General features: G+C 62.4%; 101 protein-coding genes and 2 pseudogenes (2 of these 103 cut by a window edge). 43 read left to right on the plus strand and 60 right to left on the minus strand.

Annotated features, from left to right (window positions below):
- On the plus strand, positions 1-505 hold the 3' portion of the coding sequence (locus tag BHMPCIPO_RS19715; RefSeq protein WP_173518530.1) for a methyl-accepting chemotaxis protein. Its footprint begins 1766 nt before the window's first position; the window shows 505 of its 2271 coding nt (coding positions 1767-2271); its start codon lies beyond the left edge, outside the window; its stop codon occupies positions 503-505.
- A gap of 47 nt (positions 506-552) precedes the next feature.
- Here the strand turns inward: BHMPCIPO_RS19715 and BHMPCIPO_RS19720 are convergent, their stop codons facing one another.
- Positions 553-1296, minus strand: a complete 744-nt coding sequence (locus BHMPCIPO_RS19720) for an SDR family oxidoreductase (RefSeq protein ID WP_173518531.1) — start codon at positions 1294-1296, stop codon at positions 553-555.
- A 97-nt stretch (positions 1297-1393) separates the two neighbouring features.
- Between BHMPCIPO_RS19720 and BHMPCIPO_RS19725 the strand changes: the two genes are divergently transcribed.
- Both BHMPCIPO_RS19725 and BHMPCIPO_RS19730 read left to right on the plus strand, forming a co-directional pair.
- Positions 1394-2296, plus strand: coding sequence for an AraC family transcriptional regulator (locus BHMPCIPO_RS19725; RefSeq protein ID WP_173518532.1), 903 nt, complete (start codon positions 1394-1396; stop codon positions 2294-2296).
- Between the two features lie 54 nt (positions 2297-2350).
- Positions 2351-2674 (plus strand): annotated as a pseudogene (locus BHMPCIPO_RS19730) (YqaA family protein); the annotation flags it as partial.
- A gap of 47 nt (positions 2675-2721) precedes the next feature.
- On the opposite strand, the gene BHMPCIPO_RS19735 reads toward BHMPCIPO_RS19730, so the two are convergent.
- The 4 genes from BHMPCIPO_RS19735 to BHMPCIPO_RS19750 all read right to left on the minus strand — a co-directional run bounded on the left by BHMPCIPO_RS19735 (position 2722) and on the right by BHMPCIPO_RS19750 (position 7625).
- Complete coding sequence (locus BHMPCIPO_RS19735) at positions 2722-4176, minus strand: amidohydrolase family protein (protein WP_173518534.1); 1455 nt, start codon at positions 4174-4176, stop codon at positions 2722-2724.
- Positions 4169-5275: an amino acid ABC transporter permease gene (locus tag BHMPCIPO_RS19740; protein WP_173518535.1), complete on the minus strand. Its 1107-nt coding sequence runs from the start codon at positions 5273-5275 to the stop codon at positions 4169-4171. The genes BHMPCIPO_RS19735 and BHMPCIPO_RS19740 overlap by 8 nt, the downstream gene beginning before the upstream one ends.
- 3 nt (positions 5276-5278) lie before the next feature.
- Complete coding sequence (locus BHMPCIPO_RS19745) at positions 5279-6427, minus strand: amino acid ABC transporter permease (protein ID WP_173518536.1); 1149 nt, start codon at positions 6425-6427, stop codon at positions 5279-5281.
- A gap of 166 nt (positions 6428-6593) precedes the next feature.
- Complete coding sequence (locus tag BHMPCIPO_RS19750; RefSeq protein ID WP_173518537.1) at positions 6594-7625, minus strand: amino acid ABC transporter substrate-binding protein; 1032 nt, start codon at positions 7623-7625, stop codon at positions 6594-6596.
- A gap of 190 nt (positions 7626-7815) precedes the next feature.
- On the opposite strand from BHMPCIPO_RS19750, the pseudogene BHMPCIPO_RS19755 reads away from it, so the two are divergent.
- Positions 7816-8121, plus strand: a pseudogene (locus BHMPCIPO_RS19755) (ABC transporter substrate-binding protein); the annotation flags it as partial.
- Between the two features lie 166 nt (positions 8122-8287).
- Here the strand turns inward: BHMPCIPO_RS19755 and BHMPCIPO_RS19760 are convergent.
- From BHMPCIPO_RS19760 to BHMPCIPO_RS19775, 4 genes are all read right to left on the minus strand, one after another.
- Positions 8288-9001, minus strand: a complete 714-nt coding sequence (locus tag BHMPCIPO_RS19760; protein WP_376741672.1) for an HAD family hydrolase — start codon at positions 8999-9001, stop codon at positions 8288-8290.
- 80 nt (positions 9002-9081) lie between these two features.
- On the minus strand, positions 9082-9750 hold the full coding sequence (locus tag BHMPCIPO_RS19765; RefSeq protein ID WP_173518539.1) for a metallophosphoesterase family protein: 669 nt from the start codon (positions 9748-9750) through the stop codon (positions 9082-9084).
- Between the two features lie 265 nt (positions 9751-10015).
- Positions 10016-10387: a hypothetical protein gene (locus BHMPCIPO_RS19770; RefSeq protein ID WP_173518540.1), complete on the minus strand. Its 372-nt coding sequence runs from the start codon at positions 10385-10387 to the stop codon at positions 10016-10018.
- A gap of 168 nt (positions 10388-10555) precedes the next feature.
- Complete coding sequence (locus BHMPCIPO_RS19775) at positions 10556-12271, minus strand: phosphoethanolamine transferase (protein ID WP_173518541.1); 1716 nt, start codon at positions 12269-12271, stop codon at positions 10556-10558.
- 271 nt (positions 12272-12542) lie between these two features.
- On the opposite strand from BHMPCIPO_RS19775, the gene BHMPCIPO_RS19780 reads away from it, so the two are divergent.
- The 7 genes from BHMPCIPO_RS19780 (at position 12543) to BHMPCIPO_RS19810 (ending at position 20498) form a co-directional block, all read left to right on the plus strand.
- On the plus strand, positions 12543-13217 hold the full coding sequence (locus BHMPCIPO_RS19780; protein ID WP_173518542.1) for a response regulator transcription factor: 675 nt from the start codon (positions 12543-12545) through the stop codon (positions 13215-13217).
- Positions 13214-14566, plus strand: coding sequence for a sensor histidine kinase (locus BHMPCIPO_RS19785; protein ID WP_173518543.1), 1353 nt, complete (start codon positions 13214-13216; stop codon positions 14564-14566). The genes BHMPCIPO_RS19780 and BHMPCIPO_RS19785 overlap by 4 nt, the downstream gene beginning before the upstream one ends.
- A gap of 237 nt (positions 14567-14803) precedes the next feature.
- Entirely contained in the window at positions 14804-15508 is a 705-nt protein-coding gene (locus BHMPCIPO_RS19790; RefSeq protein WP_173518544.1) for a CerR family C-terminal domain-containing protein, read from the plus strand.
- On the plus strand, positions 15505-16512 hold the full coding sequence (hlyD, locus tag BHMPCIPO_RS19795; protein WP_173518545.1) for a secretion protein HlyD: 1008 nt from the start codon (positions 15505-15507) through the stop codon (positions 16510-16512). The genes BHMPCIPO_RS19790 and hlyD overlap by 4 nt, the downstream gene beginning before the upstream one ends.
- Positions 16509-18239: an ATP-binding cassette domain-containing protein gene (locus tag BHMPCIPO_RS19800; RefSeq protein WP_173518546.1), complete on the plus strand. Its 1731-nt coding sequence runs from the start codon at positions 16509-16511 to the stop codon at positions 18237-18239. The genes hlyD and BHMPCIPO_RS19800 overlap by 4 nt, the downstream gene beginning before the upstream one ends.
- A complete protein-coding gene (locus BHMPCIPO_RS19805; protein ID WP_173518547.1) occupies positions 18236-19384 on the plus strand; it encodes an ABC transporter permease in 1149 nt (382 codons plus the stop codon). Before BHMPCIPO_RS19800 ends, BHMPCIPO_RS19805 begins: the two co-directional genes overlap by 4 nt.
- A gap of 1 nt (position 19385) precedes the next feature.
- On the plus strand, positions 19386-20498 hold the full coding sequence (locus BHMPCIPO_RS19810; RefSeq protein ID WP_173518548.1) for an ABC transporter permease: 1113 nt from the start codon (positions 19386-19388) through the stop codon (positions 20496-20498).
- Between the two features lie 67 nt (positions 20499-20565).
- On the opposite strand, the gene BHMPCIPO_RS19815 is transcribed toward BHMPCIPO_RS19810, so the two are convergent.
- Positions 20566-21168, minus strand: a complete 603-nt coding sequence (locus BHMPCIPO_RS19815; RefSeq protein WP_173518549.1) for an alpha/beta hydrolase — start codon at positions 21166-21168, stop codon at positions 20566-20568.
- Positions 21169-21335: 167 nt separating this feature from the next.
- On the minus strand, positions 21336-22268 hold the full coding sequence (locus BHMPCIPO_RS19820) for a VOC family protein (protein ID WP_173518550.1): 933 nt from the start codon (positions 22266-22268) through the stop codon (positions 21336-21338).
- A gap of 240 nt (positions 22269-22508) precedes the next feature.
- Between BHMPCIPO_RS19820 and BHMPCIPO_RS19825 the strand changes: the two genes are divergently transcribed.
- Positions 22509-24335 (plus strand): sensor histidine kinase, encoded by a 1827-nt coding sequence (locus BHMPCIPO_RS19825; protein WP_173518551.1) that lies wholly within the window; start codon positions 22509-22511, stop codon positions 24333-24335.
- Positions 24335-25693, plus strand: a complete 1359-nt coding sequence (locus BHMPCIPO_RS19830; RefSeq protein WP_173518552.1) for a sigma-54-dependent transcriptional regulator — start codon at positions 24335-24337, stop codon at positions 25691-25693. Before BHMPCIPO_RS19825 ends, BHMPCIPO_RS19830 begins: the two co-directional genes overlap by 1 nt.
- A gap of 77 nt (positions 25694-25770) precedes the next feature.
- Here BHMPCIPO_RS19830 and BHMPCIPO_RS19835 read toward each other — a convergent pair whose 3' ends face one another.
- From BHMPCIPO_RS19835 to BHMPCIPO_RS19850, 4 genes are read right to left on the minus strand one after another with little or no spacing between them, the layout of a single operon-like run.
- Positions 25771-27372 carry an ABC transporter ATP-binding protein gene (locus BHMPCIPO_RS19835; protein WP_173518553.1) on the minus strand — a complete coding sequence of 534 codons (1602 nt, stop codon included), beginning with the start codon at positions 27370-27372 and terminating at the stop codon, positions 25771-25773.
- 1 nt (position 27373) lies between these two features.
- Positions 27374-28504: an ABC transporter permease gene (locus BHMPCIPO_RS19840; RefSeq protein ID WP_173518554.1), complete on the minus strand. Its 1131-nt coding sequence runs from the start codon at positions 28502-28504 to the stop codon at positions 27374-27376.
- On the minus strand, positions 28497-29420 hold the full coding sequence (gene oppB, locus BHMPCIPO_RS19845; RefSeq protein ID WP_173518555.1) for an oligopeptide ABC transporter permease OppB: 924 nt from the start codon (positions 29418-29420) through the stop codon (positions 28497-28499). The genes BHMPCIPO_RS19840 and oppB overlap by 8 nt, the downstream gene beginning before the upstream one ends.
- A 53-nt stretch (positions 29421-29473) precedes the next feature.
- Complete coding sequence (locus tag BHMPCIPO_RS19850) at positions 29474-31072, minus strand: peptide ABC transporter substrate-binding protein (protein WP_173518556.1); 1599 nt, start codon at positions 31070-31072, stop codon at positions 29474-29476.
- Between the two features lie 768 nt (positions 31073-31840).
- Between BHMPCIPO_RS19850 and fba the strand changes: the two genes are divergently transcribed.
- Entirely contained in the window at positions 31841-32884 is a 1044-nt protein-coding gene (gene fba, locus BHMPCIPO_RS19855; protein WP_173518557.1) for a class II fructose-bisphosphate aldolase, read from the plus strand.
- 169 nt (positions 32885-33053) lie between these two features.
- On the opposite strand, the gene BHMPCIPO_RS19860 is transcribed toward fba, so the two are convergent.
- The 5 genes from BHMPCIPO_RS19860 to BHMPCIPO_RS19880 form a co-directional block, all read right to left on the minus strand.
- Positions 33054-34850 (minus strand): ABC transporter ATP-binding protein, encoded by a 1797-nt coding sequence (locus BHMPCIPO_RS19860; RefSeq protein ID WP_173518558.1) that lies wholly within the window; start codon positions 34848-34850, stop codon positions 33054-33056.
- 12 nt (positions 34851-34862) lie between these two features.
- Entirely contained in the window at positions 34863-35861 is a 999-nt protein-coding gene (locus BHMPCIPO_RS19865; protein WP_173520108.1) for a glycosyltransferase family 2 protein, read from the minus strand.
- 31 nt (positions 35862-35892) lie between these two features.
- Positions 35893-36996 (minus strand): glycosyltransferase family 2 protein, encoded by a 1104-nt coding sequence (locus BHMPCIPO_RS19870; protein WP_173518559.1) that lies wholly within the window; start codon positions 36994-36996, stop codon positions 35893-35895.
- Between the two features lie 15 nt (positions 36997-37011).
- Positions 37012-38211, minus strand: coding sequence for an acyltransferase family protein (locus BHMPCIPO_RS19875; protein WP_173518560.1), 1200 nt, complete (start codon positions 38209-38211; stop codon positions 37012-37014).
- A 304-nt stretch (positions 38212-38515) separates the two neighbouring features.
- On the minus strand, positions 38516-39328 hold the full coding sequence (locus BHMPCIPO_RS19880; protein WP_173518561.1) for a MerR family transcriptional regulator: 813 nt from the start codon (positions 39326-39328) through the stop codon (positions 38516-38518).
- Between the two features lie 228 nt (positions 39329-39556).
- Between BHMPCIPO_RS19880 and BHMPCIPO_RS19885 the strand changes: the two genes are divergently transcribed.
- Together BHMPCIPO_RS19885 and BHMPCIPO_RS19890 are read left to right on the plus strand one after the other, a co-directional pair.
- Positions 39557-40825 (plus strand): 4-aminobutyrate--2-oxoglutarate transaminase, encoded by a 1269-nt coding sequence (locus BHMPCIPO_RS19885; protein ID WP_173518562.1) that lies wholly within the window; start codon positions 39557-39559, stop codon positions 40823-40825.
- Between the two features lie 260 nt (positions 40826-41085).
- Positions 41086-42561, plus strand: coding sequence for an NAD-dependent succinate-semialdehyde dehydrogenase (locus tag BHMPCIPO_RS19890; RefSeq protein ID WP_173518563.1), 1476 nt, complete (start codon positions 41086-41088; stop codon positions 42559-42561).
- Between the two features lie 321 nt (positions 42562-42882).
- Here the strand turns inward: BHMPCIPO_RS19890 and kduD are convergent, their stop codons facing one another.
- From kduD to bglB, 8 genes are all read right to left on the minus strand, one after another.
- Positions 42883-43641 carry a 2-dehydro-3-deoxy-D-gluconate 5-dehydrogenase KduD gene (kduD, locus tag BHMPCIPO_RS19895; protein WP_173518564.1) on the minus strand — a complete coding sequence of 253 codons (759 nt, stop codon included), beginning with the start codon at positions 43639-43641 and terminating at the stop codon, positions 42883-42885.
- On the minus strand, positions 43625-44710 hold the full coding sequence (locus BHMPCIPO_RS19900) for an ABC transporter ATP-binding protein (RefSeq protein ID WP_173518565.1): 1086 nt from the start codon (positions 44708-44710) through the stop codon (positions 43625-43627). The genes kduD and BHMPCIPO_RS19900 overlap by 17 nt, the downstream gene beginning before the upstream one ends.
- A 10-nt stretch (positions 44711-44720) precedes the next feature.
- The gene (locus tag BHMPCIPO_RS19905; RefSeq protein ID WP_173518566.1) at positions 44721-45773 is read right to left on the minus strand and encodes a carbohydrate ABC transporter permease; all 1053 of its coding nucleotides are present in this window, start codon (positions 45771-45773) and stop codon (positions 44721-44723) included.
- Positions 45770-46798, minus strand: coding sequence for a carbohydrate ABC transporter permease (locus BHMPCIPO_RS19910; RefSeq protein ID WP_173518567.1), 1029 nt, complete (start codon positions 46796-46798; stop codon positions 45770-45772). The genes BHMPCIPO_RS19905 and BHMPCIPO_RS19910 overlap by 4 nt, the downstream gene beginning before the upstream one ends.
- 207 nt (positions 46799-47005) lie before the next feature.
- Positions 47006-48274, minus strand: a complete 1269-nt coding sequence (locus BHMPCIPO_RS19915) for an ABC transporter substrate-binding protein (protein WP_173518568.1) — start codon at positions 48272-48274, stop codon at positions 47006-47008.
- 91 nt (positions 48275-48365) lie between these two features.
- On the minus strand, positions 48366-50852 hold the full coding sequence (locus BHMPCIPO_RS19920) for a hypothetical protein (protein WP_173518569.1): 2487 nt from the start codon (positions 50850-50852) through the stop codon (positions 48366-48368).
- Positions 50849-51685, minus strand: a complete 837-nt coding sequence (gene kduI, locus BHMPCIPO_RS19925) for a 5-dehydro-4-deoxy-D-glucuronate isomerase (RefSeq protein ID WP_173518570.1) — start codon at positions 51683-51685, stop codon at positions 50849-50851. The genes BHMPCIPO_RS19920 and kduI overlap by 4 nt, the downstream gene beginning before the upstream one ends.
- Positions 51682-52782: a beta-galactosidase BglB gene (bglB, locus tag BHMPCIPO_RS19930; RefSeq protein ID WP_173518571.1), complete on the minus strand. Its 1101-nt coding sequence runs from the start codon at positions 52780-52782 to the stop codon at positions 51682-51684. Before bglB ends, kduI begins: the two co-directional genes overlap by 4 nt.
- A 115-nt stretch (positions 52783-52897) precedes the next feature.
- Between bglB and BHMPCIPO_RS19935 the strand changes: the two genes are divergently transcribed.
- On the plus strand, positions 52898-53980 hold the full coding sequence (locus BHMPCIPO_RS19935; RefSeq protein WP_173518572.1) for a LacI family DNA-binding transcriptional regulator: 1083 nt from the start codon (positions 52898-52900) through the stop codon (positions 53978-53980).
- A gap of 297 nt (positions 53981-54277) precedes the next feature.
- Here the strand turns inward: BHMPCIPO_RS19935 and BHMPCIPO_RS19940 are convergent, their stop codons facing one another.
- From BHMPCIPO_RS19940 to BHMPCIPO_RS19955, 4 genes are all read right to left on the minus strand, one after another.
- On the minus strand, positions 54278-54607 hold the full coding sequence (locus tag BHMPCIPO_RS19940; RefSeq protein ID WP_173518573.1) for a DUF982 domain-containing protein: 330 nt from the start codon (positions 54605-54607) through the stop codon (positions 54278-54280).
- Positions 54608-54627: 20 nt separating this feature from the next.
- A complete protein-coding gene (locus tag BHMPCIPO_RS19945) occupies positions 54628-54939 on the minus strand; it encodes a DUF982 domain-containing protein (RefSeq protein WP_173520109.1) in 312 nt (103 codons plus the stop codon).
- 220 nt (positions 54940-55159) lie between these two features.
- Positions 55160-56788, minus strand: coding sequence for a chaperonin GroEL (groL, locus tag BHMPCIPO_RS19950; protein WP_173518574.1), 1629 nt, complete (start codon positions 56786-56788; stop codon positions 55160-55162).
- Between the two features lie 55 nt (positions 56789-56843).
- Entirely contained in the window at positions 56844-57158 is a 315-nt protein-coding gene (locus tag BHMPCIPO_RS19955) for a co-chaperone GroES (protein WP_173518575.1), read from the minus strand.
- 363 nt (positions 57159-57521) lie between these two features.
- On the opposite strand from BHMPCIPO_RS19955, the gene BHMPCIPO_RS19960 reads away from it, so the two are divergent.
- Together BHMPCIPO_RS19960 and BHMPCIPO_RS19965 are read left to right on the plus strand one after the other, a co-directional pair.
- Complete coding sequence (locus BHMPCIPO_RS19960) at positions 57522-57983, plus strand: Hsp20 family protein (protein ID WP_173518576.1); 462 nt, start codon at positions 57522-57524, stop codon at positions 57981-57983.
- A 93-nt stretch (positions 57984-58076) separates the two neighbouring features.
- Positions 58077-58583 (plus strand): Hsp20/alpha crystallin family protein, encoded by a 507-nt coding sequence (locus BHMPCIPO_RS19965; RefSeq protein ID WP_173518577.1) that lies wholly within the window; start codon positions 58077-58079, stop codon positions 58581-58583.
- Positions 58584-58996: 413 nt separating this feature from the next.
- On the opposite strand, the gene BHMPCIPO_RS19970 is transcribed toward BHMPCIPO_RS19965, so the two are convergent.
- The 5 genes from BHMPCIPO_RS19970 to BHMPCIPO_RS19990 all read right to left on the minus strand — a co-directional run bounded on the left by BHMPCIPO_RS19970 (position 58997) and on the right by BHMPCIPO_RS19990 (position 64641).
- Complete coding sequence (locus tag BHMPCIPO_RS19970; protein ID WP_246304488.1) at positions 58997-59299, minus strand: DUF982 domain-containing protein; 303 nt, start codon at positions 59297-59299, stop codon at positions 58997-58999.
- 159 nt (positions 59300-59458) lie between these two features.
- Complete coding sequence (fabI, locus tag BHMPCIPO_RS19975; RefSeq protein ID WP_173518579.1) at positions 59459-60244, minus strand: enoyl-ACP reductase FabI; 786 nt, start codon at positions 60242-60244, stop codon at positions 59459-59461.
- Between the two features lie 17 nt (positions 60245-60261).
- Complete coding sequence (locus BHMPCIPO_RS19980) at positions 60262-61446, minus strand: acetate/propionate family kinase (protein WP_173518580.1); 1185 nt, start codon at positions 61444-61446, stop codon at positions 60262-60264.
- Between the two features lie 2 nt (positions 61447-61448).
- Positions 61449-62405 (minus strand): phosphate acetyltransferase, encoded by a 957-nt coding sequence (locus BHMPCIPO_RS19985; protein ID WP_173518581.1) that lies wholly within the window; start codon positions 62403-62405, stop codon positions 61449-61451.
- Positions 62406-62424: 19 nt separating this feature from the next.
- The gene (locus BHMPCIPO_RS19990; RefSeq protein WP_173518582.1) at positions 62425-64641 is read right to left on the minus strand and encodes a DUF3141 domain-containing protein; all 2217 of its coding nucleotides are present in this window, start codon (positions 64639-64641) and stop codon (positions 62425-62427) included.
- A gap of 363 nt (positions 64642-65004) precedes the next feature.
- Between BHMPCIPO_RS19990 and htpG the strand changes: the two genes are divergently transcribed.
- Positions 65005-66894: a molecular chaperone HtpG gene (gene htpG, locus BHMPCIPO_RS19995; RefSeq protein ID WP_173518583.1), complete on the plus strand. Its 1890-nt coding sequence runs from the start codon at positions 65005-65007 to the stop codon at positions 66892-66894.
- A 94-nt stretch (positions 66895-66988) separates the two neighbouring features.
- Here htpG and BHMPCIPO_RS20000 read toward each other — a convergent pair whose 3' ends face one another.
- A complete protein-coding gene (locus BHMPCIPO_RS20000; RefSeq protein ID WP_173518584.1) occupies positions 66989-68173 on the minus strand; it encodes a CaiB/BaiF CoA transferase family protein in 1185 nt (394 codons plus the stop codon).
- A gap of 11 nt (positions 68174-68184) precedes the next feature.
- Positions 68185-69372, minus strand: coding sequence for an acyl-CoA dehydrogenase (locus BHMPCIPO_RS20005; protein ID WP_173518585.1), 1188 nt, complete (start codon positions 69370-69372; stop codon positions 68185-68187).
- A gap of 233 nt (positions 69373-69605) precedes the next feature.
- Between BHMPCIPO_RS20005 and BHMPCIPO_RS20010 the strand changes: the two genes are divergently transcribed.
- Both BHMPCIPO_RS20010 and BHMPCIPO_RS20015 read left to right on the plus strand, forming a co-directional pair.
- On the plus strand, positions 69606-70559 hold the full coding sequence (locus BHMPCIPO_RS20010) for a LysR family transcriptional regulator (protein WP_173518586.1): 954 nt from the start codon (positions 69606-69608) through the stop codon (positions 70557-70559).
- A gap of 95 nt (positions 70560-70654) precedes the next feature.
- Positions 70655-71782: an NAD(P)/FAD-dependent oxidoreductase gene (locus tag BHMPCIPO_RS20015; protein WP_173518587.1), complete on the plus strand. Its 1128-nt coding sequence runs from the start codon at positions 70655-70657 to the stop codon at positions 71780-71782.
- Between the two features lie 60 nt (positions 71783-71842).
- Here the strand turns inward: BHMPCIPO_RS20015 and BHMPCIPO_RS20020 are convergent, their stop codons facing one another.
- The gene (locus BHMPCIPO_RS20020; protein WP_173518588.1) at positions 71843-72574 is read right to left on the minus strand and encodes a GntR family transcriptional regulator; all 732 of its coding nucleotides are present in this window, start codon (positions 72572-72574) and stop codon (positions 71843-71845) included.
- A 251-nt stretch (positions 72575-72825) separates the two neighbouring features.
- Here BHMPCIPO_RS20020 and BHMPCIPO_RS20025 point away from each other — a divergent pair, with 251 nt between their 5' ends.
- On the plus strand, positions 72826-73839 hold the full coding sequence (locus BHMPCIPO_RS20025) for an SIS domain-containing protein (protein WP_173518589.1): 1014 nt from the start codon (positions 72826-72828) through the stop codon (positions 73837-73839).
- Positions 73840-74025: 186 nt separating this feature from the next.
- Positions 74026-74838 carry a PfkB family carbohydrate kinase gene (locus tag BHMPCIPO_RS20030; RefSeq protein WP_173518590.1) on the plus strand — a complete coding sequence of 271 codons (813 nt, stop codon included), beginning with the start codon at positions 74026-74028 and terminating at the stop codon, positions 74836-74838.
- Positions 74839-74932: 94 nt separating this feature from the next.
- On the opposite strand, the gene BHMPCIPO_RS20035 is transcribed toward BHMPCIPO_RS20030, so the two are convergent.
- The 3 genes from BHMPCIPO_RS20035 to BHMPCIPO_RS20045 all read right to left on the minus strand — a co-directional run bounded on the left by BHMPCIPO_RS20035 (position 74933) and on the right by BHMPCIPO_RS20045 (position 78101).
- Positions 74933-75904, minus strand: coding sequence for an amino acid ABC transporter permease (locus tag BHMPCIPO_RS20035; RefSeq protein ID WP_173518591.1), 972 nt, complete (start codon positions 75902-75904; stop codon positions 74933-74935).
- A 17-nt stretch (positions 75905-75921) separates the two neighbouring features.
- Entirely contained in the window at positions 75922-77202 is a 1281-nt protein-coding gene (locus BHMPCIPO_RS20040; RefSeq protein ID WP_173518592.1) for an NAD(P)/FAD-dependent oxidoreductase, read from the minus strand.
- A 71-nt stretch (positions 77203-77273) separates the two neighbouring features.
- Positions 77274-78101 carry a transporter substrate-binding domain-containing protein gene (locus tag BHMPCIPO_RS20045; protein ID WP_173518593.1) on the minus strand — a complete coding sequence of 276 codons (828 nt, stop codon included), beginning with the start codon at positions 78099-78101 and terminating at the stop codon, positions 77274-77276.
- Between the two features lie 317 nt (positions 78102-78418).
- On the opposite strand from BHMPCIPO_RS20045, the gene BHMPCIPO_RS20050 reads away from it, so the two are divergent.
- The 15 genes from BHMPCIPO_RS20050 to hutU all read left to right on the plus strand — a co-directional run bounded on the left by BHMPCIPO_RS20050 (position 78419) and on the right by hutU (position 93196).
- Entirely contained in the window at positions 78419-78796 is a 378-nt protein-coding gene (locus BHMPCIPO_RS20050; protein ID WP_173518594.1) for a YciI family protein, read from the plus strand.
- A 359-nt stretch (positions 78797-79155) separates the two neighbouring features.
- Positions 79156-79515: a hypothetical protein gene (locus tag BHMPCIPO_RS20055; protein WP_173518595.1), complete on the plus strand. Its 360-nt coding sequence runs from the start codon at positions 79156-79158 to the stop codon at positions 79513-79515.
- A 144-nt stretch (positions 79516-79659) separates the two neighbouring features.
- Complete coding sequence (locus BHMPCIPO_RS20060; protein WP_173518596.1) at positions 79660-79854, plus strand: hypothetical protein; 195 nt, start codon at positions 79660-79662, stop codon at positions 79852-79854.
- A 126-nt stretch (positions 79855-79980) separates the two neighbouring features.
- Positions 79981-80337 (plus strand): low affinity iron permease family protein, encoded by a 357-nt coding sequence (locus tag BHMPCIPO_RS20065; RefSeq protein ID WP_173518597.1) that lies wholly within the window; start codon positions 79981-79983, stop codon positions 80335-80337.
- A gap of 210 nt (positions 80338-80547) precedes the next feature.
- A complete protein-coding gene (phnC, locus tag BHMPCIPO_RS20070) occupies positions 80548-81390 on the plus strand; it encodes a phosphonate ABC transporter ATP-binding protein (protein ID WP_173518598.1) in 843 nt (280 codons plus the stop codon).
- A gap of 85 nt (positions 81391-81475) precedes the next feature.
- Positions 81476-82381 (plus strand): phosphonate ABC transporter substrate-binding protein, encoded by a 906-nt coding sequence (phnD, locus tag BHMPCIPO_RS20075; protein WP_173518599.1) that lies wholly within the window; start codon positions 81476-81478, stop codon positions 82379-82381.
- Between the two features lie 200 nt (positions 82382-82581).
- On the plus strand, positions 82582-83544 hold the full coding sequence (phnE, locus tag BHMPCIPO_RS20080) for a phosphonate ABC transporter, permease protein PhnE (protein ID WP_173518600.1): 963 nt from the start codon (positions 82582-82584) through the stop codon (positions 83542-83544).
- Between the two features lie 9 nt (positions 83545-83553).
- Entirely contained in the window at positions 83554-85071 is a 1518-nt protein-coding gene (gene phnE, locus BHMPCIPO_RS20085; RefSeq protein ID WP_173518601.1) for a phosphonate ABC transporter, permease protein PhnE, read from the plus strand.
- Positions 85072-85197: 126 nt separating this feature from the next.
- Positions 85198-85905, plus strand: a complete 708-nt coding sequence (locus BHMPCIPO_RS20090) for a DUF1045 domain-containing protein (RefSeq protein WP_173518602.1) — start codon at positions 85198-85200, stop codon at positions 85903-85905.
- A gap of 1 nt (position 85906) precedes the next feature.
- Positions 85907-87046: an alpha-D-ribose 1-methylphosphonate 5-triphosphate diphosphatase gene (locus BHMPCIPO_RS20095; RefSeq protein WP_173518603.1), complete on the plus strand. Its 1140-nt coding sequence runs from the start codon at positions 85907-85909 to the stop codon at positions 87044-87046.
- Positions 87043-87627, plus strand: coding sequence for a phosphonate metabolism protein/1,5-bisphosphokinase (PRPP-forming) PhnN (gene phnN / locus BHMPCIPO_RS20100; RefSeq protein WP_173518604.1), 585 nt, complete (start codon positions 87043-87045; stop codon positions 87625-87627). The genes BHMPCIPO_RS20095 and phnN overlap by 4 nt, the downstream gene beginning before the upstream one ends.
- A 296-nt stretch (positions 87628-87923) precedes the next feature.
- Complete coding sequence (hutI, locus tag BHMPCIPO_RS20105) at positions 87924-89168, plus strand: imidazolonepropionase (protein ID WP_173518605.1); 1245 nt, start codon at positions 87924-87926, stop codon at positions 89166-89168.
- Positions 89165-90700 carry a histidine ammonia-lyase gene (hutH, locus tag BHMPCIPO_RS20110; RefSeq protein ID WP_173518606.1) on the plus strand — a complete coding sequence of 512 codons (1536 nt, stop codon included), beginning with the start codon at positions 89165-89167 and terminating at the stop codon, positions 90698-90700. Before hutI ends, hutH begins: the two co-directional genes overlap by 4 nt.
- A gap of 1 nt (position 90701) precedes the next feature.
- On the plus strand, positions 90702-91520 hold the full coding sequence (gene hutG / locus BHMPCIPO_RS20115) for an N-formylglutamate deformylase (RefSeq protein WP_173518607.1): 819 nt from the start codon (positions 90702-90704) through the stop codon (positions 91518-91520).
- A gap of 2 nt (positions 91521-91522) precedes the next feature.
- Positions 91523-93196: a urocanate hydratase gene (gene hutU, locus BHMPCIPO_RS20120; protein ID WP_173520110.1), complete on the plus strand. Its 1674-nt coding sequence runs from the start codon at positions 91523-91525 to the stop codon at positions 93194-93196.
- An 18-nt stretch (positions 93197-93214) separates the two neighbouring features.
- Here hutU and BHMPCIPO_RS20125 read toward each other — a convergent pair whose 3' ends face one another.
- The 6 genes from BHMPCIPO_RS20125 to BHMPCIPO_RS20150 all read right to left on the minus strand — a co-directional run bounded on the left by BHMPCIPO_RS20125 (position 93215) and on the right by BHMPCIPO_RS20150 (position 100158).
- Entirely contained in the window at positions 93215-94438 is a 1224-nt protein-coding gene (locus BHMPCIPO_RS20125; protein WP_173518608.1) for an MFS transporter, read from the minus strand.
- Between the two features lie 185 nt (positions 94439-94623).
- Positions 94624-96066: a M81 family metallopeptidase gene (locus tag BHMPCIPO_RS20130; RefSeq protein ID WP_173518609.1), complete on the minus strand. Its 1443-nt coding sequence runs from the start codon at positions 96064-96066 to the stop codon at positions 94624-94626.
- 11 nt (positions 96067-96077) lie between these two features.
- On the minus strand, positions 96078-97997 hold the full coding sequence (locus BHMPCIPO_RS20135) for a beta-N-acetylhexosaminidase (protein ID WP_173518610.1): 1920 nt from the start codon (positions 97995-97997) through the stop codon (positions 96078-96080).
- Positions 97998-98019: 22 nt separating this feature from the next.
- Positions 98020-98796 (minus strand): SDR family oxidoreductase, encoded by a 777-nt coding sequence (locus BHMPCIPO_RS20140; RefSeq protein WP_173518611.1) that lies wholly within the window; start codon positions 98794-98796, stop codon positions 98020-98022.
- Positions 98797-98817: 21 nt separating this feature from the next.
- The gene (locus BHMPCIPO_RS20145; protein ID WP_173518612.1) at positions 98818-99681 is read right to left on the minus strand and encodes a MurR/RpiR family transcriptional regulator; all 864 of its coding nucleotides are present in this window, start codon (positions 99679-99681) and stop codon (positions 98818-98820) included.
- An 87-nt stretch (positions 99682-99768) separates the two neighbouring features.
- A complete protein-coding gene (locus BHMPCIPO_RS20150; RefSeq protein ID WP_173518613.1) occupies positions 99769-100158 on the minus strand; it encodes a RidA family protein in 390 nt (129 codons plus the stop codon).
- A 114-nt stretch (positions 100159-100272) separates the two neighbouring features.
- On the opposite strand from BHMPCIPO_RS20150, the gene BHMPCIPO_RS20155 reads away from it, so the two are divergent.
- Together BHMPCIPO_RS20155 and BHMPCIPO_RS20160 are read left to right on the plus strand one after the other, a co-directional pair.
- Positions 100273-100764, plus strand: coding sequence for a hypothetical protein (locus tag BHMPCIPO_RS20155; protein ID WP_173518614.1), 492 nt, complete (start codon positions 100273-100275; stop codon positions 100762-100764).
- 29 nt (positions 100765-100793) lie between these two features.
- Entirely contained in the window at positions 100794-102269 is a 1476-nt protein-coding gene (locus BHMPCIPO_RS20160) for a M81 family metallopeptidase (RefSeq protein ID WP_246304489.1), read from the plus strand.
- Between the two features lie 125 nt (positions 102270-102394).
- Here BHMPCIPO_RS20160 and BHMPCIPO_RS20165 read toward each other — a convergent pair whose 3' ends face one another.
- From BHMPCIPO_RS20165 to osmF, 10 genes are all read right to left on the minus strand, one after another.
- Positions 102395-103528, minus strand: coding sequence for an ABC transporter ATP-binding protein (locus BHMPCIPO_RS20165; protein WP_173518616.1), 1134 nt, complete (start codon positions 103526-103528; stop codon positions 102395-102397).
- A gap of 86 nt (positions 103529-103614) precedes the next feature.
- Complete coding sequence (locus BHMPCIPO_RS20170) at positions 103615-104832, minus strand: ABC transporter substrate-binding protein (protein WP_173518617.1); 1218 nt, start codon at positions 104830-104832, stop codon at positions 103615-103617.
- Between the two features lie 36 nt (positions 104833-104868).
- A complete protein-coding gene (locus BHMPCIPO_RS20175; protein WP_173518618.1) occupies positions 104869-105726 on the minus strand; it encodes a carbohydrate ABC transporter permease in 858 nt (285 codons plus the stop codon).
- Complete coding sequence (locus BHMPCIPO_RS20180) at positions 105723-106607, minus strand: carbohydrate ABC transporter permease (RefSeq protein ID WP_173518619.1); 885 nt, start codon at positions 106605-106607, stop codon at positions 105723-105725. The genes BHMPCIPO_RS20175 and BHMPCIPO_RS20180 overlap by 4 nt, the downstream gene beginning before the upstream one ends.
- Before the next feature lie 13 nt (positions 106608-106620).
- Positions 106621-107778, minus strand: coding sequence for a Gfo/Idh/MocA family protein (locus BHMPCIPO_RS20185; RefSeq protein ID WP_173518620.1), 1158 nt, complete (start codon positions 107776-107778; stop codon positions 106621-106623).
- Between the two features lie 240 nt (positions 107779-108018).
- Complete coding sequence (locus tag BHMPCIPO_RS20190; RefSeq protein ID WP_173518621.1) at positions 108019-108831, minus strand: pirin family protein; 813 nt, start codon at positions 108829-108831, stop codon at positions 108019-108021.
- 84 nt (positions 108832-108915) lie between these two features.
- The gene (locus BHMPCIPO_RS20195) at positions 108916-109653 is read right to left on the minus strand and encodes an ABC transporter permease (RefSeq protein ID WP_173518622.1); all 738 of its coding nucleotides are present in this window, start codon (positions 109651-109653) and stop codon (positions 108916-108918) included.
- On the minus strand, positions 109653-110591 hold the full coding sequence (locus tag BHMPCIPO_RS20200; RefSeq protein WP_173518623.1) for an ABC transporter ATP-binding protein: 939 nt from the start codon (positions 110589-110591) through the stop codon (positions 109653-109655). The genes BHMPCIPO_RS20195 and BHMPCIPO_RS20200 overlap by 1 nt, the downstream gene beginning before the upstream one ends.
- Complete coding sequence (locus BHMPCIPO_RS20205; protein ID WP_173518624.1) at positions 110588-111757, minus strand: ABC transporter permease; 1170 nt, start codon at positions 111755-111757, stop codon at positions 110588-110590. The genes BHMPCIPO_RS20200 and BHMPCIPO_RS20205 overlap by 4 nt, the downstream gene beginning before the upstream one ends.
- A 97-nt stretch (positions 111758-111854) precedes the next feature.
- On the minus strand, positions 111855-112766 hold the full coding sequence (osmF, locus tag BHMPCIPO_RS20210; protein ID WP_173518625.1) for a glycine betaine ABC transporter substrate-binding protein OsmF: 912 nt from the start codon (positions 112764-112766) through the stop codon (positions 111855-111857).
- 329 nt (positions 112767-113095) lie between these two features.
- Here osmF and BHMPCIPO_RS20215 point away from each other — a divergent pair, with 329 nt between their 5' ends.
- A complete protein-coding gene (locus BHMPCIPO_RS20215) occupies positions 113096-113563 on the plus strand; it encodes a DUF4126 domain-containing protein (protein WP_173518626.1) in 468 nt (155 codons plus the stop codon).
- Positions 113560-114936, plus strand: a complete 1377-nt coding sequence (locus BHMPCIPO_RS20220; protein ID WP_173518627.1) for an FAD-containing oxidoreductase — start codon at positions 113560-113562, stop codon at positions 114934-114936. The genes BHMPCIPO_RS20215 and BHMPCIPO_RS20220 overlap by 4 nt, the downstream gene beginning before the upstream one ends.
- A gap of 20 nt (positions 114937-114956) precedes the next feature.
- Here the strand turns inward: BHMPCIPO_RS20220 and BHMPCIPO_RS20225 are convergent, their stop codons facing one another.
- A protein-coding gene (locus tag BHMPCIPO_RS20225; RefSeq protein ID WP_173518628.1) for a M20 aminoacylase family protein crosses the window boundary here: on the minus strand, positions 114957-115343 show its final stretch. It continues 765 nt past the right edge of the window; 387 of the gene's 1152 nt are visible here — the last part of the coding sequence; its start codon lies beyond the right edge, outside the window; its stop codon occupies positions 114957-114959.

Here is a 115343-nt window from a genome sequence, read left to right on the forward strand (position 1 = left end):
CAACGACATCGCGTTCCAGACCAACCTCTTGGCGTTGAATGCGGGCGTCGAAGCGGCCCGGGCCGGCGAAGCGGGCAAGGGCTTTGCGGTCGTTGCGCATGAAGTGCGGGAGCTGGCACAGAAATCCGCTCTTGCTGCCCGGGAAATCAAGGCGATCATCACCACCTCGGCCGAGGAAGTGACGAAGGGCGTCTCGTTGGTCCGGGCGGCAGGCGATGCGCTCGACGAAATCTCCGGCCGGATCCATGCGATCAACGAGCAGACGCAGCAGATTGCCGGCGACGCGCGCGACCAGGCGAACGATCTGCAGCACATCAACCAGACCATGCTGTCGCTCGACGCCGTGACGCAGCAAAACAATGCGATGGTCGAAGACAGCACCGCCATGACCCTTCGGCTCTCAAGCCAGGCATCCGGCCTCTTCGACCTCGTCGAGCGCTTCCGCACGACATCCAGCCTACGCGACCAGACGGAGACGGATGCGCGCATCCGGCTGATCGCCTAGGACCTTTACGGGCCACGTGCTGTCGCGGCCCGCATCAGAAGGCGCGATCAGCTCGCCTTGGCGAGCGCCACGGCGTCGGCGCCGGCCGGAAAGTGGAGCTGGCCGGACAGGTCGTTCGCCGCCTGCCAGACAGCCTCCGCCACATCGGCCTCAGTCGTGACCAAGGGCGCGGCCGCGAACTGCGCGAAGATGGGTGCGGCAAAATCGGCGTAGGCCGCCGGGATCAGATCCTCAACGCGCATCGTGGTGTTATGGGCGAAGCGCGTGGTCGGCGCGTAGCCGGGCTCGACCAGTTTGACTCTTACGTTGAAGGCTTCCAATTCGTGGGCCAGCGAGCCGGTGAAGCCGGTGATCGCCGTCTTGCTGGCGGTATAGGCTGCGGCAAGCGGCATGGCAGCAAGCGTCACCGTGGACGTAACGTTGACGATCACACCCGTCCTGCGGGTACGAAACTGCGGTATCACCGCCTGCGCCATGGCCATCACCCCGAAGGTGTTGGTGTCGAAAACCTTGCGGATATGGGACATCGGCGTCGCTTCGAAGGCACCCACCACACCGATACCGGCGTTGCTGACGAGCGCGTCAATCGGGCCGCTGTCCTCGATCGCGGCTGAGATGCTTTCGGGATCGGTGACATCGAGAGACAAGACCCGGAGCCGCTCGGATTTCGGCAGAATGTCTCGGCGCGGCGTACGCATCGTGGCGATGACGTTCCAGCCCTCGGCATGGAAGCGCCGCGCCGTCTCCAGCCCGTAGCCGGAGGAGCAGCCGGTAATCAATACGGTCTTCATCGCAATAGCCTCAGTTGTTTCGATGGAGAACGGATAGCGTTCACGACCAGGACGATCTACGGCTTGAAGTCCTGATTTCGTTTGCTATCATCCTGAGATGATCGATCCGCTCTCACAGCTCATCCAGCTTCTTCGCCCACGCACGGTGTTCACCAAGGGCATCAGCGGCGCTGGCCGCTGGGCGGTGCGCTATGCCGAATTCGGAGAGCCGAGCTTCTGCACCGTCGTCGAGGGGGCCTGCCGGCTGGCCGTCGATGGCGAGACACCCATCACGCTGGAGGCCGGCGACTTCGTGCTGTTGCCGACGACCCCGGGCTTCACCCTTTCGGGGTTCGACCCGGTACAACCGACCTTCATCGATCCCAAGGCAGCGCCGGCGCCGGCAGACGAAGTTCGCCACGGCAGGCAACATGGCGAAGCGGACGTGCGCCTGCTCGGTGGCTATTTCGTCCTCGACTCGCCCGATGCCGGACTGCTTGTTTCACTGTTGCCGGCATTGATGCATCTGCGCGGGATCGATCGGCTTTCGACCCTTGTACGCCTGGTTGGCGAAGAGGCGCGTGACGAACGGCCAGGACGAGACCTGGTTCTGGCGCGGCTCGTGGAAGTGTTGCTCGTCGAGGCCCTTCGGTCCATTCAGGGCGAAAGAGCAACACCCGGCCTGTTGCGTGGCCTCGCAGACGCGCGGCTGGCGGTCGCCATTCGCAAGATCCACGCCGATCCGGCGCATGCATGGACCGTAGCGGAACTCGCAAACGAGGCGGCGCTTTCTCGCTCGGTGTTCTTCGAGCGATTCACCCGTGCCGTCGGCGTACCGCCAATGGAGTACCTGCTCGTGTGGCGCATGGCGATCGCCAAGGACCTGTTGCGGCAACGCGACCTTGATCTCGCCTCGGTCGCCGAACGCGTCGGCTACGGTTCGGCCAGTACCTTCAGCACCGCCTTCAGCCGCCATGTCGGCCAGCCACCCGGCCGCTATGCGCGCATGGCAAGAGCCTGAGCGCTTTGGGGTTCAGATGAACACAAAGATGCTCTGGCACCTCCGTTCCGGAGCTGCGGCAAGCTCGAAACGTTCGAGCATCTGAAGGCGTCGGTCGACTCCGAAATGCTGGCCTTGCTGCTCGTCACATCAGGCTTGGCACATCTGCCGCCGATCAAGGTCGCGACCATCCTGTCGGGCGCTGCCAACATCAATCTCGGCTTTTTCATCGTGTCAGCGATCATTGCACGCGGCGCGCGCTTCTTCGTGCTTGCCTGGCTGCTGCGCCGCTTTGGCGAAGAGATCCGTGATTTTCTCGAGAGGCGGCTTGGCGCGCTTGCCGGTGGCGCGGCAGCGGTCCTGATCTGCCTCTTCGCCGCCCACCGCCTTTTCTACTGATCCTTCCCTGCCCGGACTTCAGGGGCCAACCCATGTTCCGTTTCGCCCTACGCCTTTGCGGAAACGGCAGTGGGCAAGGACAACGGCGCGAGCGTCCGCATCCCGCGGCCCCTCGGGTCGTTCTCGGGCGCCTTGCGGCACGCATAGTCCTGCGCCTCCTGAAGCTTCGCGAGCGCGCCGTCATAATCGACCAGGGTCGGCCGCCCGCCGCTGACGACGCAGGTGCCGTCGACATAGACCCGTTCGATCGCCCGCTCAGCCGCGCAATGCAGAAGGTTGCGCAGTGGATCGTAGATCGGCTGCATCGCGTGATGGCGAAGATCGACCACGAGGAAATCCGCCTTTGAGCCGACGGCGATCCGCCCGATATCATCACGGCCGAGCGCTCTGGCGCCTGCGATGGTCGCGGCTTCCAGGATGTCACCGGTCGCGACGTCGAAGACGGACTTGCCGGCGAGCCGTGCGCAGATCATCGCCTGGCGCATTTCTTCGAGCATGTTGAAGGGATAGCTGTCCGTTCCGAGCGCGACATTGACGCCGGCGCGACGGTAGCGGCCGACCGATTCCAGCGCCATGCCGCTGCGCGAGAAGGTGACCGGGCAATGGGCAACGGTCGTCTTGCGGTCGGCCAACAGTCGCAGATCGACCTCCGTGCGTTGCCGGGTCCAGGAATGGCTGTCGACGAAGATGCAATGGCCGAGGATCAGGTCTTTTCCGAGCAGGCCGAGACTCTCGAGATACTGCACGGCGGTCAACCCGTGGCGACGCAGCAGTTCCTCGTGCTCGGCCATGGTCTGGGCGGCATGGATGGTGACCGGAATGCCGCGCTTGCGCGCGGCCGTCACGGCATCCTGCAGCAGTTCCGGCGAGCAGGTCTCGATCTGCGATGGCGCCACGACGCCGCCAAGGCGACCGGAAGGGTGCGCAGCCGCCGCGTCGACGACCTCCAGCGCCCGCGCAAAGGCTTCCCGACCGCGCGCCTTGTGCCAGCGGAAATCGAGGCGGTGGCTGTCTTCGACATACCATTGCGCCTGGCGAAAGCCGGGCGCGACGAAGGCACGTGCGCCGCTTCGGGCGAGCGTCGGCAGCCAGCTTTCATGCGGGCCCGCGATATCGAGCAGCGTCGTGACGCCGCTGCGCATCAGATCGCCGACCATGACCGTCAGCGACGCCTCGATCGCGTCGTCGTCGATCTCCAGAAGGTTGGAATATTCGTAGAGCGCATTGCCCCAAAGAGCGGCCGTGCCCATGTCCTCGAAAATGCCCTTGGAGATCGGCTCTTCGCCGGAATGGCAATGGACGTTGACGAAGCCCGGCATGATCATCCGGTCGCGTCCGGAACTTTCACTGTCGAATGGCCCGTCGTAGTGACCGCCAACATGGACGAAGCCCTTGTCGTCATAGGCGATGTCGGCGTCGCGCAGATAGACGTGACCATCCCGCTCGCGATCGAAGGCGACGAGCGTGTGCACATTGCGGATGACGTGGATCTCTTTAGTCATGCGTGGTCCTGAAATATTGCTCGAGGAAACGGCTGTAAGCTCCCATGAGAGCGCTGAAAACGAAGTAGATGACGGCAGCGAAGACATAGCCTTCCAGTACCGCGATACCCTGCCATTGCGGATCGCGCATGGCGGTACGCACGGTATCCAGGAAGTCGAGCAGGCCGACGATGGTCACGAGCGTCGTATCCTGGAAGAACCCGATGAAGAGGCTGACGAGCGGCGGGATGACCTTCTTCAACGCCTGCGGCAGCACGATCTTCCGCATGATCTGCCAGTAGTGCAGGCCAAGCGAATGGCCGGCCTCCACCTGCCCCTTGGGAACCGCCTGCAAGCCGCCACGGACGATCTCGGCAATATAGGCGGCGGCAAAGAGGATGATCGCCACCTGTGCGCGAATGAGCTTATCGACGGTGATGCCGTCTGGCATGAACAGAGGCAGCATGACCGTTGCCATGAACAGGATGCTGATCAGCGGCACGCCGCGCACGATCTCGATGAAGCTGACCCCCAGGATGCGGATTGCCGGAAGGCTGGACGCGCGGGCGAGCGCAAGCGCAATCCCGAGCGGCAGCGCGAAGGCAAGGCCGATGAAGGAAAGCATGAAGGAGAGCGGGAGACCGCCCCATTGCGCCGTCGGGACGACGGTCAGACCGAAGAACCCGCCTGCCATCAGCACATAGAGCGTCGGCAGGAAGATTGCGATCCAGGCGATGAACAGCGTCCGTCCCCAGACCTTCGGAACCATCGAGACGAGGCAGGCGCCGAGAAACAGGAGCATCGCCGTGAGTGGCCGCCATTGCTCCTCGAACGGATAGAAACCGAAGAAGATGTAGCGCATCTTCGCTGAGAGGAACGGCCAGCAGGCGCCACTCGTCGCCTTGCATTCCGCCGGCGTGCCGGAAAAGGTCGCGTCGATGAACAGCCAGCCGATTGCGAGCTTGGCAAGTGCGAAGATCGTTCCGAGGCAAAGGATGGTGATCAGCGCATTGCCTGGCGTTCCGAAATAGGCGCCGAGCCAGCGACCTTTCGGCACCGGCGGCACTTCACGATGGGCCGTGAGCGTCGAGCCGCTGATGAGGGTATCGATCTGTGTCATGGCTCAGCGCTCCCTCAGCGCGACCTTGGCGTTGTACCAGTTCATCACCAGCGAGATGAGGATCGACAGTCCGAGATAGACGCCCATGAAAATGGCAATGGATTCAATCGCCTGCCCGGTCTGGTTCATAATCGTGTTCGAGACCATCACCAGATCCGGATAGCCGATGGCGATCGCGAGCGAGCTGTTCTTGAAGACGGTCAGATAGGTGTTGGTGAGCGGCGGAATGATGATCCTGAGCGCCTGCGGCAGGATCACCAGTTTCAGGGTGCGCGCGCGTGAAAGGCCAAGCGCTGTCGCAGCCTCCCACTGCCCCTTGCTGACCGCCTGGATGCCGGCTCGCACGATCTCCGCAACGTTGGCCGACACGCTGAGCGTCAGCCCGAGCAGAAGCGCCACGAACTCCGGACGCAGGTGATAACCACCGCTCAAACGAAACCGGCCGAGCACGGGCACGTCCCAGGCAACGGAAATGTTGGCGATCAGCAGCGCCGCCGCGATCGGCAGAAAGAACGCCAGCGTGGCGATCGCGGCCACCGGCATATCCTTTCCGGTGACGACGCGCCTGCGGCCGATGATCCGCGCGGCGAAAGTGGCCGCGGCGACAGCGACGATGAGAGCCGTGACCAGTGCCGCAAATCCGCTTTCCCAGTGCAGCGCGGGCATGACCAGGCCGCTGTTCGACAGGAACACCCCCGGGAGCATCTCTATCGCCTGCTTGACCGGTGGAAACGCGGAGATGATCAGCGAATACCAGAGCAGCAGGTAGAGCAGCAGCGGCACGTTGCGGAGCGCTTCCACATAGGCAAGCATCAGCCGCGACAGCACGGGGTTGTGCGACAACCGCCCAATGCCGACCAGCAGGCCGAGGATCGTGCCAAGCAATGCAGCGAGCAGCGAGACTTTGACGGTGTTGGCAATGCCAACGAGGATTGCACGGCCGATCGTATCGGTCGGCTCGTAGGTGATCGCGGTCTCCGTGATGACGAAGCCGGCCTGGCGGGCCAGGAAGCCGAAGCCGGTCGCGATATCCTGCTTGGCAAGATTGGCGCTCGCGGTGCTGAACATCACCCAGGCGATGAGCAAGACGATGCCGACGGCGATCGCTTGATAGAGATAGGCGCGAATGCGCGCGTCATAAAACAGGGGCATCGGGCACCCGTCCCTTAGGCAGGACCAACAGCACCGCGGATCTCATCTGGGCGCAGAGGTCGCTTTGGCACATTGAACGTCCGCGGTTCTTCCACAAATCGGCGGCGGTCCAGGGAAACATGCAGCAGGAAGCTGGGCCCGCGCCGAGACGCAGGCCCGTCAATCCTCAACGGAACGGCGGTGCGTAGAGCAGACCACCCTCGCTCCAGCGGGTGTTCGGGCCGCGCGTCAGGCCGAGAGCGGTCTTGGTGCCGAGGTTACGCTCGAACACTTCACCGTAGTTTCCGACACCCTTGATGATGTTGTAGCCCCACTTGTTGTCGAGGTTCAGCATCTTGCCGAGTTCTTCGTTGACGCCGAGCATGCGCTGGATCTCCGGATCCTCGCTCTTGGCCATCTCGTCGACATTGGCCTGGGTGATGCCGCGCTCCTCGGCTGCCATCAGCATCCAGGCCGACCAGGACACGATGTCACGCCAGTTGGAATCGTTCTGGCGAACGGCGGGCGCCAGCGGCTCCTTGGAGATGGTTTCCGGCAGAACGACGTAATCGTCCGGGTTGTTGGCGACGGCGCGGATCGAAGCGAGATCCGAACGGTCGGAAGAGATCGCTTCGCAACGGCCGGAGAAAAAGGCGTTGCGGTTTTCGTCCGGGTTTTCGAAGACGACCAGTTCGAACTTGCCGCCGATCGAGCGGAAGAAGTCGCTGAGATTCTGGGCGGTCGTGGTGCCCGGCAGCGTGCAGATCGCCGCGTCCGTCAGCTCCTTGGCGCTGTTGACGCCGAGCGACTTCGCCACCATCAGCCCCTGGCCGTCGTAGAAGACGGTCGGCCCGAAGTCGAGGCCAAGCGAGACTTCGCGCGAGAAGGTAAGGGTCGTCTGGCGCGACAGCATGTCGATTTCGCCGGACTGCAGCGCCTGGAAGCGCGTGTTGATGTTCGTCAGAACGAAGTCGACCTTTTCCGGGTCACCGAAAACGGCGGCGGCGACAGCGCGACAGACGTCGACGTCGAAGCCCTGCATGTGGCCCTTCGCATCCGCGGTGGCAAAGCCCGGTGTGCTCATCGAGACGCCGCAGATCAGCTTGCCGCGCGCCTTGACCGTTTCGAGCGTCGTCGCCGCATTCGCAGACGTCGCGGCCACCAGCCCGACGGCGATGCCCGCAACGGTCGCGCAAAGCTGTAGGATCCTGTTTTTCATGAATTCCCTCCCTTTGGTTTTTCCTCGTCCTGACCGGCCCAAGTCGTGCGGTCCTCATCGCACGCCTCCTCCCTGACCGATCGACTCCGGCCCGCAATTGCCGGGGTCATCAGTTGCATACGATAGCAGAATACAAACATCAACATGATTGTATACAATATTGACGACGAAATATTCGGGCGCTATCGAGTCGAACGTTTGGAACAAGCAGCCCTTCAGCATGTCCTACTGAACCGGGCGACCGACTCAGGACCAGGTCTATTCGATCGCCAATCTATCTAAGGCAGAATGGAACGACACGCGCTTCGTCCGCGAGGATTTCGACAAGCTGATCCTCACGGCCCGCGGCGAACCCGACACCGCCAAACGCAAGGCGCTGCCGATGTTCAACAACTACATCGACGCGACGAGCGACAAGGTCGGCGGCCGGATGGATGATCCGAACGGCGAACTGATGGGTGGCCACGCGCTGACGAAATGCTGGCTCAACGCTTAGATCACGATGGTTTTGGGAGAATCGACGCAAAACCATAAAGGTGATCGATTCTCATAAGTGAGAGCGGGATGCGGGCGGAAAAACGCAAAACACTTTCCTCATCCCGCTCTTAACCGATGAGACCGAAGCCGAAGGTCGGCGTCGACCTCGGCTTCTTTGTAAGCATTCAGAGCGTCCGGCGGAGTGACAGCATGCCGTCACTAGCAAGCTCCACTTCGATGTCATGGTAGCGGGCAAGCGTCATGTGCGGGGTGTCGGCGGCGGCCTCATGGGCTCCGGTGATGACGACGACGTCGGCGCCGGCCGCAAGGCCTGCCAGGATACCGGCAGGTGCGTCTTCGAATACCAGGCAATCCTCCGGCCGGACGCCCAAACGTTCGGCAGCCATTCGATAGCCCTGCGGATCGGGTTTGCCGGCCGAAACATCTTCACCGGTTATCATCAGTTGCGGCGTCGGGATGCCGGCGGCCGCGAGACGGCGTACCGCCAGGTCGAGCGGCGCTGAGGTCACGATCGCCCATTTCTCCGGCGGTAGGGAATTCAGGAAGGCGACGGCGCCAGGGATCTCGATGATGCCCTCGACATCGGCGATCTCGGCAAGCGCCAGGTCGTAGGCTTCCTTTTCCGGATCGATATCGGGCAGTTGCAAGCTACGGATCGTATCGACAGCGCGCACGCCGTGCACTGTCTTCATCATTTCGACCGGATCGAGACCGTTGCGCACGGCCCAGGCGCCCCACACGCGCTCGACCACGGCCATGGAGTTCAGCAAGGTGCCATCCATATCGAACAATAGGGCAGCAAAATTCTTCGTGAAAACGGATGAAGGCGCGGCGTCCAAGGCAATCCCCTGAGATGGTGAAACGGGCGGCAGCAACATCGCCCCGTGGAGAAGGCACACCTACTACCGGACAGTCAGACGCACAATGCCATTTGCGCCTGTACTGCCAGTAGCGTCGCTCAGCTCGCGGCCTGGACTCGTGTCGTCATGAGGAAATCGATCGGGCCACCGGGTTGATCGTCATCGAAGACGGCACAGGACAGGACGCCGCTGAAGACCGCGCCGGAGTCGACGTTGGTCCTGTTTCCGATGGTACGGGGATTGGCCGTACTGGGCGTGTGCCCATGACAGAGATGCTTCCCCCAATAGTCGCCGGAATAGTCCTCCGGTTGCCTGATCCAGAGAAAGATCTCGTCGCCCTGCCGCTCCAGCGGCAGTGTCTCATCGACACCCGCGTGCACGAAAATGCGGTGTCGTTCGACTAGGATCGTTGGAAGTTCCTTCATCCACTTCAGATGCCGACCGGGAATGACACCGTTGTAGGAGACCAGCGTCTCCTGGCCACCATTGACGAGCCACCAATCAACGTCGTACTCGCCGCTGCTGGCGCCCCACAGCATGTCTTCATGGTTGCCCTTGATTGTCAGCCAGGTCCAACCGGGCTTGGACGGGCCGGCCATGACCAATTCGACGACACTGCGACTGTCCGGCCCCCGGTCGATCAAGTCGCCAAGAAAGATGACCCTGCCCCCCGGCGCATAGGCTTCAATCTCGCGCAAGAGCACACGCAACTGTTCGAGGCAACCATGAATGTCGCCGATCGCGAAGGTGAGTTGCCGGGCGGCCATGCGTCTACTCTCCACACATATTCCATACCCTCGGACCGGGTTGATCCCAGGGAAAATATCAATAAATCAAAACACTATATCAAGTCTTTCGTCGAAACGTATGCGCGCGATATCGATCGAAACAACCGACTCGCGTCAAAGTGCCCGACAATTTTGCCGATAGTCCGCCGAGGTGGCCGAAACTGGGCGGAGGTACGCTTTCGAACGATATCGCCAAAGCCACGGCTGCCACCCTGATGCGGACGGCGGCATCGCCGCTGGGCCCTCAGCGGCGGGAATTGCCCTTTGCGATCGTCGAGGTAGCGATCGAAACCGGATCGCTCGCCGGAAATGTATCTTCAAGCCCCTCGTCGAGCTGTTCTTCCATCGCATCCCGATCGTGCGCATGACGGGCATTCAGCAGCGGACCTCGAAGCGAACCCGTCGGGGCGCCCGCGGCCTGCAACGCTTCATCTGCGTCGAGCGCCGTCTTGAGGATTTCCTTTGCCTTTGCAACGGCGTTGAGCCGGTTCAACGAGCCGGCGCTATCCTGCGGGCACATCACGGTCACCACTTCCCCGCCATCGCCGACGAACTCGACGCTAAATCCGGTCCGACCGGCCCGTTCCGGGGAAACCTGTATACCGACGACGCGCATCTAATCCTCCTGCAAGCGGATTGGCGCCTCTATCCGCCGGACTGGCATAGCAAAAGGGTCGCCGACCGTCCGTGCGGAGTCGAGGACATGTATGCAAGGAAGCGTCGAAACGCGCTTTTGTTCCGAGAGCCCGAAAAAAAGCGACACGCGACCGGGTTTGTGGTCAGATCAGAGTGCGCCCGGCAAGGCGACGGGGCCCGTTGTACCGGCCGGCAGGTCCTTGGCCGTATCGGCAGACTGGAAAGCCGGGTTGCCGGCAGGCGGCTTCCTCGTGCAGTTTGCGAAAGCATCGAGGTCGCGTTTGTAGACCTTGGTCTCGACATCCATCATGCCGAGCACGGTGTGGAAGAGATTGTCGTGCGACTTCGGCTGCGCCGTGTCCTTGGCGAGACAGGCGGTATCGACACCCATGGACGCCTGATAAGGTTTCGAGAACCAGGCGACGAACGGCACCTGCGTCTGCTCGCGCGGGGCGATCGCATAGGGCGCACCATGCAGATAGATGCCGTCCTCGCCGAGCGACTCGCCGTGGTCGGACATGTAAATCATCGCCCCGGCGACGCGGTCCTGATGCTTCTCCAGAAGGCGGGCGACACTCCCCAGCACGTAGTCGGTGTACAGGATCGTGTTGTCGTAGGCATTGGTGATCTCGGCGACCGAGCACTTCATCAGTTCCGGCGTGCGGCAATCCGGGGTGAACCGACGGAACCTCTCGGGGTAGCGCAGATAATAGGACGGACCGTGGCTACCGAGTTGGTGCAGCACGATCACGCTGTTCGAGGTCGTCGCCTGGAGCTTCTTGTCGAGTTCGCCGAGGAAGATCTCATCCAGGCATTCCCCGTTCTTGCACAGGGGACTGTTCTTCTGGTTGGTCATGCTGGCGAAGCTGATGAGGTCGGCGATACCCTTGCTGCCCGTGTTGTTGTCCCACCAGGTGGTCGAGACGCCCGCACGCGTCAGCACGTTCATAAGATTTTCCGTCGACCGCGCCTTCCAGTCGCTATACTCCTTGCGCGGGTAGACGGAAAACATGCAGGGCAGCGAAATCGCCGTCGCCGTGCCGCAGCTCGTCGTGTCGGTGTAGTTGACGACACCAAGCGCCTTCAGTTCCGGATTGGTCTCGCGCGCGTAACCATTCAATGAAAAATTCATTGCGCGTGCGGTCTCGCCCGCAACAACCACAACGACCACAGGCTTACCGGCGGCTGCGATCCGCGAACCCTGATGCGCATCGGTACCGAGCGGCTGTACGACGATATTGCGCGCCGTGTAGGTCGAAGCGGCATATCGTACGGCCGCCGACACCGGCCCGGTCGGATTGAACCGCTTCATCAGGTCTTTATGTTCGCGGATCACGTAGGCGACATTCGCGAAATTTGCATAGACCAGCCCCCCGCTGACGAGGAGGCAGGGGATGATCACAGCGAGATTGACCGCGGCATTGGCGAGAAAGCGGCGGCGGCGGACCTTGACCCAGGCGACGAGAAGCGAGGGAAGCACGCCGAAGAGCAGCAGATGCATCGCCAGGCTGCCTGTCAGCAGGTGACCGGCTTCCGCCTGCGTGGTCACGGCCGCATTGCCGATCATGTCCTTGTCGATGATGACGCCAAAGGAATCGATGAAATAGGAGGCCGACGCCGACACCATGATGGAGAAGATCAGCACCGGCTTCATCACATATTTGACGGAGGCAGTCGTCAGCGCCGCAAAGGTCAGCAGGCAGAGGGCGGCGCTGAAGGACAGCAGCGCCACGGCGGAATCGTTGAAATAGGCGACCGCGTGCGTCCAGAAGGATTTGTTGGTAACGAGAAGCAGATAGGCGCTGACGAGCGCGGTGAGAGCGATGCTGCCGATCTCTGGCCGGCGAATTCTTGAAAGTGTCAAAGCGGGTCTCCAGCCGCGACTGCACGGACATCAGAGATGGTCGACACAGGCGCGGGCATTTCGTCGAAGCGGAGACCGCAATAACGGCCACCTGTTCAGTTGCAGCCTCCCCCTCACCTGTCGAGATACGACGGACAAGCTGTCCAAACCCCGTCAAGACCGCTCATTGCCCGCTTCATGCACGCGCCGGCGGGAATTGCGACCGGGAGTTGGCAGTCCAGGCGAAAGCCCATATGGTCGACAGCGGCCTCCGTAATATCGAGACGAATCAATGCGCCTGCTCCTGGTTGAAGACAGTCCGCGACTGGTAGAACTGGTCGGAGAAACCATGCGGGACGCTGGCTGGAGGCTTGATGCCGTTTCAACCGTTGCGGACGCTGAGACGGCAATTGCCGGGCGGGAGCATGATCTCGTGCTCCTCGATCTCGGCCTGCCCGACGGCGACGGCTTGTCCCTGCTTCGTCGGCTCCGACATGACTATCCCGGACTGCCTGTCCTGATCATCACCGCCAAGGGATCCGTCGACGAGCGCATCGCCGGGCTCGATGCCGGAGCTGACGACTATCTGGTAAAACCGTTTCACCATCGGGAGCTTCTCTCCCGTTGCCGCGCGATGCTGAGGCGCAACCCGCAGGCCGTCCAGCCGGTGCTGGAGGCAGGCGCGCTGCGCTATGACCCGGCAACCGCAGACCTCATCTGTAACGGCATCGTCGTGCCGTTGCCGCCGCGCGAACGATCGCTGATGGAAATCCTGATGCGGGAGGTCGGGCGCGTAGTGCCGAAGCGAAAACTCGAATCGGCGCTTTCGCAGTACGGTCAGGAAGTCACGCCTAACGCGCTCGAGCTCGCCGTATCGCGTGTGCGCAAGCGCCTGCAACCGCTTGACACCGGCGTACAGATCGAGACCGTGCGCGGCATCGGCTATCTGCTCAGGCGCGCCTCATGAAAACCCGCAACCCGTCGCTGATCGGCATCGTCGCCCGCCGCATCATCGCCTTCTCTCTGGTGGCCATGGCGATTCAGATCGGCGTCGTCTTTGCCGACTATTGGTTCGACGACGACAAGCTGAGCGTCCTCATGCTCCAGCAGGAAACCGAAAACCTGGCGGCCTACATCCACGTCCGCGACGGCGTCGTGAGCTACGAGCCCAATCACGAGATGCGCGAGCGTTATCAGGACCGCCATGGCGACGATGGCTCGATCTTTCTGCACATCCGCACGGCCTCCGGCGTGATCGTCTACTCGAACTGCACGAGCGAATGCGCCCGACATTTCCTGCCGGTCAGCATGGATGCACCACAGTTCTGGAAGCGCCTGATCGCGCCCGGCAAACCCTTCAGCGTCGCCGGCGGCCAGACTTTCGAGCGGGGCGGCACCTCCGTGCTCATCGAGCTTGCGATCCTCAACGATCCGAACGGCTTCATGTACCGTGCGCTGCTGCACGAGATGGTCGACTCGATGATCGTGCCGATGACGCTGATGTTCTGTCTCGTCATCGGCGCGACGATCTGGTCGATCCGCAGCGCACTGAAGCCCGTCGCGATGGCCGCCAAGGCGGCCGATGCGCTGGACCCGCGCGACAGCAGCGCACGCCTGCCACTAACACGAATGCCGCAGGAGATTGCCCGCCTGGTCACCGCCGTCAACCGCATGCTCACGCGGGTGGCCGATCTCATCCAGTCGCAGAAGCTGTTTTCGTCCTCGATCGCCCACGAAATCCGCACGCCGGTGTCGATCGCCAAGATGGAGCTGAGCCGCATCAACGATCCGAGGGCTCGCAGCGCCGAAAGAGACCTCGACGCGCTGACCCACATTCTCGAGCAGCTCACCTCTCTGGCGCGGGCCGACGCAGTCGATCCCTCCGCCTACCAGCGCACCAGCCTGTCGCAGATCGGAGCCGCCGTTGCGGAGGCTATCGCACCGTTCGTCTTCGACCACGACAAATCGCTCGAGTTCGTCGACGAAGGCTCGCCACCGGTCACCGCGATCCCAGCGCTCGTCGAGAACATGCTGCGAAACCTGATCGAGAACGCGGTGAAACACAATCCGCCGGGCACTCGCATCGTGCTCACCTGCGGCCCCGGTCCGGTCGTCTCCGTCGAAGACAATGGCAAAGGGCTCGTCGATCTGCCCGAGCACCACGAAGACCTCGGCTACGTGAAGAGTTCCGGCCAGCTCGGCCTCGGCCTCAAGATTGTCCGGCGCATCAGCGAGTTGCACCAGGCGACGATTTCGGTCGATACGGCGCCGGAGCGCGGAACCAAGATCTCGATAGACTTTTCCGCCGCGGCCTGAGCCCCGCCACTTGGCCGATCTGGAAACATGGGCTCCTCCCCTCCTGGTCCTGCCCGTCTTTGGGCGCCATGTGCCCATTTGCGCTGATGCCAATGACTGCCACTTTGCGTTGCCACCTCGGTCCCGGCAACAACCGATCGTTCGCCTGTCGTCCGGCGCTACGAGCAAGCAGCTCCCGTTCAGTGTTTTAAAATTCATTCGATTGACTTAATCAATGGAATGATGTAATTTCGGGACATGATGAAAAACAAATCCACAACACAGACACCCAAGCAGGATCGCGGCGACGTCACGCGCGAGAAGCTTCTGACGAGTTCCATCGATGTCTTCGGACGTTACGGCTTCGACGGCGCCAGCACGCGCATGCTTGCGGAAACCGCCGGGGTGAACCTGCAGGCGATCCCCTATTATTTCGGCGGCAAGGAAGGCCTCTACATCGCTGCCGCAGAACACCTTGCGTCGATCATCGTCGGACATGTCGGTGAACTTAGAAACGTAATCCTCGGGCGCCTGGCCCGCCTCGACGGCGAAGGCAAGGCAATGTCGGCTGAGGAAGCCCGGGACCTGCTGACCCAGATGGCGCAACATATGGTCGCCATCTTCGTCAGCCGGCAGTCGGAAAGCTGGGCGCGCTTCATCATTCGCGAACAGATGGAACCGACCGAGGCGTTCGAGCGGGTCTACACCAATGTCATGGGTCCGATGATCGGCATGGCCGGCAGGCTGGTTGCAACAATCCTCGCCGAGCCGCCGCAATCCGAACATGTCCGGCTGAAGACCCTGTCCTTCGTCGGCAGTATCCTCGTTTTCCGCATGGCCCACGCGGCCATGCTCCGCCAGATGAACTGGCAGGCTGTCGGCCCCGACGAGCTCGACATTCTGCGTCGCCACGTAGAAGAACTCGTCGCGGCACTTGGCGGCCAGCAGGAGCGCCAGCCATGAACAAGCCAGCAATCGCTCTCCTATTGTTCGCAGGCGCCGCCGCCGGCGTGTGGTGGTTCGATGTACCGCGGCAGCTCGGCTGGGCCGCCACGGAACGAACCTCGGTGCTTTACGGCAATGTCGACATCCGCCAGGTCTCTCTCGGTTTCCGCGTCAATGGCCGCATTGCGAGCCTCGGCGTCGACGAAGGCGATGCGGTGAACCCCGGCGACGTTCTCGCCACCCTCGATGCCGTTCCGTTCGAGCAAGCAGTGGCGGCGGCAGAAGCCGAACTCGGCGCGCTCAAGGCCAATCTCGCAAAACTGAAGGCCGGCGCGCGACCTACCGAAATCGCCCAGGCGCGCGCCGTCCATGAGGAACGCCTGGCCGATCTGAAAAACGCCAACCTTGCCTTTGAGCGCGCCCGGCAGTTGCGGCCGAACGGCACCATCTCCCAGGCGAACCTCGACGAGGCGAGCGCCAACAGGGCCGCGGCCGCAGCGCGCGCCACGTCCGCCCGCGAGGCTCTGGCCCTGCTCGAAGAAGGAAGCCGGATCGAAGATATCGAGGCAGCTCAGGCACAGGTGCTTGCGGCCGAAGCCAAGCTCGAGAGTGCCCGAACATCGCTCGCCGACACGCGCCTTCTTGCGCCGAGCGCTGGTACGATCCTCTCGCGGGTACGCGAAGTCGGTGCGATCGTCGCGCCGTCCGACATGGTCTATGTCGTTTCGCTGAACGAGCCCGTCTGGGTCCGGGCCTACGTGACCGAGCCGGACCTCGGACGCGTGCATCCCGGCATGGCCGTCGAGGTCACATCGGACGGCGCCCCGGATCGCCCTTACAAGGCGACGGTCGGCTTCATCTCGCCGGTGGCCGAGTTCACGCCGAAGTCGGTGGAAACGCCGGAGCTCAGGACCGACCTCGTCTATCGCCTGCGTATCGTCGTCGACAAGCCTGGCCCGGATCTCAGGCAGGGCATGCCGGTGACCGTGCGCCTGCCGGAACAGGCTGGAGCCAAGCGATGAGCGCCAACGCACCCTTCGTCCGGATCGCGGATGTGGTCAAGCGCTTCGGCGAGGCTCCACCGGCGCTCGACCATATCAATGGCGAGATCCTCGGCGGGCAGATCACCGGACTCGTCGGCCCTGACGGTGCGGGAAAAACCACGCTGATCCGGCTGATGACCGGGCTGATGCTGCCGGACGAGGGAAAGGTCGAGGTGCTCGGTTTCGACACGGTCACGCATGCGGCCTACATCCAGGCGGCCATCGGCTACATGCCGCAACGTTTCGGCCTCTATGAGGATCTTTCCGTTCAGGAGAACCTGAACCTTTACGCTGACCTGCGCGGCCTGCCGCTCGCCGACCGTGCCTCGACCTTCAACGAACTGCTCGAATTCACCGATCTCAAGCGCTTTACCGCACGGCTTGCCGGCAAGCTTTCCGGCGGCATGAAACAGAAGCTCGGCCTTGCCTGCGCGCTTCTGCGCAAGCCGCGCCTGCTCCTCCTGGACGAGCCGGGCGTCGGCGTTGACCCGATCTCCCGCCGAGACCTCTGGAAGATGGTCGAAAACCTGACGGCCGAAGGCATCGGCGTCGTCTGGTCCACCGCCTATCTCGAAGAAGCCGAGGCCTGCGACAGCGTGCTCCTGCTCAATATGGGCGAGTTGCTGTTTTCCGGCAGCCCCTTAGAACTGACCGATCGCGTCGCCGACCGCGTCTTCAAGGTTTCCGGGATCACACATGGACGCCGCCAGAAGCTTGCGCGCTATCTCGACGAGGACGATGTCGTCGACGGCGTCATTCAGGGTGAAGCGATCCGCCTGGTCATGAAGCCGGCCGCCAAACCGCCAGTTCCGGACGAAGGTTCGTCAGCGCCTGGTGTGACCGTCACCGCGCCCCGCTTCGAGGATGCTTTCATCGATATGCTCGGCGGTGGGCCTGGCGGCCGCTCGCGGCTGGCGGAAACCCAGACACCCTTTGCAATGGAGAACAGCAAACCCGTCATCGAGGCACACGGCCTGACGAAACGCTTCGGCGATTTCACGGCGGCCGACGACATTACCTTCGATATTCCGCGCGGCCAGATCTTCGGGCTGCTCGGCCCGAACGGCGCCGGCAAGTCGACGACGTTCAAGATGCTCTGCGGGCTGCTGAAGCCGTCGGCTGGCGAGGGCCGCGTTGCCGGCTTCGACCTGCGCCGCGACGCGGCCGAGGCACGCAACCGGCTCGGCTACATGGCGCAGAAGTTCTCACTCTACGGCGACCTCAGCGTCGCCCAGAACCTCAGTTTCTTTGCCGGCGTCTACGGGCTATCCGGCGCACGCAAGCGCGAGCGCATCCAGTTGATGATCGAGATCTTCGCCTTCGACCGGCTGCTCGGCATGTCGGCCAAGGATCTGCCGCTGGGCCTCAAGCAGCGGCTGGCGCTGGCCTGCGCCGTGCTGCACGAGCCGGAAGCGCTGTTTCTCGATGAGCCGACGTCCGGCGTCGATCCGATCACCCGGCGCGAATTCTGGACCCACATCAACGGCCTGGTCGATAAGGGCGTGACGGTGCTCGTCACCACCCACTTCATGGACGAGGCCGAGTATTGCGACCGCATTTCGCTCATCTACCGCGGCCGGTCGATCGCGCTTGGCTCACCCGACGAATTGAAGGCGCAGGTCGCCAATGACAAGCTGCCGGACCCGACGATGGAGAATGCCTTCATCGCCCTGGTTCAGGGTTCGGAGGAAAAGGAGGCCGCATGAGCGCGCAATCCTCCAACGCCGAAAGCCGCACCGTCCGGGCCCGTCGCTTTGCCGCGCTGGTGCGCAAGGAAAGCTATCAGATCGTCCGCGACCCGAGCAGCATCCTGATCGCTTTCGTGTTGCCCATGATCCTCCTGTTTCTTTTCGGCTACGGCGTCTCGCTCGATACGACCCAGACCCGCATCGGCCTCGTCATCGAGGAGGAGGCACCCCTGACGCGCGATCTCGCCGCGGGTTTCCAGGCTTCACGCTATTTCAAGGTGACGGTCGGCCGCGACCGGCGCGAATTCGAAGAGGACCTTGTGCTCGGCCGCGTGCGCGGCATCGTCGTGATCCCTGCCGGCTTCACGGCGGATCATGCCGCCGGGCGCCACCCGGCGTTGCAGGTGCTCGTCGACGGCTCCGACCCCAATACCGCCAATTTCGTCCAAAACTACGCCCAGGCGACCCTTGCCAACTGGGAGCGCCAGCGCTTGAGCGACGGCGCCGGTCACCCACCGGCGATTTCGGCCGAGCAGCGCTTCTGGTTCAATCCGGAGCTGACCAGCCGGAATTTCCTTGTGCCCGGGTCGATCGCGATCGTGATGACACTCGTCGGCACGCTGCTCACTTCGCTCGTCGTTGCCCGTGAATGGGAGCGCGGCACGATGGAGGCGATGATGGCAACACCCGTATCGGCCGCCGAACTGCTGGCTGGAAAGCTGCTGCCCTATTTTATCCTCGGGCTCACGTCGATGACGCTTTGCGTGCTGCTCGCCGTCTTCCTCTTCGGCGTTCCCTTCCGCGGATCGATCGCGGCGCTCTATGCGCTCTCGGCAACCTTCCTGATGCCGGCGCTCGGCCAGGGCTTACTGATCTCGGCGGCGACGAAGAACCAGTTTCTCGCCTCACAGCTCGCGCTGATCTCCGCCTTCCTGCCGGCCTTCCTGCTCTCCGGCTTTCTCTTCGAGATCAATTCGATGCCGACGGTCATTCAATGGATCACCTTTATCGTGCCGGCCCGTTATCTGATACCGAGCCTGCAGACCGTGTTCCTTGCCGGCGACATCTGGCCAATGTTTACGCGCGCCATCGCCGTCATGCTCTTAATCGGCTGCGTCTTCTTCGCGCTCGCCGCCCGCAGCACCCGCAAGAGGATTGGCTGAGATGTGGTGGACAAGGCTCAAGGCGCTGATCGTCAAGGAATTGCTGGCGGTGCTGCGCGACCCCAAGGGGCGCACCGTGCTGATCGTCCCGCCGATCCTCCAGCTTCTGGTGTTTTCCTATGCCGCGACGCTGGAGGTGACGAATGTCGACGTCATGGTGCTGAACCGCGACAACGGCCACTGGAGTCAGGATCTCGTCCGCGAGATCGACGGCGCGCCGACTTTCCGCAGCATCCGCTTCACCAACAGTCCGGACGAGGTGCGCGTGGCGATAGACACCCAAAAGGTCATTGCCGCAATCGAAATCGGTCCTACCTTCTCGCGCGACATCGAGGCGAGCCGGCCCGCGGAGGTACAGGTCATTCTCGACGGGCGTCGCTCCAACGCCTCGCAGATTGTTTCCGGCTATCTCGGGCGCATCGTCGGAACGCTTGGAGCCGAGACGCCGGCCGGCAAGCGCATGGCGTCCGGCGCCATCACGGTCGTTGCGCGCAACTGGTTCAATCCGAACCTCACCTATCAATGGTTCATGGTGCCGAACCTCGTCGCCAGCATCGCGCTCTTGATCGGCCTGATCGTGACCGCGCTGTCGATCGCGCGCGAACGCGAGCTTGGTACTTTCGATCAGCTCATGGTCTCGCCGCTTCGAACCCACGAAATCCTGATCGGCAAACTGATCCCGCCGATGATGATCGGCCTGTTCCACATCACGATCTACATTCTGGCCGCCGTCTTCATTTTCGGCGTACCGCTGCGCGGCTCGCTGTTCCTGCTCTACGGCAGCGCGGTCTTCTACCTCGCTTCCGTCGTCGGTCTCGGCCTGTTCATCTCGGCGCTGTCGATGACGCAGCAGCAGGCGATCCTCGGCGCCTTCCTCTTCATGGTGCCGGCAATGTTGCTTTCCGGCTTCGCGACGCCGATCGAGAACATGCCCACGTGGCTGCAGCCGATCACCTATATCAACCCGCTGCGCTACTTCCTCGTCATTGTGAAGGGCGTATTCCTCAAGGACATACCGGCAGTCGAGGTGGCGCGACAGACGATCCCGCTGTTGCTGATCGCCATCGTCACCCTCTCGGCCGCCTCGTGGCTGTTTCGCCGCCGGCTGGAATAGCAATTCCGGCAAAGACGCGGTTTTGTGGCCGGAATTGCCTGAAGCGACGCTTTCGGCCGCAAATGCGCTACTCCTTCAGAAACTGTGCGATCGCGGTGATTTCGTTCTGGCGGATGTCGTGTCCGCCCGAGTGCCATTCGGTTTCGGTCGCCGCGCCCTGCCCCTGGAAGTAGTCCGCCAGGGCCTGCGTCAACGGGGCCGGGCAAATGGGATCACGTTCCCCGGCCGTGATCAGCACTCGGCGCCCCTTGAGGCCCGCATTGTCCTTTGGACGAAACGGGATCAGAGGATGCATGAGCGCCGCTTTGTCGAAGACACCCTCTTCGATCAGCACGTTGGCAAGAATGTTCGCGCCATTGGAATAGCCAAGGCCAATCACCGCCGAAGCCTGATGCTCCGCGGCAAGCGCCTTGACGAAAGCCGCCATCTTCTCGGTGGCACGTGCGAGGTCCGCCATGTCGTAGACGCCCTCGCCCGTGCGCTTGAAGAAGCGCGCAGCCCCATGTTCCGACACATCGCCCCGCGGCGAGACGATCGTCGCATCGGGCAAGAGCTCGGACGCGAAGGTGAAGAACTGGTTTTCGTCGCCACCGGTTCCGTGGAAAACGAAGAAGATCGGCTGACCGGGCTTGCCGGCCTTCAGTTTGTGGACATAGCCAAAGTCGACCATTTTTGTCTCCTGGTGCTATTCCGGCGAACTCCTGGCGAGCTCGCTATCGGAAGTGCCTTGTTTCAAAGAGTTAGATCCACTGTTTCGACGAAACTGTGAATGATCTGCCGAGCATTCCAATGCCGCAAAGGGCCCGCCGGCAGGGCGAGCCCTCGGTGTTGACTGCGCTAGTCGTCGATCTTCTGCAGATGGCTCTCCAGGATCGGGCGCAGGTGCTTATGCTGTTGCGGCAGCTTCAACGCCTCGCCGAGATGCGCAAGGTCCTCATCGCGATCAAAGCCGGGCTCGTTGGTGGCAATCTCGAACAGCACGCCGCCCGGCGTACGGAAGTAGATCGCCCAGAAATAATCGCGATCGATGACCGGGGTCACCTGGTAGCCGGTGTCCATCAGGGCCTTGCGCACTTCGAGCTGCTTCTCGCGGTTCTCGACGGCAAACGCGATATGGTGCACCGAACCGGCGCCCTGGGAAGCGCGACCGATATTCGGCATCGTCTCGAGGTCGATGACGCGGGCATCGTTGCCGCCGGGTACGATCAGCCGCGTGACACCGTCCTTGCGGTCGAGTTCTTCGTAGCCCATGAACTTCAGGAGCTCGGCCGTCGCGCCCTCGTCGTGAAGGCGCAGTGCTGCGGAATGGAACCCGCGGATTGCGTGATCCGCCGAGATGCCGCCTTCCGTCCACGGCGTGCGCTGGTCGTCCTTGACCTCGACGAGGGCGAAGCCGTCGCCATCGGGACCGGCAAAGTTCAGGCGCTTCTCGCCGAAGGTCTCTTCATCCTTGAGACCGGTGACGCCCAATGTCGTCAGGCGATCTTTCCAGAAGCCGAGGGAGCCCTGCGGCACCGAGAAAACAGTCGTCCCGACTTCGCCGGTGCCGGCCCGGCCGCGCGGCATTTGCGGGAACGGAAAGTAGGTCATGACCGTGCCGGGCGTGCCGACCTCGTCGCCGTAATAGAGGTGGTAGACATCGGGGGAATCGAAGTTGACCGTCTTCTTGACGCGGCGCAGGCCGAGCGACTTGGTGAAGAACAGATTGTTTTCGCGCGCATCGTCGGCCATCGAGGTGACGTGATGCAGACCCTTGATCTGATTGAGCATTGCCGTGATCCTTTCTCTCTGGCGCCGCCGGGCGCTCCGTTGCGTCATAGATGCGCTCTTCCAGCCCGCAGCGAAAGCCGGCCGCGGCCAAACGCATTGTCAACGCTTCATTGACGACGCTGATTACTCGTCAACAAGCGCCGACCTGGCAGCGCCTACGCTTGTGACGCGTTGCGCCGATGCTTAAGATCACCACGCGGCAAGTGGTCGTAAGCACGTGAGGAGGCGGGCGGACATTCCGTGAAATATCGCTTGGTCTCTGGATTGTTGCTGTTGCCGTTGCTTGCGGCGATATTGGCCTGGAAAGGCTATGCGGTCGCGACCGACAGCTATCTGCGCGAGGCGACCGCTCAGGCAAACACCGCTCTCAGGCTCGCCGTCACGGCACTCGACGGCCATCTCAATCGTTATCAGGCATTGCCTGCCCTGATCGCCGATCATGAGGATGTCCAGGAACTCGTTACCCGCCCGCGCGACCGGCGACTGCGGGAGGCGGTGAACGCCTACCTCAAAGACATCAACGGCCTGCTCCAATCCTCTGATATCTATGTGATCATGCCGGACGGCGATACGATCGCGGCCAGCAATTATGACGGGCCGACGAGCTTCGTCGGCCAGAATTTCAGCTACCGCCCCTATTTCCAGCAAGCGCTTCGCGGACAGCAGTCGCGGTTCTATGCGCTTGGCACCACGTCACTGAAGCGCGGCTACTATTTCGGCTCGCCAATCCAGATCGGCGACGAAATCCGCGGCGTTATCGTCTTCAAGGTCGATGTCGAAAGCATCGAGGCTTCCTGGCAAGGCGGCGAATACAGGATCTTCGTTTCCGATCCCGAAGGCATCATCTTCATGTCCGGCGACCCGGGCTGGCTCTATTCCTCCATCCTGCCGCTGACAACGGAACGCCTTGGACGCACCGAAGCCTCGAGGCGGTACGCCGACGCCACCTTGCGCCCGCTCCCCATTGCGGAGAGCAGCTCGCTCGACCACCGCTTCATGAGCGTCTCCTCCGACGGTTCAAGCCGTGAGTATCTCGTGCTTTCGCAATATATGCCCGATGCCGATTGGACCGTGAACGTCCTGGTGGATACGGCCTCGGCCTATACGCAAGCGCGCACGACAGTCGCAGCCGCGCTTCTGTTGATCTGCCTGGCCGGCCTCGGCGTGGCCATTGTCTTGCAACGGCGTGCCCGCCTCAACGAACGCATCTCGATGCAGGCGGAAGCGCAGGTGGAACTTGAACGCCGTGTCGACGAACGGACCGCCGACCTTGCGCGCGTCAATGCCCAGATCGAGGAGGAGATCGCCGAGCGCCGACTGACGGAACAGCAGTTGCGCCGGACACAGGCCGATCTGATCCAGGCAGGCAAGCTGGCGGGCCTCGGGCAAATGTCCGCGGCCCTCTCGCACGAATTCAACCAGCCGCTTGCCGCCGCCAAGACCTATGCCGATAGCGCCGCACTGCTGATCGAACGGGGCCGCTCCGACGAGGCGAGCGACAATATCCGGCGAATTTCCGCGCTTGTCGATCGCATGGCGGCAATCAGCAAGCACCTGCGCAACTTCGCCCGCAAACCGAACGAGAAGCTTGGACCGGTTCCGGTCGAGGAGGTGGTGCGCGATACGATGGAGATCGTATCGGTTCGGCTGAAGGCCGCAGCGGCAAGCATCGACATCGACCTCGGCGACGCACCGCTCGTCGTGCGCGCCGGGTCCGTCCGCCTGCAGCAGGTGCTTGTCAACATCATCTCCAATGCGGCCGATGCGGTCGAGGGGCTTGATGACCGGACCATCCGTCTTCGTGCCCGGCGGGAAGACGGCAAGGTGGTTCTGACGATCAGTGACCGAGGGCCGGGTATTCCCCCGGCGATTGCCGAGCGCATCTTCGATCCGTTCTTTTCCACCAAGGGCGTCGGCAAGGGGCTGGGCCTCGGCCTCTCGATTTCCTATAACATTATCAAGGATTTCGGCGGCAGCCTTGTCGCCACCAATCTTGCGGAGGGTGGCGCCGAGTTTCGCATCGAACTCGCCGTCGAAAACAACGATGCCCGGGAGGCTGCTGAGTAATGATCGAGAGCCGGATCCTGCTCGTCGATGACGAAGAGGATGTGCGCCATTCGAGCGCGCAAGCGCTGGAACTGGCGGGCTTTCGCGTCGAGACCTTTGCGGCAGCCGAACACGTTCTGGAATTCATCAGTTTCAGTTTTGCCGGTGTCGTCATCAGCGATATCCGCATGCCCGGCATGGATGGCATGACCCTCCTGCAGCGCATCCGCGAGATCGATGCCGAGGTGCCGGTCATCCTCGTCACCGGTCATGGCGACGTTCAGCTTGCCGTACGCGCGATGCGCGAAGGCGCCTATGATTTTGTCGAGAAACCCTTCGCAGCCCAGATGCTTGCTGGCACGATCCGCCGGGCGCTCGATTGGCGGACCCTGGTTCTCGAGAACCGGCGACTGAAGGCAGTGGCCGGCAAGCGCGACGACATCGAGCAGCGGCTTCCCGGCCGAAGCCAGGTCATGGTCGATCTGCGCTATCGTATCCGCGCAATCGGCGCCGCCGACGCCGACACACTGATCATCGGCGACACCGGCGTCGGCAAGGAAGTGCTCGCCCGCACGCTGCATGATCTCAGCGCCCGAGCCAACAACCCGTTCATCGCCATCAACTGTGCAGCGCTGCCGGAAAACCTGATCGAAAGCGAACTCTTCGGCCATGAGCCCGGAGCCTTCCCCGGTGCCATCAGACCGCGATACGGCAAGTTCGAGCATGGTCGCGGCGGCACGATCCTGCTCGACGAAATCGGCTCGATGCCCTTCGATCTGCAGGCGAAATTTCTGCGCGTACTGCAGGAACGCGTCATCACCCGGCTCGGATCGAACGAAGTCGTGCCGTTGGACGTGCGCTTCATCGCCACCAGCAAGGTCGATCTCGAAAGGGAAGTTGCCGCAGGGCGCTTCCGGGCGGACCTACTCTATCGCCTCAACGTCGCGACCCTTCGGGTTCCTTCGCTCGCTCAACGCCGCGCCGACATCCCGCTGCTCTTTCTGCAACTGATCAGGGAATCTGCGGCCCGTTACGGCCGAGACGAGGTGGAGGTCTCGCAAGCCATGCTGGCGGAAATGGCAGAACGCGACTGGCCGGGCAATGTGCGCGAACTGCGCAACGCCGCCGAGCGCCTGGTCCTCGGGCTCGATGCGGCGCCGCACGATGCGGCGAAGGAAGAAAGCGGGCGTCTTGCCGACAAGGTCGCCGCCTATGAAAAAAGCCTGATCGCCAGCGCCATTGCCGCCCATGGCGGTGCCCTGAAGCCGGTCTATGAATCGCTCGGCATCTCGCGCAAGACGCTCTACGAGAAGATGCAGAAGTTCGGGCTCGACAAGAAGCTTGTCGCCGCAGACTTTTCCCTCGACAGCGAGAGCTGACAGGTTCGTTCCTCAAATACAGAACAAAGACAGGGACGCGATCGCCCGCGTCCCTGTGAATGACAGCGCCCGAAGCCTCAGACGTTGAAGGCTGCGCCGATCAGCGTCTTGGTATAGGGCTGCTTCGGCGCCTCGAAGATCGCGTCCGTATGGCCCTCCTCGACGATCTTGCCGTTCTTCATGACGATCACGTAGTCCGACATCGCCTTCACGACAGAGAGATCGTGGCTGATGAAGATATAGGAGAGCCCGTGTTTGCGCTGCAGGTCACGCAGTAGCTCGATCACTTGCCCCTGCACCGAGCGGTCGAGCGCCGAGGTCGGTTCGTCGAGGATGACGACCTTCGGCTTCAGGATCATCGCGCGCGCAATGGCGATGCGCTGCCGCTGGCCGCCCGAGAACTCGTGCGGGTAGCGGTTGCGAGACGCGGGATCGAGCCCCACTTCCTTCAGTGCCTCGATCGCCCGACGGTCCCGGTCGGCACGGCTGAGCTCGGGCTCGTGCACATAAAGGCCTTCGGTGATGATCTCGCCGACGGTGCGACGCGGTGACAGCGAGCCGTAGGGATCCTGGAAGACGAGCTGCAGCGTGCGGCGCAGCGGCCGCATCTGCCCGCGGTCGAATCCGGAAATATCCGTGGTTCCGAAGCGGTAGTGACCGCTGCTCGGCAAAAGCCTGAGTAGCGCGCGTCCGAGCGTCGATTTGCCCGAGCCGGACTCGCCGACGACACCGATCGTCTGTCCTTCCTTCAGACGCAGGTTGACGCTGTCCACGGCGCGGAAGACAGACGTGCCGCCACGGAACAGGCCACCGCCGATCTGGTAATCGACGCAGACGTCGCGACCTTCGAGGATGATCGGTGCGCTGTCGGCTGGCGGGGCCTTGCGGCCGCTCGGCTCGGCGGCGAGCAGCATCTTCGTGTAGTCGGCCTGTGGCCTTTCGAAGATATCCGCCGTCTTGCCCTGTTCCACCACTTCGCCGCGGCGCATCACGGCAACGCGCTCGGCGAAGTGCTTGACGATGCCGAGGTCGTGCGTGATCAACACGATCGCCATGCCGAAACGCTTCTGCAGCGATTTCAGGAGGTCGAGGATCTGCGCCTGGATCGTCACGTCGAGCGCCGTGGTCGGTTCGTCCGCGATCAGCAGATCCGGCTCGTTGGCCAGCGCCATGGCGATCATCACGCGCTGACGCTGACCGCCCGAAAGCTCGTGCGGATAGCTGTCGATGCGGCGTCCCGGTTCCGGAATGCCGACGAGTTCGAGCAGTTCGAGAACGCGTTTGCGTGCCTGCCTGAACGTACCGCCGCGGTGGTGGACGATCGGCTCGGCGATCTGCCGGCCGATCGTATAGAGCGGGTCGAGCGAGGTCATTGGCTCCTGGAAGATCATGGTAATCTTCGACCCACGCACCTGATTCAGCGCCTTTGGCGGCAGGCCGACAAGCTCCTGACCGCGATAGCGCGCGGAACCATTGACCGTACCGTTATTGGCGAGCAGGCCCATGATGCCCATCATCGTCTGGCTTTTGCCGGAGCCGGACTCGCCGACGACCGCGAGCGTCTCGCCGCTGCGCACGTCGAGATCGATACCCTTCACCGCTTCGACCGTGCCGTCTGGCGTCGAAAAGTTCACCTTGAGGCCGCGCACGGCCAGGATCGTTTCCTTCATGTCTGCCATATCAGCGATCCTTCGGGTCGAGCGCGTCGCGCAGGCCGTCACCGACGAAGTTCAGCGAGAACAGCGTCACGACGAAGAAGATGGCCGGGAAGATCAGTAGCCAGGGCGCCGACTGGATGTTGTTGGCGCCTTCCGAGATCAGCGCTCCCCAGCTCGTCAGCGGCGCTTGAACGCCAAGGCCGAGGAAGGAGAGAAAGCTCTCGAGCAGGATCACCTTCGGCACGACGACGGTCACGAAGACGATGACCGGACCGATCGTGTTGGGGATGATATGCCGGCGGATGATCTGCCAGTCCGTGAGGCCGAGCGCCTGCGCAGCGCCGACGAATTCACGCCGCTTGAGCGCGAGTGTCTGGCCGCGCACGATACGGGCCATGTCGAGCCATTCCACCGCACCGATCACCAGGAAGATCAGGATGAACGAGCGGCCGAAGAAGACGACGAGAACGACGACGAGGAACACGAAGGGCAGAGAATAGAGAATCTCGACCAGTCGCATCATGACGTTGTCGACGCGGCCGCCGATATAACCCGATGTCGCGCCATAAACGACGCCGATGCCGAGCGAGACCAGGCTTGCGAGGAGACCGACGGCGATCGAGATCTGCCCGCCGAGCATGACACGCACCAGAAGGTCGCGGCCGTTGGAATCGGTGCCGAACGGGAAGTATTCACGGTCGACCTGACCGGTCACTTTCAGCGTCCGCCCATCGTCTTCGGTTGCGACCACTTGCGTGTCGCGGAATTCGTTGGCGCGGTCGAAGTAACGCGTTGCACGGGCGTCGATCGGCTGTTCGGAGGTGACGGTCGCGGTGAATGTTTGACCCTCGACGTTGAACTCCTTCAGCGTGACGCGAGCGCGGGTCGCTACACCTTCCATCACGTCCTGAAGCGTGGACGTATCGGGGCGCGGCTCGAGGCTCGGGCCGATCGACACGTAGGACGGAAAGACCTGATCGTAGGTGTGCGGGACGAACAGCGGCCCGAGGAACGAGAACAGTGCGATCAAGGCCAGCATGAAGCAGCCGGCCATGGCGGCGCGGTTGCGCCTAAAGCGCATGGCCGCGAGCTGGAAGAGGCTTCGCCCCTTCGTTTCCGGTGTCGCCACCGGTGTCTGGACGATATCAGTCATGGCGAACCCTCGGATCGAGCAGGCCGTAGAGAATGTCGACCAGGAGATTGAAGACGATGACGAAGATGGCGACGAGGATGACCGTGCCCATCACCAACGTGTAGTCGCGGTTGATGGCGCCGAGCACAAAGTAGCGGCCGACACCCGGAATGGTGAAGATCGTCTCGACGACCGCCGAACCGGTCAGAAGTGCTGCTGCGCAAGGCGCGAGATAGGAGACGACCGGCAGCATCGCACCGCGCATGGCGTGGGTCACGACAACGGTGCGTGACGGCAGGCCATAGGCCTTGGCGGTTCGAATATGGTCGGTATGCAGCGCCTCGATCATCGAGCCGCGCGTCAGGCGCGCGAAGACCGCGAGTTGCGGCAGCGCCAGTGCGATCATCGGCAGGATCAGGAAGCGCAGGGAACCGTCGCCCCAGCCGCCGGCCGGCAGCCATGCGAGCACAATCGCAAAGACGAGCGTCAGCACCGGGCCGACGACGAAGTTGGGCACGGTGACGCCGATCGTCGAAACCGACATGATCGCGAAATCGAGAACGCTGTTCTGCCTGAGTGCTGCAATGGTGCCGGCAGTCACGCCGCCGATGACCGCAAGCAGCAAGGCATAGAAACCCAGTTCCATCGAATAGGGCAGGCCCTTGCCGATCAGTTCGGCAACATTATTGTCCTTATAGATATAGCTCGGGCCGAAGTCGCCGGTCACTGCATTGCTGAGATAGTGAACGTATTGACGCCAAAGAGGCTGATCGAGCTGGTACGTCTTCATCAGGTTCGCCATCGTCTGTGGCGGAAGAGGACGCTCGAGGTTGAAGGGGCCACCGGGGGCGAACCGCATCAGGAAGAAAGAAATGGTGACGACGATAAACAAGGTCGGCACCGCACTCGCCAATCGGCGAAGGATGAAGGAAATCATGGACGTGCTCCGGAAACGACGCGCGGCGACAGGCCGCGCGTCGTTTCAGTTCGTTATTCGGCGACGCTCAGGAACCGGCTCAGGTGAGCGTTCGGACCATTGTCCTGCCAGCCCTTGACGCGGTCGGACACCATCCACAGGTCAGCCTGGGTCAGGAGCGGAGCGATCGGCTGTTCCTTCATCAGCAGGGCTTCCGCTTCATGCAGCAGCTTGGAGCGAGCTGCCGGATCCTGCTCCTCGTAGGACTTCTTCATCAACGCGTCGAATTCGGCGTTTTCGAAGTGGCCATAGTTGAAGGTCTTGTTGGAGCTGAGGCTCAGCGCCAGGAAGTTCTCGGCATCCGCATAGTCGGCAACCCAGCCAGCGCGGGCGACATTGAACTTGCCGCCTTCCTGCAGGTAGGCGTAGTGCGAAGACACGTCGAGGTTCACCAGCGACACCTTGGCGCCGAAGGTGTTCTTCCACATGTCGGCGACGGCGGTAGCAACACGCTCGTGGTTCGGGTTGGTGTTGTAGCGCAGCTCGATTTCGAGCGGCTTGCCACCTTCGCCGTAGCCGGCTTCCTTCATGAGCGCGATCGCCTTGTCTTCGCGGTCGAGCTGCGACAGCGTGCCGAACTCGGCCTTGGACGGCTCGCCGTAGCTTTCGATGCCCGGAGGGACCATCGAATAGGCGGGGAGCTGCGAGCCGGCGTAGATTTCCTTGGCGAGGAAGTCGCGGTCGACGGCCATCGACAGTGCCTGGCGAACGCGAACGTCGTTATACGGTGCCTGACGGGTATCGAAGGCATAGTAGTAGGTCGCAAGCGTCGGCGAAACGTGAACCTGGTCGCCATAGGACTTGCGCAGGCGCTCGATCTGGTCGGCAGAGAAGTTGTAGACGAGGTCCATTTCCTTGGCCTCGAAGCGACGGACGGAGGCGGCCTGGTCGTCGATCGGGTAGAAGATGACCTTGTCGAGCTTGACGTTTCCAGCGTCCCAATAGCTGGGGTTCTTTTCGACGGTCAGGCTGTCGTTCGGAACGTGGGCGGTGAGCTTGAACGCGCCGTTCGAAACCATGACGCCCGGCTTGACGAAGTCGGCGCCGTTCTTTTCGACGCTTGCCTTGCTGACCGGAAGCGCGGTCTGGTGCGCCAGCAGTTCCAAGAAGAACGGAGTCGGGCGCTCGAGCGTGATTTCGAGCGTCTTTTCATCGACCGCCTTCATGCCGAGCTGGTCGACCGGCAGTTCGCCCTTGTTGACCTTTTCGGCGTTCTTGATCGGGAAGAGAATGTTGGCATAGCCGGCTGCAGTCTTCGGGTCCTCGACGCGCCGGAAGGAGAAGACGAAGTCTTCAGCCGTCACCGACGAACCGTCGGACCACTTTGCGTCGGCGCGCAGCTTGAACGTATAGACGGTACCGTCGTCCGAGAGCTCCCACGTTTCCGCGACGCCGGGAACGACCTTGCCGGCGGCGTCATAGATCGTAAGGCCCTCGTAGAGATCCTTGAGGATGAACTCTTCGATGTTGATCGAGGTATGGGCCTGATCCAGGGTCTGCGGCTCACCGGCATTGCCGCGGTGCAGGACAGCTTCGGCGAGCGCCGGGCTTGCTCCGATGAGCAGCGAGCCGATCAGCGCGGCAGCGCTGAGGTTGAGTTTCAGTGAGGCCATTTTGTTTCTCTCCTTCCCCTTGTTTTGGGTTTGTTGATTGCAGGAGAGAAGGGCAAATCCGGCCCAAACGCAAGGCGGATTCTGCGACTGTTTGCATCTTTATCTATAGAACAGGAATATTCTTATCCTTTAGGTTGTATTTCGTTTGCGATTCTTTTCGTCGCCTTTGCGACGGGTGTATGACGCAAGCAAGGCAATTTTTGGAAATCTCCTGCAACGTTTTAGATCGAAATACTTCACCGCCACAGCGCGGTCAAAACCGGTCTCGAATTATCTGCCATGCAAAGTTTGTGAATTTTTGCGGCAGTTTACGTAATGTGCGCAAAGAATGGCGCCGTTTGCCGCAATCTTCTTGCGGCCCGTTCCCTTCCCGTCGACAGATCGTTTCTAACACCCACGCGACCGTCGTAGTGTGCAGTACGAAAACGACTCCCACAGGTTGCAATTGCGACTCCCGCCTCCCGCGCTTCACCGGCACCACCAGAGAGTGAAACCAGTTCACAGGAAGGGTGTTGCTTCCAGTCCACAGTAAAATCGATTGAAGCGACTTTCGACCTCTGGCAACCTGCCTTTTGCCCGGTTGTCAAACCACTTCGATCAACTATTGTGCGCCGGACTTCGGTGGGCGCGACCAATTCGCGTGCGCTGTCACGCCGCACGGAAATACCGGCCATCGCCTGCCTGCGATGATGTCCATGCGGCGCTTCAAGCCGGATTGTTTTTGTGGCGTACCGGGAAGGTTGCGCCAAGCACCAAGGGAGATAGCGAATGGCATTGATCACATTGCGGCAACTGCTCGACCATGCGGCGGAGAACGACTACGCGCTGCCGGCGTTCAATGTGAACAATCTCGAATACATTCAGGCCGTCATGCGCGCCGCCGATGCCACCGATTCCCCGGTGATCCTTCAGGCAAGCCGTGGCGCCCGTTCTTACGCGGGGGACGCGTTCCTGCGCCACCTGATCCTGGGTGCGGCGGAAGAATATCCGCATATCCCCGTCTGTCTGCACCTCGACCACGGCGACCAGCCGTCCACCTGCATCTCGGCGATCACCAACGGCTTCACCTCGGTCATGATGGACGGCTCGCTGGAAAAGGACGGCAAGACCGTCGCCAGCTATGAATACAACGTCGCAGTCACCGCAGAGGTGGTGAAGATCGCCCACGCTGCCGGCGTTTCGGTCGAAGGCGAACTCGGCTGCCTCGGCAACCTCGAAACCGGCGCGGGCGACAAGGAAGACGGCCACGGCTTCGAAGGCAAGCTGTCGCGCGAAGAGCTTCTGACCGACCCGGACCAGGCTCTCGACTTCGTCACCAAGACCGGCGTCGACGCTCTGGCCGTTGCGATCGGCACCAGCCACGGCGCCTACAAGTTCACCCGCGAGCCCGATGGCGACATCCTGTCGATCGAGACCATCGCCAAGATCAACAGGAAGCTGCCGAACACGCACCTCGTGATGCACGGTTCTTCGTCCGTGCCGAAGGATCTGCAGGACCTGTTCAACACCTATGGCGGCAAGATGAAGCCGACCTGGGGCGTTCCGGTCTCGGAAATCCAGAAGGCGATCCCGCTCGGCGTGCGCAAGGTCAACATCGACACCGACCTGCGCCTCGCCATGACCGGCACGATCCGCAAGAACTTCGCCGAGAACCCGGAGAACTTCGATCCGCGCAACTACCTGAAGCCGGCCACCGCACTGATGACAGAGGTCTGCATGGAGCGCTTCGAAGCCTTCCGCACCGCCGGCAAGGCATCGAAGATCCGCGCCCTGCGCCTGCCGGAAATGGCAAAGCGCTACGCGGCCGCCTGATTCCTGAGAACCCGCCCGCTTTCCGTTGAGACCACGGGAAGCGGGCGGCCCATTCCTACGAAAGACAAACCGGCGCGCGGCCCGTGACCGGACGGGCGCGCGCCGATTGCGTTTCGAGCATCGCAAGCTGGGAGCGGCCAAGCTACCGAAGATACGGCCGACAGGACCCTCAAGCCCGCCGCTCTTCCACGGTTTCGTGCTCATAAAGCTGGTCCATGGTCAGGCTGGCGACGTCGGCGAAAGGTGCCTGGCTTTTCACCTGACCGCCACCGAGGATGACGACCTCGTCGCAAAACGCGATCGTGCTGCGGTGATGGCTGATGACGATCGTCGTGCGACGTCCCGCTCTCGACTTCAGCGTCTCGACGATGGCCGCCTCTGATAAGCCGTCGACCGCGTTGGTGGCTTCGTCCAGGATCAGGATATCCGGATCGCGCACCAGGGCCCTTGCGAGTGCCACCCGCTGCCGCTGCCCCGCCGAGAGGCTGGCGCCTCGATAGCCGACGACGGTTTGATAGCCCTGCGGCAATCCTTCGATGAAGCCATGCGCTTCGGCCATCCTGGCCGCATGCTCCACTTCGACAATTGTGGTTTCTTCCCGGCCATAGGTGATGTTTTCCAGGATCGTCCCATCAACCAGTTCCAGATCCTGGCTCGCGAGCGCAATCCGGCTTCGCCATTGCACCGGGTCGATCCGGTTCAGCGGGACACCATCGACGAGAATGTTCCCCTCGTCCGGCTCAACGAAGCGGCATAGCAGATTGACGATCGTCGTCTTGCCGGCGCCGGACCGGCCAATGAGCGCCGTCGAACCACCGCCGCGGATTTCGAATGCTGCCGACTGCAGCACGACATCACGGGAACCCGAGTTCGGATAGCGGAAACTGACGTCGTCAAATCTCAGTTGCCGTCGCAAGCCGCGGAAGGGCTCCCTTCCCTCCGGCGGCCTTGGCTTGTCGGACGGATCCAGCAGCCAGCGCACCTCCTCCAGCGAACCGCTCCAGCCCTGGATCTGGCTCCAGGACATTTGCAGTGCACGCATATGCGGCTGCAAGCGATAGAGCAGGACCACGAAGGCGACGATGACGGGAAAGGTAACGCCGACGGACCAGGCGCCGACGACCACCGCCAGGAAGAGCGCGGAGTGGAGCGTCTCTGTCAGCGGCGGCAGCAGGCCTTGGCGGGCCTGTAGCGCGAACGCGGCGCGCCGAACGGCATCCGACGCCCCGTCGAACGCGACTTTTTCCCGTGCCTCCTGGCCGAATATCCGTATCAAGCGGCCGGCGTGAACCAGATGGAGCATGCGCGCCGCCAATTCGCCGTTGAAGGCGGTGACATCGCGGCTCGGGGCCTTAAGCGTTGCGGAGAGGACATAATGCAGGAGCTGGACCAGGACGAGGCCGAGCGCCACGAACAAGGTCATCTGCCAGGACAAAAGCAGAAGGAACGCGAGCAGGATGATGGCGGCCGAGCCATTTACCAACGCCGCAAGCACGGTTTGCACCGCATCGGAAGCCCGCCAGGACTCGTTTGAAATGATGTTGAGCAATCGCCCCGGATTCTCCTTCATCAAGAAGGGATAGCCAACCTTGAGGAGCTGAGACGACAGAGCGCCGCGAATCGAATGGCCCGCTTTGCCGTAAATGAAGGTCGCAAGCACCGTATTGGCGAAAGCCAGGACGTTCTTGAGAGAAATCAGGGCAAAGGCGGCAGCCGCGATGACGATCAGCCGTTGACGATCGTCCATGCCCGATCCAACTTGCTGGAAGAGAGCGGAGATGCCGCTCAACGCCGCCGGGTCCTGATTGCCGGCGATGATTCCCAGCATCGGAATGATGAGGCCGATGCCGACGCCCTCCAGCGCCGCACTGCAAAGGCCGAGGATCGTCACGACCGGAAGCAGACGCAACTGGCCACCCAATGCATCGCGCAACAGCTGCAAGCTCGGCACGAGGATACGGAACATGTTGGTGTCTCCTCAGCCCTGGAGTTGTTCTTTGGCCCGCTGCTCGACGTGGCCCGCCGTTCGTGCGGCTACGACGAGGCCGAGGAACTTGAGAGCGCCAAGCAGGTTCATCCAGGCAATCGGCCAGTGAGAGAGGTGCAACACGGGGTCAAACCGGGGGCCACCGAAGATTTCCGCGCAGGCAGACCGGAGGGTCCAACAGAAATGCCGCAGCAGCCATGGCGCGGTGCGGATGTGTTTCACGCAGAGTGCGCCGTTGCCGAAGCTATAGTTGCGATGAAGCGTCTCGATGGTCGTGCGGGCACGGCGGCCGTGGTGATGGAAGACGACCATGTCGGGGACATATTCGACCGGGATGCCGAGCCGATAGGCGCGCACCAGATAATCCGTGTCTTCGGCCGACCGCAGCGGGGCGCCGGCACCGAAACGTTCGTCGAAAGCACCGATCCGCAGCGCGACCTCCCGGTGCATCGTCATGTTGCAGCCCAGGATGAATCCACCCGGATGAACGTCACTGGTCAAACGTTCGCGTACGCTCGAGCGCTTGATCGTGAAGGGCAGGTCGCTGGCGTCTCCGAGTTCGACGCGGCCACCGCGGATGATGGCGGCTTCGCCACCTGCGTAGTGGCGCTCCAGGTCGCGCAGATAGGTCGCATCGACTTCGCAATCGTCGTCGATGAAGATCAAGATGCCGCCGCGGGCGCGTGCCATGGCGGCGTTGCGCGCAGCAGCGAGCCCCGGCCGTCTCTCGACCACGTGCGTGACAGGCAGCGGTGATGCGGTAATAATCCGAGCAATTCGCTCCGGCGTGTCATCGGTCGATCCGTTGTCAACGACAATCAATTCCCACCGGACGGCGGCATGGACACCACAAGCCGCCTCGATCGATCGGAGGCAGGTCTCGAGCGCCTCGGCGCGGTTGCGCGTGCAGACGATAAAGCTTGCGAAAGGCGCGTCGCGTAACGTGGGCGCCAACGCGGCCGACGTCTCCGCCACGCCGCTCCGCTCCATCGCATTCCACTTCAGGCCTTCGACGGTCATGCTAGTGCATCCCTTCGGCTGGGAGCACGCTCGCCGCCGGTACGGAACGCAGATATCGCGACAAAGCGTCCAGTCGGCTGGTGGCCGCCAGCGACAGGCGGCTGCACCACGGGGCACGGGCCCCCGTGATAAGGCCATATCGTTCCCGGCGACGAATGAGCCCCCATTTGTCCGTCTGCGTCAAAAACGCATGGGTGAGTTCCGGCCGCCGTTCGTCGCTGACGAGCTGATAGAGAAAATAGAAGAGATTCAACGCGCCCGCCTCGTAGCCCGCACGGGTTTGCGGAGGAAGCGCCGAGACCCTCTCTTCGAGTGAACGGATGCACCCGGCCGCTTGCTGGATCGTTTCGGGCGTCAGCGCAAGCCCGATGTCGTTCAAGACGCCGGGATTGTGACAAAGACCTTCGCGCTCGAGGTTTTCGGCAACGATCGCCAGATGCGTGCGGCGCATCTGGCGCTTGTGCGTATTCGTTACGCTGTTGCCGTGGATGCGGTAAGCGATCAGCGCCTCGTCGATCATCTTCGCGGGATAGCGTTCGGTGACACGCCGGAAGAGATCGAAATCCTCCGCATGCACATAATGTGCGTCGTAGCTCAGCATATCCTGCGGGATGACGTGCCTGTTGTAGACGACGGTCGAGTGGATGAAGATCGTGAAGAACTTCGACAATGCCCTGAGGCTTGCCGGCTGATAGATCGGATTGGGCGTGCCGCGGATGATGCGGTCGCCAAGGAGCGTGTCGATGCCCGTGCCGCAGAGTGCGAGCTCCGGCTGCTCAACGAACGACGACACCTGGCGCGACAGTCGCGACGGATAGGAAATGTCGTCGGCGTCCATCCGGGCGATGAGATCGCCCTTTGCCAGGGCGAGGCCCTCGTTCAAGGTTGCGATCAGCCCGCGATTTTCGCGCGAGACGATGGTGATACGACCGTCCGCTTGCTGATAGCGCCGCATGATTTCCAGCGAGCGATCGCGCGAACCGTCGTCGATGGCGATGATCTCGAGCCGCTTGTGGTCCTGCCTCAGGATGCTTTCGAGCGCCGCGCCGAGATAGGGCTCGGCATTGTAGACGGGCAACAGGACGGAAACCAACGGAACGGTCATGGGCAACCTCGAACGTTATTGCAGATCGGACGCCTGAAGCGTCTTTCCCCGGGCACCGGCACCCGGAAGGTAAACAGGGCGCAGCCCCTCGTCGGTTCGCCCGAGAAGCCAATCGTCGGCTTGCACGGTACTCATCGGGACGGCGCCGAAGCCACCGTTCGGGCGCACATAGGGGAAATGCCGTTTCAGGGCATTGAGCGGTTTTTCGAATGCGAACCAGGAAAGAGCAGCCACGATCAATGTAGCGGACCCGGCGACGAGCAAGCGCCCGGGCCCTTGCTCGGCAACGTTGATCGGTATCCACCCCTGCGCCTTGACGACCAGCGCAAGCACGACGGGATGAAACAGATAAACGCCATAGCTGACGCGCCCGAGCGCGGTCAGCGGCTGAAGTTCGAGCAGCCTGCCGCCCCGACCGCTGAAGCCGGTGGAAGCGCGCCCCACCAGCATCGCAAGCGGGATGAGCGGAAGGGCTTCGAGACCGATCCAGACGAGCCAATCAAGCACCGGCCCCATCGACGTCAATCGAACCCAAAGGAGCGCAAGGGATACGATGGAAAGCGGCAGCCAGCTGACCGTCATCCACCGCGGCCAAGACCTGGTCGCCGAACGGTGGGCGGCGAGGAGCGCTCCCGCCGCCAGAGCATCCATCGAGGCCGGAGGCAGCAGATCGCGCGCAAGCGACGGTTCTCCCGTTAACGGCCAATAGAAGCGGTAGGCCAGCGAAGCGGCGATGACTCCGATGCATAGCCGCCCAAGCAGATGGCGCGGCGTCAGCAGAACGAGCAACGGCCAGACGATGTAGAATTGCTCTTCAATGCTTAGGCTCCAGGTGTGACAGAGCACCCACGGCGTCCACGCGTCCCTCAGCGCATACCAGAAGTTCGAGAGGTAGAGCGCATGCCAGGCCCAGCCTTCCCTGGCGCCTTCCAGGTTGACCAGCCACAGGACACCCAGCATGGCGAAATAGGGTGGAAAGATCCGCAAGGCGCGACGCGCGTAGAAGGATTTGAGAGCCGTCGCCGGCTCGAACTGAGCGGCAGAACGGGCGTCGAGCAGGAGCCGCGTGATCAGAAAGCCGCTGAGAACGAAGAACAGCCGCACGCCGATGTGTCCCCAATGGGAATCGTCCGCGGCAAAAAAATGCGCGTACAGAACCATTGAAACGGCAGCGGCTCGCAACCCGTCCAATTGACGGTCGCGTATATTCGGCATTGAACATCCCCTCGGAGTTTCGACCCTTGCAGGCCTCGTTCCTTGTGGAGCCAACTCTCTGGTCAGCTACGATTTTTGCCGCGAGGTTGCCATTTGCTTCGAAAGAAGCGTGGAAGGTCTGATCGTCGCACTGTGCGTTGAAGGCGGCCCTTAAAAATCTAGGGTCGAATAGGGGCCAAACTTTGACCTCTGATCAGCAACGAGCCGTGGTGCCACCTGGATTGATGAGTATTGGGACGCCGACGAGTCCGGCCGTCGCCGCGCACCAATGTCGCAAACCTTTGTTTTGCTTCAGCTTCGCGGTTTAGAACGTCGGGGGCGTGTTGACCCAAAGCAACACGGTTTCGCCGTCGTGCCGGTTCGACCAGGCATGACGCCTCTTGCTTTCGAAGTAGAGCGAGTCCCCGACACCGAGGTCATAGAACTGGTCGCTGTCGAGAATGAATTCAACGCGGCCGGAGAGGACGTAGACGAATTCCTCGCCCTCATGCCGATAGGCGCCCTCGCTGGAAGCGCCCGGCTCCAGCACGAAGCGGTGGCAGTCCATCTGATTGCGGCCATCGGCCAGCAGTTGCACGGTGACGCCGGGCGTCGTCCGCGGCCAGGTCCGCCATTCGCCGGCCCGCACCACGGCGCGTGCATCCGCCTCCTCCTCACCGGAAAGGCTGGAAACGGTCGTTCCGAAATATTCGGCGATGTTATGAAGCACGGCCACCGAAACGCCCTGCGACGTGCGCTCCAAGGTCGAAAGCACCGATGCGGCGATGCCGATGTCGCCGGCCACCTGCTCCAGGGTCTTGCCGGCCGCATGCCTGAGGCTCCTGAGCTTGCGTCCCACCTGGTTGTCGGTGCCGTCACCGGTCGTCGTTCCGCTGTGGTCTTCCGCGGCACCTTCCGCTTCGAGCGCCTGGCGGATCGCCGCCGGATTGAGGCCGCGTTCCGCGCGAAACCAGGCGATGCGCTTCAACCGGGCAAGATCGCTCTCGGTATATTGCCGATGCCCCGTCGGCGAGCGCTCGGGCACGACAAGCCCTTGCGTCTCCCACAGCCTCAGCGTCGAAGCGGAAACCCCCGCCAGACGTGCTGCTTCGGCAACCTTGTAGCGCACCGCGCCCATTCTCCGTTTCCTTCACTAACCGTCGGCGCCTGCACGAATCCGTGCCGTGCCGAAGCGTCGGCAACCTTAGCCGCCGCGATCGAGATATGACAAGAACAGCGCATCAGCGCCCGTGTTCTCTCGATCACCAAATTTGATTTGCAATCGACAGTGAAAGGTGTACCACTTCCAGAATAAACTTGCAGAAAAAATGCAACATATTGACTCCAGACGTAACAGGAACGCGCCATGACCAGCCTTACCGACCGCAAGAATGCCGCCATTTCCCGTGGCGTCGGCATGACCACCCAGATTTATGCCGATCGCGCGGAAAACTCGGAAATCTGGGATAAGGAGGGCAATCGCTACATCGACTTCGCCTCCGGGATTGCCGTCGTCAACACGGGTCATCGTCACCCGAAGGTCGTCGAAGCGGTCAAAGCGCAGCTCGATCGCTTCACGCATACCTGCCATCAGGTCGTTCCCTACGAATCCTATGTACACCTCGCCGAGCGCCTGAACGCATTGACCCCCGGCAACTTCGCCAAGAAGACGATCTTCGTGACCACCGGTGCGGAGGCTGTCGAAAACGCCGTCAAGATCGCCCGCGCCTCGACCGGACGCCAGGCGGTCATCGCCTTTACCGGCGGCTTCCACGGCCGCACCTTCATGGGCATGGCGCTCACCGGCAAGGTCGTTCCCTACAAGGTCGGCTTCGGCGCGATGCCGGGCGACGTCTTCCACGCCCCCTTCCCGATCGAGCTGCACGGCATCACCGTCGAACAGTCGCTGGCGGCGCTGAAGAAGCTCTTCGCCGCCGACGTCGATCCGGGCCGCGTCGCCGCCATCATCCTGGAGCCGGTACAGGGCGAAGGCGGTTTCTACCCCGCTCCCACCGCCTTCATGAAGGCGCTGCGCGAGATCTGCGACCAGCACGGCATCCTGCTCATTGCCGACGAAGTCCAGACCGGCTTTGCGCGTACCGGCAAGATGTTCGCAATGGAACACCACGACGTCGCGCCCGATCTCATCACCATGGCGAAGAGCCTCGCCGGCGGCTTCCCGCTGGCCGCCGTCACTGGCCGCGCCGAGGTCATGGATGCGCCGGCCCCCGGCGGCCTTGGTGGCACCTATGGCGGCAATCCCCTCGGCATTGCAGCTGCGCATGCGGTGCTTGACGTCATCGCCGAGGAGAAGCTCTGCGAACGGGCCGAGCAACTCGGCGGCCGGCTCAAGCAGCGCCTCGCCGCCATCCGCGAGCAGGCACCGGAGATCGCCGACATCCGTGGGCCTGGCTTCATGAACGCCGTCGAGTTCAACGACGTGAAGACCAACCTGCCGAGCGCCGACTTCGCCAACAAGGTGCGGCTAATCGCTCTGGAAAAAGGCCTGATCCTCTTGACCTGCGGCGTGCACGGCAACGTCATTCGCTTCCTGGCGCCGATCACCATTCAGGACGAAGTCTTCGCCGAAGCGCTCGACATTCTGGAAGCATCGATCCTCGCGGCGCGTGGTTGACGCCCGGCCGGGCGACCGCTAACGCGGTTGCCCGGTGCATAATTCCTTGGATCAGGATCGACTTAGGGACAAAATTATGCAGCAATTCAACGGACTACAGCAGCGACCTTAGCGCGTATTGAAAGACGCGCCGCGCTGTGGGTGCCGTGCGCCAATTCAGACGCGCAAAGCTCGGGTGCCGGCGTCGATCGGCACTCGCAAGAACAAGCAAAAGCGGGCCTGCCGCCTCGCGGTGGGCCATCGCCGGAGGATGCCCGCCAATGACCGTGACCCCCGCCTTGACCAAGCACTTGCGCGCCGTCGAACTGTTCGCGCCGCTTCCCACAATCGCGCATGCCGCCAAAGGCTGGACCGGCGCAACCTTCGACGTCTTCAATCCGTCTACCGGCGAACTGCTGGCAACCCTTCCGGACATGGGCATCGAAGAGGCCCATGTGGCGATCGAGGCTGCCGCAAGGGCGCAAATCCTCTGGGCGGCAAAACCTGCCAAGGACCGAAGCGCCGTGCTTCGGCGCTGGCATGACCTGATCGTCGGACACGCCGACGATCTCGCCGCTATCCTGACGGCCGAGATGGGCAAGCCGATCGCCGAATCGAAGGGCGAGGTGCTGCACGCGGCGGCCTATGTCGAATGGTACGCGGAAGAGGCGAAGCGCATCTATGGCGAGACCTTCCCGGCACCGGCAAACGACCGCCGCATGCTCGTCATCAAGCAGCCCGTCGGCGTCGTCGGCACCATCACGCCCTGGAACTTCCCGGCCTCGATGGTGGCACGGAAGATCTCGCCGGCGCTTGCCGCCGGCTGCACCATCGTCTTGAAGCCCGCCGAGCAGACCCCGCTCGTTGCCGGCGCCATGTTCGTACTCGCCGAAAAGGCCGGCTTCCCCGCGGGCGTCGTCAACCTTATCTATGCCGCGGAAGGTGCCGCGATCGGACGCGAACTCTGCAGCAATCCAAAGGTCCGCAAGATCAGCTTCACCGGCTCGACCGAAGTCGGGCGGCTGTTGATGCGACAATGCTCCGACCAGATCAAGAAGGTCAGCCTTGAGCTTGGCGGCAACGCCCCCTTCATCGTTTTCGACGACGCCGATATCGACGAAGCCGTAGATGGCGCAGTCCAGGCGAAGTTCCGCAATGCCGGCCAGACCTGCGTCTCGGCCAACCGCATCTATGTGCAATCGGGCGTGCATGACGCCTTTGCCGAGAAATTCGTCCGGCGCGTTGCCGAATTGAGTGTCGGCGATGGCTTCACCCCGGACATCACCATCGGCCCGATGATCGACAAGCACGCGATCGAGAAGATCGAGGCCCATGTCGCCGACGCCGTTGCCAAGGGTGCCAAGGTGCGCGCCGGCGGCCACCGGATCGGCACGTCAGGCACCTTCTTCGAGCCGACCGTCCTCACCGGCATTTCGACCGACATGCGTGTTGCTCAGGAAGAGACCTTCGGTCCGATCGCCCCGATCATCCGCTTCGACACGGCCGAGCAGGTGATCGCCGAGGCCAACGACACGATCTATGGTCTCGCGGCATACTTCTATGCCGAGAACCTGAAACGGGTCTGGCATGTGGCCGAGGCGCTGGAATACGGCATGGTCGGCATCAACACCGGCCGCATGTCCTCGGAGGCCGCCCCCTTCGGCGGCATCAAGCAATCGGGCATCGGCCGCGAGGGCTCACGCCACGGGCTCGAAGACTATCTCGAGATGAAATATCTCTGCATGGGCAACATCTGATCTACCCCGCAAACAGGCGGGCAAGAGCTGAAGCACGAGACATCTACCTTGCAATTCTGGAATTAAACTCCATAAATGCAAGGATGTTCGAGCGCCGGATAACCACTGGAAACGCTTCTGGAGTTGTGCCCTACGGCGTCACGCAAATGAACGTATAGCGTACGGCAGCAGGCGCCGAAATCGATCTCCTGATAACGCCCGCGGGTCGGCGGCCGTGGGCAATCGAGATCAAACGTACCCTCACCCCAAAACTCGCTTCCTGCAAACCGGCAGGGCGTGGACAGATATTGCTCCCAGCTTTGCGGCCGCCGATGCCGACGTCTACCGGACCAGCCAGCCGCCGTCGACGGGTAACACCGTTCCGGTGACATAGCGGGAGGCAGGCGCGGCAAAGAACAGCACGGCGGTTGCCAGGTCGTCTGGCGTCCCCCAGCGCCCCATGGGGATGCGCGCGGAGATCTGCGCGTTACGATCAGGATCGTTGCGAAGCGCCTCGGTATTGTCGGTCGCCATGTAGCCCGGCGCTATCGCATTGACGGTTATGCGCTGCGGCGCCAGTTCGTTGGCCATGGCCTTGGTAAGGCCGGCAATTCCGTGCTTCGAGGCGGCATAGGCCGGCACGCGGATGCCGCCCTGGAAGGTCAGCATCGAGGCGACATTGACGATCCGGCCTTCCCGTCCGGTCTCCACCATGTGGCGCGCAACGGCCTGCGACAGCAGAAAAGCCGCCTTCAGGTTGACGTCGAGCACACGGTCCCAATCCTCCTCGGAATAGTCGAGCAGGTCGGCGCGACGGATGATTCCGGCATTGTTGACGAGGATGTCGATACCGCCGAGCGTGGCGGTGATTTCGGCGACGATCCTGGCTGCATCGAAGCGCTTGGAGAGGTCGACCGTCAGTTCGTGAAAGCGCACGCCCGCGTCCCGGACCAGCGCCGCCGTCTCGGGCATCGGCGAGGAACCGAGGGCGGCGATATCGGCGCCGGCGCGTGCCAGTGCGAGCGCCATGCCCTGGCCAAGGCCAGTTCGGGCGCCTGTAACGAGAGCGGTCTTGCCGGTGAGATCAAACAGCGCGTTCAAGGCGAAGCCCCTTGTCGTTGAAGAGATGGATGGGGGCGGCGGTCAGCGACAACCTGATATCGGCGCCGGGTGCCAAGTCATGCTGGCCGGGAGCGACGACCAGCAGCTTCTGACCGGCGACATCGGCGTGCAGCACGGTTTCTGAGCCGAGCGCTTCGACGAGGCGGATCTTCGCGGGAATGCTATTTTCGCCGGCATCAAGCGTGATGTGCTGCGGCCGAACACCGAGGGTGATCGGAGCGCCGGCTGCGAACGCGCGGTTCTCGATCGGAACCTGCAGCTGATGACCGCCCTTCAGCGTCGCGACAGCCGTGCCGGAACCGGCTGCTTCGAGCGTACCTTCAAGGAAGTTCATGTGCGGAGAGCCGATGAAGCCGGCAACGAAACGGTTTGCGGGCCTGTTGTAGAGTTCGAGCGGCGTGCCGATCTGCTCGATGCGGCCGGCACGCAAGACGACGATGCGGTCGGCGAGCGTCATCGCCTCGACCTGATCGTGCGTCACGTAGATCATCGTTGCCGAGAGACGTGCATGCAGGGCCGCGAGTTCGGCGCGGGTGGAGCCGCGCAGTTCTGCGTCGAGGTTTGACAACGGTTCGTCGAGCAGGAAAGCGACCGGGCGACGAACAATGGCGCGACCGATTGCGACGCGCTGGCGCTGGCCGCCCGAGAGCTGCCCGGGGCGGCGCTCGAGATAGGCTTCGATTTCCAGCATGCGCGCGGCTTCCGCGATGCGCTCGGCGATTTCCGCCTTCGGCATGCGGGTGTTTTCGAGGCCGAAGGCGAGGTTCTGGCGCACGCTCATATGCGGATAGAGCGCATAGGACTGGAACACCATGGCAAGGCCGCGGTCGGCGGCCGGTACGTCGTTGACCACCTTGCCGTCGATCGAAAGTTCACCACCAGTCGGCTTTTCCAGCCCGGCGATCATGCGCAGGAGCGTGGATTTGCCGCAGCCGGATGGGCCGACGAAGACCACGAACTCGCCGTCTTGGATCTCCAGGTTGATGTCATGAAGCACGTCGACGGCGCCGAACGACTTGGTCACACTGGTTAGCTTGATGTGGCCCATGGTGCCCCCCTTATTTCAGTCCGGTGCCGGCGATGCCGGTGGTGATGAAGCGTTGCAGGAAGATGAAGACGAGCACGACCGGGATCATGGTCACGACCGTCATGGCGAGAATGAAATGCCACTGCACGTTCAGCTCGCCAGAATAGATACTCAAGCCCACCTGCAGTGTGTAAAGTTCCTTGCGCGAGAGCACGATCAGCGGCCAGAGGAAGTCGTTCCAGCGCCAGACAACCGAGAAGATCGCGAGCACGGCGAGCGCCGGTGCCGTCAGCGGCAGAATGATGCGCCAGTAGATCTGCCACTCCGACGCCTTGTCCATCCGTGCCGCGTCGATCAACTCGTCTGGGATGGTCAGCATGTATTGCCGTAGAATGAAGACTCCGGTCGGTGTGGCGACCGTCGGCAGGATCACGCCCCAGAGATTGTTGAAGAGGCCGAGCGCCGAGACGATCGAATAGAGCGGCACCATGATCACCGAGAGCGGCACCATGAGGGTGGCGAGGATCAACAGCATCGCGAACGTCCGGCCGCGGAATTCGTATTTGCTGAGCGCGAAGGCAGCCATCGAGTTGACGATGAGCGTGATCAGCGTCGCCGTCACCGTCACGAACACGGAATTCCAGAGATAGCGGACGAAGTCGAAATGGGTGAAGGGCTCGCTGTAGTTCGACGTCGCGAAGGACATCGTGCGCACCGGCGTACGCTCGGCGATCTTGACCTTGACGATCTCGGTCGGCTTCTCGGGTGAAACCATCTGGCTGACAATGCCGATGCGGCGGACCTCGGCGAGCACCTTCTTGCTGCCATCCGGCATGGTCACCTCGTAGAGGTCGAGCGGCTTGTCGTAGCCTTCGATCGTCGCCTTCTGGGTCACATAGGGCATGATCGAAGGCGGGAATTCGGCAAGGGCCGCCGGCGACTTGAAGGAGGAACCAACGAGCCAGACAGCCGGGCCGAACATGATGAAGAGACCGCCGATCAGCCAGACCCAGGTGAAGATGTCGGTCCAGTGCCAGCCGTTGCGGCCGCGGCGGCGAAAGATGAATTCGGCAAGGCGGCTCATTTGCGGGCTCCCTTCTTCTCGCCTTTACGGCCAAGGCCGAGCTGGACCAGGGTGAGCACAACCAGCACGCCGCCCATCAGGATCGATGCGGCTGCGGCAAGCCCGGGATTACGCAACTGAGTCGCGAAGCCGGTCTCGTAGATGTATTGCGTGATGTAGAGCGTGCTGGTGCCTGGGCCGCCTCCGGTCAGCACGTAGACCTCGTCGAAGATCTGCACGGCGCGGATCAGGACGAGCACGATGACGACGAGCAGGTTGGGCATCAGGAGCGGCAAAGTGATGCGCCAGAAGGCACGCGCCGGACGGGTGCCGTCCATCTCGGCCGCCTCATAGAGATCCTTCGGGATCGCCTGCAGGCCGGCAAGCAGGATCAGCGTGTAGAAGCCCATATGCGCCCAGATCGAAACGCCGACGGTTGCGGCAAAGGACCAATTGCGGTCGTTGAGCCAGGTGTAGGGCTCAAAGCCCAGGCCGTAGAGACCGAAGTTGAGCAGGCCCTGGCGCTGCAGGATCCACTTCCAGATCAAGCCGACAACAACGGGCGACAGCAGCACCGGGAAGAAGAACACCGCTCGCCAGAAGCTGCGCGCCATCAGATCGCGATTGAGGATCAGGGCGGTCACCAGCGAAAAGAGGATCATCAGGGTGACCTGCAGCACCACAAACCAGGCCGTGTTGCCGACGGCCGTCCAGAAGGTGTCTTCCGCGCAGGAGTTCGGGTCGGCGTAGTTCGCGCAATCGAAGAGGCGCGCATATTGATCGCCTCCAACGAAGCTCCGGTCGGGCAGGAAAAGGGCCGTGCCGCCGGTCATGGAATAGGCGAAGTTGATGAAGAAGGGCAGCAGCACGAATATGCCGAAGATCAGCATGTTCGGCAGCAGGAAAAAGGTCGCCATGCCGCCGATGCCGAGCCGGCGCTGCACGAAGCGCAGTGGCGCATCGATGGCGGCCATCGCCAGACGAACGGGCACCATCGCCGTTTCCCCCAGGCCGGATCCGCTTCCCTTTGGAACATCTGCCTTCATTCCTGGCTCCTCCCCCACCGATCACGCGCTACTATGTATGCAGCTATCGCTGCCGGGATAACTTTCGCCTCGCCGAAGGGCGGGCTGCCGGGGCATGTTGCTTCGTGCGCTTGCGCAAGAACGCGACGCTGCCCGCTGTGATACGCGAGGTGACCCCGCCGGCACGATGCTTCATGCCGGCGGACATCGGGTATCGATGGCTCCGCTTCAGTTCCCGCTATCTTTCACCTTCGTGGCGATATCCGAGTCGATGCGGGCAAAGGCCTCGTCTACCGTCATCTCGCCAGCAGCCGCCTGGCTGACACGGGTGACCAGCGCGCCATAGACGGCATCGGACCACAGCCAGCCGGGTAGCTTGCGCGCAACGTCGGAAAGCGACGTGCTCGCTTCGACGAAGGCATTGAGCGCGGCCTTCGCCTGGGCGTCATCGGTCTTGAAGTCGAGCCCCTTGGCGAGAACACCCTTATGCGCAGGCAGGAACAGGGTTCGCTCGGAAAACTCCTTCACGATCGGCTCGCTCGCAAGGTAGTCCATCACCTTGGCGACTTCCTTCGGGTTCTTGGTGTACTTGACCGCAACCAGACCGGCGCCGCCGGTCATGCCGGTGCAGTTCGCCGGGCCGCAGGGGCTGCCGGTGGCCACCCAATCGAAGTTGGTGCCGATCTTGGTCGAGAAGTTCGGAACTTGCCAGGAACCGGAATAATAATAGACCAGCTGGCCGTTGATGAAGTCGTCGGCGGCCGCTCGGTAGGTCGAGCCTGCGGCCGAAACCCAGACGTCCTTGCTCATCGTGCCGTCGGCAACCCAGCCGACGAAGGTCTTCAGGAAGTTCTTCGTGCCTTCGTCCAGCGGCGCCGGCTTTCCGTCAGAGCCGATATAGTTGCCGCCATAGGCGAGGTTCGGGCCGCTGAGGCGATGGCCGGAGCGGTCGAGCGCCATCGGGAACGGCACCTGCTGGTTTTCGGCCACCTGCTTGGCCGCCTTCGCCCAATCGTCCCAGGTCGCGTCCTTGCCGGGGATCGCGACGCCGGCCTGCTCGAACAGCGTCTTGTTGGCAAAACCGCCGGCGATCGTGATCTGGGTCATGAAGCCGGAGATCTGGTTCGAGCCGTCGGGGCGCATCCAGTCGGCCTGCGCGCCGAAATTTTCGTCCCAATAGGCGGGATCAGCAACCAGTGGGCGAAGATCGAGCCAGTGCTGGCTCTGGGCCTTGAGGTTGGTGACGCGGGCGATATCCGGGCCGTTGCCGGCTTCGAGCTGTACCGGCAGCTGCTCCTTGACGACGCTGTAGGAGACGTTGTCGAGGATCACGTTGATCCCGGGGTTCTCCTTCATGAAGCGATCTAGCAGGTCCTTCAGCACCTCGCCCTCGACGCCATCGGAATACCACATGATGCGCACGTCGCCAGCCATTGCCGCCGTCGACGTCAGAAGCCCGACGGCAAGCGCCGCGAGCATCGTTTTGGTCTTCTTCATTGTCCTTCTCCTCCACTTATCCATAGACGAGCGTCCTCCCGCTCGTTTGGGACGGCGCCGGCTCTCCCGGCCGGCGCAATTCCTGGTACCGTTACCGGGCGGCGAGCATGGTCGCCTCGCCGGCAACGGTGAAATCCTTGGTGGCGATCGTGCGCCCTTCCGCTTCGATCGAACCGTCCTGGCGGAAGACGACGCGGCCATAGTCGGGATCGTTGACGACAAGAGATCCGTTACCGGCTTCCTCGACCGCAAGAGCAGCAAATCTGGCTTCCGCGCCGGCGAGATCGGTGGCCTCGCAGACCCGGACAATCCAGCGCGTCCTGTGTCCGGCCTGGTGCAGCTCCGCATTGGCTGATGGGCCCTCGACAACCGGGACCAGTTCATTGCCGCCGATCAGGACAACGGCGCCGCGGCCGCTGCGCGCCAACGCCAGCCTGCCCTCGACCTTGCTTTCGTCGAACTCGGCGACCGGGAACCACGCATGGGTGAAATCCGGCTGCTCGCTGACGGTCGCAAAGTCGAGTACGGCCAGCCCCCTGTACTGGTGGGCACGAGGGAGGGTGCCGCAACCACCCCAATAGGATGGCCGGCCGTACCCGAACTGAATGGTTTCGCCCGGATGATTGATCCAGATCGCCGCCTCGGGGCGCTGGCCAAGGCGCAGGTGCAACACCGTTTCCTGGTAGCCCCACTCGTTCCAGCGATAATGCGCAGCCGAGCCCATGGCGAAGTGGCGGCCCTTGTAATGATAAAGCGCAGCAAAGCGGTTTTCTCCCTGGGCGAAACGCCATTCCTGGTGGCGAGCCTCGTCCTGGTGGCAGGCGACCGCAGCCAGTGTTTCCGGCACGACGAGGCCGTGGTCACGCAGGCAGACGGCAAGCTGTGGCAGCGAGTGGACGCGACGCCCGTACCAGCCCTTGCCCCAGAGCAGGCGGGCAACGCCCGAAAGTTCAAGCGAGCGGCCGGCGCAGAGCGTGTGCTCGTAGGAGCGACCTTGGGCTGCCGTTACCATGCCATGATGGGCCGAGCGGGCGATGATCTCGCAGAGACGGACAATACCGTTCTTGGAGCGGTCGGCGATATCGGCATCCGGCGATAGTGCGGCGAGCGCCGTCAGGCCCTTGAGGTCGATCGGGAAATAGGGCGCGGAGTTGAATTCCGCCATTTCCCAGGCCTCGAAGTGATCGAGCCAGGCGCGAACGCGGGCAGCACCAACGGCGCTCTGCTCGCTTCCCTTGCGGCCCGAGCGGCGGAAGGTCGCCTCGGGGAAGAGGTGGCCGGCAAGATAGGCCGAGGTGTGGAACAGCAGCGCGTGGTTTTCGGAGAAGTACCACTGCACGTCGTTGCCGGGTTCATCCATCCAGTAGCGGAAGTTCAAGATCGCTTGATCGATGCGGCCGCGGGTCGCCTCTCCAATGTCGCCGCCCCAGGCGGTGCGCGACCAGATGAGCGGTACCAGCGAGAAGTCGGCGCAGTCATGGCAATCCTCGATCGAGGGCAGAATCTCCTCGATCATCGCGTCCGTGTCGGCACCGCCGCGGCCGCTGGCGAGCCGCGCAAAGGCGCGGACCGTGTCACGTTCCGAGAAATCGGAAATCTCATCAAGCGTCTCGGTGATGCGGGCGGCGAGCGTTTCGGGAGATTTTCCCTGGCGGCCGGCATGGCAGATCTCGACACCGAGCGAGCGCGAGGCGACGAAGCCGTCGGCGTTGAGCGTGATGCGGAAATGGCGGAAATCCGCCGGGGTGTCCTCGGATGGGCCGATCGTCAACTTCTTGTCGCCGGCCTTCATCACGAAGTCGTGGTCGAAGCGTTCGGTCGACATGAAGTCACCTTCGACCGCGACATTGACCTTCACGTCGAGCGGCAGGGCGGCGGCGAAGAGAAGCGTGATGTCGCCCTCGAAATAGGCGGTACGGTCAAAATGCATGCCGTCGAGTGCAGCTTCGATGTCGGCGGCCGCTTCGCTCGGGCATGGGACAGGAAGCGCCACGCGCGCCGCCGGGCCGGAGAGATAATCGAACTGGAAGAAGTAGCGCGCGTCGCGTTCGGCGAGGTCGTCGAAGAAGATCGTGACCTCGTTGAGACCGGCGTCGAGCGGCAGCTCGAATTCGGCCTTGGCCTCGAGGTTGCGGCTATAGGGCGCCATCCAGCCGATCTCGGTGCCGTTCAGGAAGAGCACCGCGCCACCGCAGGTGCCGAGGCGGATCTTGGCGGTGCCCGCCGTTTCTGCCTCGATCGAGGTGCGGGCCCAGGTCGCAAGTCGTGTCGGCCGGAACCAGAAACCGGAGAGATCGAGCCGCGGCGAGCCGAAGGGCAGCCACCAGCGCGTGGCTTCGAACGCGCCGCGAACCTCCGGCCGCTTGCCGCGATAGGTCTCAGCGAAGATCGTCCGGCAGGGATACTCGTGCGGAATGAAATTCTTGTGTTTGGTCAGGAAGAAGAAGGGGTCCATTTCGCCCTTCATCGGCTGATCCGGCACGTCGAAGCGTTCCTCGGCGATCGCACCAAGCTGCCAGTAGCCGATGGCCTGGCCCGGAACGAGGCTCTTCTTCAGATGGAAAATCGTATCGCTCATTTCAGCTCAGCCAAGGCTACGGGGGTGACGTCGTTGTATTCCTGGTTTTCGCCGGTCATACCCCAGACGAAGGCGTAAGGGCCGGTGCCGGCGCCCATGTGGATAGACCAGGCCGGAGACAGCACCGCGTCACCGTCGGCGACGATCAGGTGCCGCGTTTCGTCAGGCTCTCCCATCACGTGGACGATCCGGTCCTCGGGGGCCATGTCGAAGTAGCAATAGGCTTCCATCCGCCGCTCGTGCACATGCGGCGGCATGGTGTTCCAGGCGCTGCCCTCGGCCAGATCGGTAATGCCCATCAAAAGCAGGCAGGAAGGCATGACTTCCGGATGGATGTACATGACGAGGCGGCGCTTGTTCGAGCGCTTGACGTCGCCAAGCTCCAGCGCCTTTGCTTCCGCCCTCTTGATCAGCCGGTGCGGCAGATCGGCGCCGGCGGGCACGGAGTTCATGTAGAAGCGTGCCGGTTTATCGGCGGTTTCGCTCGAAACGACGATCTCCTTCGCGCCGCGCCCGATATAGAGCACGTCGCGATTTTCGAGCACGAAGCTCTTGCCGTCGACGGTAATCGTGCCGGTGCCACCGAGATTGGCAATGCCCATCTCGCGGGCCGTAAGCAGATAGGGCGTGCCGATATCGGCGCCGGAGCCGAAGGAAACGCTTTTCGTCTTCGGCATCGCGCCGCCGAGGATCAGCCGGTCGACATGGGTATAGGTGAAGTTCACCGTATCAGCGGCAAAGAGGTCGCTGATCAGGAACTCGCGCCGAAGCCGCGCCGTGTCGTAAGCCTTGATGTCTTCGGGATTGGCCCCGTAGAGAACCTTCATCGTCATGCTGCCTGTCCTTCCGCGCCGACATGCTGCAGGGCCTCGCAGAGGCACAGGATTGCCAGTGCCTGGCCGTAGCCGGTCGGCTGAATTGGGATGTCCTTGTAGAATTGCAGGTCGTGGCCCATGCGCGTTCCATAGGAGACGTTGAGCACAGTGCCGCTTTCATCGATGTTGTGCATTACCGCCTCAAGCGCACGCATGCCGGCGGCTCTCCAGGCGGGCGTGCCGTAACCGAGGCGGTAGCCCTTGAGCAGGCCGTAGCCGATGCCAGCCGTTGCAGAGATCTCTTCATAAGATGAAGCGTCGTCGAGCAGCGTACGCCATGCCCCGGAGGTCGTCTGCAGCGGCAGCAGCGCCTCGACTTGAGTGACGAGCACCCCGCGCAGGTACTCCTTGACCGGAGCGGCGATCTCCGCGAGGTCGAAGAGGTCGAGTATGCCGGCGGTGATCCAGGCATTGCCGCGAGCCCAGCGGGCGCGGGCGAAATTGTGCCGGCCATCGAAGGTCCAGCCGTGGAACCAGAGACCTGACTGGGTATCGGCGAGATAGCGGGCATGGACAAGGAACTGCCGTGACGCCTCGTCGACGAGTTCCCGCCGGCCGCTTGCCTGGCCGTAGGAAGCGAGGAAGAGGGCGACCATGTAAAGCGTGTCGTCCCAGAGCTCGTTGTCGTTGACCTTGTCGGAGACGTGATGCTCGAAACCGCCTTCGGGCGTCCGGCCCATTTCGTTCACGACCCGGTTCGCCCACTCGTCGAGCAGCGGCTTCCAGCGCGGGTTTCCGGTTTTAGCCCAGAGCACCGAGAGGCCGAGCATGGGTGCGGTCGTGTTGACATTGAGCTCCGGAAGGCCGGCGGCAAGGCGCCCTTCGTACCAGCTCTCGATGAGCTCCCGGATGTCGTCGCGGCCGGTAAACAGCCAGAGCTTGATCAGGCCGTAAAGGCCGACGCCCTGCGGCCACTCCCAACTGTCGAAACTGATGTAGTCGCCCGCTGTCCCGTCGAGATTCGGTTCGTCGAAGCGGCCGTCGTGCTTGAGACCGGTCATGCCGCCGACAAGGCGATCGAGACCCATGCGAATATCGTGGGCGTTGAGGCCCATGGCACTCCTCCTCCTTAAGCCGCTCTTCCCTCGGCTTCTTGAGGAGATAAAGGCATGACGTTTCTTCTTGCGCAACATGAAAATTTTTCCCATTATCGCGACTATGGAGGATCGCATGGTCGCAAAACCGCTGCCGGGCAAGCGTGGCAAGAAAAGCAAGAAGGTTCGGCTGGAGGATATCGCCGAAGCCTGTGGTGTTTCCTTGAGTACCGCTTCCCGGGCGCTTGCCGGGGAAAAGGGCGTGCGCGCGGAAATCCGCCAGCGGGTGCTGGAGGCGGCGAAGAACGCGAACTACATGATCCCGACGGCCGTCGCCGGACAGAAGGTCATCGTTGCCGCATCGAGCGCTGCGATGATCGACTATGTGCGCAACCAGTTCACCCACTACGTGCTGGAAGGCTTGAAGGAGCGGGCCCAGGCGCTCGACCTAGAAATCGTCACCCGGCCTATCGCGAACCAGAGCGAAGAACTGGCGGTACTCGCCGAGGCAGAGGAGGACGAACAGGTCGCGGGCCTTCTGTTTCTCACGATCGACGACGAGGGGATGCTTGCCGCCACCCGCAGTTTCGACAAGCCGGTCGTGCTGTTGAACAGCGACGACCCATATATGCGACTATCGAGCGTCACCCCCTGCAATCGCTCGAGCGCGCGGCTTGCGACCGACCATCTGATCGAGCTTGGGCACCAGCGCATCCTGTTCCTGATGCGGCCGGGGCGCCGCACGATCGAGCGGCGGTACGAAGGCTGGCGCGATGGACTGCTGGCGAAGGGCTTGCCTGTCGATGACGACATGCTCGTCACCGTCGAAGACTGGCTCCCGGAACTGGCAATGCAGGCGATCATGCAGCGGATCGGCGGCCGGGGCCTGGATTTCACCGCGGTGCTCGCGGCCGGCGACAGCTTGGCCGTCGGCGCCATGCTGGGCATTCAGCAGAAGGGCTTTTCGGTTCCGGGCGACGTCTCCGTCATGGGCATGGACGACCTGCCACAAGCGGCGTTCCTCAACCCGCCATTGACCACAATGCATATCCCGATGCGCGAGATTGGTTCGGTCGCACTCGACCTTTTGCGCGACACACTCTCTGGCATTCCGGCACCGCCGCGGCGGGTGGAGCTTGCCTGTCATTTGGTCGAGCGCTCGTCTACCGGCACCGCTCGGTCTATTGGACCCCTGGCCCGCCGATCCTCAGGTGCCTAAGGTCTTCGTGCGTCCTTACAATCTGGGCGCCCGCTCGATCCATGGCACACCTCGTCTCGCGAATGCGGAGGACGGTCTTAGTTGCCTGCGCCACCCTTCACCATTTCGCGCAACGCATCTTCACCTCGCACGCCGGTTCGAAAGAGCTCTATCAGCGTTCGGGCAAGCATGTCCGCTTCGTCACTGTCGCTTGCTATGCGTCTCGCTTCCAATTCACGATCCAATATTCGTTGGAGCGTATCGAGATCATCAGACGAGAGTGGAAGGGAATAGAAGCCGGTGCTGGGGCACATAACGCTACCTCCCTCTGGTCGATCGAATTGCGCGCTGCGCACGCCAACCCCGTTTCGATCTCGCGTTGTTCGATGGGGAAATCAGCGCTTTGTCCTCCAGCAGCCCGGCGCGGCGGGCCGCCCTCACAAATACGCGCCTTGCTTCGTGCGGCTGCCTCCAGCCGTCCAGGACGTCGCGGCAGACCCGATAGGCTGCGCGATAGGTTTGCCCTCTCGCGCCTTCGGGCCACTGGTCGCGAAGACATTCCAGTGCTTCCCAGGAATTGGCGACAACCCGCTCGCCGGTTGAGCTCAGGCGCAGTCTCACTGGAACGGGAAACTGAATATCGCTCATCGTCTACTTCGCCCCAAAGGTTACATCGTTTTGCTGTTTCCGGTTTGCGCACGCGCACCGACTTCGCTACCGGCGACGATCGCCTCCGCGTCTGGTGCGAGAAGATTGGCCCGTTGCGCGAAGGCGACAAATGTTGCGCGAGCGGTCTCGACATCGATTTCGCCGGCAAGTGCTGCTTTGCAAGCATTGAGCGCTACGGCGTGCTTCGCATTTCGCTTCGATGGCGGCCACTCGTGCAGCCAGGCATAGGCCTCTCTCACGCTGCGGATCTCAGCCGGAAATCCGAGCCCCACGAGGATTGTGACTGGGTGTTGAAAGCAATCGAGTTTCATCGTTCTTCTCCACGCGACATTGAATTCGACGTCGTGCATTGACCAACCACCTACCAGGTCACCGGCAAGTGATCCGACCCGGCGAGACAGATCGAGCGTTATCGTGCCACTGGCTGCCGGCGGCATTCCGGCTCCCGCCGCACCAAAGAATCAGGCGCAGCGCATCTTGCAACGGTGCTACCGACTATCCGCCCCATCGGGCGCGCACGTTTCGTTTCCGTCAGAAGTCCATGCCGGCTGCCGGCATCGGCGGCACGGGCGCCTCCTTCTTCGGCTTCTCGGCGACCATTGCCTCGGTGGTAATCAGCAGGCCAGCGATCGAGGCCGCGTCCTGCAGCGCGGTGCGAACCACCTTGACCGGGTCGATCACGCCCTGAGCATAAAGATCACCGAACTCGTTGGTCTGGGCGTTCCAGCCATAACCAAATTCGGTCTTTTCACGCAGCTTGCCGACAATGATCGAGCCTTCGGCACCCGCGTTCTCGGCGATCTGGCGCACCGGCGCCTCGATTGCGCGGCGAACTAGGTCGATGCCGTGCCTCTGGTCGGCATTCTCGGCCCGGGTGTTGTCCAGTGCTTTGACCGCCCTCAGCAAAGCGACACCACCTCCCGGCAGCACGCCCTCCTCGACGGCCGCCCGCGTGGCATGCATCGCGTCGTCGACGCGGTCCTTACGTTCCTTCACCTCAACCTCGGTCGAACCGCCGACGCGGATGACGGCAACGCCGCCAGCAAGCTTGGCCAGTCGCTCCTGCAGCTTTTCGCGATCGTAGTCCGACGTGGTTTCCTCAATTTGCGCCTTGATCTGGGCGACACGGCCCTGAATGTCGCTCTTCGAGCCAGCGCCGTCGACGATCGTGGTGTTGTCCTTCTCGACCACGACGTTCTTGGCACGGCCAAGCATGTTGAGCGTGACGTTTTCGAGCTTGATGCCGAGGTCTTCGGAGATGACCGTGCCACCCGTCAGGATGGCGATGTCTTCGAGCATGGCCTTGCGGCGATCGCCGAAGCCCGGAGCCTTGACAGCAGCGATTTTCAGGCCGCCGCGCAGCTTGTTGACGACGAGCGTCGCCAGCGCCTCGCCCTCGACATCCTCGGCGATGATAAGAAGAGGTTTTCCGGACTGAACAACCGCTTCGAGGACCGGAAGCAGTGCCTGCAGGTTCGAGAGTTTCTTCTCATGGATGAGCACGTAGGGTTCTTCGAGCTCAACCCGCATCTTGTCGGGGTTTGTGATGAAATACGGCGAGAGATAACCGCGGTCGAATTGCATGCCTTCGACGACTTCCAACTCCGTCACCGCGGTCTTGGCTTCCTCGACGGTGATCACCCCTTCGTTGCCCACCTTTTCCATCGCTTCTGCGAGGAAGCGGCCAATCTCGGTGTCGCCATTGGCTGAGATGGTACCAACCTGGGCGATTTCGTCGTTCCTGGTGACTTTGCGGGCGTTCCGCCGCAGTTCCTCGACTAGAGCTTCGACTGCTTTGTCGATGCCGCGCTTCAGATCCATCGGGTTCATGCCCGACGCCACGGCCTTGGCACCTTCCTTGACGATCGCCTGCGCGAGGACTGTTGCGGTCGTGGTACCGTCACCAGCGACGTCACTGGTTTTCGACGCTACTTCGCGCACCATCTGGGCGCCCATGTTCTCGAACTTGTCCTCAAGCTCAATTTCTTTGGCAACGGTTACGCCATCCTTAGTGATACGGGGCGCGCCGTACGACTTGTCGATGACGACGTTGCGCCCCTTAGGGCCGAGCGTGACCTTGACGGCATTGGCGAGAATATCGACGCCGCGCAGCATCTTCTCACGGGCGTCGGAATGGAATCTCACTTCCTTGGCAGCCATTTTTCTACTCCTTTCTGATGCGACATTCCGCTTCTGGCATGGGCCCGGATCGGCATTAGGCCGCGTTTCTCGCTGCGGTGCCGACCTCGATCACGCCCATTACGTCGGATTCCTTCATGATCAGGAGATCCTCGCCATCGAGCTTGATCTCGGTGCCCGACCATTTGCCGAAGAGAATGCGATCCCCCACCTCGACATCGAGCGGTCGCAGTTGTCCGCTGTCGTCGCGCGCGCCCGGGCCGGCGGCAACGACCTCGCCCTCCTGCGGCTTTTCCTTCGCGGTGTCTGGGATGATGATGCCGCCGGCCGTTTTTTTCTCGGCCTCGAGGCGACGAACCAAGATACGGTCATGCAAGGGACGGAACATCATGTCGGTCTCCTCATAGACAAAGAGAATTTCAAGAGGTCCTCCGCGCCGCATTCGGAACGAAACCGACGCGGGGAGCTGATGCTTTCGGCATCGCTCGAACAACGATCTGGTTTCTGATTTTTCGAGTTTCAAGAGGGTGGCTCGAATTTTTTAGCACTCGCTCCTATCGAGTGCTAACACTATGAATTCACAGCGCCATTTTACGGCGATCCCGCTCGACTTTGGCTTATCTCCCCCCTTGACGCCGTAAAATGGCATCCCCAAATCATTTTTGTCGACGCCCATGTGGGGTCGGCATGGTCAGGGAGCGCCAAGCTTCTTGGCGTTCCCTCGTATCTATGTTGCTCTACGGAGGATGTAGCTATGAGAACAAATCTCGACTTTACCCCCTTCTACAGGTCAAGCATCGGCTTCGACCGCATGTTCGACCTGCTCGAAAACGCCAGCCTCAACGCTGACAACTGGCCGCCTTACAACATCGTCAAACTCGGCGAAGACGCATACCGCATCGTCATCGCGGTGGCTGGTTTTGCCGAGGATGAACTGACGATCACCCACGAGGCGAACATGCTCGTGGTCAACGGCGCGAAGTCGGAGGATGAGGAAGTCCAGTACCTGCATCAGGGCCTCGCTGTGAGGCCGTTTGCGCGCCGATTTGAACTCGCCGATCATGTCATCGTCGAGGGGGCAAAGCTCGAAAACGGGCTTCTGGTCATCAATCTCAAGAAGGAAGTCCCTGAGGAGATGAAGCCGCGTCGGATCGCCATCCAGGCCGAGCCGACGAAGCCCGCTTCGAAACAGATCGAAGGCGACAAGGCAGCCTAGTGTGACGCGCCCTGCTCGATCCTCGGTTGTTGCCGAACAGCCGAGGAAGCAGTTGACAAAAGGAGACAAGGAAACCGAAGAAAGGGTCAAGCCATGAGTGTACGTGATCTGATCCCTTGGAGCCGGGGCAGCAGCCAGGTTCCGAACGTGTATCGCGGCGATGACATGGATCCATTCCTGTCACTGCACCGCAATGACAACCGTCTGTTCGACGAAGTCTTCCGCGGTTTCGGCTCGCCATCGTTGTTCGGTGATACGCCCTTCAATGGCGCGTGGCCGCACGTGGAGATCGAGGAGAATGACAACGAGATCCGGATCACAGCTGAGGTTCCGGGCACCGATCCAGACGCCGTTGAGGTGCTGCTGGAAGATGGTTTGCTCACGCTTCGCGGCGAAAACAAAAGGGAGACCGAGGACAAGGATCGCCGCTTTAGCGAGCGCTACTACGGGCGCTTCGAACGGCGGCTGGTTGTTGGTCGTCAGGTCGATGAGGATAAGGTTACCGCTACGTTCAAGAACGGTCTGCTCGCAGTGACCCTGCCCAAGACCGAAAAGGCGCGAGCCAACGTCAAGCGGATCAAGATCGATCGCACCAAATAATACCGCTCGCCGCATGCCAGCCGGGTGGAGACGTGCCCGGCTGGTTACTGGTGCGAAGCGACGACGTCGATGCCGCAACCACTTGCTAGAGCGTAACCACTTGCTAGAGATAGACATTCGGTCGGGCGGTAGTACACATTATTCGCCTGTCACGCTCGAAGACCCTAGTTGCCTGGCTTTCGAAACAATGCTCTGCAACATCGGCGTATCCATCGCACAGCGAAGAAGGGCCCTCTGGGCTGACCCCGCTAGGTCCCCAGACAGGGTAAAGGCAGCCGGAGGCGAATTTTGGCGTAGTGGATAGCCGCGCGGCCTTACGACCTATCAAGTGCGACGGCGAACCGCGCTGGCGCGGTGTACGGGGCGGATACTCGAAAGGCTGGGGCAGTAAGCATGCCCCAGCCCGAGCCATTCTAGGCCGGCGAGTGGTGACCGCCGGCGCCGGTCGTCGTCCCGAGTTGTTCATCCGCGGCCGTCAACATGCCCGCATCTCGGCACGCGTCAATGAACGCCTCGCGCGCGAGCGCGACTGGCGTCATTCGATTTAGAGCGCGGCGGCACGTTTGAACGGCCCGATTGTATTTTCTGCCTCGATAGATATTCCAATCCCCTTCGAGGAAATCGAGCACGTCGTTGACAGAAGCGAAGACCTGTCGCGTCCCGTCCTTCATTTGAACGGTAACGGACGTCATCCATACCAATTCCGGGTTGACCATGATGTCCTCCTTTCGCATTCAACCGGATGAAAAAGAAGTGAAGAAAATATCGGGCCGATCAGCGCGGATTTCAAGAACTTAGCGTATCGCCGCCTTGACGCGAGCATGCGCTCCCGTCGCCCCGACTTCCCCGAGAAAACAGCAGGTCACAGCGGACCGCTAGTCGACGATGTGGTAGCCGCCGTCGACATAGAGCACCTGGCCCGTTATCAGCCGGGCGGCATCGTGGGCCAGGAAGGCCGTGGCAACGCCGACATCGTCGATGTCGACGAGTTCGCGCGACGGCGACTTGACCTTCGTCTTTTCGAGCAGCGCGTCGAATTCCGGGATACCGGAGGCGGCGCGGGTCGCAAGCGCTCCCGGCGAAATCGCATGGACGCGAATCCCCTTCGGACCGAGTTCCGAGGCAAGATAGCGGACCGCGCTTTCGAGGGCCGCCTTGGCGACGCCCATGATGTTGTAGTTTTCCACCACCACTTGTGAGCCGTAATAGGTCATGGTGAAGAGCGTGCCGCCGTTCTTCATCAGCGGCTCGGCGAGATGGGCCATGCGGATGAAGGACCAGCAGGATATATCCATGGTCTTCAAAAACCCCTCGCGCGGGACATCGACCACGCGGCCGCCGAGCGTATCCTTCGGTGAAAAGGCGATCGAGTGCACAAGGAAATCGAGCTCTCCCCAGGTCCTGCCGATTTCCTCGAAGACCGCCTCCATCTGACCGGGAACGGCAACGTCGAGCGGCAGGAAAATCGGCGCTTCGATCTCATGCGCCAAGGGCTCCACATGGGGCTTTGCCTTGTCGTTCAGATAGGTGACGGCAACTTCCGCTCCGAAGGCACGAAAGGCGCGGGCGCAGCCCCAGGCGATCGACCGATCGTTGGCGATGCCGACGATCAGACCTTTGCGGCCGTCCAGTAGTTTGGCCTTTGCGACAGGAATGGACATGAATTGCCTCCGATGGATCAGGCAGAACGAGTTTTAAGGAGTGCCAGCGTGTGGCGCGCGATCATCAATTCCTCGTCGGTCGGGATGACATAGAGCGCGACGCGGCTTGAAGGCGTGGAAATCAGCGTGGCACCCGCCTCGTTCGCGGCCGAATCGAGTTCGGCGCCGAGCCAGGCGAGGTTCTGAGCGATACGCGCGCGGATCCCGGCGGAGTTCTCACCGACACCCGCCGTGAAGACGAAAGCATCGATGCCGCCGAGCGCAGCGGCAAGCATCCCGGCATTGAGCCCGCAGCGATAGAGGAAGTGATCGATAGCGAGCTTGGCGTGCGGATCCTCGCTTGCTAGAAGATCGCGCATGTCGTTCGACACGCCGGACAGCCCCTTGAGGCCTGCCTCATGATAGAGCAGATCTGAAACAGCCTTTGCGCTCATGCCGCGCTGTAGGATCAGGTAGAGCACCACGCCCGGATCGAGCTGGCCAGGCCGCGTTCCCATCGGCAAGCCGTCGAGCGCGGTGAAGCCCATGGTGCTCTCGATACTATGTCCATCGCGCAGGGCACACATCGACGCACCACTGCCGAGATGCGCAACGATGACGCGGCCGTCTGCTACCTGAGGTGCGACATCGCGCAGGCGCTCCGAGATGTACTCGTAGGAAAGTCCGTGGAAGCCATAGCGCCGGACGCCGTCATCGTAGAAGCTGCGCGGCATGGCGTAGCAGTTCACCGCTTCCGGGTGGCCGTGGTGGAAAGCGGTATCGAAGCAGGCCACCTGCGGCACGTCCGGATTGATCGCCATCGCCTGGCGGATCGGCGCCAGGTTGTTCGGCTGGTGCAGCGGGGCAAGGTCCTGGTAGCTCGCAAGGCGTTCGAGCACGGAGGCGTCGATCAGCACCGGCTCGGCAAAGTCGGGGCCGCCATGCACCACCCGATGGCCGACTGCACGCAGCGTGAAGCCTTCGAGGGTCAACAGCCAGTCCCGCGCCGCTGCAATGGCCGCCGGCAGGTCGCCAACGACGTCGGCTTTATAGCTTCGGTCGACGAGCACGGTTCCATCAGCCGCTTTCGCCTGCAGGCGTGGTTGCGTACCGATGCCGCCGATCTGCCCCTTCACCCGGCGTTCGAGGCCAGCATCGGTGATCTCGAAAACCTGAAACTTCAGGCTTGACGATCCGGCATTGACGACGAGAAGCGCGTCCATGGTCACACCGCCGCGACTTTTGGCGTGCGGCGCCGCGCCGCATAGAGCGAGGCGACGGCACAGGAGGCGAGGCGCGTCCGCACCGAGTCCGCCCGCGAGGTCAGCACGATCGGCACCCGCGCGCCAAGCACGATGCCGGCGGCGTCGGCATGGGACAGGAAGGTGAGGTTCTTCGCCAGCATGTTGCCGGCCTCGAGATCGGGCACCACCAGGATCTGCGCTCGCCCGGCAACAGGGGAAACTATGCCCTTAATTTTCGCGGCCTCCGGATCGATCGCATTGTCGAAGGCAAGCGGGCCCTCGAGAACGCCGCCGGTGATTTGGCCGCGCTCCGCCATCTTGCAGAGCGCAGCCGCCTCGATCGTCGAGGGGATCTTCGTTGTCACGGTCTCGACGGCCGAAAGAATGGCGACGCGCGGCTCGCCAAGACCGATCGTCACCCAGAGGTCGATGGCGTTCTGCACGATGTCGCGTTTGGCTTCGAGGTCCGGGAAGATGTTGATGGCGGCATCGGTGATGAAAAGCGTCTCGGCATGGCCCGGCACGTCCATGATGAAGACGTGGCTGATCCTTCGATCGGTCCTGAGGCCGGTCGCAGAGGCCGCGACCTCGCGCATCAACTCGTCCGTATGCAGGCTTCCCTTCATCAGCAGCTCGCCGCGCCCCTCGCGGATCATCGCCACCGCCTTTGCCGCCGCCGCATGGCTGTGCGGCACGTCGACGATCTCGTAGCTTCCGAGCTCGAGCCGGTGTTCGGCAGCGACGCTACGGATCTTCGCTTCCGGGCCGACGAGCACGGGTTTGATCAATCCCGTTTCGGCGGCTTCAAGCGGCCCACGCAGCGAGGTCTCGTCGCAAGGGTGTACGACGATGGTGACCGCTGGCGTCTCATCTCGCGCGGCGGCAATCAGGCGATCGTATTTGGACTGCTCAAGTGGCAGTGCGGCTACCTCGGACACGTCGAAACTCCTTCTTCAATCAGGATGCGGCGCGAGTGCGGGCGGGTTTGCCGCCATTGATCGCAACCGGCGGCTCGCTTTCCAACTGGAAAAGCGACGCCACTCGTTGCAGCCGCTCGGCTGCGAGACCTGTCAGCGCACCGGAGGCTTCCAGCACCTCGCGAAGGGCGGTGAAGGCGGCGCGACGCTGCTCGACTGCTTCCGGCAGCAACTTCGGAAGCGCCGCAAGGGCGGCGTCCTCGTCGATCAGCAGCATGAAGTATTGCTCGCGCATCACCGCCTTGAATTCGGCAAGGGTCAACTGCCTGGCCGAGGGGTGCGCACGGCGAAGCCTGCGAACGGCCTCAAGTCCGCGTTCGTCCGCACCGCCACGCGCCATGCCGACGAAGATCAACGCCCGGGCAAGCGCTTCACATGTGGCGCCGTCTGCCAACTTGGCCCTAAGCTCGGCGATCCGCGCCTCGACGAGCGCTTGATGCAGCAGGCTCTTCTCGGCCTTGCGCGGCGGCTGGTCCGAATTCCTGTCGATCCCGAGTGCGGCCTGCAGGGTCGGCGAACCGTAGATGGCGTGGAAACTCTGTTCCGAAAGGTACTCGGCCGTCCGCCGCCAAGCGTCGAGGCCGTCCACGATCTGATGCGACAGAGCCTCCTGCCAGGCAATGAACGGGTTGCCCGCGTCCGCCGGTTCGCGGTTTTCGCGAACGAGGTCCGCAAGCGCTGAAGTCCAGGCCATGAAGGGATTGTCCGGCCCGAACAGCGCATATTGCAGCCGCAACGGATGCATGTTCCGCATCGCCTCGGCGACGGGTGGCGTCGCTGCTGCCTTGACCATCGGCTGCAGATAGGTGCGATAGAGCGCCAGATTGACTTCCGAAAGCTTCGCGGCGGCGGCGAAACGACGCTCGTCCTCGATGTCGTTGCCGCCAAGCGCCCGGATATCGTCGAGCGTTCTCGCCTCGCAGCGCATCAGCCATTCGCCGGAGACGAGATCCCTGCCCTCCGCGACATTGCCCGCCGGCGTCAGCACCGCTTCATATAGGCCGGGGGGCAGCACGTCGATGAAATCGATGTTGGAGGCAAATTCGTCATGTTCCTTCCGGGCGACGCCGGCGGACACGAAAATGCCGAGATGCCCGACTGTCTCGTGAACGGTATAGACGATCGTCTGGCCGTAGGCGCGGATCTCGTCGACGCTGTCGTAGAGGTCGAGGATCCAGCCGAGCGCCTGCTGCGGCGGGGTGATGTTGTCTCCCTTCGAGCAGAACACGACGATTGGCGAACGGATGTTGCGAAGGTCTATCGCGGTGCCGTCCGACGTGCGGATTTCGCCGGCGGCGAGCTTGTTGCCGACGAAGAGTTCATCGACGATGAACTGCATCTCCTCGGCATTCAGCGTCACGTGCCCGCCCCACCAGCGTTCGAAGCCGAGGTAGCGGGCGGCCTCCGTGTCGATCTTCGAATAGAGATTGTATTGTTTGGTCCAGAGCGTATTGGCCGGGTTCTGGTTCTCGAAATTCTGCACCAGCCAGGCCCCGTCGAAGACACCGGCGCCGAGATCGCCGGTCAGTGCCGTCAGCCAGCTTCCTCCCAGAAGCCCGCCGGAATAGCGCATCGGGTTCTGCCCTTTAACGCCGGCCCAGTAAGAAAGCGGCGCGCCGGCAATGATGATCGGGCCGAAGAGCTCCGGCCTCAACGCGGCAACCATCATCACGGCCCAGCCCGCCTGGCAATTGCCGATCACACAGGGCTTTCCATCCGCGTCCGGATGGCGAGCGATCACGGTTTCGAGGAAGTGGGCTTCGGCAAGAACGATATCCTCGATCGTCTGCCCAGGAACCGGATCGGGAAGGAAGCCGATGAAATAGCAGGGATGGCCCGCCTTCATCGCCACGCCGATCTCGCTGTCCGCCTTGAAACCGCCGATTCCCGGGCCATGACCGGCACGGGGATCGACGACGACGAAGGGGCGCTTCGACGGATCGATCACGACGCCGTCGGGCGGAACGATGCTGACCAACGCATAGTTTACCGGCCGTGCGAGCGTGCGTCCGTCGCGAACGAGCCGGGCCTCGAACTCCAGCACGTGCGGCGCCGTCTGCGTCCTGTGCTCCTCGTATTGCGCACCGCGCTGCCGCATCACGTCAAGAAAGAGGATCGAGCGCTGCCAAGCATCGAGCGAATAGGAATAGGCATCGGCAAACGTCGGTATTGTCGGGATCGTGGGATGCTTGGGCATGGTGTCCACTCCTCGGTGCAATTGAAGGTCGGCCCCGTCGCCAAGGCCAATAGAACAACGCAATTGGTCTCGCATTGACCTTAGTCAAAGAGACAGGCGGCATGGCCGCAATATGAACTCGACATAGATGACCCGAGAACGTTTAACCGGGCCGCAGGAGCATATCAGTGGAGTATTACGGCGATTTGTCGCCGTAGCGATTTCTTCGCCCCTAAACCCGTCGAAGACGCATACGCATCGCCAACCTTTGGCGTTTCTTCGCAGTGCAGCATCATACAGAAAACGGCACCAGGCAAGACGGCCCTTGAAATTCAGGACGGAGCTTGCCAATTGGGGCAAAAACCACAAGGAGTTGCCAAGGCAATGAGCGAAACCGAAATGTCCGTAGAGAAACATGTCTTCGAAGCCGATGTGGCACGACTGCTCCATTTGATGGTGCATTCGGTCTATTCCGACAAGAACGTCTTCCTCCGCGAACTGATTTCGAACGCCGCGGATGCCTGCGAGAAACTGCGCTATGAAGCGATCGTCTCGCCCGAGCTGCTTTCCGGCGATCCGACCCCGCGCATCACCCTGACGCTCGATGAAGCGAACAGCCGCCTTGTCGTCGAAGACAATGGTATCGGCATGAGCCGCGATGAGCTCGTCGAGGCACTCGGCACGATCGCTCGCTCGGGTACCCGCGCCTTCATGGAACGCATCGAGGCCGCGCAGGGCAAGGAAGGCGCACAGCTTATCGGTCAGTTCGGTGTCGGCTTCTACTCCGCCTTCATGGTCGCCGATAAGGTCGACGTCGTGTCGCGCCGCGCAGGTTCTGAACACGCCTGGATGTGGTCCTCCGACGGCAAGGGCAGCTACACCGTTTCTGCGGCCGAACTTGCGGATGCTCCGGCGCGCGGCACGCGCATCACGCTCCATCTGATGGAGGATGCCAAGACCTATACGTCGCGCTGGACGGTCGAGCGCATCGTCAAGGATCAATCCGGCCACGTGCCGGTGCCTATCTCCATTCTGGAAAAGCCCGGCGCGGAACCCGTTCAGGTCGGCGACGGCACCGCGCTCTGGACCAAGCAGAAGAGCGAGATCAGCAAGGAAGACTATGCGGACTTCTACCGCGGCGTAGCCGGGCAGTATGACGACCCTGCCCTGACGGTACACTTCCGCGCCGAAGGCCGGCATGAATATACGGCCCTTGCCTTCGTGCCCGGCTCGAAGCCCTTCGACCTCTTCGATCCGGACCGCAAGGGAAGGATGAAGCTCTACGTCAAGCGCGTCTTCATCACCGACGAGGCGGAATTGCTGCCGCGCTACCTGCGCTTCGTGCGCGGCCTCGTCGACACCTCGGATCTGCCCTTGAACGTCTCGCGCGAGATGATCCAGGAAAGCCCGCTGCTCGCAAGCATCCGCAAGGGTGTCACCAACCGCGTGCTGACTGCGATCGAAAAGCTGGCGGAGAGCGAGCCAGAGACCTTCGACAAGATCTGGGAAAATTTCGGCAGCGTGCTCAAGGAAGGCATCTACGAGGATTACGAGCGCCGCGAACAGCTGGTCGCGCTGTCACGCTTCCGGACCACCACCTCGGACGAGGGCCGGCGCAGTCTCGCCGACTACGTCAAGGACATGAAGGAAGGCCAGTCGGCAATCTATTATCTGACGGGCGACAATCTCGGCCAGCTCAAGGCCTCGCCTCAGCTCGAGGGCTTTCGCGCTCGCGGCATAGAAGTGCTGCTTTTGACCGATCCGGTCGATAGCTTCTGGGTGACGTCCGCCCCCGACTTCGAGGGTAAGCCCTGGAAGTCGATCACCCAAGGTGCTGCCGATCTCAGCAATATCGCCAAGCCCGAAGGTGGCAAGGAAGAGGCGCCGCAGGCCAGCCAGTTGGTCATCGACTTCGTCGCCTTCGCCAAGGAAACGCTCGGTGCGGCCGTCTCCGACGTCCGCACGTCCGACCGTCTGACGGAAAGCGCCGTCTGCCTGGTCGCGCCGGAGCACGGTCCCGATCGCCAGCTCGAAAAGATGCTTCAGGGCGCCGGCCGTCTCGAAGACGCGGCCAAGCCGATCCTCGAAGTCAATCCGAACCATGCGCTGATCACCGCAATGGCCGCCAGCCCCGCCGGCGATAGCGCGTTTCGGACGGACGCGGTTCAACTCCTGCTCGACCAGGCGCGCGTGCTCGACGGCGACAAGCCGCAGGATCCGCGCGCCTTCGCCGAACGGCTATCGCGCGTCTTCGATCGCGCACTCAAAGCCTAAAACAAAGATCCCCGGAAATCTCCGTGATTTCCGGGGCTTCTTGCCGTTTCCTTTAGCAGCGCCTTAACTTGCGCCTTTGCCGCCTTACGTAGCGCTAGTTCGCCTTCGCGACTTGCATCCCGATTTCCGCCAGCACCTCGTCGGTGTGTTCTCCTAGCCGCGGCACGCCGCGGTCAAGCGCAAGTTCGGCACCGGAAAAGCGGATCGGAGTCCTGACACCCGGTGATGTACCGGCAGCAGCGCCCGAATGCGGCGTATCCACTCGCATCTGCCGATGCGCGATCTGCGGATCGGCAAAGACGTCGGCGACCGTGTTGATCGGCCCGCCGGGCACGCCGGCATCTTCCAGCATCTTCAACAGCGCGTCGCGTTCGATCTTTGCGGTCTCCGCGGCCAACTCCGGGGTCAGCGTCTCCCGGTTCTGCACCCTGAGCGCATTGGTCAGGTAACGTTCGTCGGCCGCGAGGTCGGAACGCCCGAGCAATGCGCAGAACTTCACGAACTGCCGGTCATTGCCGACAGCGACGATCAGGTGGCCGTCGGAGGTCGGGAAGACCTGATAAGGCGCTATGTTCGGGTGCGCATTGCCGAGCCGGCGCGGCGCCTTGCCGGAAACCAGGAAGTTCAGCGCCTGGTTGGCGAGCACGCCGGTCATGCAGTCGAGCAGTGCCATGTCGATCTGCTGCCCTTCGCCGGTGCGTTCGCGCTGGGCTAGGGCCGCCTGGACGGCAATCACGCCGTAGAGGCCGGTGAAGATATCGGCGAAGGCGACGCCGATCTTCTGCGGCTCGCGATCCGGTTCGCCGGTCAGGTCCATGATGCCGCTCATACCCTGGACGATATAGTCGTAGCCGGCACGATGGGCATAGGGACCATCCTGGCCGAAGCCGGTGACCGAGCAATAGATCAGCCGTGGATTGATCTTCTTCAGGCTCTCATAATCGAGGCCATATTTGGTGAGCCCGCCGACCTTGAAGTTTTCCAGCAGAACATCCGACTGCGCCGCCAGCCGGCGCACCGCCTCCTGCCCCTCCTCCGTCGTGAAGTCGAGCACCACGGAGCGCTTGCCGCGGTTGCAGGCATGAAAGTAGGCGGCGTCGAGCTTCTCGCCATCCTCGCCCGCGACGAAGGGCGGGCCCCAGGTGCGGGTGTCGTCACCTGCCGGGCTTTCAACCTTGATGACGTCGGCACCGAGATCGGCCAGCGTCTGACCGATCCAGGGGCCCGCGAGGATGCGGGCGAGTTCCAGGACACGAATGCCTTTCAGCGGCGCTTCCATGATCGTGCCGCTCAGAAGAAGGCCTGGAGGCCGGTCTGGGCGCGGCCGAGGATCAACGCATGAACGTCATGCGTACCCTCGTAGGTGTTGACGGTCTCGAGGTTCACCATATGGCGCATGACCTGGTATTCCTCGGAGATGCCGTTGCCGCCGTGCATGTCGCGCGCCATGCGGGCGATATCGAGCGCCTTGCCGCAGTTGTTGCGCTTGACGATCGAGATCATCTCCGGGGCCATGCGGCCTTCGTCCATCAGCCGACCGACGCGGAGTGATCCCTGCAGGCCGAGTGTGATCTCCGTCTGCATGTCGGCGAGTTTCTTCTGGAAGAGCTGCGTCTGTGCGAGCGGACGGTTGAACTGCTTGCGGTCGAGGCCGTACTGGCGCGCGGCGTGCCAGCAGAACTCAGCGGCGCCGAGCGCGCCCCAGGAAATGCCGTAGCGCGCGCGGTTGAGGCAGCCGAACGGACCCTTGAGGCCTTCCACATTCGGCAGCAGCGCCTCTTCGCCGACTTCGACATTGTCCATGACGATTTCGCCGGTGATCGACGCGCGCAGCGACAGCTTGCCCGCGATCTTCGGGGCGGAAAGGCCCTTCATGCCCTTTTCGAGCACGAAGCCGCGGATGGCACCCCCATGGGTTTCCGACTTCGCCCAGACGACGAAGACATCGGCGAGCGGCGCGTTGGAGATCCACATCTTCGAGCCGACGAGGCGGTAGCCGCTCTCCGTCTTGATGGCGCGGGTCTTCATACCGGCCGGATCCGAACCGGCATCCGGCTCGGTCAGGCCGAAACAGCTGATCCACTCGCCGCTGATCAACTTCGGCAGATACTTTTGCTTCTGCTCTTCGGAGCCGTAGGCATAGATCGGATAGATCACCAGCGAAGATTGTACGCTCATCATCGAGCGGTAGCCGCTGTCGACGCGCTCGACTTCGCGTGCAACGAGGCCGTAGGCGACGTAGGAAGCGCCGACGCCGCCATAGGTGTCGGAGACGGTGACGCCGAGCAGGCCGAGTTCGCCCATTTCGCGGAAGATCTCCGGGTCGGTCGATTCTTCGCGGTAGGCGTCGATGATGCGCGGCTGCAGCCGGTCCTGCGCATAGGCCCGCGCGGTGTCGCGGATCATACGCTCGTCCTCGGTCAACTGATCTTCGAGGAGGAACGGATCATCCCATTGAAATTGCGTCTTGCCGGCCATGTTTCTCTCCCATCGGATTATTCGGCTGATGTTATCGCAAGGGGTGCAGGCCGTTTCAAACGAAATTGAGGCACCGCCTCATGCGCCCAGGGAATGGCCCCTCCTCCGACCCGGAACACCCCCGTGTTGCAAAATCGCTAAAATATGACGACAAGAGCTGAAGTCCTTCGGGCCGCCAATTCTCGCTGCCGAGCGGCCCAGTCAACGCAAGAGACCAAAAGCAAGCCACGACCATGGCCAACGACCGCCTCGAACGCTTCGCCCACAATCTCGACTGGAATCTTCTGCGCACCTTCGTCGTGCTTGTCGAGGAAGGCAGCATTACCGCAGCGGCAAACCGGCTGCTTCTGCAGCAGCCGGCCGTCAGCATGGCGCTGAAACGATTGGAGCAAACGGTTGGCCAGAAACTCATCGACCGGCGTCCCGGGCGCTTCAACCTGACGGACGCCGGCGCCCGTCTGCACGCTCAATGCCGCGACATCTTCGCCGCCGTCATACGCCTGCCGAACGTTCTGGAAACCGCCGGCGAGGAAATCACCGGCCACCTCAACATCCATTCCGTCAGTCACGCCCACAATCCTGCCTGGGACCGCAAGCTCGAAAGCTTCTTCCGGCTGCACCCGAAAGTGACGCTGTCGGTCACCATCGCGACGACTGTCGACGTACTGAGCGCGGTCGAGCGCAACGTTGCGACGATGGGCCTTTGCGACGGCAACATACCCGACTGGCTCAACAAGCGCTTCCACGTGCGCGAGCGCTATGCCCTCTATTGCGGGCGAAGTCATCCGCTGTTCGGCGTCGAGGGCATCGACTTCAACGACCTCAGGGGCAATCCCTATATCGCCTTCATCGCCGACGTGCTGGGCGGCCAGCACATGAACTCGGTGACGGCGGTGCGCGCAATCGGCTCCTTCGGTCAGCAGGTCCGCGCCGTTTCCTGCAACGTCGAAGAGGTCATGCGGCTGATCGCCTCCAATGTCGGCATCGGCATGTTGCCCGATCACCTGGCGGCGCCGGCCGCGGCGGAGGGCCAACTTTGGCAGTTGCCGCCCTACACAGACCTGCCGACGACCGACGTCTTCCGCATCTCCAACCCCAACGCGATCCTCAATCCGGCTGAAGCCGCGTTTCTGGCCCATGTCGCCGACACGGAGCCACTCGACCGCTGCGTCGATGAGATCGTCTGACTATCATCAGAATTGATAGCCACCTTTCCGGTTATAAATTTGAACGCAGATGGCAGCTTGCCTATGGTCTCGCCCACAACCAACGGAGGCGGGACATGCGCGAATACGATGTGGCAATCATTGGCGGCGGCATCGCCGGACTGTCGCTCGCCTATTTCCTGGCGCCACATCGCTCCGTCGTGGTGATCGAGCGGGAGGAAGGGCTCGGCTACCACAGCACCGGACGCTCGGCAGCAGAGTTCGTGCTGCGCTACAACGCGCCCGACGTTTGTGCGCTCGCGACCATATCCAAGTCCTTTTTCGACAATCCGCCCGAAGGATTCTCAGAGGTGGCGTTGCTCAAGCAGCGCGGCGGCGTCATGATCGCCAATGCCGAGAAGGTTGACCGCTTCGAGGAGGTCCTCCGGGCGGAACACCGCGCCAATCCTGAAATCCAGAGGCTGACCGTCGACGAGGTGATCGCGCGCGTGCCGATCCTTCGGCCGGACTATGTTGCCGCCGCCTACTACGATCCGCATTTCTGGGACATCGAGGTGGAAAACCTCGTGCAAGGCTATGTCCGGGGCGCGCGCCGCCATGGTGCGGCGATCATCGAGCGCTCGGACGTGCTGGCACCGCGCCGCGATGGCGACCGCTGGGTGCTGATGACGAGTGCTGGTGATGTCAGCGCACAGACGATCGTCAACGCCGCCGGCGGCTGGGCTGATCCGGTTGCCGACCTGTTCGGCGTTGCCCCCGTCGGCATCGTCCCACATCGCCGCACGGCGATCACCGTCGATCTTCCCGAAGGGATCGACGCGCTCACCTTGCCGGAAATCAACGAGATCGATGAAGACTTCTACATGAAGCCCGAGGGTGGGCGACTGCTCGCCTCGCCGGCCGACGCCACCCCTTGCGAGCCGGCCGACGTCCAGCCCGAGGAAATCGATGTCGCCTGGGCGGCGCATTATATCGAAGAGGCAACGACCGTCCCGGTTCGCCGCATCTTCAAGAGCTGGGCCGGCATGCGCAGCTTCTCACCCGACAAACTACCGGTCATCGGTTTTGCCCTCGACCGACCGGATTTCTTCTGGCTCGCCGGTCAGGGCGGCTATGGCATCTTGACCTCGCCCGCGCTTGGCGCCCTTGCCGCGAACCTCGTCATCGGCGCCACGGCGCCGGAAGGCTTTGACGCCGTCGGCCTCGACCTATCGAAATTCAGCCCGGCACGCTTCGAGAAGTAACGGGATCGGTTCGTCGTCGGTCACGAGCCGATCGCCAGCAACCGGCGACGGCCGGCCGGATCACTTGCGCGCCAGGCTGAAGGAAAAATGGCTGCCGCGGTGATAGTCGAGCGCGTAGACCACCGGCAAGCCTGCCGCATTGAAACAGGTCTCGCGGATCAGCAGCGCCGGCCCGAAGTCGCGCAAATCGTTGCGCTCCACCACATCATCGGGAAGCATGACGGCAGAGACGATCGCAGCCGACATCCTGGGCCTGCTCCTGTGCTGATCCAAAAGATCGAGCAGTGAGCCGGTCCAATCGACATCATAGAGGCGCAACGGGATGATGCTGCGCGGGATGAAGTCGACGCAATAGAGGATCGGCTCGTCCTTGTGCAGCCGCAGCCGTTCGAGGCGGATCACCCGCTCGCCCGGCTGGAGCCGCAATTGCTCCGCCGTGATCGCATCAGGTGTTTCTTCCGCTACGGAGAGAACCTTGTTGGCCGTGGCGTAGCCATAGTGCCGGGCCATGTCAGTGACGCTTTCAAAGACGGTGATCGGGCGATCGACCCTGACGGCGGACATGGCCGAGACGAAGCGTCCCCGCCCGTGCTCGACATAGATGATGCTGTCCTGCTCGAGCAGCTTCAGCGCTTCGCGCAGCGCCGGACGCGAGATCTTGAAGCGCTGTGTCAACTGCGCCTCGGTCGGCAATTTGTCGCCGGGATTGAGCCCTTCGTCGCGAATCAGATCCGCGATGCGGTCGCGAAGCTGAATCACCAGTGTGCGCGTATCACGAAGGGGTTCGTCCAATTCCTCTCACTCCGCTGAACAATCACAAGCACGTTCTTGTCTGACAAATCCTGGAAGGTCAAGTGCGCCCCAGTTCGCCCGGGTTATCGACGCTTCTCCGCGCCCATCACGATGTGCAGCGGTGCCGGCGAGATATCGCCGGAGACATCTCCCTTGACACCGCCTCGCGTTGTTGTCAGTTGTCTTACAACAGTGAAGAGAACGGCGGACACCAAGACCGTCGGCCGAGGCAACCACCGGGAAAACGTGTCATGCTGAACTTTGACGAACACAGATTTCTTCGCATCCAGTCGGGCGCGGTCGCGCTGCGCCAACAACTAGACGCCACGATCGCGGCCTGTCTCGCCGCCGGAGCGGAGAACATCTTCTTCACGGGAACCGGCGGCGCCGCCATCCTGATGCAGCCGGCCGCCCAGCTCCTTCAACGCCGGTCCCGCTTTCCCACCTTTATCGACCTGCCGGCAGAACTCGTCCTTTCCGGATCGGCGAACCTGAATTCCAGGTCCATCGTCGTCATTCCCTCCCTGTCCGGAACGACGAAAGAAAGCGTGGCGATGCTCGAGAAGGCAAAGGCGGTTGGCGCGACCGTCTTGACGCTCGTCGGGCATCGGGACACACCGCTCGGCCAAGGCGGCGACCACGTTTTCGTCAACTTCGCCGAAGACGACACCTCCTGCGAATCCTTCTATCTGCAATCGCTCTTCATCGCACTTTCGATCATGCGCCACCGCGGGGAACTCGAAGGTTACGAGCGGATCGCGAGCGAACTCGAAACCCTGCCGCAATCGCTGCAGAAGGTGAAGCGCGGCTTCGAAGCCAGGGCGGAGGAATTCGCGAAGGTTCTTGCCGGTTCGAACTATCACATCATCACCGGCGCCGGTAACGCGTGGCCGGAGGCCTTCTACTACGGCATGTGCATTCTCGAGGAGATGCAATGGATCCGTACCCGTCCGGTGCATGCTTCCGACTTCTTCCATGGTACGCTCGAACTGGTTGAACAGGACGTCAGCGTCATCCTGTTCAAGGGCGAAGATGCGATGCGTCCCCTTGCCGAGCGCGTTCAGAACTTCGTGCCGAACTACACAAGCAAGCTGACCGTCCTCGACACCGCGGAGTTTACCCTCCCCGGGCTTTCTCCCGACGTGCGTGGTCTCGTCTCACCGATCGTGCTTGCAACCGTGCTCGAGCGCATCAGCGCTCATCTGGAGGTGATGCGCAATCACCCTCTGACGACGCGGCGCTACTACAAACGCGTTGCCTACTGAGCATTCGAGACGTAATCGTTCGCCTACAGCGCCGCGCGTCTTAGCAGACGCGCAAAGGTCGCTGTAGGACTTTGATTTGCTGCATGTCTTCGTCCTCAAATCGGGGTCGATTTAAGGAGACATGCAGAGCGGTCGCGGATGCGAGAACGCGTTCGCGACCTTTCCATGCGGCTGCCAGGAGACGCCATGACCACCTTCCGCCTTGCCGCCGTCGGCGACAATTGCATCGACCGTTTCCAGGCGCCGGTGGGCGAAACCTATGTCGGCGGCAACGCGATCAATGTCGCGGTGCAGTGGGCGCTTCTTGGGCAGCAGTCATTCTACTTCGGCGCCGTCGGCCTTGATCGCAACGGCGCGCAAGTGCGGCAGCTTCTTAAGCAGAACGGCGTGCGGCTCGACGGCCTCAAGGAGCGCGACGTCCACACCGCCTATACCGACATCGGCATCACGCCGGAGGGCGACCGCGTCTTCCTTTATGAGGATTTCGGCGCCTGCGCCGGTTACCGACCCGAGGCAGACGACCTCGCCCTCCTGAAGACCATGGATCACGTGCATATCGGCTGGCTCGACGACGGTGGCGCGCTGCGCAAGAGCCTTGCCGCCGCCGGCGTCAGCGTCTCGCAAGACGTCTCCGTCAATGCCGCCCCTGCCGACCTTGGCGTAGAGGGGCTCAGCATCGCCTTTGGGTCAGGCGGCGACGGCGATAACGACGCGGAACGATTGGCCGGAGATTTCCTCTCTCGCAGTGCGGAGTTGGCCGTCGTCACGCGAGGCGCCCTGGGGTCGCTCGCAAGCGACGGCGCCGAACTGGTATCGACCGGCAGCCGTCCGGTGGATGTCGTCGATACCACAGGCGCAGGCGACAGCTTTATCGCCGGGTTCATTCTCGCTCATCTCGAAGGCCGCCCGCTCATCGAACGGCTGGAGGCCGGGCGCGACCTTGCTGCGCGCACCTGCACCCATGTCGGCGGGTTTCCGCAGCAACCGCACCCGCTTTGACGCAATTCGCCCCCCTACCCGGCCCGGTTCAACACCGGGCCGGGTATATGGCGGGCGCCTTCGATCTTTTCACCGCAAGGAATTAGCGCCGTGCTCAACGCACATCGAACCGCCCGAAGCGGGCTTCGACACGCGACTGCAGGTATTCGAGGCCGATCGAGAGGATCCAGTAGATCATCGAGGCGGTGATCAGCATCTCGATGTGGCGGAACTCGGTCTGCCCCTGGGTGCGGGCGAGATACATGATCTCCCAGACTCCGACGACGGAAACGAGCGAGGAGTCCTTCAGCATGGCGATGAACTGGTTGCCGGTCGGCGGGATGATGACCCGCATCGCCTGCGGCATGATCACCAGCGCCATCGTCTGGCTCGGGCTGAGGCCAAGCGCGGTCGCGCCTTCCGTCTGGCCGCGCGGAATGCTCTCGATGCCGGCGCGGAAGATCTCGGTCATATAGGCGCCATAGCACAGCGACAGCGCCAGGATGCCCGCCGGCACCGCACCGATGACGTAGCCGACCTGCGGCAGGCCGAGATAGATGATGTAGATCTGCATCAACAACGGCAGGCCGCGGAACAGCGAGGTGTAGAAGGTGGCCAGCCCATAGACCACGCCGTTCTTCGACAGCTTGGCAATGGCGCCGACGAGCGCAATCAGCGTGGCGATCGCGATCGAGAGCACCGAGATGTAGAGCGTCGTGACGACGCCTTGCGAGACCAGGTAGCCGATCTTCTTGGCGATGAAGGCGAAGGACAGATCGAACGAATAGAAGAACAGCATCAACAGCACGAAGAGTTCGACCCAGACGCCGATCACCTGTCCGCCGCGCGGCAATTGCCGCAAGGCCTTCCAGTTCGCCGCCGCGATCAGGGCGACCATCAAGGCACTCGTCAGCCGGCCGAGCGCCGGGTTGGCTTCCAGCCAGCCGGCCGAGGTCGGCAGCAGATGGCCGATCCAGGCAGGGCTGATGCCGAGCCCGTAGATCGCCAGCGTGACGAGCGCCAGCATCAGAAACATGCCGGACCGTCGCGCGACATCCGGATAAGTCAGTATCAGACGACCAATCATCTCAAAATCTCCGGCGTTCAGGCCGCGCGCTCGCGCCACCAGTCCTGTGCCTGCAGTTTCCAGTAGGTGAGTTGCGCCACCGCCAGCCCGGCATAACCACCGGCCCAGACCAGACCGAACGGCCGGAAAAGCTTGTAGCGGTCGGACTGGCCGAGAATGCCTTCGGCCACCAGCTTGCCGCCGATCGCCGTCGTGTTGAGCCCGTGGCCGCCAAAGGCGGTGCAATGCCAGACTCCCGGCCGCATCTCGCCGATCTGGGGCATCAGGTGGCGGGCGTAGGACATCAGCCCCGACCAGGCGAGTTCGGTCTTGAGTTCCTTGAGCTGCGGATAGGTGCCGGTCATCTCGCGCCGCAGTTCGCCGGCAAGGGCCGCGGGCGACGCCGCCCGCGTGGTGATCCGCCCACCCCAGAGCAGCCGCTTGCCGCCATCCACCAGCCGGTAATAGTCGCCGGCGCGGCGGTTGTCGCCGATCGCGTCGCTGGTGGCGATGGCCGAGCGGATCAGATCCGGCGCCGCCTCGCTCAGCATCACGTAGGTTGCGATCGGCAGGAAGGCGCGCTTCAGCCGGCCGTTGAGCGGCCCGGTGTAGCCGCCGGTCGTGAAGACGACCTGGCGTGCCTTGACGCGACCACGGGCCGTCGACACCGTCTTTTCGGTACCGTCGAGCATGCTTGCCGTTGCCGCCGAGCCCTCATAGATCCGCCCACCCAGCCGCTCGATCTCCTCCGCAACGGCGCGCAGGTAGTTGAGCGGGTGCATGTGGAAGGCTCGGGGATCGCGCAGACCCTGAAAATAGCGTTTCGACTTCAATACGGAGCGGATGCGCTCGGTGTCGAAATATTCCAGTTCGTATCCGTAGTCTTGGCGCATCGCGTCGGTATGAGCCTTCAAGCTGCCGCCGTCGTCGTAGCGCAGCACGCTGGTGATGCCGGGCTGCGCATGGGCGCTATCGATCTTCAGTGCCGCAATCGTATCGCGAACGAAATCGACGCCTTCGATCGACAGCCGATGGATCTGGCGTGCACCTTCTGCACCGGCCATCCGCGCGATATTCTCGCCACCAGTCGCAAATCCGGGGCTGACAAAGCCGCCATTTCGACCGGAAGCCCCGAAGCCGACGCTTTCGGCTTCGAGCACGACGGCCGATTGTCCGGCGCGTGCAAGCTGAAGCGCCGTTGTCAGACCGGCAAGCCCGCCGCCGACGACGACCGTGTCGCATTCGATGGTTTCCGAAAGGACTGGTCTGACCTTACGATCGACCATCGTCTTTTTGTAATAGGTATCCGGATAGGACATTTTGTCTCGCCCCGCAGACAGCGATTAAGGGTTGCGGGCGGCACAGCCGCCGCCTCGCAGACGTGTCGAGGTCAATCGGCGCTGTAGTCCTTGCCGTACCATTTGGTGGTAAAGCTCGCGAGCGTACCGTCCTTCTTCATCTCTGCGATGACGTCGCCGATCTTTTTCGTCCACTCCGGATCGGTCTTTTCCGCGATCACAACGAGCGGCTCCTTGAACGCGTATTCGCCTTCAAGCACCTTGAGCGGATACCCGTTCTTGATCGCATTCAGTGCGGTCTGTTCCGGCGCGATGACAGCATCGAGGCGCACACCATTGCCGAGGCGCAGGTCGTCAAAGGGAAGCATGGAGTCGGCGAAGGTGCGGATTTCGCCCGGTTCCAGCTTGTATTCGATCGGCGGCAGCCCCGGAGCATCGATTTCCAACTGCCGGCGTATGAAGTCTTCCGACGTCGTGGCGGTTTCAACGCCCACGATCTTGCCGTTCAGGTCGGCGATCGACTTCGCCTCGCTGTCCTTGTGCAGCACGTAGACATAGGGGCTGTGGTAGTAGATGCCGGCAAAATCGATGACCTGGGCGCGCGCCTTGGTGGGGGTGACGGAGCCAACGCCGACGTCATAACGCCCCTGCCAGCGGCCGCCGGTCAACGTGGCCCAGTCCGGCGTCTCGAAGCTGACCTCGACGCCGAGGCGCTTGCCGATCTCCCGGGAGACGTCGATGTCGAAGCCCACCAGCTGGTTGCTGTCGTCGAGATAGCTCTGCGGCGGCCACCCGCTGTTGGTGGCAACCACCATGGCCTTCTTGCTCATGACCCGGTCGAGCGTCTCGCCTGCCTGTGCGGCTGTGGCAAGCGCCAGCGCGGCAGCGCCGACGGCGAGCTTTAGAACCAGTTTCCTCACGCGATCCTCCTGTTTGAACGTCAGCAATGGTTCCCAATTATGTAAGATGTCTGACAACATAAGTTAGAAAAGATCGATAAAGATGAGTCAAGGGCGGAAGCACGCTCACTCCATGAAACGAAGTGATGGGACCATGCGTCTGCGTGATGAATGAGCCAACGAAGCGCGTTCCAGCACCGAGGTGCGGTCATGCCGGCAGCAAGCACCGGACCACCGCCATTTCCGACTTCGGCCATGCGTGCAAAAGCCATCGACCTCGCCGAGCCGATTGAAGCCTTCGGCGAAACCTGACAGGAATACGTCCGGGAGGACGGTCCATGTATTACGCGATCTTGGCTTATCATACGGCAGGTGTGGTCGAATCGTGGAGCAAGGAGGAGGACGCGGCCTTGATGTCCGACCTGCTCCAGGTTCACGATCGCTTCGTTCAACAGAAATCCTTTGGCCCGGCCGCGCGGCTCGGCCCCGTGGAAGGCGCGGTGACGCTGAGGGGCAAGGGCGAAGGCATCGTCACCGACGGCCCTTTCGCCGAAACCAAGGAGCAGCTCTTGGGCCTTTACGTCGTGGACTTCCCGACGATCGAGGCAGCCATCGCGGCAGCGCGCGAGTTGCGACGCAGTAATCCGACGGCGATCTACGAGATCCGGCCGATTGCGCTCTATATTCCCGGAACGACTTTGGAACCCGGCCCGTAGCGCCGCCAGGCTTTCTGGCCTCCGGCCTTAAAACTGCATGTCTCCTCTAATCGACCTCGATTTAAGGACAAAGACATGCAGTAAATCAAAGTGCTACAGCGCCGAGTAGACTTCGCGGCAGCGCGCGACACGGGGAAAGTCGCCGCATTTCCTTCACCAGCCACAACCTGCCCGGCATCGTGGCATCGGCGGCTTGCCGCACTTGCAGTCAACATCGCCCGCTTCGGCAGCTCCATGCGGACCAAGCCGAAGCGCCCATTTGAGCCTCGGCCTTCTTGCGCGGAACAAATGGATTTGCCTCGCCGTTGGGCTTTGAACCGGCCGGCAGACATGCGCAGAAACAGAACAGGAAGACTCCTATGGCCCGCACGATCAAAGCTGAGAAGGCCCAGAAGATTAACCTCATGTTGAGCCAGGCCGTCACGGCGATGCGCGTTAACGAAAGGTTGCTATGCGAATTATTGCGGTGGACTGCCGACCATAGCGATGATCCCAAGCGGTTCATCCAAGATGTCTTGGAGAAAGCTGGAAACGATCTGACACGAGCCGGCAGGGACGACAGTATGACCTCTTTGATCGCGACGCATGAAGCGCTCGAATATCTTCATCATCTCGCCGCGGAGATCCATGAGACGGGGACGAACGGCCCCGCGGCCGAAAATGTCGGTGAGGTGCAAGCGCCATCTCCCAGCTACCCACGTTCCGCCTCCATGACTTAGACCGTCGCCTGGCTCATGAGCCTGCATTGAAGGGTGCGAGCGGCATCGAGGGTTCATGAGCGGCCGTCCGGAACGCACGAAGACTCGCGATCCGGAACAAACCTCAAGTTTGAAGGTTCGGTCGGCGTTAAAAGGGAGACCGCGATGAAAGAACCACGTACGGGCAGGCCCGGTACGACGGACCAGTCACCACGTTGGGAAGGGCCTAAGGAAACGCGACCTCGCGGCTATTTGCCGCCGACCGACGATCCCGAGGAGGACCGGGATGCCGTTGGTGAGAACCTGAAGGACCCGCACCGCGGCAAACTGTCGGATGCGGGTAAGACCAAGGGTGATTGAGACGGACAGGAGATGAAACTCGTCTGTTAACGGCCGACGCTCGAGCTGACTTCCTCGGAGACAGTGACTGAGTCCGATAGCTTCCCTGGCGCGTTAATGAGAGCATCGACCTACGGAGAACACGGAGTGAATCACTTTCTCTTTCAGATGGCTGATTTTCTATCTCGTCCTCCCGGCTTTTATTTCGTGATTCTGGCGATGGCTGGCAGCACCGCCCTGGTGCCTTTCGGCCTCACAGACGTCGTCACCTATGCTCTGTCGGTCGCAGCGATCGTGATCACCAGCGTCGTTCTGATCCAAGGCTATCGCGACACGGCGGCAATCCACGCCAAGCTCGACGAAATCATCGTATCAATGCATGAAACCCGAAACGGGGTGGTCGGCCTCGAGCATGAACAGCCGGAGCACATCACGGCAGCGGTCGAGCAACTCGAAGCGGAAGCTGACGAGCAAGACGGAGCCACTCACCAGGCTCCCGTGTGAGGGACTTCGCGTATGCACCAGCGGCACTTGTGCAGCTTCGCGCCTTGGCACCCTCGTGCGGTGGCGACGATTGTATGATCCGGGAGGGATTCCCGCCAGGCTGTGAACTGTAACAGAACTTACAACAAACTGACATTTCGCTTTCATGAAGCGCCGATATGGCAGGTGTCATACCGATGACCGGTCTCCCCGCGAGAGGACCTGCTAGAAATGTTTCAGTTGAAGAGTGTAACCCGCCAATTCGGCAAGAAGACAGCCGTGAGTTCGGTTACCTTCGACATCCCCCAGGGTCAGATGGTCGGCGTGATCGGCCGCTCGGGCGCCGGCAAGTCGACCCTCCTGCGCATGATCAATCGTCTCGCCGATTTGTCGTCGGGCTCGATCGTCTATGACGGTACCGAAGTCTCGTCGCTACGCGGTGCAGCACTTCGCAACTGGCAGCGCGACTGCGCGATGATCTTCCAACAATTCAACCTGGTGCCGCGCCTCGACGTGCTCACCAACGTCCTGCTCGGCCGCCTCAATCACCGCTCGACGGTCTTGAGCATCCTCAACATGTTCACCCGCGAAGAACGCATCATGGCGATCGGCGCGCTCGAACGCCTTGGCATCGAGCAGACTGCGCTCCAGCCCGCAGGCACGCTCTCCGGCGGCCAGCAGCAGCGTGTCGCGATCGCTCGCGCCCTCATGCAGCAGCCGAAGGTGCTGCTCGCCGACGAGCCGATCGCCTCGCTCGATCCGCTGAATGCCAAGATCGTCATGGATGCGCTTCGCGACATCAACGAGCGTGACGGCATCACGGTCATCACCAACCTTCATACGCTCGATACCGCGCGCAATTATTGCGAACGTATCATCGGCATGGCGCACGGCCGCGTCGTCTTCGACGGCCAACCCAAGGATCTGACCGCGGCAGCGGTTGCCGAAATCTATGGCGCCGATACGGGCATCGAGGAATCGATGACCTCCACCAGCATCAACATTCCGGCGGCCGAGCCGCAGGAAGAAACGGCATCGGCCGGCCTCAAGCCGCTGGCACTGGCCGGCATCTGAGCCCGCCAGGATCGAAAGCCCGCGTCAAGGGCACCTCTTTGAAACCGAATAGGATCCGGCCGAGCCGGACATACGGGAGAACCTTATGCTGAAGAAAGCTCTTCTGGGCGCCGTCGCGCTCCTCGCCCTCGTCGGCCACGCTCAGGCCGAAGACCTCAAGGAATTCCGCATCGGCATCCTCGGCGGCGAGAACGAAGCTGACCGCCTGCGCAACTTCCAGTGCCTCGTCGACAAGCTGCCGGCCGCCATCGGCGTCGAGAAGGTCTCGCTGTTCCCGGCCGCCGACTATGACGGCGTCATCCAGGGCCTGCTCGGCGGCACGCTCGACTACGCCGAACTCGGCGCTTCCGGCTACGCCAAGGTCTACCTCGCCAAGGCTGACGCCGTCGAGCCGATCCTGACGACCGTCCAGACCGACGGTTCGACCGGCTACCACTCGATCATGGTTGCCCGCAAGGATTCCGGCATCACCAAGCTCGAAGACCTGAAGGGCAAGAAGCTCGGCTTTGCCGATCCGGACTCCACCTCGGGTTACCTCGTTCCGCTCGTCACCCTGCCGGAAGCGATCGGCGCTCCGGTCAAAGAATTCTTCGGTGAGACCGGCTTCGGCGGCGGTCACGAAAACCTCGTTCTCGAAGTCGTCAAGGGCACCTTCGATGCCGGCACGACCTTCGGCTCGGGCGTTGGCGAATTCAAGGACGGCTACACCTCCGGCAACCTGAAGAAGATGGTCGACAAGGGCATCCTCGACATGAACGACCTCGTCGAGCTCTGGAAGTCGCCGCTGATCCCGAACGGCCCGATCGTTGTCCGCACCTCGATGAACGACGACATGAAGGCAAAGTTCAAGCAGTTCATGATGGACCTGCCGAAGACCGACGCCGCTTGCTTCTCGGCCATCCAGGGCGGTGATTTCACCGGCTACACCGAAGTCAACTCCGACTTCTACAAGCCGATCATCGACGCCCGCAAGGCGACAATCGGCGGCTGATAGGCCGCATCTCCCGGGAACGCTGGCCGCCCAAACGGCCAGCGTTTCACTGTTTGAAGGGGTGTCCGGCACCTGTCCCGACTGCATGTCTCCGCGGCGCGCTGCAGAGCATGTCTATCGCTTATCACGCATTTCCCGACGGAAAGCCGCTTCGCACTTTCCAGGAAATGCCTAAGAGGCCGGTGTAAGCCGGAATGATCATGGCAACTTCCCTGCTCCCGCGGCATCTGAGCGAGAACGGCGCCGTCATAGAGCGCCATTGGCAGGAACTCAGTTCCCGCCGCCGTCTCTATTCCTGGCTCGGCTTCGCCCTTCTCTTCCTGACGCTCTCGGGTTCGCTCTGGTTCGCCAACGATTCCAACGCCGGCAAGTTCTTCGATCGCCTGCCGCATTTCTTCGACTTCGTCGGCGATCTCGCACCGCGTGACGGCCTGGAAATCTTCCGCGCCATGTTCGACCTGCCCTCGCCCTATGACGACGGCAGCTTCAAGTACAACTACCCCGAAGGCCGGCTGTACCTGACCGACAGCTTCTACATCCCCGAATATTTCCACAAGATGCTGGAGACCGTGAACATCGCGATCTTCTCGACAGTCATCGGCACGGCGCTCGGCTTCGTGCTCTGCTTCCTTGCCGCGCGCAACCTGATGCCCAGTCCGTGGATACGCGGCGCCGTTCGCCGCTTCATGGAAATCCTGCGCGCCTTCCCGGAAGTGGTGATTGCCGGCTTCTTCCTGGCGATCCTCTCGCTCGGGCCCATTCCCGCGATCGCCGCGGTCTCGATCCACACGATCGGCGCGCTCGGCAAGCTTTTTTACGAAGTGGTCGAAAACGCCGACATGAAACCGGACGAAAGCCTGCGTGCCACAGGCGGCAACTGGATCGAGCGCGTCTGGTTCGGCATGGTGCCGCAGGTGCTGCCCAACTTTACCAGCTATTTCCTGCTGCGGCTCGAAATCAACGTGCGCGCCTCGACCATCATCGGCGCCGTTGGTGGCGGCGGCATCGGTGAGCTTTTGCGCCTTTCGATCGGCCAGGGTCATCAGGCCAAGACGCTGGCCATCGTCATTCTGCTGTTCGCGACCATTTTCGCCGTCGACCAGTTTTCCGCTTGGCTTCGCCGCCGCCTCGTCGGCGAGCAGGCATTCCAGCTTGCCCAATAGGTGCGCGCCATGACCACGACCACACGACTGAGCCCGATGGAGATGGATGCGATCGCGACCCGCCATCCCGAGCTCCTGAAATCCTCGACCTCCAATCGGGTACGCACGGCAGCGATCGCCGGCGGCGTCATCGTTTATCTCGTCTTCAGCTGGTGGTTCTTTTCGATCGGCCAGGTGCTCGGCAACGCGAATTGGGGCATTGCCGGCACCTATCTCGCCGACTGGGTTTCTTACGAAGTGCGTCCGCAAATCCACATCGCTTCCGACCGGACGATGAGCCTCAACTATCAGCGCAATTCGCCGCTTGGCCCCAATCCCAAGCCAGACTGGGTGGAACTCGACAAGGAGACGATGACGCGGCGCGTTGAAATCCCGGCGTCGACGACGCAGGTGGCCAAGCCGAAAGCAAGCTCGTCCTTCAGCTTTATGGCGCCGGGCTCGGCCCTTGGCCGCGGCTCAACAGCCGAGGCGCAGAACCGCGTCGAAACCCGCACGGAAGAGGTGCTGACGCGCGTCGTCGTGACCTACGACCGCTCGACCAAGATCGAGATCGCCGACGGTCTGGTGAAGGCGACCCATGGCGGCGAGACGCTGACGATGGCCGTCGACGGCACGGACACGGTGACACCGCAAGGCGCTTTGCCGTCCTGGGCGACGCAGAAGCGTCCCGGCGAAAAGATCGTCCTAGCCTTTGGCGCCACCGGCTGGGCCGAAGTCGAAGGCGACGAGGTCTCGGTGCGCAATCGGTTCTTCGGTTGGGCGAATTTCCTCTTCGACACCAACTCGCCCTTCTTCGGCAGGAGCTATGGCGAGGTCGCCTCGCTGATCACCTCCGGCGAGCGCATCGATCCGGCCCGCCCGAACCTTTCGCTTGCCTGGAACAACATTCTCTACAATGCCGAATGGCAGCACCTGGACGTCTGGACGAAGCTCCTACAGACCATCGTCATTGCCTTCGTCGGCACGCTCTTTGCGTCGCTGATCGCCTTCCCGCTCTGCTTCCTGGCCGCCCGCAACATCACGCCGAACTTCATGGCCAACCAGTTGGCCAAGCGCTTCTTCGACTTCCTGCGGTCGGTCGACATGTTCATCTGGGCGCTGTTCTTCACTCGCGCCTTCGGCCCCGGACCGCTTGCCGGTATCTCGGCGATCTTCTTCACCGACACCGGCACGCTGGGCAAGCTTTACTCCGAGGCGCTGGAGAACATCGACGACAAGCAGCGCGAGGGCGTCAAGTCGGTGGGTGCCGCGCCGCTTGCCGTACAGCGCTTCGGCGTGCTGCCGCAGGTGCTGCCGGTCTTTGCCAGCCAGGCGCTCTATTTCTGGGAATCGAACACCCGTTCGGCGACCATCATCGGCGCTGTCGGCGCGGGCGGTATCGGTCTCAAGCTCTGGGAAGCGATGCGCACCAATTCCGATTGGGAAAATGTCGCCTACATGGTGCTTCTGATCTTGCTGGTTGTCTTTATTTTCGACAGCATCTCGAACGCGTGCCGTTCGCGCCTGATGGGGCGCAAGGCACATTGACGACAAGCGAGCATTGCGCGCCCGCCATCATGATGTTGTCATGGAAATCGGTTAGCTGCGCATCGCATCCCGCAAACACTCGACCCGCCGCCCTGGCGGGCCGGTCGCTACAAGAAAGTGAAGACCGTGCGTTATGCAATCTACTTCGCGCCGCCGGCAGACGACCGGCTGTCGCAGGTCGCGTCCCGTTGGCTCGGCCGTGATGCCTTTACCGGCCAGGCCCTCGATACCCCGCCGGTCGCTGGCCTCGACAAGGACACGCAGCGCGCACTGACAGCCGACCCGCGCCGCTACGGTTTCCATGGCACGCTGAAGGCTCCGTTCGAGCTTGCGGAAGGCCGCGACGAGGACGAATTGCTCAACATCTTCGAATGCTTTGCAGCCGACCTCGATCCCTTCGAAATCCCTGAAATCGCCCTCTACCAGCTCGGTCCGTTCTTTGCCCTGGTGCCGTCCGTCCCTTGCGCCGAACTGCAGGATCTGGCCGAAGATGCCGTTCACCGCTTCGACCCGTTCCGTGCCCCCCTTTCGGAGGCGGACTTTGCCCGGCGCAAGCCGGAGAGCCTTCCGGAGCGCCAAAGGCGCTACCTGAGGGAATGGGGCTATCCCTATGTATTCGAAGAATTTCAGTTCCATCTGACTTTGACCGGTCCCGTGCCCGGCGAGACGAGCAGCGTCATGCGCTCGGCACTGGAAACCACCTTTGCCGAGCACATCGGAAAGCCGCTTCACGTTACGTCAGTCGCGCTCTTCGTCGAACCGGAGCGCGGCGCCCCCTTTACTGTCCGCTTGCTGCTGCCGCTCGGCAGCGACACCCAACGAAAGATTGCATGAGATGAGCAAAGAACAGGTTCTAACCAATGCCCGCATCGTTCTGGAGGACAGTGTCCTCGACGGTTCGGTGCTGATCCGCGACGGCAAGATTGCCGATATTTCCGAGGGAACGGTCGCCGGCGGCGAGGACTTCGAAGGCGACTATCTGATCCCCGGCCTCATTGAACTGCACACCGATCACCTCGAAGCGCACTATTCGCCGCGCCCGGGCGTACGCTGGCTGAAGATCGCGGCGATTCAGGCGCATGACGCGCAGGTCGTCACCTCCGGCATCACCACGGTGTTCGACTGCCTGCGTCTAGGTTCCGACGAAGACGGCGGCTTCCAGAAGGGCGAGATGCGCAGCATGGCCGATGCCCTGGCGCAGGCCAAGGAAGAAGGCCGGTTGCGCGCCGATCACCTGATCCATCTGCGCTGCGAAGTGTCGACCTCCGACGTGCTCGACCACTACGAGGACTTCCAGAACGATCCGCAGGTCAAGCTCGTCTCGCTGATGGACCATGCGCCCGGTCAGCGCCAGTTCCAGACGATGGACCAGTACACGCTCTACTACAAATCCAAGCGCGGCCTTTCGGACGAGGAATTCGCCCGTTTCGTCGAGCGTCAGCAGGCGCTTTCGGCAAAATACGCCGGCCCGCACCGTACCGCGCTTGCCCAGGCCTGCGCCGCCCGCGGCATCACTATCGCCAGCCATGACGACGCAACCGTCGGCCATGTCGAGGAATCGATCGGCTTCGGTATCAAGCTTGCCGAATTCCCGACGAGCTTCGAAGCGGCGGAAGCTTCGCACCGCGCGGGCTTGAGCGTGCTCATGGGCGCCCCGAACATCGTGCGCGGCAAGTCGCACTCGGGCAACATCGCTGCACGTGACCTTGCAGAGCGTGGTGTCCTCGACGTGCTGTCGTCGGACTACGTGCCCTTCAGCCTGATCCATGCGCCGTTCGTCCTTTCCGACGAAATCGAGGCGATCGACCTGCCGAAGGCAATCGCGATGGTGACCTCGACGCCGGCACGCACCGTTGGTCTTAACGACCGCGGCCGCGTCGCGGTCGGCCTGCGTGCCGATGTCGCCCGCGTCCACCGCAAGGAAGGCATTCCGGTCGTGCGTTCCGTCTGGCGCGAAGGACGGCGTGTCGCATGAGCGCGCGCGAACGAGGTGGCGCGCTCGTCGTCGTCGTCGGACCGAGCGGCGCCGGCAAGGACAGCGTCATGGGCTTTGCCGCCCGGCACTTTGCCGACTGTCACGACGTGCACTTCGTCCGCCGCGTCATCACGCGCCCTTCGGATGCCGGCAGCGAGGTGCATGAAAGCGTCTCGGAAGACGAATTCGCCGGCATGCAGAAGGACGGCGCCTTCGCCGTCTCCTGGGACGCGCATGGGCTGAAATACGGCATCCCCTCCGCGGTACTCCAAAATGTCAGGAACGGCACCACGGCAATCGTCAACGGCAGCCGTGGTGCCTTGCCTGCGTTCCGGGAAGCCTTCGGAGAGATTGCCGTCGTGGTGATCACGGCGGAAACGCCGGTGCTCGCGACGCGCCTTGCCGAGCGCGGCCGCGAGAGCGAAGAAGAGGTATTGCGGCGGCTCAGTCGCCAGGCCCCCGATGTCACATCGGGCCCCGGTGTCAGCGTCATCGACAACAGCGGCAGGCTTGAAGTCGCCGGCAATCGCTTCGTCGAGGTCGTGGAACGGCTGCGCATCAAGGCGGATCACGCCGCTTAGCGTGATCCATTCTTTGCCGCATCAGGGCTTCGACTCACGGACACTCTCGCGCTTATCCTTTCGTAAACATAAGCGGCGGCCCCGAACCTCAGGTTCGGGGCCTTTCTTTTTTTGCGCTCATGAAACCCGACTCCGGGAAAAAACTCCCAAGAAATCAGATGTCTAAAGCCGTCTGCTCAGATGTCTCATCGCTTTGAGGCGAACCGATCGCCCTTTCCTTTTCCTCCAGACCGCCAATTTTCCTCTTGTGGAGCGAATTAATATGTATATACATTATATCCAGTGGAGGCGACCTTATGAACCAACTCTCGACCCGCAAGCAGGCATCCGGCATCTGGCGCAACGTGCGTCTGGTGACGCTCGGCGAAAGCGTCGACGGACTTGATGTCATCGAGGATGCCGCGGTTGCGGTCGTCGATGGTCGTATCGTCTATGCTGGTGCTGAGCGTGATCTTCCTGCAGACTTCGCGCGCAGCCTTGAGGCCACCGACTGCAAGGGGCGCGTCATGACGCCCGCCCTCATCGATTGCCACACCCATCTCGTCCACGGCGGCAACCGCGCCCGCGAATTCCAGATGCGGCTCGAAGGAGCGACCTATGAGGAGATCGCACGTGCCGGCGGCGGCATCGTCTCCTCGGTGAAGGCGACCAATGCGCTGACGGTGGATCAACTGGTCGAGAGCGCCCTGCCGCGCCTCGACACGCTTCTTTCCGAAGGTGTCTCGACCGTCGAAATCAAGTCCGGTTACGGGCTTAATGTGGCTGCCGAGCTCAACATGTTGCGCGCGGCGCGCAAGCTCGAAACTCTCCGCCCGGTGCGTATCGTCACCAGCTACCTCGCCGCGCATGCGACGCCGGCCGACTACAAGGGCCGCAATGGCGACTATATCTCCGACGTGGTGCTGCCCGGGCTCGACGCGGCCCACGCCGAAGGGCTGGTCGACGCTGTCGACGGCTTCTGCGAGGGCATTGCCTTTTCGACCGCGGAAATCGCCCGGGTCTTCGACCGCGCCAGGGCGCTCGGCCTGCCGGTGAAGCTCCATGCCGAGCAGCTCTCCAATCTCGGCGGCGCCAAGCTTGCGGCCTCTTACGGCGCGCTTTCGGCCGACCATCTGGAATATCTCGACGCCGAAGGTGCCGCAGCTCTTGCCAAGGCGGGGACCGTCGCGGTGCTGCTGCCTGGCGCCTTCTATGCACTGCGCGAAGAGCGCCTGCCGCCGGTGCAGGCGCTGCGCGACGCCGGCGCGCCTATCGCAATCGCTACCGACTGCAACCCCGGCACCTCGCCGCTGACCTCGTTGCTCCTCACCATGAATATGTCGGCGACCTTCTTCCGGCTGACGGTTGCAGAGTGCCTTGCCGGTGCGACGCGCGAAGCCGCACGCGCCCTCGGCCTGCTCACTGAGACCGGCACGATCGAGGTCGGCAAGTCAGCCGATCTCGCGATTTGGAACATCGAGGATCCCGCCGAACTCGTCTACCGCATCGGTTTCAACCCGCTTCATGAACGCATCTTCAGAGGGCAAAGGACTGGTCAATGACCATTATTCTACATCCGGGCTCCGTGCCCCTTCGTGACCTCGAAACCATCTACTGGACCGGTGAACCCGCCCGTCTCGACCCATCCTTTGACGCCGGTATTGAGAAGGCCGCACGCCGCATCGCCGACATCGTCGCCGGCAACGCGCCGGTCTACGGCATCAACACCGGCTTCGGCAAACTGGCTTCGATCAAGATCGACAGCGCCGACGTCGCGACGCTGCAGCGCAACCTGATCCTGTCGCATTGCTGCGGCGTCGGCGAGCCGCTCGCCGAAAACGTCGTGCGCCTCATCCTGTCGCTGAAGCTCGTCTCGCTCGGTCGCGGCGCCTCCGGCGTTCGCCTCGAACTCGTGCGGCTGATCGAAGCCATGCTCGAAAAGGGTGTGATCCCCGCCATTCCCGAAAAGGGATCGGTCGGCGCCTCCGGCGACCTCGCGCCGCTCGCCCATATGGCGGCAGTGATGATGGGCCATGGCGAAGCCTTCTTCGAGGGACGCCGCATGTCGGGCGCCGAAGCGCTTTCCGCCGCGGGCCTGACGCCCGTCGTGCTTGCGGCCAAGGAAGGCCTGGCGCTGATCAACGGCACCCAGACGTCGACGGCGCTGGCACTCGCCGGTCTCTTCCGCACGCACCGCGCCGCGCAGGCCGCGCTGATCACCGGCGCCCTGTCGACCGATGCGGCGATGGGATCCTCCGCGCCCTTCCATCCCGACATTCACACGCTGCGCGGCCATCGTGGCCAGATCGACACGGCCGCAGCCCTGCGTGCACTTCTTGCCGGCTCGGCCATCCGCGAAAGCCATATCGAAGGCGACGAGCGCGTGCAGGATCCCTATTGCATCCGTTGCCAGCCGCAGGTCGATGGCGCTTGCCTCGATCTCTTGCGCTCCGTTGCCCGCACGCTCGAGACCGAAGCCAACGCCGTCACCGACAATCCGCTGGTGCTCTCGGACAATTCCGTCGTCTCCGGCGGCAACTTCCACGCCGAACCGGTCGCCTTCGCCGCCGACCAGATCGCGCTCGCCGTCTGCGAGATCGGCGCGATCTCGCAGCGCCGCATCGCGCTGCTCGTCGACCCTGCCCTTTCCTATGGCCTGCCGGCCTTCCTCGCGAAGAAACCGGGCCTCAACTCCGGCCTGATGATCGCCGAGGTCACCTCCGCCGCGCTGATGTCGGAAAACAAGCAGCTCTCGCATCCGGCCTCGGTCGACTCGACGCCAACGTCGGCCAACCAGGAAGACCACGTTTCCATGGCCTGCCATGGTGCTCGCCGCCTGCTGCTGATGACCGAAAACCTCTTCTCGATCGTCGGCATCGAAGCGCTGACGGCCGTCCAGGGCGTGGAATTCCGCGCGCCGCTCACGACGAGCCCGGAACTTCAGAAGGCCGCCGCCGCACTTCGCGCCGTCTCGCCGACGATTGAAGAAGACCGCTATATGGCCACCGACCTCAAGGCAGCCGGCGGCCTCATCGCTTCCGGTCGCCTGAACGCCGCGGTCTCCGCCGGCATCCTTCCCAGCCTGGAGGCGTGAGATGGCGGTTTTCGAAGTCAAAAGGGGAAACTCACCGGTCATCCTCGGATTTCCGCACACGGGCACTGACGTGCCGGGTGCGATCTGGGATCGGCTCAACGACAACGGTCGGATCTTGGCCGATACCGATTGGCACATCCACCAGCTCTATGATGGTCTGCTGCCGGAGGTGACCGTCGTTCGCGCCACCTTCCACCGCTACGTGATCGACGCCAACCGCGATCCCGCCGGCGTCAGCCTCTATCCCGGCCAGAACACGACCGGCCTCATCCCGGAAACGGATTTCGACGGCAAGCCGATCTGGAAGGATGGCGAGGCGCCAACCGAAGCCGATATCGCCGAACGTCTGCGGACGTTCCACGCGCCCTATCACGCAGCACTCGCCGCCGAGATCGAACGTATCAAGGCAATCCACGGCGTCGTCGTGCTCTATGACTGCCATTCGATCCGCTCGCATATCCCGTTCCTCTTCGAAGGAAAGCTGCCGGATCTCAACATCGGCACCGACATGGGCAAGACCTGCGCGCCGGAGATCGAGAAGGCGACTGCCGATATCGCTGCTGCGGCAGAGGGTTACACCAGTATTCTCAACGGCCGCTTCAAGGGTGGATGGACCACCCGCCACTATGGCCGGCCGGAAACCGGCGTGCATGCGATCCAGATGGAGCTCGCGCAATCGACCCATCTCGCCGCAGAAGAGCCGCCCTTCGCGCTCGACGCCGCCCGTAGCGCGCGGCTGCGCGAACCACTGAAAGCCATCCTCAACCGCATCGAAACCATCGCATTTGACCTCAAGACACAGACAGGGAGCGAGGCATGACCATGAACAATCCGCGCCACAACATTCGCGACGTGCGCGCCCCCCAGGGCACAACGCTCAATGCTAAGAGCTGGCTGACCGAAGCGCCGCTGCGCATGCTGATGAACAACCTCGACCCGAACGTTGCGGAAAACCCGCACGAACTGGTCGTCTATGGCGGCATCGGCCGGGCGGCGCGCACCTGGGCCGATTTCGACAAGATCGTCGAGACACTCAAGGACCTCAACGACGATGAGACGCTGATGGTGCAGTCCGGCAAGCCGGTCGGTGTTTTCCGCACCCACAAGGACGCCCCGCGCGTGCTGATCGCCAACTCGAACCTCGTGCCGCATTGGGCGACCTGGGATCACTTCAACGAGCTGGATAAGAAAGGTCTCGCCATGTACGGGCAGATGACCGCCGGCTCCTGGATCTACATCGGCACGCAGGGCATCGTTCAGGGCACCTACGAGACCTTCGTGGAGGCCGGCCGCCAGCACTATGGCGACAACCTTAAGGGCAAGTGGGTGCTGACCGGCGGCCTTGGCGGCATGGGTGGTGCCCAGCCGCTCGCCGCCGTCATGGCCGGCGCCTCGTGCCTGGCCGTCGAGTGCAATCCGGACTCGATCGATTTCCGTCTGCGCACCCGCTACCTCGACGAGAAGGCCGAATCACTGGACGAGGCGATGGAGATGATCGCGCGCTGGACCAAGAATGGCGAAGCGAAGTCCGTCGGCCTGCTCGGCAACACCGCCGAGATCCTGCCGGAAATGGTCCGCCGCGGCATCCGTCCCGACATGGTCACCGACCAGACCTCGGCACATGACCCGGTCAACGGCTATCTGCCGAAGGGCTGGACGATGGGCCAGTGGAAGGAAAAGCGCGTCAGCGATCCGAAGGCGGTCGAAAAGGCTGCGCGCGCTTCGATGCGCGATCATGTCGAAGCGATGATTGCCTTCCAGGACATGGGCATTCCGACCTTCGACTACGGCAACAACATCCGCCAGATGGCCAAGGAAGAAGGTCTCGAAAACGCCTTCGCCTTCCCGGGCTTCGTTCCGGCCTATATCCGTCCGCTCTTCTGCCGCGGCATCGGTCCGTTCCGCTGGGCGGCCCTGTCAGGCGATCCGGAAGACATCTACAAGACCGACGCCAAGGTCAAGGAACTGCTGCCCGACAACAAGCACCTGCACAACTGGCTTGACATGGCCCGCGAGCGCATCTCCTTCCAGGGCCTGCCGGCACGCATCTGCTGGGTCGGCCTCGGCGATCGCCACCGCCTCGGCCTCGCCTTCAACGAAATGGTCAAGAACGGCGAACTGAAGGCTCCCGTCGTCATCGGCCGCGACCATCTCGACTCGGGCTCGGTCGCCTCGCCGAACCGCGAGACCGAAGCGATGAAGGACGGCTCGGACGCCGTCTCCGACTGGCCGTTGCTCAATGCCCTGCTCAACACCGCATCGGGTGCCACCTGGGTGTCGCTGCATCATGGCGGCGGCGTCGGCATGGGCTTCTCGCAACATTCAGGCGTCGTCATCTGCGCCGACGGCACGGACGATGCGGCCAAGCGACTTGAGCGCGTGCTCTGGAACGATCCGGCAACCGGCGTCATGCGCCATGCCGATGCGGGCTACGACATTGCCCTTGATTGCGCCAAGGAGAAGGGCCTGCGCCTGCCCGGCATCCTCGGCAACTGATGTTGTCTTCGGGGCGCCTCACGGCGCCCCGAACGTTCTTGGATGAGATGAGCTTTTGCCGTCAAGCACCAGCAGCAATACCAGCCCGGCAAATCCCCCGACACCGCCGAGCAGTGCGGTCCCTGAATAGTCGCTGATCCGGGTACCGAGCGCAAAGAGCCCGGCACAAAGCCCGCCGCTCAAGAAAAGGTTCACGGCGATCAGTGAGCTTCCAAGTCCCGGCCGGTCGGCAATCAGGTCTTGAAGATAGCTGATCGGAATGGTGATCAGCGCCGCGGCACCGAAGGCGCTGATGAGCGTGAGCGCGTAGATTTGCCATGTGGCAGCGGAAAAACCGAGCAGCAGCATGTAGCCGATATAGATGGCGCTCCCTAGCGCCAGCGCCTTGAAGGGGACGAGGCTCAACTGAATGCGCGCCCAGACGAAGATGAAGACGACTTCCAGGAAGGCGACGATACCGACGATGATGCCGATATCGGTGACGCTTCCGCCGATTTCGTCGGTCATGATCAGAGGCAGCACCGCGGCATTGACATGCAGCGTCGAGGTGACCGTCGCAACGGCAATCACCCGCAGAAAGATGCGCGGCGTCAGGATTTCCCGGAACGATGTCCAGTAGGACAGCCGCTTGCCGAGCGACGGATCGACGCCGCCCTCATTGGGGAGCGAAAAGAAAACGATCAGCAGGTTGACGGTGCAGCCAAGACAGGCAAGCAGATAGGCAGGCAACATGCTCTCTCCGCCCGCCAGCGCAAAGCCCACCAGTCCCGGCACCAGCACCCAGGCAAGCGAGATGGCGGCACGCGCGCCCGTCGTCAGGGATGCCGCATCATGCCCACTCATCCGCCGTGCGATGCTGCGCACATTGGCGAAGAGAAGCGTATAGAGTGAGCCGTAGATCGGCAGCAGCAAAAGGACGCTGATGACGAAACTCATCTGGTGCGGCAGCAGATAGACGATGCCATAGCCGACGACGCCGAAGAGGATCGCCGTTGACATCAGCACCCGGTAGTTGCCGACTCGATCGGCAAGAATGCCGATCGAAACGCTGACGATGACATTGACCGTCGAAGCGAGAAGGATCAGCAACGAATAGACGGCGTCGCTAAGCCCCAACTCGTTGATGCCGACGACCGACTGGTAGGGCGAGGTTGCTGCCCCCGCAAAGCCGAACAGGAAGATAGCCAGCATGCTGATCCGCATGGCCGGGTTGCGCATGGCGCCGAGAATGGTGGAAGTCATACCAGAACGTGTTCGCGAAGCGGGTGGAGGGCGCTGCAAAATTCCTTAAATCGGCATCGATTCAAGGACAATCATACAGCAACTTGAAGTATCGCTGCGACCTTGGCGCGTCTTCAGAAGACGCGCGGCGCTGCAGCAGAAAGCCTACCCAAGATTCAGGTAGGAACAATGCGGATAGCGCGACCTCAGTCGTCGCTCGACCAACGGGCCGAGAACCGCGCAGCCGGCTCGAAGGCAAAGTCCTGATCGAAGGGGTAGGCCGGCCGCTGGCGGCGGAGGCTTGCCAGACCGGCGATACCCTGATTGACGACGCCTTCGGTCAGGGCCATCAGATTGGGGTTGGCGATCGGCGCCAGTTCCGGCGACAGGTAACCCGACTTGACGACCAGCAACCGCACGGCGTGGGGATCGAGCCCCAGCCGACGGAAGTCCGCGATATCGTGATAGGGCCTGCGGCGCGCGGCAATGACGATATCGATCGCGCCGACACGCACCACCGCCTGCCGCTCCCTCTGAGCACCCGGATCGTCGAGCCTGACGACCTCCACCAGCATCTCGGCGCTTGGGCTTGCCGGGTCGAGGCTTCCGCCGATCTTGAGCATCAGCGTTTCGCCAACACCCGCGTCGAAACAGGCCTCGACAGCGGGCCGGTCGGTGATGCCGGCAATCAAGGCGCCGCGCCAGTTGCGTACAAGCAGCGCCTTCAGTACATCGGCACGGTCGCCGACGCCGCCGCCGGTCGGGTTGTCGCCGGAGTCGGCGAGGATGATCGGCGTTGTCGTCGCCCGCTCGGCGATGTCGAGCATCTCGTCGAGCGATCCCGTCACCGGACCGAAACGGAAGTTGTTCCGCTCCGCCCAGTAGCCAGCGGCGATCTCTTCGACCGCTTGCTTGGCCGCGGCTCTATCCGTCGCGGTGACGACTGCGCAGGCGGTAGCCCGCGGCTCATCGGCCCAGACGTAACCGACCATCAGGTTCGCGTCGAGGATCCCCCGCCGCTTGTCGATCTCTGGCAGCTGCGCATAAAGCGACTTCGCCGGCTCGTCCTCGGTCGAGGTGCATTCGCCGGGCAGCAACACCGGAACCGGCGCCCAGGCGATACCCGGGCGCGTTCCGTCTTTGAGGGCCGAGACGAGCATCGACCAGGCACGGGTCATGGTTTCCGGCGTGTCGATATGCGGCGCGGTGCGGTAGGCGGCGAAGATATCGAGCTGATCGATGATCTTCTGGCTGACATTACCGTGCAGGTCATAGCTCGCCGCGATCGGGCAATCGGGGCCGACGACGGCACGGGCGGCCGAGATCCAGTCGCCTTCTGCATCGTCCATGCCGTCGACCTTGATCGCGCCATGCATGGCGAGATAGAGGCCGTCGATCGGCAGAGCGTCGTTGAGCTTTTCGAGGAACTCCGCCTTGAACGCCTCATAGGTCGGGCGCGATACGGGTCCGCCCGGCACGGCGCGCGCATGCAAGAGCGGCAAATGCTCGACGCCTTCGGCTTTCATGAAGCTGAAATAGTCCACATCGAGCAACGCCTGCCCGCGCAGGACACGGAAATCCTCCTCCGTCATCAGAACCGGTGAATAGGTGCTGCACTCGGTGTGGATGCCACCAACGGCGATGCGCATGGATTTTCCTCTCAGAGGTTCGGGCTGAGCGGCGCGATTGCCGCGAAACGCAGCCAATCCTTCGCCGACTTGGGTGTCCAGGCCGCTTCGGCGATCGCCGGAAGCCGCGGGAAGACCAAACGGTTGAAGTAGCCGCGCGAGAGGAAGTGCTCGCACCAGATGCAAGCCTGGACGCCCTTGAGGCGCGGCTTCAACTCCTCGGGGAATTCACCCTCGGCCTCATAGCCGTAGGTATGGGCGGGCGTTGCCGTACCAGCCCAGCTCGCACCGGGCTCCTGCCACGCGTCGGCCTGCGCCATGTCGAGGTAATAGGCCTGTCCGGGCGTCATCACCACGTCATAACCTTCGCGCGCGAGCTCGATGCCGACCTCCGGCCGCTCCCAGGCCATCAGCAGCGTATCTTCGGTCGAGACACCGCCGCCATGCGCCACCTCGTTCCAGCCGGCGAGCTTGCGGCCACGCGCCGTCAGCATCTGTTTCACCCGTTTCAGGAAATAGGACTGCAGCGCGAAGGTACCGGAAATGCCCTCCTGCTCCATTAGCTTCTTGGCAAGGGGCGAAGCAAGCCACGAGCCATTCGCCACTTCGTCGCCGCCGATATGGATGTACGCACTCGGGAAGAGCTCGACCATCTCGTCGAAGACCTTCTCGAGGAAATCGTAGGTGAAGGCGACGGCCGGATTGAGCGCATTGTTCGGATAGCCCTGGACCGAGTGGTAGCTCTCCGGCGCCTCCTGGCCATCGGTCAGATCCGGAAGCGCAACGAGCGTCGCCGTACTGTGTCCGGGAATGTCGATTTCCGGAACGACATCGATGTGGAGCGACGTTGCCTGCGCGACGATCGTCTTGACGTCCGCCTGGCTGTAGAAGCCTCCCACGGGCTCTGCACCATTGCCGAGCTGCGGCAAGAGCGGTTCATCGGGGCCACGCAGAACGCCGAGCGTCGTCAGCTCCGGAAACGCCTTGATCTCCAGGCGCCACGCCTCATCATCCGTCAGATGCCAGTGGAAGATGTTGAGCTTGAACCAGGCGAGGATATCGATCAGCCGCGCCACGTCCGCAGTCGGGTAGAATTGTCGAGAGACATCGAGGTGGCAGCCGCGCCAGCCGTAGCGCGGTGCATCCGAGATCGTGCCGCTCGCCGGGAAGCGGAACTTGCCGGGATGATTGCGCGCGCCGTGCAGAAGTTGGGCAAGGCTCGTCAGGCCGTATTGGCGGCCGGCGCTGCCGCCGTAACTCAGGCGAATGTCGGTTTCGGAGAAGTCGAGACGATAGGCCTCTGCCGCCAGACCGGCATCCGCGATGAAGACGATCGGCCGCCCATGCCGCGACGCAGCGAGGCTGAAGGGTGCATGGTTCTCGGGAAACAGTCGGTGGAAGAGCGACAGGACGGTATCGAGCGCAGCAATGTCGCCTTGCCCGGTGCCTGTGGCCGGATAGAGAACGACCGGAAAACCTGTTCCGGCACGAAGCTCGAGTGTCGCCGGCCAGGGTTGAAGCGCATAGGGTTGGTCGAGTTTGCCTTCCGGCAGCCGAACCGGCGGCGGCTCACTGACGGCGTTTTCAAGAAGCAAATCCGATACCGCGACCGGGACATGTCGGCCGTCGGCAAGCGTCAGATAGGCGGACTTGGCGCCATCGGTGCAATGGCGCGCATGGCGATGCAGGCCGCTGACGGTGAAGGTCCAGCTTTCGCCGTTGTCGATCGTCAGCCCCTCCGGCGGCGCAAACTCGTGAAAATTGGCGTTGCGGCGCAGGAAGACGGCATTGCCGCAAGCCTCGGGATCGATGACGCGCGTCAACGACGTATAGACGATGCTGAAGCCGGAAAGTGGCGCACCGGAGACATTAAACAGCGTGAAGGTGAACTGGCCGAACGGCCCGCCATCCGGCTGCCAGGACGCCTCGAGACGATAGGAAACCGGGTGCATCTTCTTCCTCCCAAATGCAATGTCAGTAATGGCTTGATTGCGAAAACGTGCGCGCCAGCTCCGCCTGACCGGCGGTAAGGCCGCAATCGACTGGCAGGCAGACGCCCGTAATGGCCGCGGCGAGTGGTCCCGCGAGAAACTGCACGGCATTGGCGACATCGTCGGGATTGACGATGCGCTGCAGCGGATACCAGCGACGTGCCTCCTCGAAGACATCAGGGTTTGCCGCAGCCCTCGCCTCCCAGGCCTGAGTGCGCACGGTGCCGGGGGCAACCGCGTTCGAGCGGATGCCGAACTTGCCGTATTCCACCGCGATGAGCCGCGTCAGATGCAGGAGGCCGGCTTTTGCGGCGCTGTAGGCCGGGTGGCCGAAGACGTTCATGCCGTTGACCGAGGCGATGTTGACCACAGATCCATGGGTATTTTTCAACATGTCCTCGACGGCACGAAAGCACAGGAACGCGGCTTCGAGGTTCAGCGCGTTGTCCATGCGCCAGATCTCAGGCGTCGTATCATGCAGGCTAACGGCGCGGGCAGCACCCGCATTGTTGACGAGCGTGCGAACCGCTCCTCTCTTAACTGCCGTCGCCGCCATCGCCGCAACGCTCGTCGTGTCGGTCACGTCGCAAGCCATGGCCACGAAGCGTTCGTCATCGCCGAGCGCGCGTGCAGCCCGTTCGGCAGCGTCGGCATCGATGTCGACGAGCAAGATCACGTCGTGATCGTCGGAAAGCCGCCGGGCGATGGCCCGGCCAATATCGCCGGCCGCGCCGGTTACGATCGCGAGGGATTGCGTCATGCGCTGACCTTTCGCGGCGCGTCAGTCTCCGAGAAGCTGGCGATCGTCACCATCGCGGTGCGCCACCAGCTGCTGCTTGATGCGCCGAAGTGTGGTCGTCGCCTGGGCTTGCACCCGATAGGCGACGAGGCTGGAGAGGATGTCGAGCAGCGCCAGATAGGCGATGCGGGTGGAGGTGGGACGATAAATATTGTTGCCTTCTGGCAGGTCGACCGGCACCGTGATGCTGGCCGCGTCCGCCACCGGACTGCCACTCTGCGTCAAAGCAATGGTCGGCACCTTCAACTCGCGCGCCAGCGTGAAGGCACGCACCAGTTCGGCATTGCGGCCGGAAAAGGACGAGCCGATCATCACATCGCTCGTCCGGGCGGCCGCCGTCATCATCAACTGCATGCTGTGGTCGGAACTGGAGGTGATGCGCAAGCCGTAACGGAAGAGCCGGTTCTGCAGTTCGCCGGCGATCATCGAGGAATTGCCGCCGGAACCAAAGGCGTAGATCATTTCCGCCGCAGCGATCCGCTCGACCGCCTGCTCGATCGCCGCAAGGTCGAGTGAGCGATGCAGCAGAAACAGCGCATTCTGCGCCTTGGTGATGATGTCCTGGGCGACATCGCCGGTCTCGCGGCTCTTCGGCTCGGGCTTCAGGTAGCGCATGCCGATATAGGCTGTGCGGGCGAGCTGCACCTTGAAGTCTGAAAAGCTGTCGCAGCCGAGCCGGCGACAGAAGCGGGTGACGGTCGGCGGCGACACGTCTGCCTTGCTCGCCAGCTCGATGATCGAGGCGTTCACCGCAAACTCGAAGTCATTCAGGAGAATCTCGGCAATGCGGTTTTCCGATTGGGAGAGCCGCCCTTTTTCTTCCTGCAGTGTCGCGAAGATGTCCATCGCCCGGTTATGCCTTGCTTATGATCACGAATGGGAGCGGGATGCGGGCGGAAAACCGCATACACTTTTCCTCATCCCGCTCTAAGATCAGCCTTCCTTCGGCCTGTAGGCGACGCAGTCGATCTCGACCTTGCAATCGACCATCATCGCCGACTGGACGCAGGCCCGTGCCGGCGGATGAGCTCCGAAATACTCCTGGTAGATCTTGTTGAATGTCCAGAAATCCCTGGGATCGTCGAGCCAGACGCCGCAACGAACCACATGCTCGGGACCGTAGCCGGCTTCGGTCAGGATTGCCAGTACGTTGGCGATGGTCTTGTGGGTTTGCGGGATAATCCCGCCCTCGATGATCTCGCCGTTTTCCATGGCAACCTGGCCGGAAACATAAAGCCAGCCGTCCGCTTCCACCGCGCGTGCGAAGGGCAAGGGTTTACCGCCAGCGCCGACCTGTTCCGCACCATAGCGCTTGATCGTCATCATCAGCCTTCTTGCAAATTATTTTCTTTGATCGTTGACAAGTGACCATAGAAAGCTGAATTTGGCTAGTGAAAAACGCCATTCATGAAAAGAATTTCAATCCAGGGCGCAAATATGCGGGATCCTTTCCTCAATCCATTCCCCTCCTCCGACACTGCACGCCATTCGATCTGGGAGATGCTCGTCTCTCGCGATATCGACGCCTTTCTCGCGGCCGACTGGTCGATGGTCGCGGACGACTTCGTCGAGGAGGGCTTCATCGGCATCGACGGTCGTCGCGAGACCAACCCTGACAATTGGCGGCTGAACTTCCCGTCGCTCGCCGCCTATCGTGACGAGTGGCTGCGCCAGGCGGAAGACTTCGCCGGCCAGAGCTTTGCCGAGGATCCACGCACCGCGATCTTCACGACGACGACGCTCGAGGACATCGAGATCAACGGCGACCAGGCGCTGGCACGCAAGAAGTTCGATGGCAGCCTGAAGAAGACAGATGGCAGCGTCGACATCCTGAAATGGCAGACGGTCTACTACTGCCGCCTGCATCAGGGACGCTGGAAGATCGCCGGCTTCACCGGCTACCTGCCGAACCCGATGGGTCCGGCCTAAAGATCGACGCGACAGAAAAGGCAAAGGCATTGCGGATCTTCACTGCGGCGCTTGCGACCGAGACCAACACCTTCTCCCCGATCTGCATCGACCGCCGGGCCTTCGAGGCCTCGCTCTATGCACCACCGGGTGAGCACCCGGAGACCCCGACGCTTTGCACCGCGCCCATCACGGTTGGCCGTCGCGTCGCCGCGGAAAAGGGCTGGGAACTGATCGAAGGCACCGCCACCTGGGCGGATCCGGCAGGCCTCGTCAACCGCGAAACATATGAGGGCCTGCGCGACGAGATCCTCGATCAACTGCGCGCGGCCATGCCGGTCGACGCCGTTGTGCTCGGCCTGCACGGCGCGATGGTCGCTGCCGGCTACGAGGACACCGAGGGCGACTTGCTGGCTCGCGTGCGCGAAATCGTCGGACCCGATATTCTCGTCTGCGCCGAGCTCGATCCCCACAGCCACCTCACGGCCAAGCGCGCCGCGGCTTCGAACTTCTTCGTGTTCTTCAAGGAGTTTCCGCACACCGACTTCGTCGACCGCGCCGAGGACCTTTGGCGCATCGTGGTCGATACGCTCGAAGGCCGCGTGACGCCGGTCATGTCGGTGTTCGACTGCCGGATGATCGACGTCTACCCGACCTCGCGCGAGCCGATGCGGTCCTTCGTCGACAAGCTGATGCGGATCGAAAGAGAAGACGCGGATGTGCTCTCGCTCTCCGTCGTCCATGGCTTCATGGCGGGCGACGTTCCCGAGATGGGTACGAAGATGGTGGCGGTGACCAATGGCAGGCCGGAGAAGGGGCGAAATCTGGCTCGGGAGCTGGGGCTCGAGCTCTTCTCGAAGCGCGGCACCTTTATCATGCCGCAGATCGACGAGAAGCAGGCCGTCAGCGAGGCGTTTGCCGCGGCCGCAGGGCCAGTGGTGATCGCGGATGTCTGGGACAATCCGGGCGGCGGCACGGCTGGTGACGCGACGGTGTTGCTCGAAGAACTGCTGAGACGTGGCGCAACCGACGTTGCGGTCGGAACGATCTGGGATCCAATGGCCGTACAGATCTGCATGGCGGCCGGCGAAGGCGCCGAAATCCGGTTGCGTTTTGGCGCCAAATCAGCCCCCGGAACCGGCAATCCGGTCGACGGCACGGTCAAGGTGGTCAAACTGGTGCGGGACGCCGAGATGCGCTTCGGCGAGAGTTTCGCACCGTTCGGCGACGCCGCTCACATCCATTTCAGCGGTATCGACATCATCCTCAACTCGACCCGGGCACAGAGCTTCGATCCAAGCCTCTTCTCGGTGATGGGCATCGATCCGACCACGAAGAAGATCCTGGTCATCAAGTCGACCAACCATTTCTACGCCTCGTTCTCGAAGATCGCGTCCGAGATCCTTTATTGCTCGGCGGGCACTCCCTATCCGAACAACCCGGCGCGGACCGACTACAAGCGCGCCCGCAAGGATATCTGGCCGAAGGTCGACAATCCGCACGCAGCGGAAAAGGGTGCGGCCTGAACTGCTCTACACGCGCCGCAGTCTCACCCCGCACCGGTACTTCTCGGACGCGTTCAGCACATAGAAAAAAGGGACCGCCGGCTAACGAAAGCCGGCGGTCCCTTTCCTTGTTCTGAACGTTGCGATCAAGCAGCTGCTGGATCGAGCACGCCCATGTCGATGTCGGTCAATTCGACGTGGCGTTCGAGTGCGATGCCCGCTTCGTCGAAGAGATGGCAATCGGCAACCTGGATGCCGGTCTGGATCGTCACCTCCGGCCGGATCGCCGCCGTGCCCGGCAACATGGCGCAGAAGTTTTCGCCTTCGCCGCCAATCGCCGCATAGGCGACCGTATGGGCGCCGAGACGCTCGATCACCGTCGGCGTAACCTTGAGGGTCAGATCTCCGGGCCCGAGCGTGATGTGTTCAGGGCGAACCCCGAGCGTCAGCGTTCGGCCGACGAGGCCGCCTTGCGGGGCCACGGGAATGACCGCCGTCTGCCCCTTGTAGTCGACCTCGACGCCGGCATCGCTGACGCCTTTGCAGCGAACAGGGAGGAAGTTCATCTTCGGATTGCCGATGAAGCCGGCAACGAAGGTATTGGCAGGCTTGTGATAGAGTTCGAGCGGCGCGCCCGTCTGGGCGATCTGCCCGGCATTGAGAACGACGATCCGGTCCGCCATCGTCATCGCCTCGACCTGGTCGTGCGTGACGTAGATCATCGTTGCCTGCAACTGCCGGTGCAGTTTCGCCAGTTCGATGCGCATGTCCGCCCTAAGGGCCGCGTCGAGGTTCGACAACGGCTCGTCGAAGAGGAAGATCTTCGGCTCGCGCACGATCGCCCGCCCGATCGCGACACGCTGGCGCTGGCCGCCGGACAACATGCCGGGCTTCTGCTGCAGGCGCTGGTCGAGGTGCAGGATGCGCGCGGCATGCTCCACCTTCGCCTTCAACTTCTCTTCGGCCATTTTTTCCACGCGAAGCGGAAAGGCGATGTTCTCGAAGACGGTCATGTGCGGATAGAGCGCGTAGGACTGGAAGACCATGGCGATTCCGCGCTTGACCGGCGGCAAGTCGTTGACGCGCTTGCCCTCGATCAGGATATCCCCTGAGCTGGTCTCGTCGAGACCGGCTATCATCCTGAGCAAGGTCGACTTGCCGCAACCGGAGGGTCCGACGAAAACGACGAACTCACCGTTCTTGACTTCGAGATCGATGCCTTTCAGCACCTCGTAAGTCCCGTAGAATTTCTGAATCCGATTGAGATTGAGCTGTCCCAAGAAACTGTCTCCGGCCACCGGCGAGAAGCGGCTCTTTCATGGCAGAATGCGGGCCGCGAACTTAAGAAAGTCGCGGCCCCGTGACCTTACTTGTACTGTTCGAGGTCGGCGGCGGCCTTCTTCAGCGCGTCAGCCGGTTCGGCCTTGCCAGTCACGACCGACTGGACCATCTCGATCATCGTGTTCTGCAGGCCCTTGTAATCGGTGAAGAGCGGCTCCGGACCACCGTTGGAAATGCCGTCGATGAACGGCTTCCAATAGGGGTTGGCGGCAACCATGTCGTCGACCGCCTTGCCCGGGCGCAGCGGCGTCAGGCCTTCCTGCGCTTCGTAGATCGGCTGGTTTTCCGGATCCGTCAGGAACTTGGCGAATTCAACCGCCTTTTCCTCGACGCCAGTGCCGCTGAAGACAGCCAGGCTGTCGGTGATCAAGAGCGTGCCCGGGCCCTTGGCGCTCGGACCGAGCGGCAGCGGTGCGACGCCCCAGTCGATCTTGGTTTCCTTCAGGCGGTTCACCGCGCCGACCGAAGCCTGGATCATGCCGAGCTTGCCGTCGAGGAAGATCGCGCGGACTTCGTTCTGCTCGTAGGACGTCGGACCTTCTTCGGCGTAGGGAACGATGTCCTTCAGCGCGGTCAACGCCTCCAGGTTCTGCTTGCTGTCGAGCGTGATCTTGCCGTCGGCATCGATGACGGAACCATCATTGGTGTAAACCCAATGCAGGAACTGGTGCATCGTATTGTCGAAGGTCTTGGCGACCACACCGAAGCCGGCAATGCCGGTTTTTTCCTTGATCGTCTTGGCGTATTCGAGCTCTTCCGCCCAGGTTGTCGGCGGCTTTTCCGGATCGAGACCGGCCTGCTTGAACAGGGCCTTGTTCCAGTAGAGGGCCTTGGTCGAGAAGGCGACCGGCACGCCCCACTGCTTGCCGTCGGTCGTCACCGTATCCATGATATACGGATAATAGGACTTCTTCTCTTCGTCGGAGAAAGTGATCGGCACGATCAGCTCGTTGTCGGCAAATTCCTTCAGCGTGCGTGAGCCGACATAGGCAAGCGCCACCGGCGTGCCGGAAGCGGCAAGCGTCGTCACTTTGTCCTGGCACTGGCCCCAGCCGACCACTTCGGCCGCGATCTTGTAGCCGGGATTGGCCTCTTCCCACTTTTTGATGAACTCGGCATGGGCCGGCTGCATCTTGTCGCCGCAGGCGATGAAGCTGATTTCCGTGTCGGCGGCCAGCGACGGCAGCGCCGTCGTGGCAAGCAGCGCCAAGGTTCCTGCAATCAATGAGGCATGCTTTTTCATGGTGGTTCCCCTTGCTTATGAAGCTCGTTGTTGCGGTTACTGTTTCACGGCGCCGGCCGTCAGGCCCGCGACGAGATAGCGTTGCATCAGGAAGATGAGGATGACCGCGGGCGCGATGCCGACGAAGCTCGCTGCCATCAGCTCGTTCCAGATGACTTCCTGCCGGCCGAAATAGGCGTAGAGCCCGATCGGCAGCGGCATGTATTCGGTCTTCGAGTTGAAGGTCAGCGCGAAGATGAATTGCTGGGCGTAGGACCCGATGAAGGTGGTGATCGCGACGACCGTGATGCCGGGCATGGCTATCGGCAGGATGACGCGGCGAAGCGTATAGAAGTGGCTGGCGCCATCGACGAAGGCCGCTTCGTCCAGTTCGCGCGGAATGCGCATCATGTAGGTGCGCAAGAGCCAGATCGCCGACGGGATGAGGAAGGCGACGCCCGGCACGATCATGGCGAAATAGGTATTGAGCACGCCGAGGCTGCGCATCAGCCGGAAGAGCGGAATGAGCAGCACCGCGCCGGAGAACATGTTGACCGCGAGGAATGCCGCCAGCAGCGCACCGCTGCCGCGGAATTTGAAGCGCGCAAAGGCATAGGCCGCCGGCACCACCAGCACCAGCACGATCACCGTCACGATCGACGAGATGAAGAACGAGTTGAAGATGTAACGGGCAAAGCCCGGTACGCTCACCCACATCGACTTGTAGGCCGCAAACGACCCGTTCTCCGGCCAGAACTTGTAGGGCGAGGAAAACAAGAGGCCGAGCGGTTTCAGCGACACCAGGAAGCCTTCGACGAAGGGCGCCAGAATGAACGCCAGGAAAACGAAGATCCCGCAATAGATCGCCACCAGCTCATGCCAGCGATAGCGGTTGATCATGGCGGGCTGGCTCATCGGTGCTCTCCCGAGGCAAGGCGGCTGGTGACGCGGAAATAGGCGAGGCAGAAGATCGACAGGAAGATGCAGATGAGCACCGCGCGGGCCGCCCCTTCCCCGTATTTCTTCGAACCGATCGCCGTGCGGTAGGTGTCGATGATCATCGTCGTCGTTTCGCCGTTCGGTCCGCCCTGGGTCAGGATCCAGATGATGTCGAACGAGTTGAAGGTCGCGATCAGCGACAGCATCGACATGGTGATCATCGAGGGGATGAGCAGCGGCAACGTGATGCGACGGAAGCGATAGAGGCGCCCTGCCCCATCCGTCCAGGCGGCCTCATAGAGATCCTGCGGGATCGCCTGCATCGCCGCCAGCATATAGAGCGTCACCAGCGGTACGCCGATCCAGACGTCGGTAATGATCGTTGCCCAGAAGGCTGTCTCACCACGCGCCAGGAAGGCGACCGGCCCGTCAACCAGACCCCAGTTCTGCAGCATGCCGGAGATCATGCCAAACTGGCCGTTGTACATCCAGCCCCACATGAAGATGCCGATCGCCATCGGCACGATCCACGGCGGCATGGTCAGCACGCGGAAGAGCGCGCGGCCCGGTACGGCTGCGTTCAGCATGGTTGCGCCGAAGACGCCGATGATCATCTTGATCGAGACCGAGAAAAAGGTCCAGATGAAGGTGCGGAAGATGACCTCGGCGAAGGTCTCGTTGAAGATCTTGTTGTAGTTCGCCCAGCCGACCCAATTCGTCGTCTTCTTCAGTGAGGCGTCGGTGAACGACAGGATGAAGGTATCGACCAGCGGATAGGCAACGATCACCGTGACGTAGAGCAGGGCCGGTAGGAGCAGGATCCAGGCGAAGATGACCGTGCTGCGTTGAACACTCATCCCGCTTCTCCCCTCACGCCGCGCGGGAATGCAGGGTTTCGTCGAAACGATCCCAGATCGGTCGGAGGTCGATGACGCTCTTCTTGCGCCGCGCCTCGTCCATGGAAAGCGCCAGGATGCCCGCCTCCAGCGCATCGAGCGTCGAGACCGGCAGCGGCCGGCCGTCCCGGACGTGGCCGATGATATCGGTCGCCATTTGCTCGTCGGCACCGTAGTGCTGCGACAGTTCCGTGGCGGCGTATTTGTTCTCGATGACCTTCTTGCCGGTCAGCATCTCGTGGACATCGAAATAGCCGCGGATGAAATCGCCCTCGGCCATGCCGCGCGATCCCATGATGCAGAAGCGGCGGAACTGATCCGGAACGTTGAGATTGGTGTGGAAGTTCATGCCGACGCCATTGGCATATTCGACGATCGCCACCTGATAGTCGATGATGTCGCCGTCGCTGTCGAAGACCTTGTCGGATCCCATCCAGCCGCTCGGCTTGCGATGGAAGAGTTCGAGATCGTTGATGCCTTCGCGCGCCGGATCGTTGGCGGGAATGAAGCTCTTGCGGCCGCCGAAGCTCGCCACCCGTTCCGGCCGCGCGCCGACGACGCCGTTGTAGAGGTCGAGGTCGTGGCAGCACTTCTCCAGCATGAAGCTGCCGGAGTAGCGCTCGTAGCGGCGCCAGTCGCGCATGAAGAAGGCGCCGTGATAGGGCTCGATATGTTCGGCCGCCTCGATCGAGACCACCTGGCCGAGCTTGCCTTCGGCAAGCGCCGCCCGCAGGTCGCGATACATCGGCGCGTAGCGCAGCACCAGACCGACCATCAGTCGCTCATGACCGAATTTCGCCATCAGCGCTGCGAGTTCCATGCTCTCCTGGATCGTCGTCACGATCGGCTTTTCGCTGAAAACCTTGAGACCCGCTTCAAGCCCAATCCGGATATGGTCGAGATGCATGTGGTTGGGCGAGCCGATCATCAAAAGATCGAGTTTCTCATTGGCGATCAGTTCTTCGGGCGTCGCATAGGCCTTGCCGGCCGGGATGCCTTTTTCGGTCAGGGTGGACAGACCCGCCGGGTTCGGATCGACATAACCGGCGATCCCGAAGCTCTCGTCCATGGCCTTGAAGACATAGCCCAGATACCCCAAACGGAATCCGAGTCCGATGATGCCGACTTTCATGCTCGTCCTGTTCCCCTGCCTTTTGGCGTAATTTATTTTCGCAGACTGGGACATTTTTTTCAGGGCGTCAACCCAAATCCGCAAATTCCGTAAAAATGTGAAATTCATTTTCATAATCGGGGCAGATGCCGCCAAAACAGGCAATTCACCCGACAACCCATGAGGGTACCGTCGCCGCAACTCTACAACAGGAGGAAAGCGGTCCAGACCACTGGACGTTGCGCGGATGGTTTCTGCAATTCAGGTTTTTCCAACCAGACGGTCACGCCAGTGCAATAGCCTCAGCAACGGCCGGGCCAGGTAGGGCGGCGGTATTTTGGGATGGTCGCCAACCGTCCCTCTCCTCGCGACACCGGCATTCGGCTCGATGAGGAACGCAACGATCAATGCGCTACGAGTAGAAAAAAGGTCCAAGGGTTCATCCGACAAGAATAGCCCCTGATCTCCCGCGCCAAATCCGACATCGCCGACCTGTATCGAGCCCGAAAAGAGATAGAAGTAGAGGTGCCGCCCCTCCGCCCGCGGGAACGTAACCTCTGCCTCAGCCTCTAGCCTGAGGTCGAAGATGTCGACGTTGTTACGCACGAAAAACGGCGCCACGCCATCTTCCGTTCCGACAAGGTGCCTCCATTGATTGACGGGTGCCGGCGCAATGGGACCATGCTGGATGTTCGGCGGAAGATCGAGGCTATGAGGACGCACGAAGACTTGCAGCATCCGTAGCGGAGGATCGCTCGGCAACGTCTCCTCCGAATGCCAAAAGCTCTTTCCGGCATTCATCACCATAAGGTGCGCGCTGTCGGTGATCAGCCGACCGGTAGCCGGGTCGTTGTGACGCATCACCCCATCTGGCACCCATGACAGGATTTCGTCGTTCTGGTGCTCGTGCATGGCGATAAGCCTGCCTGGCTCCAGCATCGACTCGACGACCATGGCCAGGGGGCCGTAGCCATGATCGCGCGGTCTGGGCAACAACCATCCCGGCATATTGAGCCTGGTCTTGAACCCGCCCATATCCCTGACAATCGGACTCTTGGCGCCTCGGTACAGCACGCGCCATTCTAGCATGTGCCACCGCAATTTGGCGCAATAGTCGATCGCCGAGACTTGTCAGCCTGTCGCGTTTCCAGATGGCATCTAGCGCCCCATCCGGGCGGCGAGTTTTCTCTCGGCAGCCTGCAAGCCGTCGTGCAGCAACACGGCAAGCGTCGCGACGATCAGGCCACCCTGAACGACGAATGCCAGATTGTTCGATTGCAGTCCGGCAATGATCACTTCGCCCAGGGTCTTCGCCGCGACTGTCGATCCGATCGTGGCGGTCGCGAGGCTGATGACCACCGAAAGCCGGATGCCGGCAAGGATCACCGGCATGGCAAGCGGCAACTCGACCTTCAGCAGGCGCTGTCCGCCCGTCATCCCGGCGCCGCGCGCCGCCTCCATGACGGAGGGAGGCAAGGTCGTCAGCCCGGTCAGGGCATTCTCGAAGATCGGCAGCAGGCCGTAGAGGAAAAGCGCAATCAGCGTCGGTTTCTCGCCAAAGCCGAAGATTGGGACGGCCAAAGCCAGCACCGCGACCGGGGGAAAGGTCTGGCCGATGTTCACAAGGCTGCGCGAGAGCGGCAGGAATTCCGCGCCGGAGGAGCGTGTCACGAGTATGGCCAAGGCGAGTGCGACCAGCGACGCAGCGGCGGTCGCCACAGCGACGGTCCGCAGATGCAGCAGCGTCAGTTGCAGCAGGCTGCCCTGATTGTAGATCACGGGCGCATTCTCCTGAACCAGCGGCCGCAGCAAGGGTTCGAACCATTGCGGCTGCAGCAGGAAGGCGACCAGCACCAGGAACGCTCCCGCGCGAAAAAGCGTGGATAGGTTCGGCATCAGGCAGGCCCAGCTGCTCGTTTTGCCAGCCCTTCGAGACTAACCTTGCCGATGATTGCACCTGCGGGATCAGCCACCGGCAGCGCGCTCCGTCCGGACCAGAGGAGTTCGGCAAGGGCCTCCCGTTGCGTGAGCGCGCTCGATATGGCAGCGCCATCTGCCGAACCCGGTTCGACGGCGCTTGAGACCTGCTCGATCGCGAGCAACCGATAGGGCCGCTCGCTGACCCCGATCAGGCTTTCGACGAACGGGGTCGCGGGCTTGATCAGCATTTCGGCGGGCGTCGCATATTGCACCACCTTGCCCTTGTCCATGACGGCAATGCGGTCGGCGAGCTGGAAGGCCTCCTCCATGTCATGGGTGACGAGAATGATCGTCGTCTCGAAGTGCTTTTGAATGGTGAGCAGATCATCCTGCGCCTTGGCGCGAATGATCGGGTCGAGTGCGCCGAAGGGCTCGTCCATCAGCAGGACTTTCGGTTCGGCAGCCAACGCCCGCGCGACGCCGACACGCTGTTGCTGACCGCCGGAAAGCTCGTGCGGAAAGCGTGGACCAAAGGCGGCCGGATCGAGTTGGAACAGTTGGAGAAGCTCGTCCACCTTGGCATCGATGCGCGAGCGTTCCCAGCCGAGCAGGGTCGGCACGGTGGCAATGTTCTGTGCGACGGTCCGATGCGGGAACAGGCCGTGCCCCTGGATCGCGTAACCGATGCGCCGGCGCAGTTCATAGCCTGGCAGCGAACGGTTGTCCTCACCATCGAGGCGGATCGTCCCCGCCGTCGGCTCCACCAGCCGGTTGATCATACGCAGAAGCGTCGTCTTGCCGGAACCGGAGGTGCCGACCACGACGGTGACTGTGCGCGGCGCGATCGTAAGGCTGACGTCGTCGACGACGGCGGTCTCGCCATAGCGCTTGGTGATGTTCTCGATCTCGATCATGCGGCCTCTGCCTGTCTGTTGTTTGGTGTGGCCATCTCGATCATCGCGTCGAGGACGATCGCCGCGGCAAACGCCATCACGACGGTCGGAACGGCCCCGAGCAGCACGAGATCCATCGCTGTCTGCCCGACACCCTGGAAGACGAAGACGCCGAAACCGCCGCCGCCGATCAGCGCCGCAATGGTTGCCAGGCCGATATTCTGCACGAGCACGATGCGGATGCCGGTGAGGATCACCGGAAAGGCCAGCGGAAATTCGATGCCGACAAGCCGCTGCCAATCGGTCATGCCGATGCCGCGGGCGGCGTCATTCGCGTCCCTCGGAACACCGGCCAGCCCAACGACGGTATTGGCGACGACCGGCAAGAGCGAATAGAGAAACAATGCGACGAAGGCCGGCGCGACACCAATGCCGCGAATGCCGATCGTGGCGGCGCCCGGCACGTTGGCGGCGATCCAGCCAAGCGGTGCAATGAGAATGCCGAAAAGTGCGATCGACGGGATCGTCTGGATCGCGTTCAGGACTCCGAGCAAGCCGTCGCGCAGCCGCGTGACGCGATGGCAGAGGATGCCGAGTGGAATGCCGGCGACGGTTGCGGCCGCAAGCGAGCCGAGCGCCAAGGTCACATGCTTGCGAGCTTCCGCCCAGAAAGTATCGACCCGGCTTGCATATTCCTTGAGGATCGAGAGACCGTCCCAGGTACCGGAAAGCAACAGCATCCCGATGAAGGCGAGCACGGCGACAAGCACGATGATGCGCACGAAAGGCGCCGGGCGCAATCGCGTCAGAGCATCGGCGGCCAGCAGCCCGAAGGCGAAGAGCATGACCCAGAAGCCGGAGGCCGGCGAAACGCGGGCGTAGCTGTTGCCTTCCGGCGCCAGGTGGCTGGCGGCGACACCGATGCCGAGCGCCAGCACGCCCAGCGCTGCGAAAGCTGCGACAAGGCGCAAAATGGCGGGCGACCGCATGGCCGCCGCGAGCGCGCCCGCAAGGATCACCAAAAGCACTGCCGCGCTCCAGGGCTGCGGCAGGGACTCGACGAGCGTCTTCGCCTCACCGGCGACGATGCGATTGGCGCGAAACGTTGCGAAGGGCGCGATCAAGGCGCCGCCAAGCGCCAAAGCCGCGATGATCGCTCCGAGCTTGTCAAAGCGGAGTTCTCTCAAACCATATCCCTCCCCGCCTGTGCCGGCGCGACTTCAGCACCTGCAGGCACGCCCCGGAACGCCGGCCATCGGACCAGCGTCCCGGTTGTCGGTCAACTTATTTCAGAAAGCCGTTCTTCTTCAGGAAGTCTTCGGCAACGGTCTTGGCCGGCTCGCCGCCAACCTGTACGCGGCCGTTCAGGTCCTGAAGCGTCTGGAGATCGAGCTTCTCGAACACCGGCTTCAGCAGTTCCTCGATCTGCGGATTTTCCTTGAGCACCGCTTCGCGAATGATCGGTGTCGGCTGATAGACGGGCTGCACCGCCTTGTCGTCTTCGAGCACGACGAGGCCGGAAGGCGCGATGCCACCGTCGGTTCCGTAGACCATCGCCGCATTGGCGCCATTCGTCTGGTTCGCCGCGGCCGCAATCGTTGCCGCGGTATCACCGCCAGACAGCGTGATGAGTTGGTCCTGCTTCAGGGTGAAGCCATAGGTCGTCTGGAAGGCCGGAAGGGCAGCGGCCGAATTCACGAACTCGGACGATGCGGCGAGCACGACCTTGCCGCCGCCCGAAACATATTTGCCGAAATCGCTCAGCGTCTTCAGCTTGTTCTCATCCGCCACTTCCTTGCGAAGCCCGATCGCCCAGGTGTTGTTGGCCGGAGACGGCGTCAGCCAGACGATCTTGTTCGCGTCGTAGTCGAGCTTCTTGGCGGTCTCGTAACCCTTGGCCGCGTCCTTCCACACCGGATCGTCAGCCTTTTCGAAGAAGAAGGCGGCATTGCCGGTGTATTCCGGGTAGATGTCGATCTCGCCCGCGGTGATCGCCTTGCGCACGACCGGCGTCGCACCGAGCTGAACGCGGTCTACCGTCTTGATGTTGTTGGCGTTGAGCACGGCAAGGATGATGTTGCCGAGCACACCGCCCTCGGTGTCGATCTTCGAGGAGACGACTACGTCGGCACTGGCCGCGGCTGCGGTCAAGGTGAAGGCAAAGGCAGTTCCGATAAGCAGTCTGGTCAGGCGCATGGGATTCTCCTCGGATTTCGATCCCCAAGTTTGATCACGGAAAGTCCGCCGCGTCGGGGTAAGCCATTCCATATATGTCAGCCCCCGGCAAAAAATAGGGTTGCACGCTGAGACTGTGACGCATGAAAAATCTCGCCATCCACTAATACGATCGAGAAGCTGGACTATCGTATTCGGCGTTACCGAATGGCGGTTGCAATCGACAGCATTGTCGGCCACCTTGATCAAGGCCCGCCAGAAACATCTGCGTCACTCTTGGTTGCGATGCCGCTCGACCCAACCGCTCGGGGGCTGACGGAGGGTTCGCCCGGCGAAAGTTCGGGGATTTCATGTCGATCCATCTTCTCGCGCTGCTTATCGGCGTGGTTGCCGGCCTGCGAACCATGACTGCACCGGCGGCCGTGAGCATCGGCGCTGCGGCCGGTTGGTTATCGCTTGACGGCACCTGGGCCGCCTTCATGGGCTTTCGGTTCACGCCCTACATCTTCGGCCTGCTCGCCCTCGTGGAGTTCGTCACCGATCAATTGCCGAGCACGCCGAGCCGAAAGGCTCCGCAGCAGTTCGGCGCCCGCATCGTCAGCGGTGGCTTCTGCGGTGCCGTGCTTGGCGCCGCCGGAGGTGCTATGTTGGGCGGGCTGGTCGCCGGCGTCATCGGTGCAGTCATCGGAACGCTCGGCGGCTACGAAGCTCGCAAGCGCCTCGTTGCGGCCATCGGCGGCAAGGATCTGCCGATTGCCCTTAGCGAGGATGCCGTCGCCGTTCTCCTCGCACTCTGGGTGGTGTCCTTAGTCTCATGACAAAACACTTCGACGCAATCATCATCGGCGCCGGTCAGGCCGGCCCTTCGCTCGCCGGTCGTCTGACAGCCGCGGGAAAGACCGTCGCCATCATCGAGCGCAAGTTCTTCGGCGGCACCTGCGTCAACACCGGTTGCATGCCGACCAAGGCGATGGTTGCAAGCGCCTATGCGGCCCATCTGGCGCGGCGAGGTGCGGACTATGGTGTCACCACTGGCCCCATCTCCATTGATTTCGCCCGCGTCATGGCACGCAAGGACACGGTGCGGTTCACGTCGCGCAAGAATGTCGAAAGCTGGCTGAAGGGGATGAAGAACTGCACAGTCTTCGAAGGCCATGCCCGCTTCGAAAGCCCGCATGAAATCCGCGTCGGCGAAGACCTGCTTTCGGCCGATCAGATCTTCCTGAATGTCGGTGGCCGCGCCGCGACACCGGATTTCCCTGGCGTCGAGGAGGTGCCCTATCTCACCAACGTCTCGATCATGGATCTCGACACCCTGCCCCGCCATCTGATCATCGTCGGCGGCAGCTATATCGGGCTCGAATTCGCGCAGATGTTCCGCCGCTTCGGCTCCGAGGTGACCGTCATCGAAAAGGCGCCGCGGCTGATCGGCCGCGAGGACGCGGATGTTTCCGATGCCATTCTCGCGATCCTGGAAAAAGAAGGTATCGAGTTCCGGCTGAATGCCGAGTGCATCCGCTTCGCCAAGCGGGGCGACGAGGTCGTCGCTGGCGTCGATTGCGCGGCAGGCGCGCCCGAGATCGCGGGCTCCCATCTCTTGCTGGCGGCCGGACGTCGGCCGAACACCGACGATCTCGACCTGGACCGCGCCGGCGTCAAGACCGACACCCGCGGTTACATCGAAGTCGACGAGCGCCTCAGGACCAACGTACCGCATATCTTCGCCATGGGCGACTGCAACGGCCGCGGCGCCTTCACCCACACCGCCTACAACGACTTCGAAATCGTCGCGGCAAACCTCATCGATGGCGAGGCGCGAAAGGTCAGCGACCGGATCTCGACCTATGCTCTCTTCATCGATCCGCCGCTCGGACGCGCCGGCATGACGGAAACCGAGGCGCGCAAGTCGGGGCGCAAATTGCACATCGGCACCAGACCGATGAGCCGCGTCGGCCGCGCCGTCGAGAAGGGCGAGACCGAGGGTTTCATGAAAGTGATCGTCGATGCCGACACCAAGGAAATCCTCGGTGCCTCAATCCTCGGCACCGGTGGCGACGAGGCGGTGCAGAGCATCCTCGACGTGATGTACGCAGCCAAGCCCTACACGACGATTACCCACGCGGTGCACATCCATCCGACCGTATCGGAACTGATCCCGACCGTCTTCGGCGACTTGCACCCAAACGCCTGAACGGTCAGCGCCGCCGCGGTTCAGACGAGCGCTGCGCGGGCGAGATGGTAGAAATACATCGCCCCGCGCTCGAGGATTTCGTCGTTGAAATCGTAGCGGGTAGTGTGCAGACCACTGCTTTGACCGTTGCCGATCAACACATAGGCGCCCGGCACCTTTTCCAGCAGGAAGGAAAAGTCCTCGCTGCCCATCAATGGCTCGGGGAGGTCGACATAGGCATCGGCGCCGAAGGTCTCGGCGATCACGGCGCGTGCGTCTTCGACCGCCTGCGCATCGTTGATCGTCGCGGGATAGCCGACCTGCCAATCGAAGGTAGCCTCGGCATTGAAGCTCTGCGCCTGGAAGCGGGCGATCTGCTCCACACGCTCCTGCAACTGCTTGCGCACGGCAGGATCGGTCGAGCGCAT

This window comes from Ensifer sesbaniae (genome assembly GCF_013283665.1).
Taxonomy (GTDB): Bacteria; Pseudomonadota; Alphaproteobacteria; order Rhizobiales; family Rhizobiaceae; genus Ensifer; species Ensifer sesbaniae.

Excerpts from the sequence above, each read along its gene's own strand:
- BHMPCIPO_RS19720 (WP_173518531.1), bottom strand. The coding sequence starts at position 1,296 with ATGAAGACCGTATTGATTACCGGCTGCTCCTCCGGCTACGGGCTGGAG.
- BHMPCIPO_RS19725 (WP_173518532.1), top strand. The coding sequence starts at position 1,394 with ATGATCGATCCGCTCTCACAGCTCATCCAGCTTCTTCGCCCACGCACG.
- BHMPCIPO_RS19735 (WP_173518534.1), bottom strand. The coding sequence starts at position 4,176 with ATGACTAAAGAGATCCACGTCATCCGCAATGTGCACACGCTCGTCGCC.
- BHMPCIPO_RS19740 (WP_173518535.1), bottom strand. The coding sequence starts at position 5,275 with ATGACACAGATCGATACCCTCATCAGCGGCTCGACGCTCACGGCCCAT.
- BHMPCIPO_RS19745 (WP_173518536.1), bottom strand. The coding sequence starts at position 6,427 with ATGCCCCTGTTTTATGACGCGCGCATTCGCGCCTATCTCTATCAAGCG.
- BHMPCIPO_RS19750 (WP_173518537.1), bottom strand. The coding sequence starts at position 7,625 with ATGAAAAACAGGATCCTACAGCTTTGCGCGACCGTTGCGGGCATCGCC.
- BHMPCIPO_RS19760 (WP_376741672.1), bottom strand. The coding sequence starts at position 9,001 with ATGTTGCTGCCGCCCGTTTCACCATCTCAGGGGATTGCCTTGGACGCC.
- BHMPCIPO_RS19765 (WP_173518539.1), bottom strand. The coding sequence starts at position 9,750 with ATGGCCGCCCGGCAACTCACCTTCGCGATCGGCGACATTCATGGTTGC.
- BHMPCIPO_RS19770 (WP_173518540.1), bottom strand. The coding sequence starts at position 10,387 with ATGCGCGTCGTCGGTATACAGGTTTCCCCGGAACGGGCCGGTCGGACC.
- BHMPCIPO_RS19780 (WP_173518542.1), top strand. The coding sequence starts at position 12,543 with ATGCGCCTGCTCCTGGTTGAAGACAGTCCGCGACTGGTAGAACTGGTC.
- BHMPCIPO_RS19785 (WP_173518543.1), top strand. The coding sequence starts at position 13,214 with ATGAAAACCCGCAACCCGTCGCTGATCGGCATCGTCGCCCGCCGCATC.
- BHMPCIPO_RS19790 (WP_173518544.1), top strand. The coding sequence starts at position 14,804 with ATGATGAAAAACAAATCCACAACACAGACACCCAAGCAGGATCGCGGC.
- hlyD (WP_173518545.1), top strand. The coding sequence starts at position 15,505 with ATGAACAAGCCAGCAATCGCTCTCCTATTGTTCGCAGGCGCCGCCGCC.
- BHMPCIPO_RS19800 (WP_173518546.1), top strand. The coding sequence starts at position 16,509 with ATGAGCGCCAACGCACCCTTCGTCCGGATCGCGGATGTGGTCAAGCGC.
- BHMPCIPO_RS19805 (WP_173518547.1), top strand. The coding sequence starts at position 18,236 with ATGAGCGCGCAATCCTCCAACGCCGAAAGCCGCACCGTCCGGGCCCGT.
- BHMPCIPO_RS19810 (WP_173518548.1), top strand. The coding sequence starts at position 19,386 with ATGTGGTGGACAAGGCTCAAGGCGCTGATCGTCAAGGAATTGCTGGCG.
- BHMPCIPO_RS19815 (WP_173518549.1), bottom strand. The coding sequence starts at position 21,168 with ATGGTCGACTTTGGCTATGTCCACAAACTGAAGGCCGGCAAGCCCGGT.
- BHMPCIPO_RS19820 (WP_173518550.1), bottom strand. The coding sequence starts at position 22,268 with ATGCTCAATCAGATCAAGGGTCTGCATCACGTCACCTCGATGGCCGAC.
- BHMPCIPO_RS19830 (WP_173518552.1), top strand. The coding sequence starts at position 24,335 with ATGATCGAGAGCCGGATCCTGCTCGTCGATGACGAAGAGGATGTGCGC.
- BHMPCIPO_RS19835 (WP_173518553.1), bottom strand. The coding sequence starts at position 27,372 with ATGGCAGACATGAAGGAAACGATCCTGGCCGTGCGCGGCCTCAAGGTG.
- BHMPCIPO_RS19840 (WP_173518554.1), bottom strand. The coding sequence starts at position 28,504 with ATGACTGATATCGTCCAGACACCGGTGGCGACACCGGAAACGAAGGGG.
- oppB (WP_173518555.1), bottom strand. The coding sequence starts at position 29,420 with ATGATTTCCTTCATCCTTCGCCGATTGGCGAGTGCGGTGCCGACCTTG.
- BHMPCIPO_RS19850 (WP_173518556.1), bottom strand. The coding sequence starts at position 31,072 with ATGGCCTCACTGAAACTCAACCTCAGCGCTGCCGCGCTGATCGGCTCG.
- fba (WP_173518557.1), top strand. The coding sequence starts at position 31,841 with ATGGCATTGATCACATTGCGGCAACTGCTCGACCATGCGGCGGAGAAC.
- BHMPCIPO_RS19860 (WP_173518558.1), bottom strand. The coding sequence starts at position 34,850 with ATGTTCCGTATCCTCGTGCCGAGCTTGCAGCTGTTGCGCGATGCATTG.
- BHMPCIPO_RS19865 (WP_173520108.1), bottom strand. The coding sequence starts at position 35,861 with ATGGAGCGGAGCGGCGTGGCGGAGACGTCGGCCGCGTTGGCGCCCACG.
- BHMPCIPO_RS19870 (WP_173518559.1), bottom strand. The coding sequence starts at position 36,996 with ATGACCGTTCCGTTGGTTTCCGTCCTGTTGCCCGTCTACAATGCCGAG.
- BHMPCIPO_RS19875 (WP_173518560.1), bottom strand. The coding sequence starts at position 38,211 with ATGCCGAATATACGCGACCGTCAATTGGACGGGTTGCGAGCCGCTGCC.
- BHMPCIPO_RS19880 (WP_173518561.1), bottom strand. The coding sequence starts at position 39,328 with ATGGGCGCGGTGCGCTACAAGGTTGCCGAAGCAGCACGTCTGGCGGGG.
- BHMPCIPO_RS19885 (WP_173518562.1), top strand. The coding sequence starts at position 39,557 with ATGACCAGCCTTACCGACCGCAAGAATGCCGCCATTTCCCGTGGCGTC.
- BHMPCIPO_RS19890 (WP_173518563.1), top strand. The coding sequence starts at position 41,086 with ATGACCGTGACCCCCGCCTTGACCAAGCACTTGCGCGCCGTCGAACTG.
- BHMPCIPO_RS19900 (WP_173518565.1), bottom strand. The coding sequence starts at position 44,710 with ATGGGCCACATCAAGCTAACCAGTGTGACCAAGTCGTTCGGCGCCGTC.
- BHMPCIPO_RS19905 (WP_173518566.1), bottom strand. The coding sequence starts at position 45,773 with ATGAGCCGCCTTGCCGAATTCATCTTTCGCCGCCGCGGCCGCAACGGC.
- BHMPCIPO_RS19910 (WP_173518567.1), bottom strand. The coding sequence starts at position 46,798 with ATGAAGGCAGATGTTCCAAAGGGAAGCGGATCCGGCCTGGGGGAAACG.
- BHMPCIPO_RS19915 (WP_173518568.1), bottom strand. The coding sequence starts at position 48,274 with ATGAAGAAGACCAAAACGATGCTCGCGGCGCTTGCCGTCGGGCTTCTG.
- BHMPCIPO_RS19920 (WP_173518569.1), bottom strand. The coding sequence starts at position 50,852 with ATGAGCGATACGATTTTCCATCTGAAGAAGAGCCTCGTTCCGGGCCAG.
- kduI (WP_173518570.1), bottom strand. The coding sequence starts at position 51,685 with ATGACGATGAAGGTTCTCTACGGGGCCAATCCCGAAGACATCAAGGCT.
- bglB (WP_173518571.1), bottom strand. The coding sequence starts at position 52,782 with ATGGGCCTCAACGCCCACGATATTCGCATGGGTCTCGATCGCCTTGTC.
- BHMPCIPO_RS19935 (WP_173518572.1), top strand. The coding sequence starts at position 52,898 with ATGGTCGCAAAACCGCTGCCGGGCAAGCGTGGCAAGAAAAGCAAGAAG.
- BHMPCIPO_RS19940 (WP_173518573.1), bottom strand. The coding sequence starts at position 54,607 with ATGAGCGATATTCAGTTTCCCGTTCCAGTGAGACTGCGCCTGAGCTCA.
- BHMPCIPO_RS19945 (WP_173520109.1), bottom strand. The coding sequence starts at position 54,939 with ATGAAACTCGATTGCTTTCAACACCCAGTCACAATCCTCGTGGGGCTC.
- groL (WP_173518574.1), bottom strand. The coding sequence starts at position 56,788 with ATGGCTGCCAAGGAAGTGAGATTCCATTCCGACGCCCGTGAGAAGATG.
- BHMPCIPO_RS19955 (WP_173518575.1), bottom strand. The coding sequence starts at position 57,158 with ATGATGTTCCGTCCCTTGCATGACCGTATCTTGGTTCGTCGCCTCGAG.
- BHMPCIPO_RS19960 (WP_173518576.1), top strand. The coding sequence starts at position 57,522 with ATGAGAACAAATCTCGACTTTACCCCCTTCTACAGGTCAAGCATCGGC.
- BHMPCIPO_RS19965 (WP_173518577.1), top strand. The coding sequence starts at position 58,077 with ATGAGTGTACGTGATCTGATCCCTTGGAGCCGGGGCAGCAGCCAGGTT.
- BHMPCIPO_RS19970 (WP_246304488.1), bottom strand. The coding sequence starts at position 59,299 with ATGGTCAACCCGGAATTGGTATGGATGACGTCCGTTACCGTTCAAATG.
- fabI (WP_173518579.1), bottom strand. The coding sequence starts at position 60,244 with ATGTCCATTCCTGTCGCAAAGGCCAAACTACTGGACGGCCGCAAAGGT.
- BHMPCIPO_RS19980 (WP_173518580.1), bottom strand. The coding sequence starts at position 61,446 with ATGGACGCGCTTCTCGTCGTCAATGCCGGATCGTCAAGCCTGAAGTTT.
- BHMPCIPO_RS19990 (WP_173518582.1), bottom strand. The coding sequence starts at position 64,641 with ATGCCCAAGCATCCCACGATCCCGACAATACCGACGTTTGCCGATGCC.
- htpG (WP_173518583.1), top strand. The coding sequence starts at position 65,005 with ATGAGCGAAACCGAAATGTCCGTAGAGAAACATGTCTTCGAAGCCGAT.
- BHMPCIPO_RS20000 (WP_173518584.1), bottom strand. The coding sequence starts at position 68,173 with ATGGAAGCGCCGCTGAAAGGCATTCGTGTCCTGGAACTCGCCCGCATC.
- BHMPCIPO_RS20005 (WP_173518585.1), bottom strand. The coding sequence starts at position 69,372 with ATGGCCGGCAAGACGCAATTTCAATGGGATGATCCGTTCCTCCTCGAA.
- BHMPCIPO_RS20010 (WP_173518586.1), top strand. The coding sequence starts at position 69,606 with ATGGCCAACGACCGCCTCGAACGCTTCGCCCACAATCTCGACTGGAAT.
- BHMPCIPO_RS20015 (WP_173518587.1), top strand. The coding sequence starts at position 70,655 with ATGCGCGAATACGATGTGGCAATCATTGGCGGCGGCATCGCCGGACTG.
- BHMPCIPO_RS20025 (WP_173518589.1), top strand. The coding sequence starts at position 72,826 with ATGCTGAACTTTGACGAACACAGATTTCTTCGCATCCAGTCGGGCGCG.
- BHMPCIPO_RS20030 (WP_173518590.1), top strand. The coding sequence starts at position 74,026 with ATGACCACCTTCCGCCTTGCCGCCGTCGGCGACAATTGCATCGACCGT.
- BHMPCIPO_RS20035 (WP_173518591.1), bottom strand. The coding sequence starts at position 75,904 with ATGATTGGTCGTCTGATACTGACTTATCCGGATGTCGCGCGACGGTCC.
- BHMPCIPO_RS20040 (WP_173518592.1), bottom strand. The coding sequence starts at position 77,202 with ATGTCCTATCCGGATACCTATTACAAAAAGACGATGGTCGATCGTAAG.
- BHMPCIPO_RS20050 (WP_173518594.1), top strand. The coding sequence starts at position 78,419 with ATGTATTACGCGATCTTGGCTTATCATACGGCAGGTGTGGTCGAATCG.
- BHMPCIPO_RS20055 (WP_173518595.1), top strand. The coding sequence starts at position 79,156 with ATGGCCCGCACGATCAAAGCTGAGAAGGCCCAGAAGATTAACCTCATG.
- BHMPCIPO_RS20060 (WP_173518596.1), top strand. The coding sequence starts at position 79,660 with ATGAAAGAACCACGTACGGGCAGGCCCGGTACGACGGACCAGTCACCA.
- phnC (WP_173518598.1), top strand. The coding sequence starts at position 80,548 with ATGTTTCAGTTGAAGAGTGTAACCCGCCAATTCGGCAAGAAGACAGCC.
- phnD (WP_173518599.1), top strand. The coding sequence starts at position 81,476 with ATGCTGAAGAAAGCTCTTCTGGGCGCCGTCGCGCTCCTCGCCCTCGTC.
- phnE (WP_173518600.1), top strand. The coding sequence starts at position 82,582 with ATGGCAACTTCCCTGCTCCCGCGGCATCTGAGCGAGAACGGCGCCGTC.
- phnE (WP_173518601.1), top strand. The coding sequence starts at position 83,554 with ATGACCACGACCACACGACTGAGCCCGATGGAGATGGATGCGATCGCG.
- BHMPCIPO_RS20095 (WP_173518603.1), top strand. The coding sequence starts at position 85,907 with ATGAGCAAAGAACAGGTTCTAACCAATGCCCGCATCGTTCTGGAGGAC.
- phnN (WP_173518604.1), top strand. The coding sequence starts at position 87,043 with ATGAGCGCGCGCGAACGAGGTGGCGCGCTCGTCGTCGTCGTCGGACCG.
- hutI (WP_173518605.1), top strand. The coding sequence starts at position 87,924 with ATGAACCAACTCTCGACCCGCAAGCAGGCATCCGGCATCTGGCGCAAC.
- hutH (WP_173518606.1), top strand. The coding sequence starts at position 89,165 with ATGACCATTATTCTACATCCGGGCTCCGTGCCCCTTCGTGACCTCGAA.
- hutG (WP_173518607.1), top strand. The coding sequence starts at position 90,702 with ATGGCGGTTTTCGAAGTCAAAAGGGGAAACTCACCGGTCATCCTCGGA.
- hutU (WP_173520110.1), top strand. The coding sequence starts at position 91,523 with ATGAACAATCCGCGCCACAACATTCGCGACGTGCGCGCCCCCCAGGGC.
- BHMPCIPO_RS20125 (WP_173518608.1), bottom strand. The coding sequence starts at position 94,438 with ATGACTTCCACCATTCTCGGCGCCATGCGCAACCCGGCCATGCGGATC.
- BHMPCIPO_RS20130 (WP_173518609.1), bottom strand. The coding sequence starts at position 96,066 with ATGCGCATCGCCGTTGGTGGCATCCACACCGAGTGCAGCACCTATTCA.
- BHMPCIPO_RS20135 (WP_173518610.1), bottom strand. The coding sequence starts at position 97,997 with ATGCACCCGGTTTCCTATCGTCTCGAGGCGTCCTGGCAGCCGGATGGC.
- BHMPCIPO_RS20140 (WP_173518611.1), bottom strand. The coding sequence starts at position 98,796 with ATGACGCAATCCCTCGCGATCGTAACCGGCGCGGCCGGCGATATTGGC.
- BHMPCIPO_RS20145 (WP_173518612.1), bottom strand. The coding sequence starts at position 99,681 with ATGGACATCTTCGCGACACTGCAGGAAGAAAAAGGGCGGCTCTCCCAA.
- BHMPCIPO_RS20150 (WP_173518613.1), bottom strand. The coding sequence starts at position 100,158 with ATGACGATCAAGCGCTATGGTGCGGAACAGGTCGGCGCTGGCGGTAAA.
- BHMPCIPO_RS20155 (WP_173518614.1), top strand. The coding sequence starts at position 100,273 with ATGCGGGATCCTTTCCTCAATCCATTCCCCTCCTCCGACACTGCACGC.
- BHMPCIPO_RS20170 (WP_173518617.1), bottom strand. The coding sequence starts at position 104,832 with ATGAAAAAGCATGCCTCATTGATTGCAGGAACCTTGGCGCTGCTTGCC.
- BHMPCIPO_RS20175 (WP_173518618.1), bottom strand. The coding sequence starts at position 105,726 with ATGAGCCAGCCCGCCATGATCAACCGCTATCGCTGGCATGAGCTGGTG.
- BHMPCIPO_RS20180 (WP_173518619.1), bottom strand. The coding sequence starts at position 106,607 with ATGAGTGTTCAACGCAGCACGGTCATCTTCGCCTGGATCCTGCTCCTA.
- BHMPCIPO_RS20185 (WP_173518620.1), bottom strand. The coding sequence starts at position 107,778 with ATGAAAGTCGGCATCATCGGACTCGGATTCCGTTTGGGGTATCTGGGC.
- BHMPCIPO_RS20195 (WP_173518622.1), bottom strand. The coding sequence starts at position 109,653 with ATGCCGAACCTATCCACGCTTTTTCGCGCGGGAGCGTTCCTGGTGCTG.
- BHMPCIPO_RS20200 (WP_173518623.1), bottom strand. The coding sequence starts at position 110,591 with ATGATCGAGATCGAGAACATCACCAAGCGCTATGGCGAGACCGCCGTC.
- osmF (WP_173518625.1), bottom strand. The coding sequence starts at position 112,766 with ATGCGCCTGACCAGACTGCTTATCGGAACTGCCTTTGCCTTCACCTTG.
- BHMPCIPO_RS20215 (WP_173518626.1), top strand. The coding sequence starts at position 113,096 with ATGTCGATCCATCTTCTCGCGCTGCTTATCGGCGTGGTTGCCGGCCTG.
- BHMPCIPO_RS20220 (WP_173518627.1), top strand. The coding sequence starts at position 113,560 with ATGACAAAACACTTCGACGCAATCATCATCGGCGCCGGTCAGGCCGGC.